General features: G+C 41.5%; 97 protein-coding genes (1 of these 97 running past the window's edge). 38 read left to right on the forward strand and 59 right to left on the reverse strand.

Translation table 11 applies throughout. The features are described from left to right. The 5 genes in view from F0227_RS03690 to F0227_RS03710 are tightly spaced (at most 52 nt apart) and all read right to left on the reverse strand, a layout consistent with a single transcriptional unit that may run on beyond the window. Positions 1 to 396: the 5' portion of a PfkB family carbohydrate kinase gene (locus tag F0227_RS03690; protein WP_171751816.1), read on the reverse strand. It extends 540 nt beyond the left edge of the window; only the first 396 of its 936 coding nucleotides appear in the window; the start codon lies at positions 394 to 396; its stop codon lies beyond the left edge, outside the window. A 13-nt stretch (positions 397 to 409) separates the two neighbouring features. Beyond that, a complete protein-coding gene (locus tag F0227_RS03695) occupies positions 410 to 1696 on the reverse strand; it encodes a TRAP transporter large permease (protein ID WP_171751817.1) in 1287 nt (428 codons plus the stop codon). 2 nt (positions 1697 to 1698) lie between these two features. Then, entirely contained in the window at positions 1699 to 2229 is a 531-nt protein-coding gene (locus tag F0227_RS03700) for a TRAP transporter small permease (protein WP_171751818.1), read from the reverse strand. Positions 2230 to 2281: 52 nt separating this feature from the next. After that, positions 2282 to 3274, reverse strand: a complete 993-nt coding sequence (locus F0227_RS03705; RefSeq protein WP_171751819.1) for a C4-dicarboxylate TRAP transporter substrate-binding protein — start codon at positions 3272 to 3274, stop codon at positions 2282 to 2284. A gap of 46 nt (positions 3275 to 3320) precedes the next feature. Beyond that, the gene (locus F0227_RS03710; RefSeq protein WP_171751820.1) at positions 3321 to 4757 is read right to left on the reverse strand and encodes a tagaturonate reductase; all 1437 of its coding nucleotides are present in this window, start codon (positions 4755 to 4757) and stop codon (positions 3321 to 3323) included. Between the two features lie 309 nt (positions 4758 to 5066). Here F0227_RS03710 and F0227_RS03715 point away from each other — a divergent pair, with 309 nt between their 5' ends. Then, complete coding sequence (locus F0227_RS03715) at positions 5067 to 6557, forward strand: altronate dehydratase family protein (protein ID WP_171751821.1); 1491 nt, start codon at positions 5067 to 5069, stop codon at positions 6555 to 6557. A 211-nt stretch (positions 6558 to 6768) separates the two neighbouring features. Here F0227_RS03715 and F0227_RS03720 read toward each other — a convergent pair whose 3' ends face one another. The 7 genes from F0227_RS03720 to F0227_RS03750 all read right to left on the reverse strand — a co-directional run bounded on the left by F0227_RS03720 (position 6769) and on the right by F0227_RS03750 (position 14043). Next, a complete protein-coding gene (locus F0227_RS03720) occupies positions 6769 to 7413 on the reverse strand; it encodes an L-fuculose-phosphate aldolase (RefSeq protein ID WP_171751822.1) in 645 nt (214 codons plus the stop codon). A 50-nt stretch (positions 7414 to 7463) separates the two neighbouring features. Next, entirely contained in the window at positions 7464 to 8555 is a 1092-nt protein-coding gene (gene mtnA, locus F0227_RS03725) for an S-methyl-5-thioribose-1-phosphate isomerase (RefSeq protein ID WP_171751823.1), read from the reverse strand. A gap of 9 nt (positions 8556 to 8564) precedes the next feature. Then, positions 8565 to 9830: an S-methyl-5-thioribose kinase gene (gene mtnK, locus F0227_RS03730; RefSeq protein ID WP_171751824.1), complete on the reverse strand. Its 1266-nt coding sequence runs from the start codon at positions 9828 to 9830 to the stop codon at positions 8565 to 8567. 74 nt (positions 9831 to 9904) lie between these two features. Continuing rightward, complete coding sequence (locus F0227_RS03735; RefSeq protein WP_171751825.1) at positions 9905 to 10939, reverse strand: substrate-binding domain-containing protein; 1035 nt, start codon at positions 10937 to 10939, stop codon at positions 9905 to 9907. A gap of 16 nt (positions 10940 to 10955) precedes the next feature. Beyond that, positions 10956 to 11939: an ABC transporter permease gene (locus F0227_RS03740; RefSeq protein WP_216613324.1), complete on the reverse strand. Its 984-nt coding sequence runs from the start codon at positions 11937 to 11939 to the stop codon at positions 10956 to 10958. After that, positions 11923 to 13476 (reverse strand): sugar ABC transporter ATP-binding protein, encoded by a 1554-nt coding sequence (locus F0227_RS03745; protein WP_171751827.1) that lies wholly within the window; start codon positions 13474 to 13476, stop codon positions 11923 to 11925. Before F0227_RS03745 ends, F0227_RS03740 begins: the two co-directional genes overlap by 17 nt. A gap of 135 nt (positions 13477 to 13611) precedes the next feature. Then, positions 13612 to 14043 (reverse strand): RbsD/FucU domain-containing protein, encoded by a 432-nt coding sequence (locus tag F0227_RS03750; RefSeq protein WP_171751828.1) that lies wholly within the window; start codon positions 14041 to 14043, stop codon positions 13612 to 13614. Positions 14044 to 14178: 135 nt separating this feature from the next. Here F0227_RS03750 and F0227_RS03755 point away from each other — a divergent pair, with 135 nt between their 5' ends. Beyond that, positions 14179 to 15171 carry a sugar-binding transcriptional regulator gene (locus F0227_RS03755; protein ID WP_171751829.1) on the forward strand — a complete coding sequence of 331 codons (993 nt, stop codon included), beginning with the start codon at positions 14179 to 14181 and terminating at the stop codon, positions 15169 to 15171. A 168-nt stretch (positions 15172 to 15339) separates the two neighbouring features. On the opposite strand, the gene F0227_RS03760 is transcribed toward F0227_RS03755, so the two are convergent. Both F0227_RS03760 and F0227_RS03765 read right to left on the reverse strand, forming a co-directional pair. After that, a complete protein-coding gene (locus F0227_RS03760; protein WP_171751830.1) occupies positions 15340 to 16173 on the reverse strand; it encodes a delta-class carbonic anhydrase in 834 nt (277 codons plus the stop codon). A 128-nt stretch (positions 16174 to 16301) separates the two neighbouring features. Continuing rightward, on the reverse strand, positions 16302 to 19469 hold the full coding sequence (locus F0227_RS03765) for an EAL domain-containing protein (protein WP_171751831.1): 3168 nt from the start codon (positions 19467 to 19469) through the stop codon (positions 16302 to 16304). A gap of 329 nt (positions 19470 to 19798) precedes the next feature. Here F0227_RS03765 and F0227_RS03770 point away from each other — a divergent pair, with 329 nt between their 5' ends. After that, the gene (locus F0227_RS03770) at positions 19799 to 20557 is read left to right on the forward strand and encodes an MBL fold metallo-hydrolase (protein WP_171751832.1); all 759 of its coding nucleotides are present in this window, start codon (positions 19799 to 19801) and stop codon (positions 20555 to 20557) included. 11 nt (positions 20558 to 20568) lie between these two features. Here the strand turns inward: F0227_RS03770 and F0227_RS03775 are convergent, their stop codons facing one another. Continuing rightward, a complete protein-coding gene (locus tag F0227_RS03775; RefSeq protein WP_171751833.1) occupies positions 20569 to 22599 on the reverse strand; it encodes a methyl-accepting chemotaxis protein in 2031 nt (676 codons plus the stop codon). 399 nt (positions 22600 to 22998) lie between these two features. On the opposite strand from F0227_RS03775, the gene F0227_RS03780 reads away from it, so the two are divergent. The 3 genes from F0227_RS03780 to F0227_RS03790 all read left to right on the forward strand — a co-directional run bounded on the left by F0227_RS03780 (position 22999) and on the right by F0227_RS03790 (position 26293). After that, entirely contained in the window at positions 22999 to 23982 is a 984-nt protein-coding gene (locus F0227_RS03780) for an ABC transporter substrate-binding protein (protein ID WP_171751834.1), read from the forward strand. 237 nt (positions 23983 to 24219) lie between these two features. Further along, positions 24220 to 25119 (forward strand): proline/glycine betaine ABC transporter permease, encoded by a 900-nt coding sequence (locus tag F0227_RS03785; RefSeq protein ID WP_171751835.1) that lies wholly within the window; start codon positions 24220 to 24222, stop codon positions 25117 to 25119. Next, on the forward strand, positions 25112 to 26293 hold the full coding sequence (locus tag F0227_RS03790; protein WP_171751836.1) for a glycine betaine/L-proline ABC transporter ATP-binding protein: 1182 nt from the start codon (positions 25112 to 25114) through the stop codon (positions 26291 to 26293). Before F0227_RS03785 ends, F0227_RS03790 begins: the two co-directional genes overlap by 8 nt. Positions 26294 to 26403: 110 nt before the next feature. Here the strand turns inward: F0227_RS03790 and F0227_RS03795 are convergent, their stop codons facing one another. Further along, on the reverse strand, positions 26404 to 28962 hold the full coding sequence (locus F0227_RS03795; protein ID WP_171751837.1) for a DUF294 nucleotidyltransferase-like domain-containing protein: 2559 nt from the start codon (positions 28960 to 28962) through the stop codon (positions 26404 to 26406). Between the two features lie 375 nt (positions 28963 to 29337). On the opposite strand from F0227_RS03795, the gene F0227_RS03800 reads away from it, so the two are divergent. Further along, positions 29338 to 30798, forward strand: coding sequence for a DUF3360 family protein (locus tag F0227_RS03800; protein ID WP_171751838.1), 1461 nt, complete (start codon positions 29338 to 29340; stop codon positions 30796 to 30798). Between the two features lie 615 nt (positions 30799 to 31413). Continuing rightward, a complete protein-coding gene (locus F0227_RS03805; RefSeq protein WP_171751839.1) occupies positions 31414 to 32925 on the forward strand; it encodes a CoA-acylating methylmalonate-semialdehyde dehydrogenase in 1512 nt (503 codons plus the stop codon). A gap of 303 nt (positions 32926 to 33228) precedes the next feature. On the opposite strand, the gene F0227_RS03810 is transcribed toward F0227_RS03805, so the two are convergent. Together F0227_RS03810 and F0227_RS22015 are read right to left on the reverse strand one after the other, a co-directional pair. Further along, complete coding sequence (locus tag F0227_RS03810) at positions 33229 to 33618, reverse strand: VOC family protein (protein ID WP_171751840.1); 390 nt, start codon at positions 33616 to 33618, stop codon at positions 33229 to 33231. A gap of 310 nt (positions 33619 to 33928) precedes the next feature. Further along, positions 33929 to 34057, reverse strand: a complete 129-nt coding sequence (locus F0227_RS22015) for a hypothetical protein (protein ID WP_301338347.1) — start codon at positions 34055 to 34057, stop codon at positions 33929 to 33931. 155 nt (positions 34058 to 34212) lie between these two features. On the opposite strand from F0227_RS22015, the gene F0227_RS03815 reads away from it, so the two are divergent. Beyond that, positions 34213 to 36000, forward strand: coding sequence for an SgrR family transcriptional regulator (locus F0227_RS03815; RefSeq protein ID WP_345775793.1), 1788 nt, complete (start codon positions 34213 to 34215; stop codon positions 35998 to 36000). 85 nt (positions 36001 to 36085) lie between these two features. Here the strand turns inward: F0227_RS03815 and F0227_RS03820 are convergent, their stop codons facing one another. Then, on the reverse strand, positions 36086 to 36853 hold the full coding sequence (locus F0227_RS03820; protein WP_171751842.1) for a phytanoyl-CoA dioxygenase family protein: 768 nt from the start codon (positions 36851 to 36853) through the stop codon (positions 36086 to 36088). A gap of 269 nt (positions 36854 to 37122) precedes the next feature. Here F0227_RS03820 and F0227_RS03825 point away from each other — a divergent pair, with 269 nt between their 5' ends. Next, complete coding sequence (locus F0227_RS03825) at positions 37123 to 37983, forward strand: AraC family transcriptional regulator (protein ID WP_171751843.1); 861 nt, start codon at positions 37123 to 37125, stop codon at positions 37981 to 37983. Positions 37984 to 38006: 23 nt separating this feature from the next. Here F0227_RS03825 and F0227_RS03830 read toward each other — a convergent pair whose 3' ends face one another. The 7 genes from F0227_RS03830 to F0227_RS03860 all read right to left on the reverse strand — a co-directional run bounded on the left by F0227_RS03830 (position 38007) and on the right by F0227_RS03860 (position 45017). Further along, entirely contained in the window at positions 38007 to 38342 is a 336-nt protein-coding gene (locus F0227_RS03830) for a fructose PTS transporter subunit IIB (protein ID WP_171751844.1), read from the reverse strand. A gap of 151 nt (positions 38343 to 38493) precedes the next feature. After that, positions 38494 to 39171, reverse strand: coding sequence for a fructose-6-phosphate aldolase (locus F0227_RS03835; RefSeq protein WP_171751845.1), 678 nt, complete (start codon positions 39169 to 39171; stop codon positions 38494 to 38496). A 73-nt stretch (positions 39172 to 39244) separates the two neighbouring features. Next, positions 39245 to 40105, reverse strand: a complete 861-nt coding sequence (locus F0227_RS03840) for a sugar nucleotide-binding protein (protein ID WP_171751846.1) — start codon at positions 40103 to 40105, stop codon at positions 39245 to 39247. Between the two features lie 2 nt (positions 40106 to 40107). Continuing rightward, the gene (locus F0227_RS03845; protein WP_253822024.1) at positions 40108 to 40968 is read right to left on the reverse strand and encodes a [formate-C-acetyltransferase]-activating enzyme; all 861 of its coding nucleotides are present in this window, start codon (positions 40966 to 40968) and stop codon (positions 40108 to 40110) included. Further along, positions 40958 to 43258 (reverse strand): formate C-acetyltransferase, encoded by a 2301-nt coding sequence (locus F0227_RS03850; protein WP_171751848.1) that lies wholly within the window; start codon positions 43256 to 43258, stop codon positions 40958 to 40960. Before F0227_RS03850 ends, F0227_RS03845 begins: the two co-directional genes overlap by 11 nt. A gap of 262 nt (positions 43259 to 43520) precedes the next feature. Continuing rightward, positions 43521 to 43844, reverse strand: a complete 324-nt coding sequence (locus F0227_RS03855; protein ID WP_171751849.1) for a PTS fructose-like transporter subunit IIB — start codon at positions 43842 to 43844, stop codon at positions 43521 to 43523. A gap of 99 nt (positions 43845 to 43943) precedes the next feature. Next, positions 43944 to 45017, reverse strand: coding sequence for a PTS fructose transporter subunit EIIC (locus tag F0227_RS03860; RefSeq protein ID WP_171751850.1), 1074 nt, complete (start codon positions 45015 to 45017; stop codon positions 43944 to 43946). A 490-nt stretch (positions 45018 to 45507) separates the two neighbouring features. On the opposite strand from F0227_RS03860, the gene ptsP reads away from it, so the two are divergent. From ptsP to F0227_RS03875, 3 genes are all read left to right on the forward strand, one after another. After that, a complete protein-coding gene (gene ptsP, locus F0227_RS03865) occupies positions 45508 to 48015 on the forward strand; it encodes a phosphoenolpyruvate--protein phosphotransferase (RefSeq protein ID WP_171751851.1) in 2508 nt (835 codons plus the stop codon). Between the two features lie 97 nt (positions 48016 to 48112). Next, the gene (locus F0227_RS03870) at positions 48113 to 48598 is read left to right on the forward strand and encodes a heme-degrading domain-containing protein (protein WP_171751852.1); all 486 of its coding nucleotides are present in this window, start codon (positions 48113 to 48115) and stop codon (positions 48596 to 48598) included. A gap of 118 nt (positions 48599 to 48716) precedes the next feature. Further along, on the forward strand, positions 48717 to 49142 hold the full coding sequence (locus F0227_RS03875; RefSeq protein WP_171751853.1) for a hypothetical protein: 426 nt from the start codon (positions 48717 to 48719) through the stop codon (positions 49140 to 49142). Positions 49143 to 49303: 161 nt separating this feature from the next. On the opposite strand, the gene F0227_RS03880 is transcribed toward F0227_RS03875, so the two are convergent. Then, positions 49304 to 50620, reverse strand: a complete 1317-nt coding sequence (locus F0227_RS03880) for a PTS transporter subunit EIIC (RefSeq protein ID WP_171751854.1) — start codon at positions 50618 to 50620, stop codon at positions 49304 to 49306. Positions 50621 to 50894: 274 nt separating this feature from the next. Here F0227_RS03880 and F0227_RS03885 point away from each other — a divergent pair, with 274 nt between their 5' ends. The 5 genes from F0227_RS03885 (at position 50895) to F0227_RS03905 (ending at position 55500) form a co-directional block, all read left to right on the forward strand. Beyond that, the gene (locus tag F0227_RS03885; RefSeq protein WP_171751855.1) at positions 50895 to 51200 is read left to right on the forward strand and encodes a PTS sugar transporter subunit IIB; all 306 of its coding nucleotides are present in this window, start codon (positions 50895 to 50897) and stop codon (positions 51198 to 51200) included. Between the two features lie 34 nt (positions 51201 to 51234). Next, a complete protein-coding gene (locus F0227_RS03890) occupies positions 51235 to 52560 on the forward strand; it encodes a PTS sugar transporter subunit IIC (RefSeq protein ID WP_171751856.1) in 1326 nt (441 codons plus the stop codon). Positions 52561 to 52673: 113 nt separating this feature from the next. Continuing rightward, complete coding sequence (locus F0227_RS03895) at positions 52674 to 54056, forward strand: glycoside hydrolase family 1 protein (RefSeq protein ID WP_171751857.1); 1383 nt, start codon at positions 52674 to 52676, stop codon at positions 54054 to 54056. A gap of 59 nt (positions 54057 to 54115) precedes the next feature. After that, complete coding sequence (gene chbA / locus F0227_RS03900; RefSeq protein ID WP_171751917.1) at positions 54116 to 54421, forward strand: PTS N,N'-diacetylchitobiose transporter subunit IIA; 306 nt, start codon at positions 54116 to 54118, stop codon at positions 54419 to 54421. 104 nt (positions 54422 to 54525) lie between these two features. Beyond that, positions 54526 to 55500 (forward strand): LacI family DNA-binding transcriptional regulator, encoded by a 975-nt coding sequence (locus F0227_RS03905; protein ID WP_171751858.1) that lies wholly within the window; start codon positions 54526 to 54528, stop codon positions 55498 to 55500. Between the two features lie 112 nt (positions 55501 to 55612). On the opposite strand, the gene F0227_RS03910 is transcribed toward F0227_RS03905, so the two are convergent. Next, positions 55613 to 56830 carry a hypothetical protein gene (locus F0227_RS03910; RefSeq protein WP_171751859.1) on the reverse strand — a complete coding sequence of 406 codons (1218 nt, stop codon included), beginning with the start codon at positions 56828 to 56830 and terminating at the stop codon, positions 55613 to 55615. 333 nt (positions 56831 to 57163) lie between these two features. Here F0227_RS03910 and F0227_RS03915 point away from each other — a divergent pair, with 333 nt between their 5' ends. After that, positions 57164 to 57799 (forward strand): helix-turn-helix domain-containing protein, encoded by a 636-nt coding sequence (locus tag F0227_RS03915; protein ID WP_171751860.1) that lies wholly within the window; start codon positions 57164 to 57166, stop codon positions 57797 to 57799. Between the two features lie 2 nt (positions 57800 to 57801). Continuing rightward, positions 57802 to 58287 carry a hypothetical protein gene (locus F0227_RS03920; RefSeq protein WP_171751861.1) on the forward strand — a complete coding sequence of 162 codons (486 nt, stop codon included), beginning with the start codon at positions 57802 to 57804 and terminating at the stop codon, positions 58285 to 58287. Between the two features lie 78 nt (positions 58288 to 58365). Here the strand turns inward: F0227_RS03920 and F0227_RS03925 are convergent, their stop codons facing one another. The 8 genes from F0227_RS03925 to F0227_RS03960 form a co-directional block, all read right to left on the reverse strand. After that, positions 58366 to 58857, reverse strand: a complete 492-nt coding sequence (locus tag F0227_RS03925; RefSeq protein ID WP_171751862.1) for a PTS sugar transporter subunit IIB — start codon at positions 58855 to 58857, stop codon at positions 58366 to 58368. A 212-nt stretch (positions 58858 to 59069) separates the two neighbouring features. Then, complete coding sequence (locus F0227_RS03930) at positions 59070 to 60194, reverse strand: AGE family epimerase/isomerase (RefSeq protein WP_171751863.1); 1125 nt, start codon at positions 60192 to 60194, stop codon at positions 59070 to 59072. Beyond that, positions 60187 to 60744, reverse strand: coding sequence for a glucose-6-phosphate isomerase family protein (locus F0227_RS03935; protein ID WP_171751864.1), 558 nt, complete (start codon positions 60742 to 60744; stop codon positions 60187 to 60189). Before F0227_RS03935 ends, F0227_RS03930 begins: the two co-directional genes overlap by 8 nt. A 60-nt stretch (positions 60745 to 60804) precedes the next feature. Continuing rightward, positions 60805 to 61665: a PTS system mannose/fructose/sorbose family transporter subunit IID gene (locus F0227_RS03940; RefSeq protein WP_253822025.1), complete on the reverse strand. Its 861-nt coding sequence runs from the start codon at positions 61663 to 61665 to the stop codon at positions 60805 to 60807. Continuing rightward, a complete protein-coding gene (locus F0227_RS03945) occupies positions 61665 to 62468 on the reverse strand; it encodes a PTS sugar transporter subunit IIC (RefSeq protein WP_171751865.1) in 804 nt (267 codons plus the stop codon). The genes F0227_RS03940 and F0227_RS03945 overlap by 1 nt, the downstream gene beginning before the upstream one ends. Before the next feature lie 30 nt (positions 62469 to 62498). After that, the gene (locus F0227_RS03950) at positions 62499 to 62990 is read right to left on the reverse strand and encodes a PTS sugar transporter subunit IIB (RefSeq protein WP_171751866.1); all 492 of its coding nucleotides are present in this window, start codon (positions 62988 to 62990) and stop codon (positions 62499 to 62501) included. Positions 62991 to 62999: 9 nt separating this feature from the next. Next, on the reverse strand, positions 63000 to 63437 hold the full coding sequence (locus tag F0227_RS03955; protein WP_171751867.1) for a PTS fructose transporter subunit IIA: 438 nt from the start codon (positions 63435 to 63437) through the stop codon (positions 63000 to 63002). A gap of 2 nt (positions 63438 to 63439) precedes the next feature. Then, complete coding sequence (locus F0227_RS03960; protein WP_171751868.1) at positions 63440 to 65209, reverse strand: class I mannose-6-phosphate isomerase; 1770 nt, start codon at positions 65207 to 65209, stop codon at positions 63440 to 63442. A 596-nt stretch (positions 65210 to 65805) separates the two neighbouring features. Between F0227_RS03960 and F0227_RS03965 the strand changes: the two genes are divergently transcribed. Continuing rightward, complete coding sequence (locus F0227_RS03965; RefSeq protein WP_171751869.1) at positions 65806 to 66696, forward strand: D-hexose-6-phosphate mutarotase; 891 nt, start codon at positions 65806 to 65808, stop codon at positions 66694 to 66696. A 35-nt stretch (positions 66697 to 66731) separates the two neighbouring features. On the opposite strand, the gene F0227_RS03970 is transcribed toward F0227_RS03965, so the two are convergent. Both F0227_RS03970 and F0227_RS03975 read right to left on the reverse strand, forming a co-directional pair. After that, positions 66732 to 67760 (reverse strand): LacI family DNA-binding transcriptional regulator, encoded by a 1029-nt coding sequence (locus tag F0227_RS03970; protein ID WP_171751870.1) that lies wholly within the window; start codon positions 67758 to 67760, stop codon positions 66732 to 66734. Positions 67761 to 68382: 622 nt separating this feature from the next. Then, the gene (locus F0227_RS03975; protein WP_171751871.1) at positions 68383 to 69912 is read right to left on the reverse strand and encodes a YfcC family protein; all 1530 of its coding nucleotides are present in this window, start codon (positions 69910 to 69912) and stop codon (positions 68383 to 68385) included. 797 nt (positions 69913 to 70709) lie between these two features. Here F0227_RS03975 and F0227_RS03980 point away from each other — a divergent pair. Further along, entirely contained in the window at positions 70710 to 71186 is a 477-nt protein-coding gene (locus F0227_RS03980) for an arginine repressor (protein WP_171751872.1), read from the forward strand. A 103-nt stretch (positions 71187 to 71289) separates the two neighbouring features. Here F0227_RS03980 and F0227_RS03985 read toward each other — a convergent pair whose 3' ends face one another. Beyond that, the gene (locus F0227_RS03985; protein ID WP_171751873.1) at positions 71290 to 72087 is read right to left on the reverse strand and encodes a DUF2189 domain-containing protein; all 798 of its coding nucleotides are present in this window, start codon (positions 72085 to 72087) and stop codon (positions 71290 to 71292) included. 589 nt (positions 72088 to 72676) lie between these two features. Here F0227_RS03985 and coxB point away from each other — a divergent pair. The 4 genes from coxB (at position 72677) to F0227_RS04005 (ending at position 77096) form a co-directional block, all read left to right on the forward strand. After that, on the forward strand, positions 72677 to 73837 hold the full coding sequence (gene coxB / locus F0227_RS03990; RefSeq protein WP_253822034.1) for a cytochrome c oxidase subunit II: 1161 nt from the start codon (positions 72677 to 72679) through the stop codon (positions 73835 to 73837). 65 nt (positions 73838 to 73902) lie between these two features. Beyond that, positions 73903 to 75492, forward strand: a complete 1590-nt coding sequence (gene ctaD, locus F0227_RS03995) for a cytochrome c oxidase subunit I (protein ID WP_253822035.1) — start codon at positions 73903 to 73905, stop codon at positions 75490 to 75492. A gap of 15 nt (positions 75493 to 75507) precedes the next feature. Next, positions 75508 to 76200, forward strand: a complete 693-nt coding sequence (locus F0227_RS04000; protein ID WP_171751919.1) for a cytochrome c oxidase assembly protein — start codon at positions 75508 to 75510, stop codon at positions 76198 to 76200. Further along, complete coding sequence (locus F0227_RS04005; RefSeq protein ID WP_171751876.1) at positions 76197 to 77096, forward strand: cytochrome c oxidase subunit 3; 900 nt, start codon at positions 76197 to 76199, stop codon at positions 77094 to 77096. Before F0227_RS04000 ends, F0227_RS04005 begins: the two co-directional genes overlap by 4 nt. Before the next feature lie 57 nt (positions 77097 to 77153). Here the strand turns inward: F0227_RS04005 and F0227_RS04010 are convergent, their stop codons facing one another. After that, the gene (locus tag F0227_RS04010; RefSeq protein ID WP_171751877.1) at positions 77154 to 77384 is read right to left on the reverse strand and encodes a DUF2909 domain-containing protein; all 231 of its coding nucleotides are present in this window, start codon (positions 77382 to 77384) and stop codon (positions 77154 to 77156) included. Between F0227_RS04010 and F0227_RS04015 the strand changes: the two genes are divergently transcribed. Genes F0227_RS04015 through cyoE form a run of 4 tightly spaced genes read left to right on the forward strand, consistent with a single transcriptional unit; the run spans position 77338 to position 80903 of the window. Continuing rightward, a complete protein-coding gene (locus F0227_RS04015) occupies positions 77338 to 78210 on the forward strand; it encodes an SURF1 family protein (RefSeq protein ID WP_253822026.1) in 873 nt (290 codons plus the stop codon). The genes F0227_RS04010 and F0227_RS04015 overlap by 47 nt on opposite strands. A 32-nt stretch (positions 78211 to 78242) precedes the next feature. Continuing rightward, positions 78243 to 78821, forward strand: coding sequence for a hypothetical protein (locus F0227_RS04020; RefSeq protein WP_171751920.1), 579 nt, complete (start codon positions 78243 to 78245; stop codon positions 78819 to 78821). A gap of 11 nt (positions 78822 to 78832) precedes the next feature. Next, positions 78833 to 80008, forward strand: coding sequence for a COX15/CtaA family protein (locus tag F0227_RS04025; protein ID WP_171751879.1), 1176 nt, complete (start codon positions 78833 to 78835; stop codon positions 80006 to 80008). Then, positions 80001 to 80903, forward strand: coding sequence for a heme o synthase (cyoE, locus tag F0227_RS04030; protein ID WP_171751880.1), 903 nt, complete (start codon positions 80001 to 80003; stop codon positions 80901 to 80903). The genes F0227_RS04025 and cyoE overlap by 8 nt, the downstream gene beginning before the upstream one ends. A gap of 133 nt (positions 80904 to 81036) precedes the next feature. Here cyoE and F0227_RS04035 read toward each other — a convergent pair whose 3' ends face one another. The 5 genes from F0227_RS04035 to F0227_RS04055 all read right to left on the reverse strand — a co-directional run bounded on the left by F0227_RS04035 (position 81037) and on the right by F0227_RS04055 (position 89905). Continuing rightward, positions 81037 to 83241: an alpha-L-fucosidase gene (locus F0227_RS04035; protein WP_171751881.1), complete on the reverse strand. Its 2205-nt coding sequence runs from the start codon at positions 83239 to 83241 to the stop codon at positions 81037 to 81039. Positions 83242 to 83331: 90 nt separating this feature from the next. Then, positions 83332 to 84747, reverse strand: coding sequence for a melibiose:sodium transporter MelB (gene melB, locus F0227_RS04040; protein ID WP_171751882.1), 1416 nt, complete (start codon positions 84745 to 84747; stop codon positions 83332 to 83334). 26 nt (positions 84748 to 84773) lie between these two features. Then, a complete protein-coding gene (locus tag F0227_RS04045) occupies positions 84774 to 86759 on the reverse strand; it encodes an alpha-amylase family protein (protein WP_171751883.1) in 1986 nt (661 codons plus the stop codon). A 91-nt stretch (positions 86760 to 86850) separates the two neighbouring features. Then, complete coding sequence (locus tag F0227_RS04050) at positions 86851 to 87543, reverse strand: DeoR/GlpR family DNA-binding transcription regulator (protein WP_171751884.1); 693 nt, start codon at positions 87541 to 87543, stop codon at positions 86851 to 86853. A gap of 340 nt (positions 87544 to 87883) precedes the next feature. Then, positions 87884 to 89905 carry an alkyl sulfatase dimerization domain-containing protein gene (locus F0227_RS04055; RefSeq protein ID WP_171751885.1) on the reverse strand — a complete coding sequence of 674 codons (2022 nt, stop codon included), beginning with the start codon at positions 89903 to 89905 and terminating at the stop codon, positions 87884 to 87886. 111 nt (positions 89906 to 90016) lie between these two features. Between F0227_RS04055 and F0227_RS04060 the strand changes: the two genes are divergently transcribed. Then, positions 90017 to 90910, forward strand: a complete 894-nt coding sequence (locus F0227_RS04060; RefSeq protein ID WP_171751886.1) for a LysR family transcriptional regulator — start codon at positions 90017 to 90019, stop codon at positions 90908 to 90910. Positions 90911 to 91078: 168 nt separating this feature from the next. Continuing rightward, positions 91079 to 92155, forward strand: coding sequence for a permease (locus tag F0227_RS04065; protein WP_171751887.1), 1077 nt, complete (start codon positions 91079 to 91081; stop codon positions 92153 to 92155). Positions 92156 to 92356: 201 nt separating this feature from the next. Here F0227_RS04065 and F0227_RS04070 read toward each other — a convergent pair whose 3' ends face one another. The 6 genes from F0227_RS04070 to F0227_RS04095 form a co-directional block, all read right to left on the reverse strand. Continuing rightward, positions 92357 to 93625 (reverse strand): Rid family hydrolase, encoded by a 1269-nt coding sequence (locus tag F0227_RS04070; RefSeq protein WP_171751888.1) that lies wholly within the window; start codon positions 93623 to 93625, stop codon positions 92357 to 92359. Between the two features lie 64 nt (positions 93626 to 93689). Continuing rightward, on the reverse strand, positions 93690 to 94595 hold the full coding sequence (locus F0227_RS04075; protein ID WP_171751889.1) for a carbamate kinase: 906 nt from the start codon (positions 94593 to 94595) through the stop codon (positions 93690 to 93692). 13 nt (positions 94596 to 94608) lie between these two features. Further along, on the reverse strand, positions 94609 to 95418 hold the full coding sequence (locus F0227_RS04080; RefSeq protein ID WP_171751890.1) for a DUF2877 domain-containing protein: 810 nt from the start codon (positions 95416 to 95418) through the stop codon (positions 94609 to 94611). A 49-nt stretch (positions 95419 to 95467) separates the two neighbouring features. Next, positions 95468 to 96724: a DUF1116 domain-containing protein gene (locus tag F0227_RS04085; protein WP_171751891.1), complete on the reverse strand. Its 1257-nt coding sequence runs from the start codon at positions 96722 to 96724 to the stop codon at positions 95468 to 95470. A gap of 16 nt (positions 96725 to 96740) precedes the next feature. Continuing rightward, a complete protein-coding gene (fdrA, locus tag F0227_RS04090) occupies positions 96741 to 98405 on the reverse strand; it encodes an acyl-CoA synthetase FdrA (protein WP_171751892.1) in 1665 nt (554 codons plus the stop codon). Between the two features lie 46 nt (positions 98406 to 98451). After that, a complete protein-coding gene (locus F0227_RS04095; RefSeq protein ID WP_171751893.1) occupies positions 98452 to 99672 on the reverse strand; it encodes an MFS transporter in 1221 nt (406 codons plus the stop codon). A gap of 289 nt (positions 99673 to 99961) precedes the next feature. Between F0227_RS04095 and F0227_RS04100 the strand changes: the two genes are divergently transcribed. The 3 genes from F0227_RS04100 to F0227_RS04115 all read left to right on the forward strand — a co-directional run bounded on the left by F0227_RS04100 (position 99962) and on the right by F0227_RS04115 (position 103581). Next, positions 99962 to 100957 carry a TRAP transporter substrate-binding protein gene (locus F0227_RS04100; protein WP_171751894.1) on the forward strand — a complete coding sequence of 332 codons (996 nt, stop codon included), beginning with the start codon at positions 99962 to 99964 and terminating at the stop codon, positions 100955 to 100957. Positions 100958 to 101382: 425 nt separating this feature from the next. Beyond that, positions 101383 to 102636 (forward strand): TRAP transporter large permease subunit, encoded by a 1254-nt coding sequence (locus F0227_RS04110; protein WP_301338348.1) that lies wholly within the window; start codon positions 101383 to 101385, stop codon positions 102634 to 102636. A 21-nt stretch (positions 102637 to 102657) separates the two neighbouring features. Further along, positions 102658 to 103581: a LysR family transcriptional regulator gene (locus tag F0227_RS04115; RefSeq protein WP_171751897.1), complete on the forward strand. Its 924-nt coding sequence runs from the start codon at positions 102658 to 102660 to the stop codon at positions 103579 to 103581. A gap of 315 nt (positions 103582 to 103896) precedes the next feature. Here F0227_RS04115 and F0227_RS04120 read toward each other — a convergent pair whose 3' ends face one another. Both F0227_RS04120 and F0227_RS04125 read right to left on the reverse strand, forming a co-directional pair. Then, positions 103897 to 104814, reverse strand: coding sequence for a nucleotidyl transferase AbiEii/AbiGii toxin family protein (locus F0227_RS04120; protein ID WP_253822028.1), 918 nt, complete (start codon positions 104812 to 104814; stop codon positions 103897 to 103899). 18 nt (positions 104815 to 104832) lie between these two features. Beyond that, positions 104833 to 105657 (reverse strand): type IV toxin-antitoxin system AbiEi family antitoxin, encoded by an 825-nt coding sequence (locus F0227_RS04125; protein WP_171751898.1) that lies wholly within the window; start codon positions 105655 to 105657, stop codon positions 104833 to 104835. A gap of 379 nt (positions 105658 to 106036) precedes the next feature. On the opposite strand from F0227_RS04125, the gene F0227_RS04130 reads away from it, so the two are divergent. Beyond that, the gene (locus F0227_RS04130; protein WP_171751899.1) at positions 106037 to 106963 is read left to right on the forward strand and encodes a zinc dependent phospholipase C family protein; all 927 of its coding nucleotides are present in this window, start codon (positions 106037 to 106039) and stop codon (positions 106961 to 106963) included. Continuing rightward, the gene (locus tag F0227_RS04135) at positions 106960 to 107388 is read left to right on the forward strand and encodes a hypothetical protein (RefSeq protein WP_171751900.1); all 429 of its coding nucleotides are present in this window, start codon (positions 106960 to 106962) and stop codon (positions 107386 to 107388) included. The genes F0227_RS04130 and F0227_RS04135 overlap by 4 nt, the downstream gene beginning before the upstream one ends. 199 nt (positions 107389 to 107587) lie before the next feature. Here the strand turns inward: F0227_RS04135 and F0227_RS04140 are convergent, their stop codons facing one another. From F0227_RS04140 to F0227_RS04165, 6 genes are all read right to left on the reverse strand, one after another. Then, positions 107588 to 107968 carry a RidA family protein gene (locus F0227_RS04140; protein ID WP_171751901.1) on the reverse strand — a complete coding sequence of 127 codons (381 nt, stop codon included), beginning with the start codon at positions 107966 to 107968 and terminating at the stop codon, positions 107588 to 107590. 128 nt (positions 107969 to 108096) lie between these two features. Further along, positions 108097 to 109251: a M20 aminoacylase family protein gene (locus F0227_RS04145; protein WP_171751902.1), complete on the reverse strand. Its 1155-nt coding sequence runs from the start codon at positions 109249 to 109251 to the stop codon at positions 108097 to 108099. Positions 109252 to 109332: 81 nt separating this feature from the next. Then, positions 109333 to 110103, reverse strand: coding sequence for an aspartate/glutamate racemase family protein (locus tag F0227_RS04150; protein ID WP_171751903.1), 771 nt, complete (start codon positions 110101 to 110103; stop codon positions 109333 to 109335). A 161-nt stretch (positions 110104 to 110264) separates the two neighbouring features. After that, positions 110265 to 111641: an APC family permease gene (locus F0227_RS04155; RefSeq protein ID WP_171751904.1), complete on the reverse strand. Its 1377-nt coding sequence runs from the start codon at positions 111639 to 111641 to the stop codon at positions 110265 to 110267. A gap of 113 nt (positions 111642 to 111754) precedes the next feature. Further along, positions 111755 to 112921, reverse strand: coding sequence for a Xaa-Pro peptidase family protein (locus F0227_RS04160; protein WP_171751905.1), 1167 nt, complete (start codon positions 112919 to 112921; stop codon positions 111755 to 111757). 234 nt (positions 112922 to 113155) lie between these two features. Continuing rightward, positions 113156 to 114313 carry a cystathionine beta-lyase gene (locus F0227_RS04165; protein ID WP_171751906.1) on the reverse strand — a complete coding sequence of 386 codons (1158 nt, stop codon included), beginning with the start codon at positions 114311 to 114313 and terminating at the stop codon, positions 113156 to 113158. A 102-nt stretch (positions 114314 to 114415) separates the two neighbouring features. On the opposite strand from F0227_RS04165, the gene F0227_RS04170 reads away from it, so the two are divergent. Next, the gene (locus F0227_RS04170) at positions 114416 to 114886 is read left to right on the forward strand and encodes an Lrp/AsnC family transcriptional regulator (protein WP_171751907.1); all 471 of its coding nucleotides are present in this window, start codon (positions 114416 to 114418) and stop codon (positions 114884 to 114886) included. Positions 114887 to 114988 lie beyond the last annotated feature (102 nt).

Below are 114988 nucleotides of genomic sequence, written 5' to 3' on the forward strand. Positions count from 1 at the left end.
TAAAAACACCATGTCCATTTCTCTAAGCGATTGAGCAACCTGTTCAAAGTCTGGATGTTGAAAAAGATACTTAGCCGCAGATTGATTTCGCCAATACAGAAACGTTCGCTCACCCTGAGCGTCTAACTGAATCAGGTAAAGACCGGGAGAGCGTTTATTGTCAGTTAACACCAGTTCCGTTGAGATACCTTCATCTTGCCATCGCTTTATCATCTCTTGGCTCAAGGCATCACTACCCATAGCAGAGACAAAATGGACATTTAACGGAGCTTTAGCCGCTCGTTGCAAGTAGACAGCAGCATTAAGTGTGTCACCGCCAAATGTTTGCGTCATAGCGCCAAACGGCTCTCCGTTCAGCTCTATCATGCATTCGCCAATGATTGCTATTTTCTTCACAAAGCCGCCTTTATTAACCGAATACTAGATTTGGTAGGCCAATAGAGATAACCGGTACATAGGTGATCAATAACAGCGCGACAATAAGCAGCAACCAAAATGGCAGTATCTCTTTTACAAAGTCTTCAATGGCGACCTTGGTAATGGAACAGGTGGTAAACATGACTGTACCTAACGGTGGTGTTACCGTGCCAATTGCACTGTTAAAGATAAACACAATGCCAAAGTGAACAGGATCGATACCGTACGACTTGGCCACAGGAGCAAGCAATGGCGCCAGTACAATCATCACCGCATTGCCTTCCAAGAACATGCCGACAATAAGGAGGAAAACATTCACCAACAGTAAGAATGAGAACGGACTTTCCACCGCATTCGTTAGCCACATAGCCAAACTTTGCGGAACACGCTCCCAAGTCAGGAACTTAGAAAAGCCCACCGCGACACAAATAATAAGCAGTACGTTTGCAGCCGACATAACCGACTCTTTAGTCGCATCCCACAAAAGTCGAGAGTTCATCTCCTTGTAAAAGAACACCCCTAATACCAATGCATAAAGTACCGCCGCTGCACCCGCTTCTGTCGGTGTAAATACACCAAAACGTATCCCACCAATAATAATGACAGGCAATAACAGCGCTAAAAACGCATCTTTGGCAGAAACAATCACTTCTTTAGCAGACGCTCGTTTTTCACGAATCGGGGCATAGTTGCGTTTCTTCGCAATGTAGGAGACCAACGCCATCATCATCATGCAGAGCATCACGCCCGGAACCACACCAGCCAAAAACAGTTTTCCGATGGAGACGTTGTTTACGTAGCCGTAGATAATCAACGCAATGCCGGGTGGGATAATTGGCGTAATTAACGCAGAAGCCGCCGTTACTGCTGATGAAAATGACGCACTGTAACCACGAGCAACCATTTGAGGAACCAACAGTTTTGATCCCATTGCAGCATCCGCGATATTGGATCCTGAAAGCCCACCCATTAATGTACTTAACACCACATTCACTTGGGCCAAGCCACCGTTCATATGGCCCGTTAATACCTCACTAAAACGCAACAGACGCTTACTGATCCCTGAGTGATTCATAAAAACACCCGCCATGACGAAAAATGGAATCGCCAGTAAGGTCACAGACTCAAGACCTCCAGCCAGTCTCTGTATCAATATCATCATGGGTAGATGATCGTTAATCAAAAAATAACTTAAAGTGGCCAGAAAAATACAGAACGCCACGGGTATACCAATAGTAAATAGGATCAGCAGCGTAGAAATTGGAATAAGAACAGACATAATTACACTTCCTCGTTGCTAGAGGTAAAGAAAAAATAGATTTGACGAAGCTGGTGATAACTCATAAACAGAGCACTCACCGGCACCGCAGAATAGATATAGATATAAGGAATTTTTAATGCAGGTGTAAATCTCACCTGTGAATGAGGCAGTAATTTAAAACCCCAATAGATCATAAAAGCGATGGCAGTCATTACCAATATAGGCCTTAATAGACCATCCATAAACCGTGCTGCACCTTGTGGTAGTTTTCTTATCAAGTAGTCAATTCTCACGACTTCATCATGGCGCATCAGAGCGCTTGCGCCCATAAAGGTCATCCATATAAATAGCGCAATGCAGATCTCTTCCACCCAAGAGCTTGGTGCATTGAAAACATAGCGAGTAACTACACCGTAGCCCATCAATATAACAATAACTGCTAGCAGTATTGAGGCGACAATTTCGTCCAAACGACTGAATTTATCTACGTACTGAATAAAGGTTTTTAAAAAAGATTTCTCAGTGCCTTTTATAGACGTTTGTGAATGCATTATTTTCTCCGACTGAATCAACTAAGGGGCTCAAAAAGAGCCCCTTAACAGATTACATATTTGCTAGTTTGCTCTGGATGTTTTTGTAAAGGTTAGGAGACCACTCAGGGAAGGCTTCTTGAACCACGTCGCCAGCGGATTCTGCAAATGCAGCTGCGTCAACTTCGTTCATCTGCACACCTTCCGCTTTTAACTTAGCGAATGCGTCTTGCTCTAACTCATTAATCAGGTTCGCGCCATATTTGACCATATCACGGCTGCTATCAGTAATGATTTTCTGCTCTTCTGCAGATAGGTTGTTCCAGAATGTGGTGCCTGCAACAAATGGCGATAGCATTTTAATATGCCCTGTCATGCTTAAGTTTTGAGCAACTTCATGGAATTTACCACCATAAAGCACTACTGCTGGGTTTTCTACGCCGTCAATAACACCTTGAGACAATCCAGGGTAGACATCAGAAAGTGACATTGGCGTTGGTACACCACCCATTGCTTTTACTGTTGCAACCATTAAACGAGAATGCTGAACACGAACTTTCACACCCTTAAGATCACTTGGTTTTTCTACTTTCTTATTTGAAAGTAGGTGACGTGTACCATACACAACATCCGGCACGACCATTTGCAGCCCTTTGTCAGCTAACTGATCCGTTAAGCCTTTGAACCACTCCGTTTTCATTAGCTTGGATTTTTTCTCAAAAGATTGAGTGATGTAAGGCGCATTAACAACACCAAAATCAGGGATAGTGTCCATTAGGTAACCGTAAGAAGCGATGGCAATAATGTTGGCACCAAACTTGGCTTGCTCCAGTACTTCTGTTTCACTGCCTAACTGACTAGATGGGAACAGTTGGAAGATAATCTCACCATTTGAACGCTCTTTAACTTGATCCGCCCAGTAGTGCATCGCCTGATCAATTGGCTCTCCCGGTTGGTTTCCATATGCAATCATAACTTCTGTTGCAGCTTGAGCAGCAAAGCTAACGCCAATAGATAGGCCGACAACAGCAGATAGCTTCTTAATTTTGGTGTGTAAGGTAGTCATAGGTTTCCCTTTTATTATTTGGTAGATATTTATCTCTATGTTGCAATTATAAAGAGTTCAGCGCATCTCGCATGCCCATTCTCTGAATATTGCTAACATGTTGGTTTACTTGAGAATTAAGATTAGCCAATGTGGTTAAGTCCATTCCCCAGTGCTCTTTCATCGCCAGAAACTGATAAACAGATTGAGACATATCACTGTTTTCTTGCTTCCAGTCGGTAAATTTATCCAGTAATTCTGGTTGATCGTTAAGTGGAATTGCTTCATCTCCTCGCTTACCAAGATAGAAACAAAATAGTGCGGCAAGGCTAAAACTTAACTTGTTCGGTGCTTGGTTATTCAGCTCGATATAACGAACGAGTTGAGGCAACAAACGAGTTTTAAATTTCGTCAGAGAGTTCAAGGCAATCGATATTAAGTAGTGTTTGATGTATGGGTTTTCAAAACGCTGAATAACGCTCTCTTTAAACGCCTCAAGTTCGTCTTTATCCATTGATAGCGTGGGTATTACCTCTTCATCTAGCATGGATTGAACAAACGCGGTCACATCAGCGTCTCTCATTGATTCGCCAACGGTATCCAGCCCCATTAAATAGGCAACCGGAACTAAAGCCGTATGAGCCCCATTTAATATGCCGACCTTGCGCTGCTTATAAGGTTTAATATCTTCTACTACCTTGATATTAAGGGCGCATTGAGACAGTTTTAATTTCTCTTTAAGCCAGTCAGGCCCTTGAATAACAAACAGGTAAAAGTACTCAGCTGCCGCAATAAAGTCATCCTGATACCCTAACGATTCAGCGAGCTGCGCGGCTTCATCTTTTGGATAACCCGTCACAATACGGTCAACCAAGGTTGAACAAAATGTATTGCAGTTGTTTAACCACTGTTTGTACTCCTCACCAAGTTGCCATAAATCAGCATATTGATTGAGAGTCTCTTTCAACATCTCGCCGTTGTAATCGATCAACTCACAAGGTAGGAATATCAGTCCTTTATCTTTGTCACCGTGAAATGTCTCAAAACGACGCAATAGAAATAGAGTTAACTTGGCAGGGAAACTTGCCGGTGGGAAATCACTGGCGCTGTCGCTATCACGAAACTCAATGCCTGCTTCGGTGGTATTAGACACCACCCATTCCAACATCGGGTTCTCAGCGACTTTTAGTACCTGCTCAAACTCACCGTAGGCCATTAATTCGCGATTAACACTGGTGATCACTTTCGGCTCTGACACCGCTTCACCCGCACCATTAATGCCCCGAATCAAAGCGGTAAACAAACCATCTTGTTTGTTTAACGTTGGATGACCGGCATCTATTGGTCTCACTACGGTAATACCGGCATTAAAGTCAGTCTGCTCATTCAATAACTGAACCTGCCAATCAAAAAATGCTCTGAGGAAGTTTCCTTCACCAAACTGAATTATTTTTTCCGGATAACAGTGATGCTCCGAATCGACTCTTTTTAACGCTTGTATCATTACTTAATCCTTAACGATAATTTTCTCTGTATGTCGGACAGGTGTTATCGACTGAAATGAAGTTTATGAGCTTAAAATGCATTTTTTATAAAAAAGAGTCTTAAACGTGTTTGTGATCATCCTTAACTGTATTTTATCGGTATTTTATTCAGTAAAAAGCCATTTTAAGGTCAATTATTATTCAATAAAGCGCCTAATTGGCGCTGTTTCTATGGTTTTTTTTGAAGAGAGATGTTTTTTATTGCTTAAAATACAAATTAGTCATAGCATTAACAACTGTCGGACAGGGTAACTATTAAGAGATACCCTATGAAAAAGCTAATTAAAATCAATGTCACTGATAATGTTGTCGTTACCCTTGAAGACATCTATCAAGGAGACTGCTTTGACATTGATGGCACAACCATTACTGCATCAGCAGATATTGCTCGTGGCAATAAAATGGCGATTGAAGAGATTGCCGCAAAACAAAACGTGATTAAATATGGTAACGCCATAGGTTACGCAACGGAATTTATCCCTTGTGGCGCTTTGGTTCATACTCATAATGTCAAAACTAATCTATCCACAACCGATGACTATCGTTACCTACCCAACTTTCCTCAACAAGATGAAACTGGCTTGGCTGATCGGTCATTTTTAGGCTACCCAAGAGAAGATGGACAAGTAGGTATACGAAACGAAATATGGGTGATTCCCACCGTCGGCTGTGTAAATGGTATCGCTAAACAAGCGATCAAGCAGTTTACCGCTCAGTTCAGTAAACTCGAATGTGATGGCGTCTACCTATTCCCCCACAACTACGGCTGCTCTCAATTGGGTGATGATCATGAAAATACCCGCAACATACTGGCAGATATGGTAAAGCATCCAAATGCCGGTGGCGTTTTAGTCATTGGACTTGGCTGTGAAAATAACCAGATTGCTCCTTTCAAAGAACTTGTAGGCGAAGTTGACGACCGTCGAGTTAAGTTTATGGTTGCTCAGCAAGAAGACAATGAAATCGAGACCGCAAACAAGCTGCTCAATGAGATATATCAAACCGTAAGACAAGATACGAGGCAGACAACACCGATTGGCAAGCTAAACGTTGGCCTAGAGTGCGGAGGCTCTGACGGCTTGTCTGGCATCACGGCAAACCCATTACTTGGTCTGTTCTCTGACTACCTGATTGAGAAAGGGGGAACATCGGTACTAACTGAAGTACCCGAAATGTTCGGTGCTGAACATATTTTATTTGAGCGCTGTATAAACCAGCAGACATTCGATAAAGCCGTTGCCATGGTTAACGACTTTAAGCAGTACTTTATCGATCACAATCAGCCTATTTATGAGAACCCATCCCCCGGCAATAAAAAGGGCGGCATTACCACCTTAGAAGACAAGTCTATCGGTTGTACGCAAAAAGCAGGTTCAAGCAAGGTCGTCGATGTACTCCATTACGCTGATAGGTTGAGTCAATCGGGTTTAAACTTACTCAGTGCCCCGGGGAATGATGCAGTTGCGACTTCAGCATTAGCCGCAAGTGGCTGCCATATGGTGCTATTCTCGACAGGTAGAGGGACACCTTATGGTGGTTTTGTACCGACGGTAAAACTGGCCACCAATACTGAACTGGCCAACAAGAAAAAGCATTGGATAGATTTCAACGCTGGACAGTTAATCGATGGTGTCCCTATGGAAGAGTTGCTGCAACAGTTCATTGAGTTGGTTATTGACATTGCGAGTGGAAAACAGACGAAAAATGAGTGCAACGAGATCCGTGAACTGGCTATATTTAAATCTGGAGTGACAATGTAACCCTGTTGAATGGCATCTTTTAGTCATTGAAAAATAATAAAATTAATATCAATGAATCACCCTATACTCAAGTAGCCTCAAGCTTCTTGAGTATATTGTTTAATAGAACACACTCTGCTCTGCTATGTGTGTTCTATCTTGTCTGTTTGGCACAAATTTGCCTTGTGGGCATTGAAACAACTCGGTCTCATTTCTATGGTGCAAACGGATCTCACTCACTTTTCAAGCCATAACTTTTAAACTTCTCTAGCACGATGGCCATCTCTTCTTTCGACAAGGTAGCGACCTCCGATTGAACAGACAACACCTTTAAATACATCTTAGCGAGCGTTTCAACTTCATTGGCCAGCCATAATGCTTTCTCTAGGTTCACTTCCATCGCTAACATGCCATGATGTTGCATTATTATCGCCTTACTTGTCTTAATCCCTGACGCCACACTATCTGCCAAAGCTTGTGTACCGAACGTAGAATAAGGAATGCAGGGCACATGATCCCGTCCGGTGACCGCGACCATGTAATGAATCGCCGGGATAGGCTGATTTAAAATGGAGACAACGGTTGAGTTAACAGCGTGATTGTGAACCACTGCATTGAGTTCAGGTCGAGCTAAAAAACAACTTAAATGAAAATGCCATTCACTAGACGGCACCTTGTCACTATCAAAATGGCCAGTATTATCAACATAGACGATCATATCTGGAGTGAGCTTCTGGTACGGAATGCCACTTGGCGTGATCAGCATACCCTCCTTATAGCGGACGCTGACATTGCCTGATGTACCTTGATTTAGCCCCAACGCATTCATCTCTAAGCAGGTATCAATCACCTGTTGAGACAGAGATTCACGATTCATAACATCTCCTAAATTAAAGGGGCTTTACGCCCCTATACAGCTCTATAATCTCACTTTAAATCCGCAAACAGTTCAGAGAGAGCCTGTTCACTGGCTTCGCATATCCCACGTTCAGTAATTAAGCCCGTCACGTAACGTGCCGGCGTCACATCAAATGCATAATTACCACACTGAGTTCCCTCTGGGGCGGTGTTTACCCAACTGCGCTGCCCATTGGCATCAACGCCATAGACATGAGATTGCTCTTCACCGGATCGCTGTTCAATAGGGATCTCTTTTACTCCGTCTGATACCGTGAAATCTATAGTTGGAGAAGGAAGAGCCACATAAAATGGTACGCCGTTATCCCTAGCAGCCAATGCTTTAAGGTAGGTCCCTATTTTATTGCACACATCACCATTAGCGGTGGTGCGATCGGTACCGACTATGCATAAGTCCACCTCACCATGTTGCATCAAATGTCCGCCTGCATTATCGGCGATCAGAGTATGAGGAACGCCATGAGAACCTAATTCAAACGCCGTTAACAATCCTTGGTTTCTTGGTCGGGTTTCATCTACCCACACATGGATATTGATACCCGCTTCATGGGCTTTATAAATAGGAGAAATAGCCGTGCCCCAATCAACCGTCGCTAACCAACCGGCATTACAGTGAGTGAGAACATTCACCACCGAACCCGCAGGCTTTTTGGCGGCAATTTTTTTAATAATTTCTAGACCGTTTTCTCCAATTCGTTCACATAACTGAACGTCTTCATCGGCTATCTCTGCAGCAAGAATATAAGCCGCGGTTTCTCGTTGATAGGGAGGCACATCTAACAGGTGTTTGCGTACTCTATCTAATGCCCATTTTAAGTTAATGGCGGTTGGACGAGTCTCCACCAAGACGTCGTAGCAATGGTGCAGATTTTTATCACTCGGATCTTCTTTCATACCTAGCGCAACACCATAGGCGGCAACAGCACCAATAAGCGGTGCACCACGAACCCACATATCTTTAATGGCTGTCGCGGCAAGTTCCATCGACGTTAATTGAATCACTTCCAGATCAAACGGCAATTTGGTCTGATCGAGAATTTCCACTGTGCGACCATCGTCCGCCACCCAGACAGTACGATAATGTTTACCTTTTATTTTCATAACGACCTCTTAACACTGCTTCGCATAGGATTGAATTGAAGCAAAACTGCTGTAATCTTTCGCGTTAACAATAAGCTCTCTTGCCAGTTTTAGAGCTTTACGTTCGCAGCTGGCTCGCAGATCTTGATCTTCTATCTCTTTAAAATCGGCCACACCAGCAAAGCCGATAATTCGGCGGTTAATCTCTAAACCAGCGTTCACTAATGTCTCTTCTAATAGCTGCGCCATAAAATCTCGCTGAGCATATTCCAGTGCTTGTGAGCCCAAGCCGTTTTGGTATATTTCGAGAGGATAAGCGTCTCCTTCGACTTTCTCGTTCCATAACTGAATAAAGTGAGAAGAGAACACGCTCCATGTTGTTTCCATCTGCTCAATCAACCATTGTTGGTCATTAGCACACGCTTTCTCATCTGGCTCCCAACCCGGTCTGGCAAAATATGAGAACCATAAATTCCCCATATAATTACCGATATCAAATGCCATCGGTCCCATAAAACCAAACTCTGGATCTATCACTTTGGTCTCTGTTTCCGTCACCATGATGGAACCGGAATGCAAATCACCATGTAATAATGCTTGAGACTCGGTCATAAACTTATATTTGTACTTCATTGCCACCTGAATCATCTCAGCATCTTGCCAAATACGTTTGATGTCTTCATCAAGCTGAGGGGTTGTCCAGTTATTACGTTCTGCTTGGTAATAAGGCTCTGTAAAAATAAGATCTTCGGTGATTTTGCATAGCTCATGGTTGACCGCAAACATCGACACTAAGGCTTTTTTCTCTTTAGCATTCATTCCTATATCTGAGGTATGGAACAGTGTTTTTGCCAAAAATATTCCGACATCCTCAGATAAACTTGCAAATCTCTTACCTGCAATGAGCTCTTTTCTTAAAATGACGTGAGGAGTTAAAAACTCCATGGCAAACACCGCCATGGTGGGATCATAAAAGTAGACTTGAGGCACCAATTTATGTCCAGCAACCCGCGCTTCTACCTCAAGAACATTGTATTCAAAGTAGGCTCTTGTTAATGACAGTTGCCACCCCTCGCCTGCCGCTCTCACATAAGGTAATGCTTGTTTAACGATAATGGTGCGCTCTAACCCTTCAACAATAAACACTAGATTGAGGTTTCCATCACCGACTTCTTTTACCGTCCATTGGCTTGCGGAACCACCAAGACAAATACTGTCAGGAAGTTTTTTTTCTAAATAAAAAGGCAGAGACTCACAAGTTTGAGGTACATACCCTTCTGGCACGATATTTGGCATAACGACCATCCTTACAACTAAATGATTTGATATAAGGACGAGAGAGCTCTCGTCCTACTTTCAAGTGACTCGTTTTAATTTGTTGGCATTGGCATCCATGCAGGTGCTAATACGGTTGACTTGGAGAATGATGGGATTTTATTTACAAGATCATCCATATTTTTAATGTCTTGCTCATTCAACATGTCTTGAGTAATAAGCACGGGTGGTACTGTTACTTGCTTGTCGACCGACTCACCTTTCATCAGCATTGCTAACGCTCGAACACTCACCTCTCCCATGATAGAAGGGTTCGTTGCCACGGTAGCGACCCATGCACTGTTTTTCTCTCTCATGGCTTGAATATCAGAGTTAGAGATATCGGCACTATAGATTTTCACTTGTTTAGATAACCCAGCTTCATCTACTGCAATCTTGATCCCTTTAGCAAACTCGTCGTAAGGAGAGAATGCCACGGTAATATCTGGGTTCGCTCTAAATACAGCCGCTGCCTGATCCGCTACCTGATTAGGAATCGGATTGTTCATGGTTCCAAAACGAGCAATTTCGGTAATATTTGGATATTTGCCTTTAAATTCAGTAAACACTTCGTCACGTCTATCTAATGGCGGAATACCGGGAACATACACGTACGCGGCTTTCCAATCTTGGCCGTTGTCTTGCACTGCCTGCTCTAAAGAGAGACGAGCAATAAGGTGGTCATCTTGGTTGATCTGAGGAATCGCAGGGTTATCGGCATTTACGTCGAATGCCACCACTTTAATTCCGTTTTGCACGGCCATATCTGCCAGATCTTTAATGGAATCAGTAAAGCCGTGTTGAAGTACAATACCGTCGTAACCTTTCATAATCGCTTGTTCAAGTTGGTTACGTTGCAGTGCTGCATCTTGTCTTGCATCATAAACATCTAATTTCAGACCCAGTGCTTCAGCCTGACGTTTGACTCCTTTAAGGTAAAGTTCTGGGAAGTCTCCCTGAGACAGATAGCGAACATGCGCTATTTTCATCTCTTTACCTTCAAATGGAGAAGTGGTTTCCGCAGTGACTGAATTTGCTGCTAGCGCACCTATAATAGATGCACCTAAAGCAAGTTTTTGTAGGGTTTTCATTATAATTTCCTTATCTTTATGCACGTTTATTGGATAGGCCAAAGGTAAACATTAACGCTGCTACCAAAACTAAGCCTTTTATAAAGTCTTGCGTGTAATAGGGAGTATTCATCATGGTTAAACCGTTTAATAACACCCCCACAAATAGTGCTCCAATGGCAGATCCTTGAGCATTTGGTCGTGCTGCACCCAGTACAGCAAAACCGATCAACGCCCCTGCAACGCCATCCATTAGCAATGAATTTCCTGAACTAACATCTCCACGTCCGATACGAGCGGCCAGAAGTATTCCACCAATTGAGGCGTATACACCGGACATCACATAGGCGACATAGCGGTAAAACTTAACCCGAGCACCCGCAAGTTTCGCAGCCTGCTCATTTGAACCAATGGCATACATCACCCGGCCATGGCGAGTACGCTCTAAAAACAGGTAAGTAATCACCGCTAAAATCAGCATGATAATGACGGGGACCGGAATAATGTCGAAAACCCGAGCTCGTCCTAGGAAAAGGAAGCTATCTGAAAAAGTACCTGTCGCTGTTTCACCGTTGCCCAAGCTCATACCGGTCGAAATTGAACGACCTTGAGTCGGAATAAGCTGTAACCCCAACAACAGAAACATCATGCCTAATGTGGTGAGAAGATCCGGCACTTTCATCTGTACGGTCATAAAGCCATTCACTAACCCCACCAGCACACCAACCGTGATAGCCGCAATAATTGCCATTGTTGTGCCGCCATCAAACACCACCATGACATAACTGGCCGTCATCATTGAAAACGCAGCCGTGGAACCAATTGAGAGGTCAAAACCGTCAACAGCCAAGGTTGCCGTTACCCCTAAAGCAAGAATGGCAACGATAGAAACCGACTGCAGAATGATCATCATATTAATGGTGCTAAGAAAAGCGGGTTCTGCCAGGGAGAAAATGGTTAGCATCAGAGCTAACAAAATTAATAAGCCGTATTTAATGGCAAACTCACGCATATTTTTCATTGTTAACATCCTCTGTTGAAATGGTTTTCTGTATCGATTTTTCAGGAGCGGCCGCTATTTGATTAATAAGCGTTGGCATATGTATCGTGTCAATTAAGTGCTCTCCAACCATATTGCCGTGGTTAAACACAATAATTCGGTCTGCAATCTCTAACGCTTCTTCAACATCGGTACAGACCGCAATGGTGGTTCTATTTTGTGCTGTCGCCCGGAGTAATTCTCCAATCTGGCGTCTGGATGATATGTCTACACCTTGGAAAGGTTCGTTTAGTAACAACACGTTGCAATCATTAAGCATCCATCGAGCAACCATGGCTTTTTGTTGATTGCCTCCCGATAGCGTCAAAATAAGATCAGCCTGATCGGTATATTTTACTTTGGTGGTTTCAATGGCCTGCTCCACCTGTTTCTTTTCGGCGTCTCTATGGATAAAGCCAAAAGTGGAGACCTTTTTTAAAAATGGCAAGCTGACGTTCTGTTCAATGGAAAAGTCGGGAATAAGTGCGTTGTTACCACGGTCTTCCTGCACCATGTAAATACCACTATCAATGGCGTGGTGCGGGTTCTTTGGTTGCCAGCTATTTTCTTCTAGCTTAAGTTGACCATGAACAAACTTATTCATACCGAAAATGCCTTCCACCACAGAGGCACAACCCGAGGAGAGTAATCCCGTCAGGACTACGATCTCACCGGTTTTAAACGATAGATCAAAGGGCGTTGAGTGTTCCGTTAGCTGAACCTGCTCTAGCTCTAGCATCGGTTTTTGTCCCGCAACAAATGAGTGTCTTACCTCACCAACTGCATGGCCTAGCATGGAATCTACCGCGGCATCATAGTCTAAAGGGGGTTCAAACCAGCCAACAATCTTACCTTCTCGAAGTGCGGCTATTTGGTCCGAAAGCAGGCGGATATCCGACATGCGATGGGAGATATAAACAATCGCCACACCCTGTTCACGCATTGCTTTAACGGCTTCAAATAGTTTGACTGCTTCCGTTTCCGATAAGCTAGAAGTGGGTTCATCTAAAATAAGTAACTTAGGAGTGTCAGAAATAGCACGAGCGATGGCCACCAATTGCTTGTCCGCCTGAGATAACTCTGAAACAGGTGTATCTAGTGGCAGATCAAGACCAATTTTTTCCGCCAAAGGCTTAGCTTGTTGGTGAAGTTCTTTCTTTGAAATAAAGGTGGCAAACCGACCGTCGCAAAGTTTATCTAAAAGCAGATTTTCAGCAATCGTCAGCTCTTGTACTACCCCATCATTAATAATCTGATGAACAGTAATAATCCCTGCTTCTCGCGCATTTTGAGGGCTAGAGATATCAATAGACTCACCATTGATAAAAACACTGCCCTCGTCGGCTTGATAAACACCGCTTAATATTTTCACGAGTGTCGATTTACCCGCACCGTTAGCACCAAGTAATGCCAGTACTTTACCGCCTTCAATTTTAAAGCTCACATCATGCAAAACCGTATTGCTTGCAAACTTCTTTTTTATGGCTCTTATCTCAATAGTATTCGCTACTTCTGACATGGACCACTCCATTTATCCGTGAATGGAATTAACAAAAGTAATCCTAATAGATCATATGTAAAGAAAACTGTGATGTGACCAACAGTTTAAAAACTGAACAATTATTATGGTGCTGTATGATTGATTTTTATGAACTCAGTCAAATATTACCCCTTTCTGCAATATTAAACAGGCATACGGTCTTAAATCGCTGGTTGATATGATCACTTGGCACTGTCGAGCTTGCTTATAAAAATCCATCCTATCGACTAAAGATTCAGTATGTTCTGACTCATCAGATTGATTAATTGTATACAGAAAATCTTTTGCCGCATCAGTAGGTTGGTCACTATTGTCTTGTGCCATGATAGAGATAGGATGTGAAGTGAAATCGTCTAGCGGCATATGATAAATAACCGCCTCTAACACTTGAGTTACGTCTACTCCGGGCATAGAAATATGCCGGTGTTCACTTGTCGATTCAGCAGGAAAATTGGCATCTACAATGGCCAACGTATCACCGTGTCCCATAGACTGAAGGGTATAAAGTAAATCTGCCGATAGAAGAGTATGTATGTGCTTAAGCATAATGTTTACCTTTGTATTTACAATAATTCAAAAGTATATTACGCTCATTTTAGTTTCATGTGTGTCTGTTATTTTCTATAATTGCAAAAAATGAGACCACATACAGAAGTTAAATAATGAAAAGAGGTAAGGCGAATGCCAAGCTCTGTGCTCAATAATATCAGCGCATTTAACCGCGACCCCATGCTACATGCGACCTGGTTATACTATCAAGAAGGCTTAAGCCAGACAGATGTAGCCAAGTTGATGGGTGTTTCTAGAGTAACAGTGGTGAAATATTTACAATCTGCGCGAGAAAAAGGATTGGTGCAGATTGATCTTGATTTGGAAGCCTTTTCCTCTATACAAAATTCATTAACGATAAAAGAAAAGTTTCAATTAGATAGCGTCATCATTGTCGCTGATGGACAAGATGCGGCTCAAAGGGATAACTCCCAGCTCATGCGGAAGCGATTAGCCAATGCTGGCGGAATGTATCTCAATCAAACCATTGAAGACAATGACGTTCTTGGTGTCGCGTGGGGAAGAACCATTCATCAGATGGGGAATATGATGACACCTCGCAACTGCAAAAACGTGACCGTATTGCAGATGTTAGGCTCAATGCCCTGTCAGCCTGACTTTACCACCATTGAGTCATCTTCCCAGATCGCCAATAAACTGTCAGGAAAAGTCGTCAACTTGCATGTTCCTGCTGTGGTTTCTAGCTCTCGTTTAGCAATGGAGCTTCAAGCGGAACCAATTATTCGTTCTAATTTTGAAACCTTAACGAAATGCAATAAAGCACTGTTTGTCGTTGGCAATGTATTTGATGAAAACCCATTAATTCGGGTTGGTGTTATCTCAAAACAGCAGATGCAACACTACCGAGAATTGGGCGCCGTAGGGGTTATCTGTGGTCGATTTTATGATAAGTACGGTAATCCTGTCGTGGCGGAAGTGGACCTTCGCATTTTGGGTATCAGTCTTGCGCAGCTTAGACAAATCGACAAACGTATTTTTGTTGCTGGAGGAGAACGTAACTTTGAAGCGACATTAGGTGCAATTCTTGGAGGATACGTTTCAAGCCTTATTATTGATGAAGCCACCGCTGAATTTTTGCTTAAATGTGATATTCCCGTGGAGTAAGCTCAGTAAACATCATAGCCAAGTAACCTAGAGGTGCTGAAGGTCAGGTTGATTTGGCTAATAGCAATCTTGCGGTATTTATAGTCGATTTGGCAAACGTAAATAGCATTATTTATATTGGCGCTTACTACTTAATCAATAACAGTAAGCGCCAAATAGTAACAACCTCTACTGTCCAGATGAGAGCAAATCAGGATTGATAACAAGGTTTCTAACCCCGTGAGCATGCTCTTCATCAAAATCGTTCTCCGTTAGCCACTCCACCACCGAGGCAATATTAACTTTCACGACCTTGGGGCGAACACTCCAGGTAACTTGAAAAGGAGATCCTTTTTCATTGTAGCTAGGGCCAGTTGTGGAACCGGAATATTGAACGGGTTTTCCGCTATTGCTCGGAATATTTAAAGCTTGGTAAAAACCACCTTTTTGACCATATTCAGTTAATTGACCAAAATCGAGCGCTTTTCCATCATTCACTAATACCATCACCTGTGTCTCAACACGTAACTGCGGGTTAGCTATTGAGTCTGATAGACAGGCACCCAATGTCGCGCCGGGTTCTACTTTCGCCGATGAATGAACATAATGCACTTCAATGGTATCACCAGACTGCAAGGTTCCCTTATTGTGTTGGTATGATGTTAGCTCCGCTTTACTAAGTTTACCGCTATAAACATAGCCACTATTGTAGCCCTTGCCATCACCATTTCCCGCATAGGTATTAAATTCGCCGCCCTTATGCTCTGCATTCTTATGGAAGTGAATGTTACATAGATTCATTTGATTAAATGCAGGAGCCGCACCAAATAAACGTTGGTTATTCCCGTTCAAACTGTCGATATTTCGAGGTGACTGAGGGCCAAATCCTTTGTTTTCAGTGTTTTTTGCCAAGGCCGCTCTTTGAGCGGCAATCACACTGTCGTCAACAGGTTTATCATAAGCAGCAAAGGCTGACGTTGAGCTAACAAATAAAACGGAGGCAACAAGTAGTTTCATGTTCATAAAAATAGTATCCCTATTGATAAAAATATTTTTACGAAGATAAACTAACATTGGAAATTAGCGAACCGATAAACTGTAACGAAATATATAACTAAATCAGCTTGTTATTACTTACACACGTGTGTTCATTAAGACTCATGTTGCTGCAACCATTGCGTAGCGGGTCGCCAATTATCTACCCAATTAACCATGTTTTTGGCCGGCATTGGTCGAGCAATACCATAACCTTGAGCATATTCGCAGCCCATAGAGAGCAACTGAGTACCGTGTTCTATACTCTCAACCCCTTCTGCCGTCACATCACGGTTAAAGGCCGATGCCAAGCTGATAACTCCCTTAACAATTTCTCGGTCATCAGGGTCTTCAAGCATATCTCGAACAAAACTTTGATCAATTTTCAGCACCTTAACTGGTAGACGTTTTAGATAGGTTAATGAGGAAAATCCAGTACCAAAATCATCAAGGGCAAAACTGACACCCATATCGATACAGGCATTCATTGTCTTTAGTACATCTTCTAGATCACCCAGCTCATTGGTCTCTAGTATTTCTAATCGCAATAAACCCGGCTTAACCATTGGCCAAGCTGCCAACGCAGCGGCTAATCTATCCACAAAATCTTTTTGTTGTAACTGAAATGCATCGATATTGACACTAACAGGAAGCTCCAACCCTTCCGTTTGCCACTCCGCCATCTGGGCTAACGCACTATCAATTACCCACTCACCCAACTGCAAACTGATTGAATGGTTTTCTATAGAAGGCAAAAACGCCATTGGGTATACCAAGCCACGCTCAGGGTGATGCCATCGAATCAAGGCTTCCGCTCCGACCACCGCACCAGTTCTCATATTAACTTTTGGCTGAAAATATAGTTCAAACTGATTACTCTCTAGCGCTTGCTTAACTTCTTTTATCACTCTACGTTGTGTTTTCTTAGACTTATCTTTATTGATATCAAAGAAATGATAACGATTTTTGCCCGTCTGTTTCGCTACATACATGGCTTGGTCAGCATGACGCATCAACAGATCCGCATCAACACCATCCTGAGGGTACAATGTCACACCAATACTGGTTGAAACTTGCAATCGGTGCCCATCAATATTTATAGGTCTCATCGCGGCTTGAAGTAACCGTTGTAACACCAGCTCACAATCGGCTACTTTCTCGATTTCACCCATGACAACAACAAACTCATCGCCACCTATTCGAGCTAGGGTGTCCCCTTCTCGCAAACTACGATCCATATTCTGAGACAATTTGATCAGTAACTCGTCCCCAACATCGTGACCATAGCAATCATTAATTTTTTTAAATCCATCCAGATCAAGATACGCCACCGCCACTGACAAACCAAGCTGCTGACTATCCTCCATAGAGCAGCTTAGTCGCTCTGCTAGCAGAACGCGGTTAGGTAAACTGGTTAAAGGATCGTAAAGAGCAATATGTTCAAGCTGCTGCTGATGTTGTTTCATCGGTGTGATATCAAAGAATAGCGAGACATAATTTTTTGTATTGTCATGGGCATCTGATACCGCACTTATTGTTGCCAGTACTGCATAAACCTCTCCACTTTTCTTGCTGTTCCAGATTTCACCGGTCCACTGTCGTTCATCCAGTAGCGCTCCCCACATTTCTCTATAAAACTGAGCATTATGCTTACCCGAACTTAACAGCCGTGGATTTTTACCGATAACCTCGTCCCGGCTGTAACCGGTAATCTGACTAAAGGTTTCATTAACCTCAACGATCTGCCCTGCACTATTAGTGATCATGATGCCTTCTCGGGCATGAGTGAACACGCTAGCTGCTAGCCTTAACTGCTCTTCGGTCTTTTTTCGAACAGTGATGTCATTAATCTCAATAACTCTCGCTTCTTTACCTTTATAGGTAATATTTTTTCCCTTAATAGAGAGTGGGTATCGCGTTCCATCTTTTCGTATTCCAATCGACTCATAAGCATCGGCAAAGCCGCTATGAATATAGCGAAGTACCTGTTTCACTTCCTCTGGAGCAATAAGAGTCAGGCCATTAATACCAATCAACTCTTGATAGCTAAATCCGGTAATATCCGATAGGCCTTCATTACATTCAAGTACAACGCCATTGTCATGTATGACAATCCCACCATAGGTTGCCGCGCTAATTGCTTTGAATCGTTGCTCACTCTCTTGTAATGTTTTTTGAGTTAATGCCAATTGGCGATTAAAACGGTGAAGATAGAATGTAATTGAACTAATGAGTAGTAAAAGCGTTAATGCTGCGATGAGGGTAACAACAATCCAACGAGGCAATTGGATGGGGTTATCGGTATAAACAAACCCTTCTAAATTTTCATCCGAGTCAATAAGACCTGCCTTAATAAAGGTATCCGCCATATGCTGCCAACGCTTCGGATTCATATGGCCAATCTGTATAAGATTAGGAAGAATCAATTTACGCATCTCTTCAGCTTCATAACGTAAATGATCTCGAGATTTTTTTACATGGTACTTTTCTTTTAATATATCGATAATCTCATCGGTGTTTTCCATTGCATAGAGCCAACCTTTTAAGGTTGCTCTTAACATGGCTTTCACTCTTTCTGGATATTGTTCAACTTCCTGTTCAGATGTAAAAAAGATATCACTATAAAAGTCCACACTATATGAGACAGGGTCGATAACGTTATATTCAATATTTTTCTGCTTTAAAACATAAGGTTCATTAGTGATATATGAGTTAAATGCATCTACGTTTCCATTAATAAGATCATTCAAGTCATAACTACTAGGAACAACATTCAATTGGGAGAACACGACCCCTTCATTAAGTAGCATGGTTAAGAAGTCAGCATCTTCCAGCTTGTTCGCCAGCATCACCTTCTTACCAATAAGATCATGAACTGAACGTATTCCGGAGCTTTTTCGCGTTAACAGTACCGATGGAGAGTGCTGAAAAATAGAGGCAAGCGCAATCAGTGGCTCCCCTTGCAACCTTTGATAGAGCACTTCGCTATTGCCCACCGCATACTGTGCCCTCTCCGACAGCACCTCAGAAACGGGTTGGTGCAAAGGGTCACCATTGCGAATTTGAACGTCTATTCCTTCTTGTTTATAAAACCCTTTCTCCAATGCTGCGTAGTAGCCAGCAAACTGAAATTGATGATGCCAACGAAGCTGAACATAGACAACGTCTTGCTCTGATGGATGAGAAGCTTCTGCAACAAAAGAGTACGGTCCCCCGACCAACAATAAACCGATTAATACTATTCTACGACAGATAAGGCGTGTCACATTTTTAATTAGTGTCACTCTTTTACCTAAAGCTATAACGTTCAAATTAGACCTTGTTTACTAAGATGGTAGGCTTTCACCCAATAAGCACTAAGGTACATAATATATCGTACACACGCCGATATACAAAGGCGGAGTACCGTAAAGACTGCATTTGTCACTATAACTTTAGGCCAATAGAGCATTGCTTAATCAAGTTTACATGCCTTTTGCTTTCGATTTACCCACGCTTGTTGATGAAAGATCGGTGACTTTTATAATTTGAATAGGAATTAATATCAACAAACTGGTCCATCCAGTTGATTTATGTCTATACTCAGCCAATGTCAATAAAACAGAACTGTAGAATGAACGTTCATCATATCCAAGGTTACATACAATCCCTTTATCTTATCGAGTATCCAGACAAACTACTGCTGCTAGATGGGGGATGCCGCGAAGACGCAGAGGTAATTTGTTCATTTATTGTGGATGAGCTGAATCGCTCCATTACTGATCTTAAGGTTGTAATCGTGACGCACATGCACCCAGATCATGCTGGTGCAGCCAACACATTAAGAAAACGGACGGGTTGTGACATCGTCTCTTCAAAACATTTACATCATTGGTATAGCGGCTGGGACGGTTGGCTTATGTACCTAACAGACCTCTGTCTAGCAAAGTGGGTAGCAAAAAGACAAAACAAACCACGAGCATTTCTCTATTACTGGCCTTGGTTAAAGCCCGATATCCGACTAACCAATGAAGAGAACGTCCCCGGATTTGAGGAGTGGCAGATTATTGAGACACCAGGACATACGGATAGAGATCTCTCAGTACGACATATCCCTAGTAACCGTATCTACGTCGCCGACCTGATGGTACGAGTAAAAGGACGTTATATACCGCCATTTCCTGTGTTTTATACCAATAATTACCGTAAGTCCATCGACCGAGTTATGAGTTACCAGCCAGATTCGTTATGGTTAGCTCATGCGGGTGAGATACAGCTTGATGAAGATGACCTAGTTTATTTAATCAACTCGATTCCTAAAAGACCCACCACTCATTGGCGAGCAGTAAAATACAAGCTATCAAAAACGTTTGGCTTAATACGAAACCGATAGCCCTGTTTTTCTTACAGAGTATATTTGCTCAGCATGGTTTGCTGATATTTCGCAATATTCGCTACCTGCTCAGATTGCTGAACCATTTCTTCAATGTGCGATTTAGTTTCTATACTCTGTTCCGTAATTCGTCCTAAGCTCTGATGTACTTCTTGTGTCGCTTTCTCTTGCTGCTCAGTTGCTATCGACACATGTTCAAATCGATCTTTAATTTGATTCACCGCGGAGTCTATATCACTAAACACCTGATCAATATCGACATTTGAGCGATTGACCTGCTCCATTTCTGCTCTACAACTTTTTGCTGTGTTATACGATGTTTTCACAGCAGTCACCAAATCAGACATTATCGTCCGAATGCTCTCCGTTTGATCACTGGTGCTACGAGCCAATTGGCGAACTTCATCCGCAACAACAGCAAAACCTCGTCCTTGCTCGCCTGCACGCGCAGCCTCTATAGCAGCATTAAGGGCCAGTAAATTAGTACTATCAGCAATACCACTAATCAGCTCAACCATCTGGCTTATTTTATCAACATTGTCATCCAATACCCTCATTAACGCCGTATTTTGATCAAGAGAATTTTCTAATGAAGATAACTTGGAACGGTTATCATTAATGACGTCGTTTCCTCTATTAACGCACTCTTTTGCTGATTGGGATTGCAGATAACATAAATGTGATGTCTTACTAATGTCGGTAATCGATTGTTGAAGTTGCTCTAAAGTCGCTGAAATAGCCGTTAAAGCATCATTTTGAATATCAAGGCTAGAATTGCTGTGTTCAAGAGCGTGATGGCTAGCTTCCACAGAGCTATTTAAAGTTGTGCAATTGTCACTAACCAGCGCAACCGAATCATGAGTTGTTCTAATCACTTGATTCAACTGCGACGCCAATAACTTCATCTCATAAGGACCAACGATATCAGTATTGAGTGACAAATCATGCTTACTCACTCGCACCATCTGATTTAATAAATTTACTAGCCCTTTATTAATCCAGCGTCGTAATAAAAAACCTGAAGCCACAACAAAACCTGCCAATACTGCAGCACAAATAATGATCAATAAGCTCACGTTATCCATGGTGTCTTTAACCACCAGTCGACTTTGATTCAACATAGATACACTGGCGTCAGACATTAAATTCAAGTGATTAATGGTCTGGTTTGCGAGTATTGTTATCGCTTGTAAGTCATTCACACTGTTTTGCTTAATTTGCTGACGATGCATGATAAGTGTCAAGATTCCCTGTTCTGCAAAACCTTCTTTTACCATTTCATAAGGTGTCAATAAGCTAGAGAAATCGACAATTTCTGGATACCACTCTGCAAAATCTTCGTATGCTAATCTTATTCCTGCGAAGCGATTTTTCATTTCACGAAATTGTGCTTTTGCCTTCTTCTGTTCAGTTTGCATCATTAACATTAAAAACGCGCTTTCCATTTCACTCGCTTGCGCTGAAAAACGATTTGCGGCATCAGATGCTTCTGGATTTTGTTGTACAAGAAATGAGGCTATCCTTGTCATCTCGGGTCCAATGGAACTTAATCCATAACGAAATGAAGAATTCAGTTCGTCAATTTTGTCTTTGAGCAAAACAATTTGTTCTTGCTGATCAAGGATAGCTAATGATTGTTTCTTTAAGTCATTAACCGCAACCAGCAAACCTTCATCATTTTCTATTGATGATGGCTCAATACTATTACCATTAAGGCTTTGCAAATCAATTAACAACCGCAAAGCTTCATCCGACAGTTGTTCAACTGATTGAACTGTAGAGCTTAGTCCTTCAGCGCTGCTTACGTGCAAACCTTCGTTAAGCACTTTAATTTGCTGTAATACATTTTTTGTTAATTTTGCATTAGTCAGTGCAGACGGTAACGCGTGCTCAGACAGCATAGAAAACTCTCGGCCAATATCATCAACACCTCGCTTACTGACCACCGATAACAACGTCACCAGCAACAAGATAGTGGCGAATATAATCACAATTGTTTGGACAACAGAAGTTGATAACTCAAACTTTTTTAAAAGGCTCATACAACAGTTCTTTAAAACATTGATGACTTGTTACGCAGTCTAGTAGGGCAATATGACAATAGTGTTTCATTAATGCAGCCAAGCCTTACCCCTTAATGGCTGTTTTTTCATCCGAATTTTATTTAGTACATTAATAATTAAAGGTCAAATGAATTTATATTCAAATGAATTTTGCTTTGTTATCTAAACACTTGTTACGCATAACAGTTTAAAACTCACCCCTATATATCAACGGGTTAGCACTGATATTTGTATTTTCAGGTTTAAGGCTCCCTGCAAAAATGGAAAACAATCAAATACAGCATCACGACATTCAATTACCCCTAATCATTTGAACACTAATCAAATTATCTGTATGGTAGCTTCGATAGTTAGGAAATTTAATAAAAAGGGATATTTATGAAATACAAAATCGCAGCTCTCACTATGCTTGCTAGCGTCGGTGTTCAAGCAAACGAATGTGGTTCTGTCACTATCGCGGATATGAACTGGAACTCCGCAAGCCTCCTCGCCAATATTGATCAGTTTATTCTTGAAAACGGCTTCGGCTGTGACGCTGAGTTGGTACCTGGTGATACCATGCCAACAACCAGTTCTATGATTGAAAAAGGCCAGCCAGATATCGCACCTGAAATCTGGACTAACGCAGTAAAAGAAGCCATTGAAACCGGCGTTGCAGAAGGTCGACTGGCCTATGCTGGTTACTCTCTTAGCGATGGTGGTGAAGAGGGATTCTGGGTACCAGAATACCTAGTTAAACAGTACCCTGAGCTAAGTACCATTGAAGGGGTAATTAAACATAAAGAATTATTTAAGCACCCCGAAAACCCAGACGTTTCAGGTATCTATGGTTGCCCTGCTGGCTGGGGTTGTCAGATCTCTTCCGCGAACCTATATAAAGCACTAAAACTGGAAGATGCAGGATTTGAACTGGTAGACCCAGGTTCAGCTGCAGGACTTTCTGGCTCAATAGCTAAAGCTTACGAAAGAGAGCAAGGTTGGTTTGGTTACTACTGGGCACCAACCGCTATTCTTGGTAAATACAAAATGACCAAGGTAGATTTTGGTTCAGGGATTGATACTGAAGAGTATCTAACATGTACCACCATGGAAGGCTGTGAAAACCCGAAAGTGACTATGTTCCCTAAAGCACCAGTGAGAACGGTAGTTGCGGCAGACTTCAATAAAAACAACCCAATGTTAGTGGAATATTTAAACAATCGTAGTTTAACAAACAGCGACTTAAATACCTTACTCGCATGGATGGAAGAAGAGCAAGCAAGTGCGGAAGACGCCATGTTCTACTTCTTTGAAAACTATCCAACTATTTGGAAATCATGGTTACCGGCTGAAACAGTAGAAAAAGTGAGTTCTAAACTGTAATTCAGTCAGATTGTATCTATATTTGTTAATGTTGTACTCAAAAGAGTAACAGGGTTTGTTGGGGCTTTATAGAAAGCAGCACCTGTGCAGTGTAGTCATCTACACAAATCAGGTGATAACACAGTAGAAAGTACCAACAAACGCTGCCCGAAGGGTTCATCTGAAAAAAATCTGTTTTCGAAAGATCAACAGCCCCTTACGACTTGGTTACTCTTTTATTATTTAAGGAAAAAATAGATGGCTACCACCAGTTGGTTTAGCAGCTTCCCCGAAATGGATCGTTCGACTCTGCGTTTAATCCGCAAAACTCTAGACGGTGCTTACAAAGACTTTTCTCGCGAATATGGCGATGCTATCGAATCACTCTTCGATCCACTCCTCTCATTTTTAGTATGGTTTGAAAAGCTTCTTCTAAGCACTCCATGGTTAGTTGTTCTCGTTATCGCCAGTGGCATAGTCTACTTAGCGAGCCGCTCAGTTAAGCTCGCGGCTGCCTGTGTTATTTCACTCTTACTTATTGGTTACTTTGGGATGTGGGAAGACACCATGCGCACCCTTAGTATCATTACCGTCTGTACCTTTGTCTCCATCGCTTTAGGTGTGCCAATTGGTATTATGATGGCTCGCTCAAATCGCATTCAATCCATCGTCACCCCGATACTCGATATCATGCAAACCATGCCAGCGTTCGTTTATCTGATCCCAGTGGTCATGCTGCTGGGCATAGGTAAAGTTCCGGGACTCATTGCAGTGGTTATCTATGCCGTACCTCCTGTTATCCGTTTAACCAACTTAGGCATTCGCTTGGTTGATAAAGAGGTGATGGAAGCCGCAACCGCATTTGGTGCCAGCCCATGGCAACGTTTAACGGGTGTGCAGTTACCCCTTGCTATGCCAACAATCATGGCTGGGATTAACCAGACTATTATGATGGCACTATCCATGGTTGTTATTGCGTCCATGATAGGGGTAAAAGGACTGGGACAACCTGTTTTAAAATCGATTACTAACCAATATTTTACTTTAGGCTTATTAAATGGCTTTGCCATTGTCGCATTAGCCATTCTGTTTGACCGTGCATCACAAGCTTATGCCAAACGAACTCAAGCACATTTAGGAGATCAAAAGCATGACTAAGCCACTCATCGAAGTATCCGGTCTATATAAGATATTTGGTTCAAACCCTAAAAGTGTTATGTCTCAAGTAAAGTCTGGGGCAAGCAAAGATGATGTTTTGTCCCAAACGGGACATACAGTGGGTTTAAAAGAGATAAATCTACAGATTAATAAGGGCGAAATCTTCGTTATTATGGGGCTATCTGGCTCGGGCAAGTCCACATTGATTCGTCACTTTAACCGCCTTATCGACCCGACTGAAGGGCAAATTATTGTCGAGGGAACCGACGTAATGAAGCTTAATAATGAAGAGCTTCAGAATTTCCGTCGTCATAAAATGTCCATGGTGTTTCAGCGCTTTGGCCTACTCCCTCACAGAAAAGTCATTGATAACGTTGCCTATGGTTTAGAAATTCAAAAGTTAGACAAATCTAAGCGATTAGAAAAAGCTCAAGAGTGGTTAGAGACCGTTGGGTTAAAAGGATATGAAGATCAGTACCCTTCGCAACTATCTGGTGGTCAGCAACAACGCGTAGGTTTAGCTCGTGCCTTATGCACCGATGCTGAAATACTGCTGATGGATGAAGCATTTTCAGCGTTAGATCCACTGATTAGAAGTGAAATGCAAGATCAGCTCATCGAACTACAAGACAAACTGCATAAAACCATTATTTTTATCACCCACGACCTTGATGAAGCGCTTCGTCTAGGCGATAGAATCGCAATACTAAAAGATGGTTTATTAGTGCAGCAAGGCACACCAGAAACCATTCTTCTCAACCCTGCAGATGACTATGTTGAAGCCTTTGTTAAAGATGTAAACCGAGCGCGTGCATTGACAGTAGAAACCGTTATGCAACCGCCAACTATGCGTATTACTGTAGAGAAAATCGATGAAGCGTTAGCACAGATGAAACGTTCATCTCACGACTATGGTTACCATATTACAGAAGATGGCTTCCAAGGGATCCTCACAGAAGAGGCGTTATCAGACGCCGCTGATGACACTAGACACGAAGAGATACACGCCGAATTATACGAAGACGTGCCAACCATCTCTCCAGAGTCACCAATTGAAGAAGTTCTTACTGACAGTATTGCCTCTGACTACTCATTGCCAGTTGTCGATGAAGAAGGCAACTTAAAGGGCTCGCTAAAACGAGAAAAAGTGGCGGATATTTTCTCTGAAAAATAATATGTGTCACTCTAAAACACCGGTTTAACAAGTTGTGATAAGCAAAATAGAAAATGGCCTGAATAACTCAGGCCATTTTCTTAATTTATCTTCACTCTCTTTCGCTGCAATTATAAAAAGTCCTCAGTGACTTTTTCATGAAACAGAGAAATACGGCTAACGACATTCTTTAAGTTTTTCTGTTCTAAGTAAGTTAAATCATTAATGGCTAGAACGTCATTCACCTTACGTAAATCCGTATACTCAATAATCTGATTAATAAATCTTAACTGCCAGATATGGTCAAAAATGTACACCATCTCACGAAACGTTTTTGCGTCTATCTCCTCTTGGGCTAACAGAAACTTCAATCGCGCCATGGTATTGGCTTCTCGTATATCATTTTTAAGCGCGTAGATACGACAAAAAATCTCCATCGGCCTTAAGCACTCTTTTAAATTAAGAGATTGTCTACCATCATACGACTCCGTTTTAATCTCCTGTCTGGTATTTAAAGGCACCTCATGAGACAAGCAGTTTTGTGCGTAGGTCGCCAAAAACTCTGGCTGTTGCTGCAATACTGTCTGTATATGAGATTGAATACCATCGACCAAGGTTCCATCACCGTATGTGGAGCGAATATCGAAAAACACATTTAGCTCTAAAATAGAGTCCGGTAAGGCCTGCTCTATCCATGTAGAAAAGTTATCTTGCCACTCCTGTTGACTAAGACACCACTGATGATTCGACGCCATGATTAAGCCTTCACAATAGCTATAGCCTGCTTGATTGAGCATGGCGCACACTTTCTCCGCCAAATGCAAAAAGTAACGGCGGATAGATTTAAGATCTGCATCGTCAGGCGTCTCAAACACAATTGCGTTATCTTGGTCCGAGAATAGCGTCATATCATGGCGAGCATTGCTGCCAAATGAAATAAACGAAAAAGGTACAGGAGGCTCGCCAATATCATCAATAGTCAGCTCAATAAATCGACATATTGCCGCATCATATGTGCTGCCTATTAATCGGCGAAGATAATCTGGCCGAGTTCCCGTTTCTATCATTTCGCGGATAAGATCTGGTAGCTGATTAAGAGACTCTACCACTTGACCATGGCTAACACCTTGCTCTATTTCAGTCACGATATTGGCGCTAATCATCTGGTAATTAGAGGTTCGGACCGCAGCACCAAAACGGCCACCGTAAACTTTACGAACAATGGGACGAAATGAAATAACGTGTCCCAGCTTTTCCGATAAAAAGATCTTAGAAGTACTTAAAATGATATCGATCTGTTTACCGCCTTTTGTTTGCAGCTGCGCCTCAAATTCTCCCGGTTCACTTTCATGATTAAACAGCTGTAAAAGATGGTGCAGCACATCGGTATTTTGAGGGCTAGAAGAGAACAACTTCTTCCAGATAGACTTTGATTTTAGCTCCGTATCGGTATAACCAAGCAGTTGATGCAATCGGCTATTGGAAAAGATAATCTTACCATCGGCTTCCAGAATATACCCCTCGTTAGAAGAGTCTACCAAAGCGCGATACCTATCTTTTGCTTCATGCAATGCCATTTCGGCGCGCTTTTTGCGGTTTTCGATCACTTTTGACTGAATAATCACGTAACCCATGATCACCACCAGCCCAAGAGTAATGACAAAAAAGACGCGAAATAGAGTGCTTTCTAACCGATCGATGCCTTGCTGAACATCATCAAAATACGCCCCTGTGCCAATAATCCACTGCCACTCTTCTACCCCTTCAACATAGGTGATTTTTGGCGCGGTTATCGTTGGGTCATCTTTCCATTGCCAGCGATACTCTAAAAATCCGTGCTGGCTGGCTCGAACCATTTTAGTTATCTCAACAAATACAGGGAAGCCAGTGGTGTTTTCGCTATCGGTATATTGAGTTAAATCCTGTCCCGTTAGATCATTCCTATATGGGTGCATCACCATTTTAGGAAACATATCCGTAATAAAAAAGTAGTCTTTATTTTCGTCACCGTAACGCATGGCTTTTACTTCTGTCATCGCTCTTCGCTGCGCTTCTTCTAGGCTCAATATTCCTCTTTGTTCCAGTGCGACATAACTATCAACAATACTCACCGCAGTTGAGGTCAGCTCTTTAAGCATCTGCCGCTTTTGCCCCAACATTGACTCTTCCACCAAAGGAACAATGACATAAATGATATTGGTAATGAAAAGTATGATGGCCGCTACCGTGGGCAGCACAATGCGAAAACTAAAACTTGTAAGGGATTTTTTACTCTCTTGCTGTGACGGCTGCAAACCATCAAAATAGTCTGCCAGTTCATTAGCATCGAGTACTTCACTCAATGCCTCATCATGGGTTGAGTCGTGGTATTTGGCTGTGAATGTGCCATTTTCAAAATCGGCTCGGGATGGAAGATAGCCGTCGTAGTCATCTCGTACATGGGTTTCAAATACATCTTTGATCTGCTGGCTGGTGTATTTGTCACCAAACTCCTTAATGGCTTCCCCTAACGCTTCCTTACAATGGCGAAAACGACGGTGGTCATAAGGGTCATAGCCCAGCTTTCCCGTTACTCTAAGCGAGTGATCATTGCCGTTTTGATCAAAAAATCCATCAATCCATTTATGAATATCTTCTGCACGAACACCAAAAAGTTGTTCGGTACGAGTTGCATGTTCAGTTATTTTCATAATGTATTCTTATTCTCATCAATGATGATTATTGACAAATCAGTCAAATTTGTGCGCTGAATAGCAAGTCTGTTCAAAACACCCACATTACACCCTAACTTTTTTTGAAAAATTAACCTAAATCAATAATCATTGCGAATGAGTTTTATAGACTCATCGAATTATTATGTAAATCGAATTCTGTCAGGAAGAAGATCTCTTCCTGATTTACATCATCGAGAAAAACTAACCGTTATATTCCCTCTTTATTATAGTAATAGAGATGCATGGTAGCGTCTGGGATGTCGTCTAGTACTGGTTGAAGATCAGTATATCACGCGCAAGTGGAACATGATTGGTGTGGTCTATCTCGATAATCCTTATAGGAATGACTACATGTCTAACAAAAATAAGAAGTTTTACAGAGATATGCGCCGAAAAGCGCAAGAGTTTGGAAGTAGAGAGGAGTTTCTAAATCATGATCTAAAGATCATGAACTTCAAACGTTGGGGTATCCACCTTCCTTCACGTGACTACAGTATTGAAATAGAAGATTTTGTACCTGCACTTGCTGCAACAATTGGTAAAGTAGTAATGGTAACCGCAATGGTTGCCGTATTTGCTGCTCAGTTCGGACTATCACCAGAATTTGTAGCGGAAAACGTTCGTTATGAACTGCTTATTGCCGGTGCACTTTTTGTTATCTTATTCTCTGCTATTTTGAACCCTAACTCCAACCTTGCCGGTACGCATGGTCCAATGATTCCATTGATACCGCTGATTGCCTCAGCCGGTGGACACCCACTCGCTCTCGGGGTAATGGTGTGTCTGTTTGGTCTGATACTTGCGTACACCAAAGGGGGCTCCAAACTGATGACTCTCACCGGGGTCGGAGTTCGAGGGGGCTTGCTTATTTACCTAGGCGCGGTTGGGTTAATTGGTCAAATAAACAAGACTGAAGCATGGGCAGCAAGCACTGACCAAGGCTATATCTCATTTGCCGTCATTGGTATTACTGTTTTGGTTTACGCTTATCTAGCAAAAGTCAATAAACGCTGGTTAGCGATTCCATTATGTTCACTTATCGCGGGTGTTGTTGCCTTTGCGTTAGGTGCGGAGTTTAGCTTTACAACAGAACCCGGTCTACCGCATTTCAGCCCATTTTACTGGTGGGGTGAAGACACAGGTTGGCAACTAGGTTGGCCTAACGTTGAACACTTCATCGCAGTAACGCCTTTTGCCATTCTCGCAGTGGCAATGTGGTCTCCAGACTACTTAGGTCACCGTGTATTCCAAGAGCTCAACTACCCTAAAGAAGCGAAAGGCGTATTAATGGATGTTGATGACACCATGACAGTTGCGTCTATTCGTCAAGGTGTAGGTACCCTACTTGGTGGTGGTAACTTAGCATCATCTTGGGGCACATATATGATCCCTGCTGCGATTGCTAAACGCCCTATCCCTGGTGGCGCAATGCTAACTGGTATTATGTGTATTCTAGCCGCTGTAATTGGTTACCCAATGGATCTTGCCATGTGGGAACCGGTTCTTCGTATCGCGCTAATCGTAGGTGTTTTCCTGCCGCTACTTGAAGCCGGTATGCAGATGATCCATAAACACAAAGATTCACTAAGTGCTGGTATCTGTATTTTTGCTTGTGCATTTGTTAACCCAGTATTTGGCTGGGCGGCGACCATGCTGCTAGACAACATGGGCCTTATTGGTGACCACGAACGTGCAAAAACCCTATCAGCAAAAGACAAGTATCTGATTCCGGGAATCGCATTTGTTATTTGTGTAGGCTCACTAGCCGTTGTAGGACAACTACCAGGCATCCCAGCATTAATTGGTAACTAATATAATCCACATATAAAATACCAAGGGTACGACTTGATCGAACCCTTGGTATATCTCTTTATTAAACGCCATCCTCAAACCAACACTTTCTGACTCTCATTACTTTCCACTCGCAGCTCCATAAAATGCAATAACAGCATCAACTCTTCCTGCCTCCTAAAAAGCTAAGTAATAGATAAAATACGCTTCTGTAATTAATGCGTATTGAGATTAATTAACCTCGTTCTAGCGGATAAAACCAATAAGCCGCAATCAATAAACCACTTTAAGTATGATTAAAAGGGCTTCCGCCACCTTCCCTCTCTCACGTAGAAATTAAATTTTACCACCAACACCCAACAAAACATCCATTTTACATAAAAACGACAACTTACCGCCAAAAGTAAATATAAATCGAAAAAAAGGTTGCGATTACGATAATAAATTATGCTAACATCAAAAATATAAACTATTGGTTTCATTTTATCTTATTTATAGAAACATATGTTTCGCTCATTATGATTAAAACAATTACGTGTTCATGCTTAGCAGGCTAGGACGATACAACATCAATCTTAAGCGTATAACAGAAACCTAAATTGCTGAGCAGCTAAAAAAGTCAACTTGGAGAACAAAATGGAAATAGTCCAAAATTTCATTAACGGTCATATTAGTGAAAGTCACAGCCAGCGTTTTGCATCGATTTACAATCCTGCAACAGGCCAAGAAAGCCGCAAAGTGGTACTTAGTTCCGCAGCAGAAACAGCAGAAGCAGTCGTAGTAGCAGAAAAAGCATTTTCTACTTGGTCGAAAACCTCACCACTAAAACGTGCTCGTATTCTTTTCAAATTCAAATCATTACTTGAGGAGAATATGGAGCAGTTAGCAAAAGTGATATCTAACGAGCATGGTAAAGTTTTTTCTGATGCGGTAGGAGAACTAACCCGAGGTCTTGAAGTTGTCGAGTTTGCCTGCGGAATCCCTCATCTACAAAAAGGTGAACACTCCGCAAATGTCGGTACAGGTGTTGATAGCCATTCATTAATGCAGCCACTTGGTGTGTGTGTTGGTATCACTCCATTTAACTTTCCGGCAATGGTTCCTATGTGGATGTTCCCAATTGCATTAGCAACAGGTAACACTTTTATACTTAAGCCTTCAGAAAAAGACCCATCACTTGCAATCATGATCGCTAATTTGCTTAAGGAAGCAGGGTTGCCTGACGGCGTGTTTAATGTTGTTAATGGTGATAAAGAATCAGTCGATCAACTATTAACCGATCCACGCGTACAAGCTGTAAGTTTTGTTGGTTCAACTCCTATTGCGGAATATATATATGCAACTGCTTCGGCTAATGGCAAACGATGTCAAGCGCTTGGTGGTGCAAAAAACCACTGTATTTTAATGCCTGATGCAGATCTCGACATGGCAGCAAATGCCATTATGGGAGCCGCGTATGGCGCCGCTGGTGAGCGCTGTATGGCACTATCAGTCGTTATTGCTGTCGGGGATGAAACCGCAGATCAACTCATTGATAAATTAAGCGCACATATTAGCAAAATGAAAGTCGGTCCCGGCCTTGTCGATGGGCCAGAAAATGATATGGGACCAGTCATTTCAGCTCCACACAAAGAGAAAATATGTTCTTATATCGCTTCAGGTGTCGAACAAGGAGCAACGTTACACATTGATGGACGTACACTGACAGTGCAAGACCACGAACAGGGGTACTTTGTGGGTCCAACACTGTTTGACAATGTTTCTCCAGAAATGACCATCTACAAAGAAGAGATATTCGGCCCAGTACTAGCCGTAGTTCGTGTACCTGACTACCAAAGTGGTTTAGAGCTAATAAACAAACATGAGTACGGCAATGGTACCGCCATCTTTACACGAGACGGCGAAACCGCCAGACAATTTAGTGAAGACGTTCTAGCTGGTATGGTGGGGGTAAATGTTCCAATTCCTGTACCTATGGCATTCCATAGTTTTGGCGGCTGGAAACGTTCAGTTTTTGGTCCACTAAATGTTCACGGTAACGATGGTGTTCGTTTTTACACTAAGATGAAAACGGTAACAAGTCGTTGGCCTGCAAGTATTCGTTTAGAACAGCATGCCAGTTCATTTGTGATGCCAACAATGGATTAACCTGCTATTTCCGTAATTATCAGGGTGGCATAGCAATGTCGCCCTTTTTACTTTCTCTTTGTCCCTCTAACAACGAATCCTCTGTCATAACAAACGAGATAACATACATTACAGAAGTCCATTTTTACATCATTAAAGAACTACTCGCTGATTCAATACCAGAATGTACAGCCATTCTGGCATTGATAATTCGTTTCTCACGACTAAATCTTACATATTCAGGGTAAACGGGGGTTAGTTCATATATAAGATTTATAGCCATCTAAGTCATTGTTTCTAAACACTGTCTCTAAACTACTGTCTCTAGGCCACTATCTCTAAGTGATTGCCTTCAGGATCCAGCAGCACACTTTCATAATAACCATCTCCCGTCCAACGTGGCTCGCCTATAACCTCAAAACCATCGGCAATAAAGCGATTGGTCATCTCATCCACTTTTTCTACAGAGCCAACAGAAAAAGCAATATGAGCCAGCCCAGTAAACTGTTTATACGCTTCAACAGAAAGTACTTCTACGGAATCCATTTTCATCAATTCCAGACGAGCACCTTCCGGTAACGTTAAAAAATAGGAAGAGAATCCCTTATTCTGATTAACATATTTATTGTTGCTGACGGCAGCAAAATACTTCTCATAAAAATGTTTCATCCGCTCTAAGTCTTGACACCAAATTGCTACGTGCTCAATTTTCATTTCTGCTCCTCTTCACTGGATGACTCATCCCAATCATACAATGACATTAATGACTGTGTTTACTCAAGTAACCTCAAGGTGCTTGTTCAGCGAGAATTTATTGGCTTCTGATCAAGGCACTGATTTGAAGGCATAGTCATTCTACGACAAAAATCAGTAACACCGAGCAGGAGCCAATAAAACTCGCCCTTTGGGAGCTCATCAACATGCTCATTTCAGTGTCAGATAACCTTGAAAGGGGATGCCATTCCTTCGATTATCTTTCTTGAACTGAACCTGTTGATGCAGCTCTGAATCCTGCACCTTGAGGTCACTTGAGTATATAAATAATGGCTTCACGCTCTAGCGTCGTTTTGCTTCTCTCAAGGCGAGACTGATAATACCGAGCAAGAGAGCGAGAACCTAGCGCAACAAATAAACGTCTAATTACTGTTAACATGCGTACCTCCATCTGATAGTCAGATTATCAACAGAAATAAGGATATTTAAAACAGAGATTATTTTGTTGTTTAGTTCCGTATTTTGACCTAACCTAAAGAAATTCTGCCAAAATGACCAATGAAGCACTAAACAAGGAACTAGAATCAAAAAGGAGTGCCTATTTTGAGTGACAACAGACAACTTCTCTATTTTTCTCGCCTAGCTGAATTAGGCGTCAATAAAGAGATTTTTATTACTCTTCCTGAAGTAGCAGAGATTATGTTTACCAGTAATCGGCACTGCCGAACCCTGCTAAACCAGTTGAATCAATTAGGTTGGATTGAATGGAAGCCAAAGTCCGGGCGAAATCAACGCTCACAGCTCTACCTCAATTACACTGTTAACAATATAAAAAACCAACTTGCCCAGCAGCTGATATCTAAAGGGAAGTATGAAAAAGCACTCGACCTGATAGACAATGATCAACAGCTCTTTGCCCAGCTTCTTAAAAACACCTCTGGTCCTCAACGAAGAGAAGGAAGACTGCATGTACAGCTTACCTATGACAGAGCGTTCTCTTTACTGTTACCTCACTGCCCACTAAGAAACAGTGAGCGTTTTCTTCTTCGTCAAGTATACAGTTGCCTTGTTCAGTGCGATGAAAATGGAAACATCAAACCAGAGCTCGCTCACAACTGGACCTACAACAAATCAGAACTCAGTTGGAAGTTTTACCTTCGCCCTCAGCTTAAGTTTCATGATGGCAGCGACATCACCGCCAGCGTAATTACTGATTTATTCAAACAACTAAAACATATGCTTTTATATAAAAATGAGTTATCTCATATAGAGAGTATATGTGAGCTTAATCCGCTCTGTATTCAATTCACACTAACCAAACCCGATGAAGGATTTGCCGCATTACTTTCCGATGTAAAGTATGCAATTCAGCCACCTAAGCAGCTGTCAGAAACAAACATCACCACAAATAATCGCTCCGTTACAGGAAGTGGAGTATTTCAAGTTCAGGAGCACAGTGAGCAGAAGCTGACGCTGCAAGCCTATGATCACTTCCATGGCTTTCGTGCGCTAACCGATACCGTGACCATCTGGCAACTACCCAAACAGGAAAACAGTACCTTTGGTGACACCAAATTAGAAACCGCCAGAGTGACACCGGCAGGATCGATGTGTTCTAACTACCTCTCGGTCGAAGGGGCAAGTGATGAGAATGGCCAACTTATCGCCAGCAGTGAACAAACAAGTCGGATTGAAGATGGTTGCTTACTGGCTATGGTCAACAGTCAGGCAGAACTATCACTGCTTCAGCGAAAATACTTAAGCCAACTTATTGGTAGCGAAAGTCTACTAAAACAGCTCACTCAGTCTGATGACGACATTGCGGCAGTCGCGGCTTATAACTTGCTTCCAGGTTGGTTAACACTGTTACCTTCAGTTCCTGTTGCCCACCCACTACCAGATAGCTTAACTATCGCCATATTTGAACACCACGCTCTAAAACAATGTGCCGAAGCAATGATGACTCTACTCAACAGCGCTGGCGTTCATTGCACTATAAATATCTACTCTTTTAATGATTTTTATGAAAAAGCCCAAAACCAATCACTAAATGAGGACATTATTCTTACCAGTATGAACTTAGATGACAATCGGCCTATATCTGCATTTTGCTGGATGTTATCCAATCCTTTTTTACAACAAAGCTTGTCTTATCAAGATAAAGAGTGGCTAGCGAGTAAATTATATTACCTAAGAGAACAGCAACCCGTTTCCAGTTATATGCGAGAACTAGAGTCTGTAGCTTCTGCTCTCATTACCTCTCACAAATTGATACCAATCTTTCATCATAAGCAAACTTTGCGCTTTGAAGATGTTTTAAAAAGCGTCTCCATCAACACTTGGGGTTGGCCTGAGTTACGAGATATCTGGACAGATGAATAGACCATAACTCCATATATCATCTCCTGACCCGATGCGGCTAGATCGTAAAAATAAAGCGCTTATAACATCACAAAGTTAAGCGGTTTCACTCTACCTCTAGCAGCCATTTTTGTGCTGGTGTTAAACGACTAGCGGTAGATTGCGTTAGCCACTTTTTCTGGTCTTGCTGTGCGTCATCTTCTCTATCAATGTAGAGGCCATGCAGCACTCTACGGCGAGTACCAAGTTTGTTGGTTGTACCGCCATGCCATGTATGAGCATTGAATATCATCACGCTACCTGCTGGACATTCTAAATACACTTCATCTGGATGAGGTCCATTTAAATCGGTCAACAACTGTTCTGGCAATTCTGCTCTAAGGTGTGTACCTGGAATGATACGTGGTGCTCCGTTCTCTTTCGTTAAGTCATCTATCGCCCAAATTGAATTAACTAAATGAACATGAGGAAAATCAGGTCGCGGCTTTTTCCAGTCAGCATGTAAAGGCTGATGGCCACCTTGATGATGCGCTTCACGGGCATTGAGACTTGATATCTTAAATTCACCGTTAAACAAATGTTTACAGGCAGACAAAACCAAAGGATGAGCCCATACTTTTTCCCATACCGTTCCTTTGTTTATCAAATTGGCAATTCGGGTCACTGTCTCTTCTTGGTGGTGCTCTATCGCCAATTGATCGCCCTCTTTTTCAACTAAGCTATCAAAGGTTCGACGCATTTCAGCCAACCACTCTTTATCCACAACATCATGAATAACTGTAAAGCCATGAGTATCAAGTTCATCTATCATTTTTGCTGTCAACGTCATATTGGCACCAAGAGCATTGAGGTATGTTCCAGAGTCGCTATTCATAATTCTTCCTTTTGAGCTTTCTTGTTTTAGTCTGTTTAGTTGTAAAAGGCCGACACCTTATTACTTCAAACTACTCAACAAAAAGAAAAAAATATGCAGGTAAATTGTTCGATTTACTGGACATTTGTTATCTAAAATAGGAATTGTGAACCATAACCCATATCCTAGCATTCAATAAAAAAGTTTAGCCTTAAACAAGGTAATATAAGCAGTAGGCATGTTATTTCATTATCAAAATACAAGCTTCAACCAACGGGAGAATCTTAAAAGTGCTGGATAAAAAACAATTGTTAGACACATTACGTCGCTACGCAAAATCTGCCGATAATATAGGTGATGTTTTTTACGCGGGTAACTTGCCATCTCCTCCTCCATTGGCTTATCAAGTCCATTTCCCTCGCATTGAAATGGTGTTAAGTGGTGAGCTAAACATGGACGTTGGCAACAATCTTGGAGTCGATACAAAATACACGCTTAAACAGGGAGGTGTCCTATTTTTACCTGCTGAAAGTTGGAACAAACCAGAGTGGGACAAACCGGTACAGACACTAACGGTGATGGCGGGAAAACAGAGCTTTGGTATGAGTTTGTTGAGTTGGGATGGAGAACAATTTGATTCAGCAGTAAAAGAGAGTGTACTGCGTCGCGGGCCTCGTGTCGGCACATTCATTCTTAACGCGATTGAAGAGTTAACCAAACAAACCGAGCATCAAGAAACCAAACGGCTATTAATTACCTCACTTTTTAGCCATATCATCGATCTTATTGAGAAGCCTCTGGAAACACCATCAAAAAGCCATGCACTGTTTGAAGCGGTAAGAGATTATTTAGAACAGCATTATCATGAGCCATTAAGCCGAGAGTCGGTAGCAAAACATTTCTATGTTTCAGCAAACTACCTTTCACAACTCTTTCAAAAGGAAGGGAAAATCAAGTTTAATGAGTATCTGAATCAAATTCGATTAGAGCGAGCAAAATATCTATTAATTGAATACGATATGAAAATAAAAGAGGTAGCCCACCGCTGTGGATTTAAGGACAGCAACTATTTTTGCCGAATTTTTCGAAACCAAACTGAACGCTCACCATCTGAGTATCGCGCTCAATATTTAAGTTCTCATACAGAATAAGTTCTCATACTGAAATATGACAGCTAGAGCACAATCTCAGAATTGGGTGGCGCTAAACGCACTTTTTCTATAGCCAACATCACTTCATCAGCGTTTCGCAGATAATAGGCAATTGAACAACGCACTATACGCATCTGATTAAAGCGCTCAATCCCTTCAATATTAATATCAGAGATGATCACCGCTACAGATGCGTTCTCAATTTGTTGTTCGGTCAACTGGTTCTCACTACCCAATGCGCCTTGAGTTTCAACATTGATCTTATAGCCCGCTTTCTTGCTAGATTTCTCCAACAATTCTGCTGCCATGTAGGTATGCGCAACACCACTGATACACGCTGTAACTCCAACAATTTCCATATAGATTTCATACTTAGCAATAAACCAGATGGAGTCTACCTCCACCGGGTTCTATTAATAATATTCTCAATCAGCTTTTGTGCATTCTTTCACATTTAACATTCTGTAGATAACCAGCATAATTGGAGCAATGCCATTTAATATAAGCTAATTAGAGTACGTCCAATACGTTACTACCTATACCATAGACGTTTTCCCAGTCAGATACAAAGCCAGCAACGCCAGAGTCAGTCAGTGGATGAAGCAATAGTTGCTCAAATACCTCTGGTGCAATCGTTACTGAATGAGCACCTGCTAGTGCCACCTGATGAACTTGCTGCACGTTCTTAAAAGAAGCGGCAAGCACTTTAGCATCCAATTGATATTGTTCGATTAACTGGACCATCTCAGCTGCAACCATAGCGCCATCTGAACAGATATTATCTAATCGGTTAACGTACGGTGCTAAAAACTCTGCTCCTGCCATTGCTGCCATTAATGCTTGTTGAGGCGTTAAAATTGCGGTGGCTGTAATCCGGATACCTTCAGCATCAATCAATTTCATCGCTTTAATGCCCTGAGGAGTGACAGGGACTTTGACAATAATTTTTGGATCTAGTCTACGGAGAGCTTTAGCCTCTTCTAACATGGTTTCAGCTTGTTTGCCCATGACCTGCGCATGCAGCATACGATCTTCGCCAATGACTTCGCGAATATCCATTAGAATCTCTTTTAACGGACGATTTTCCTTGGCGATAATGGATGGGTTAGTAGTCACACCAACGAGCGGATAAAGATCAATCGCGTTTTTGATTGCATCTAAATCTGCGGTATCTAACATGTAAATCATTAAGTACTCCTAAATTTTAATGTAGTCATTACCTTGGATTAAACTGAATAATCAAAGGCAATAGCATCTCTTCTCAGCGAATAAAGCCAAACTCTTTTAAACACTTGCTAATCGCTTGTTTGCTTTCGGTAAACACAATGCCCTGCTCTGCCAGCTTCGAAGTGTCCAATCGTACATCCCGTGTTTTCGGCGCGTCATTTACCGACAATAAACTCTCCAGCCGATCCTGTTGACCAAGCTCAGTTAAAATATGTTTAGCAATGTCATAACGACTGGCGGTATTAACAGCACCAGTATGGTAAGTGCCATAAGGAATAGTGAAGATGCGAGGGAACTGTTCGATCAACTCATGGACATAAGTTAAACCGCGAAACTCATTGGTACGTTCAGCCATCACATTACCATTAATGAATGCCTGTAGCGTGTTCCATACCACATTAGGGTTTATGCTGGTATTTCGTTCTGGTAGTCCAAACAACCAAGTGAAACGTAAAATCCACATCTCATCGAGAATGCTCTTTAGCTCAGCTTCTGCTTGTAACTTATTCTGTCCATATACAGTGTCAGGTAGTGGCGTATCCAACTCGTTATATGGCCCCTCTTCTTGATTGCCATTAAACAGTTGCTCAGTCGATATAAACACCAATTTGCTGCCTTGAGCTTTACAGGCCTTGGCTACGTTTATGGCACCTTGCACATTGACTTTATGTGCAATATCCGGATGTTGGTTACAAAAATCGGTTACAGCAATTGCTGCAGCATGAATAACATAATCTGGTTTGAACTCAGCAAAAGCACTCTCGACACGCGTTTCATCCGTAATATCGAGTTGTTCCACATCCAAACCCAGCACATCAAACTCAGTGCAAAATCGGTTTATAAATCGAGTACCAAAAAATCCATTTGCGCCAGTAATAAGTATTCTCTTTTTCACATTTAACCTCCAATAATTACTCGGTATCCGCTAGCCTGAATGTGGTGACGAATAGCTTCGATTTCAGTGTCGCTTGGAACTGGTACATCTTGCAGACGATACTCCAGTCCTAACGTTTGATATTTATTTGCTCCATATTGATGAAATGGCAGAAGATGGATCTCTTCAAGATGAAACGGTTTTAAAAATGCAAGAACCTTATCTACATTAATAATGTCGAGGGTATAACCGGGAATCAGGGGCAATCGAGGAATAACTCGACAGTGGTTCTCCATCAATAGAGCAAAACTCTCAAGTACTCTCTGTAGATCTAAACCAATATGCTCTTTTGCTTTAATCGGGTCCATTATTTTGAAATCAAACAGCACTTCATCGCATAGCTGTGCAATCTTCAGTAGTTGACGACGACTACCATGGCCGGACGTTTCAACCGCCGTGCGATAGCCAAGTGACTTCAGTCGAATCAGCAACTCAATAGCAAAATGAGATTGGCTGAGCACCTCGCCTCCCGACAACGTAACGCCACCATTTGAGGTTTCAAAAAACAGGTCATCTTTTGCTATCTGATTAAGCACTTCATCCAGTGTCATGTCAGTGCCAACCTGCTCCCATGCGCCTGTTGGGCACTCTTCTGTATCCATGGCACATTCATCGCAATCAATACACTTCACCTCCCGACGAATGTAAGTTGTTCGATGAGAGCGTGACTCTGGGTTAGAACACCACGGACAACGTAGCGGGCAGCCCTTAAAAAAGACCACCGTGCGTATGCCAGAACCATCATGCAGAGAGTAACGCTGAATATTAAACACTCGTCCAGTTTCAACATTACTCTCTGGGATTGGCGATGATTTACAGTTCATGCGCGGTTCTTCGAATAATGTCATCTTGAATTTCTTTCGATAATTCAACAAAAAAGGCACTGTATCCTGCAACCCTAACAACCAAGCCGGCATAATCTTCTGGAGATTTCTGAGCAAGTTTCAAAGTCTCAGCATTCAACACATTAAACTGTACGTGTTGGAGTTTTAACTTCATAAAGGCTCGGATAAAATCCGCCAGCTTATTGATGCCTTGCTGTCCCTCTAGTGTTGCAGGCGTAAACTTAACGTTAAGCAAGCTGCCGTTAGAAAGCAGATAATTGTCCAATTTACTCACCGATTTAAGTACCGCTGTTGGACCTAACATATCTTTGCCCAGCATAGGTGACAATCCACCATCCGCAAGCTGCTCACCCGCTAAGCGACCATCCGCCGTGGCACCAACCACTTCTCCAAGAGGGACATGAGCCGACACCGTATAAGATCCCGGAGTAAACTGGCCGCCACGAGGGTTTTGATAGGTTTCCACTTCTTTACAAAACACTCGTAGCAGCTCAGAACCAAGGCTATCCACTTCATCAATATCGTTGCCATACTTTTCGTACTTGTTCATTAGGCGAGCACGAATTTTCTCACCATCAGGCACATCAAAATTGCTGGTTAATATGGTAACAAACTGCTTAAAGCTGCAACGTTGATCTTCAAACACATAGCGTTTTAACGCATGCAACGAATCCGACAAATTAGCAATTCCAATACCTTGAACCCCAGAAAAATTATAACGGCTGCCTCCATAAGTAATGTCTTTACCATTGGCAACGCAATCGCTAATGAATGATGAAAGCAGAGGAACAGGCGCCCAATCACGGTGGCCAACATCACAAATATTGGATCCTTCTACCATCAATTTCACGTAGTAACGGATATCTGAACGAATCTCTTCCAGCAGAAAATCAAAAGTGGCGTTCGGGTTATCACCATGACGTTGCATGGTCAGCTCTAGTATTTTCAGTAGGTTGAACATAGCAATATCGTGAAGCCCATATGTCTTACCCGGTATTGAGAGTTCGACACAACCCACTACTGCATAATCACGGGCATCTTCTAATGAAACTCCGCGATTTAAGAAGGCAGGAATCACTACCTCGTCATTAAATATCTGTGGAATGCCAGTGCCTAATCGAATGGTCTCTGCAGTTTTAATTAAAAAACTACGATCTATAAACTCATTAACCCGTACGCCAAGGTTTGGCTGCGGCAGTTGTACACTTTGGTAGGCATCAAGGCACAAGCTCGACAGTGGGTTAACGGCACTCTGACCAATATGATCTAGGCCACCCAGAATAATAGTGTAACCTGTTGGAAAGCCAGCAAAGAACTTAGCACTGCTGGAAGAGCGCAATAACACAATATCATTGGTTTTTATCCAAAGACTTTCCAATAGTTCTCGAATAAAGGCCGGAGATTCACCGTGCTCTAATGAGTATTGATAAAACGGCATCATATACTGATCAAACCGGCCCAGAGATAATGAGCTGGCATTCGATTCATATTGCAAAATAATATTCATATACCAAAACAACTGACTCGCTTCATAGAATGATTTTGGCGCTTCAGTGGACATTCTCTCTGAGATATCAGCAATGACATCTAACTCATGACGTCGCTGTGGGTCGACTTCAACTGCCGCTAATTGCTTAGCAAGCTGCGCATAGCGGCCAATATGTTTGATAGATGCATCAAGTAGAATGACAACCGCTTGATAAAATTCGTTTTCTGGCGACGCATGGCTTAGCGTGCGCATATCATCCAACTGCTTACCCAACCCATTCTTTAGCAGGCATTCAAAATCAATAATGATATGTCCTTGCCCTTTATCCGTCTGATTAACACTGAAAATCTTTTCCGCAACAGCCTCTTTCACGTTGGCTGGGATCTGTTGGTTGATAAAATCTTTCATTGACCTTGTAGACCAATAACTGAGCAGTTCATTGCGATAAATCTCTTTATCTTCCTCAGAGATAAAAAACTTATCTTGTGGGCGAGACTCAAACGTCTCCAGCTCTTTCTCTATCCAATAAGGATCCATTTCAGGAGAGACAATACCCGCACGAGGTTGAACAGTCCGGTTACCGGCAATCAGCTCATTTTCTCTAATGGCGATCTCCACTCTGTCTAATACATGTGCTGTCGCTTTAGCACGACGAATGAGAGTCGGCTCACCTTCCGTCTGCTTATGGCTTTCGGTATAAAGTAATGCACGTTCTAGAGAGATTTCGCGCTGAGATTGAAATAATGCGCTCTTTAGCTGTTCTATTCTTGGGGTACTCATTTTGGGCTCCTTTATCAACTGCCAGTTAGCTAGCGATCTCTTGTTAGCTATGTTTGATTAACATCTGTTTACGTAGAGGTGGTTTACTGTTGAGCAGTCGCCTCTTTTTTTGCAACGTGTTAAGCAGTTGTTTTATCGTTATTTTGTATATCAAAATCACCTACTCCGCTATTTGCAGACAAAGTCACTTTGATAGACATTTAAGTACGCTAACGCTTAACAAAAGGGGATTTCCCCTTTTGTTACACAAAGCTAGCTAAGGCTAGGCTGTTGCTTTAGCAAGGTGCGCTTCAATTTTTTCCATCACAGCAGCCGCTCGTTTAACGGCATCACTCACACCAATTTTTACAACGGTTTTTCCAGCAAATCGCTCTGAATTCTTGATATCAATATCTTTGGTTAAAATAACCACATCAGCAGTTTCAATAAGCTCCGCGGTCAATTCATTTTCCACACCAATTGAGCCTTGTGTCTCTACTTGGCACTGCCAACCTTTCGCTTTAGCAGCTGACTCAATGGCCTCTGCTGCCATATAAGTATGAGCAACACCAGACGGGCACGCGGTTACGGCTACGATACTAGTCATAATAAAATCCTCGAAAATAGGTAAATATTTAAATTTGGGGGGAGAGAGTGAAGGCTAAATCCGGAAAAAATAACCGTCCACTCTCAGAAATATTGTGGATTAGCCAATGTCGATATCTAGGTCAAGGTCATCTACACCCTGCTCTACTTTATCAACCACTTTACGGCGAGATTTCAAGAAGTTAACCATAAATGCAGTAACTAATGAGCCGACAAGTAACGCAATAATAAAACTAAAACGCCCTTCGACTACTGGCAGAACAATTAGGCCACCCCATGCTGCATAACTTTTTACACCTAGAACGGCAGCGGTAACAGAACCTGCAGCGGTACCAATCATAATGGATGGAAGTACTCGCAAAGGATCCCCAGCAGCAAATGGAATAGCACCTTCAGTAATACCCATTGTCCCCATCAAGATCGATGCTCGACCTGCTTCTTGCTCACTTGGGTCATACAGCTTTTTGTTTAAGAAGGTCGCAAGTCCCATACCAACAGACGGAACAGCCACGGCAACTGAAGAGATACCGGCAACGTTGTAGATACCTTCACCAACACAGAGAATAACAAATGCATACGCCACTTTGTTTACCGGACCGCCCATATCAAAGGCAATCATCAAGCCCATAATTATGGCTAGAGCAACGATACTTTCGTCTTGCATGCCTTTAAGAAAGTCCGTCAGGCCTGCTGTTGCAGCGCCAATTGGCTCACCAATACCCCAAACAATGGCACCTGCGGTGATCAAAGTACCAACAATTGGAATGACAAAAATGGGCATGATAGAACGGGCAAACGCCGGAACTTTGATTTTCTTAAGATAGAAAACAACGATACCACCGAGTAGACCTGCGAAAATCGCACCAAAGAAGCCGGTGTTATACATGTTAGCGCCAATAAAGGCAGCGATAGCTGATGGTGCTAGTGCTGAACGGTCGGCAATTGAGTAACCTATGTATGCAGCCAAAATTGGCACCATTAATTGGAATCCAGCAACACCAATAAAAAATAGATCATGTAACCAGGTTCCTTCTTCAGGAACCGCTCCTTCACCGTATAACATCACTGATGCAGCAAGCAAAATACCACCGGCAACCACAAAAGGAATCATGTGCGACACACCAGTCATTAAGTGCTGTCGAGTACCTTTTAGAATCGAGATTAAATCTTTCATTGATCTCTCCTTTGAGATAAATGTTCTAATGTTTTAATTATAGAGTGCGTTTCACGCTCATGTTTAATCCAAGCCAGCTGAGCTTTGTCTATACTATAGTGAGCAAATCTACTACTCAGTTAGAGGACAAAACTGCTTTTTACTGGAATTTTGTAAGGTAGAATGAAAATATTGATCTCTCGCACACTTTTACTTCCCATGCCATACCCAAGCAAGAAAATTAACACTATCCCCTTATAAATCAATCGCCTACTTATTCCGAGACATTAAGCAGCAATGACCAAAACAATATCAACGTCACAAAAAAAGCAGGATATTTGACGAGTATCACAGGGAAGAACAAATATAACAAAAATCCAGTCTTTCGAACTTTTATCCAATAGAAGTAATTGCTGGCTTTGGCTATTGTGAATGACATAGCGACAACAAATTAACCCTAGCTCGAACACATTCACGAGCACGCCGTTTTGATGTATAAGGACAACGCGCAATGAAATCTTTTTCTTTCTCTTGTGAACTGCCAAATGGCGTTCATGCAAGACCCGCAAGCCACGTTGAATCACTATGTAATCAGTTTGACTCCGAGATCAATTGGCAAAATCAGAGAACCGGGCTTGTTGGTAATGCAAAAAGCGTCCTGTCTCTTATTGGTACAGATACTCTGCTTGGAGATGAATGCTTATTAACTATTGATGGTCAAGATGAAGAAGCCGCGCTAGAGCAACTTAAGCAGTTTATTGGCAACGAATTTTTGCATTGTGATGAACCATTACAAACCAACCAACAAGAGAACAGTGAACTGGTCCCATTACCACGCAACTTTTCTAAACTAGATGCTAACTATATACGCGGACATGCGGTAAGTGATGGATTTGGTCAGGGTCGACTCACCGCAATGGGAGCCATTAACTTTGATAACCTGGTCGATCTACCTACGGCTCTTAGTGAGCAGCAAGAAAAACAGAATTTAGCTTCCGGCATTGAAGCCGTAATTAAATCACTCAATATTCAGCTTTCGACCGCACAACATACTGAAAGTGAAGTACTCAAAGCGCACTTATCCATTGCCCGAGATCAAGAGTATCAACAGACCCTACATGACAACCTCATTGAAGGACGCAGTTGCTCTGACGCTATTGTGGCAACAGCAAAGCACTTTGGCGAACGTATGAAAAACTCATCCAGCAGTTATATGCGTGAGCGTGAGCTAGATATTCGTGATGTTAGTTATCAACTACTACAAAGTATTTATGGTACTGACACGTTTTCTGGTCAAAACACATTGACTGAAGCGACGGTATGTTTGGCGGATGACCTAACACCTAGCCAGTTTCTTGAATTAGATAAATCCTTGTTAAAAGGGTTGATACTCTCTCATGGGGGAAGCACCTCACACACTGTTATCCTAGCGCGTTCTTTCGCTATTCCAACCATAGTTGGCGTAGACGCTAGCTTATTGAGTACTCAATTAGATACACAGGTAATAGTAGACGGACAGTTAGGTTTAGTGGTGAACGACATCACTACTGCTGTTGAACGTTACTACGCTCAAGAGCACAAAGTAAAAGAGATTGTTCAGCAACGACAGGCGGCATTTCGCGATATGGCCGCGAAATCTCTAGATGATAAAGCCATTGAAGTTGCCGCCAATATTGCTCATTCAGTAGAAGCAAAACAAGCCTTTGCTAATGGTGCTGAAGCGATTGGGCTTTTTAGAACCGAGATGCTCTACATGGACCGCACCAGCGCCCCAGATGAGAATGAGTTATACAATATCTTCTGCCAAGCGTGTGATGCAGCTGAAGGTAAGTCCGTTATCATTCGCACCATAGATATCGGTGGAGATAAACCCGTTGACTATTTGAACATTCCTGCAGAAAACAACCCGTTTCTTGGTTATCGAGCAGTTCGTATCTATCCTGAGTTTATCGAGCTATTCAAAACTCAACTAAGAGCCATTTTGCGAGCCTCTGCTCATGGAAGTATCAAGATCATGATCCCCATGATTTCGTCACTTGAAGAGATTTTATGGGTAAAAGATGTGTTAGCAGAAGTTCGCCAAGAATTACGAAGAGAGAACATACCATTCTCAGAAAAAGTGCCGTTAGGTATTATGCTAGAAGTACCATCCGTAGCCTTTATTATTGACCAATGCTGTGAAGAGATTGATTTCTTCTCTATTGGCTCTAATGATCTGACTCAATATCTAATGGCCGTTGACCGTGACAATGCCAAAGTTGCAAATAATTATAACAGCTTGAATCCAGCATTTTTGCGTACCCTAGATCATGTGGTTCGTGAAGTTCACCGCCATGGTAAATGGATTGGCTTATGTGGCGAGTTAGGAGCCAAAGGCTCTGTTTTACCACTGCTTATTGGACTTGGCCTAGACGAAATAAGTATGAGCTCACCTAGCATTGCTGCAACAAAAGAACATGTTGCAAAGCTCGATAGCAGAGAGTGTCGTCAACTGTTAAACAAAGCCATGCAGTGTAGATCCGTTCAAGAAGTAGAACACCTATTGGCCCAGTTTCGCATGAACCAAACTGAAGCGCCGATGGTTGCCAAAGAGTGCATCTCGTTAGATCGCGATTTACGAAGCAAAGAAGAGGTGATTAAAGCGTTGGCAGACAACCTTTACCTCACAGGCCGTTGTCGATATCCCAATAAACTCGCGGATGATTTATGGGCTCGTGAAGATGTGTTTTCTACCGGATTAGGGTTTGGTTTTGCTATTCCACACACCAAAAGCGAACATATTGAGCAGTCTGCAATCAGTGTATGCCGACTTGCCAATCCAATTCAATGGGGAGACGAAAAGGCTCAGTTTATTATTATGCTCACCCTAAATAAGCACGCTGCGGGTGATCAACACATGAAAATATTTTCAAAACTCGCCAGAAAAATCATGCATGCGGATTTTAGAGAGCAGTTAATGACAGCGGTTGATGCTGAACAAGTAGAAGCATTATTAAAGCAAGAACTAGAACTAAGTTAACCCCCGACTTTGGCAGTGTTTACTTGCGTGGTAATTAAGTAACACTGCCTTTTTTCCTCATCGCCATATCAACTGCAAATCAATTTGAGAGCAGCCAATGAATACCGAATTGAATCAATTACTAGATGAAGAGCACCAGCTGCAGTTTAGCCAATTTAACAACGAAACCGCTTGGCAACTCGGAAGCATAATTAAAAACAATGCTGAACAACTGGATGCAAAAATCGCCATAGACATAACAGTTAACGGCCAACAGCTATTTGGTTACGCTATGCAAGGCAGCACTATTGATAACCTAGCATGGATAAAAAGGAAGCAAAATGTCGTACATCGCTACCAACACAGCTCTTGGTATATGGGGCTCTACTACAAAAATAAAGGTAAAAGTATAGAAGAAGCATCCTTTGTAGATAGCAAGCACTACGCTCCATTTGGTGGCAGCTTCCCGCTTTCAGTTCGTGGTGTCGGAGTGATCGGTAGCATTACCGTCTCTGGTTTACCGCAATACCAAGACCATCTATTACTCACCCAGAGCATCCGCCAGTTACTCGAACGTGAAAAAGACACCGATCTTAGGCAATAAAAAAGAGTGGCATATTTGAAGGTGCTCAAAAAATTTACAAAATTGTCATGTGGGTATTTACTTAGTCACAAATGATAACGATAATAATTATCATTTGTGACTAAAGAGAACCATTCGTATGACGGCATCGCACCAACCAGCAATGGACAACGCTTACCTATCTATCTCTCAACACAGTTCCAGTGAAGAACGCCATTACAGAGACAGTATCTTCTCCCTAGAGGAAAGACTGATGGCAAATCCAACCTGTATCGAATCCATCAAAGCTTGGATAAGCGGATATCATCAGCTTGCTACAATCTATCAACTCCGTGGTCAGTATTTATTGGCGCAAAAGTGTTTGCTTATTCCTCATCAATCCATGCTTTATATGGCTCACAACTGTCATGATGAAGAGGTTGAACTTATCGCGATTCGAGCAATTAACATCACTCTGCCAAAGCTTATTGAATTTACCAAAGTTCATCCCCCTTGCAAAAACTGTATGAATGAACTGAGAGAGCAGATGAGCGCCATTGAGCAACAAAATAGACAATTTCACTGACATTAACGTGAGGACAATTTATGGAAAATATCACTCCCCTATTTCGCTGGATAGGCTTGTTTGCTTTCGTGATGCTGTTTATGCCCATTGTACTCTTATCTTAACAGCCACATTTGCAGACTAATCCAAACGGATGGCAATACAGAAATGAGCGGGCATGTTTACTGGGTAGCACCAGAACGATCAGCCGTGCGTTTTAGTTCATTCTCCAGTATCGCTTTCTCATGTGCGAGGAAAAAAGGTCGATAGATAAAGTACGCGTTTACCATGGCCAACAGCACCATCAGGGCATTAACCATACTGCCGTTAGACGCCCATGCAGCACCAATCGGTGCCGGTACTGACCATGGAATCATCATCACAACTCTATCCAAAAGCCCCGCAGAAGTGAGATACCAAGCAATGGTGGCATTTATCATCGGCACCAATATAAAAGGAATAATAAACAGAGGGTTCATAATGATAGGAAAGCCAAATAAAATCGGTTCATTAATGTTAAATATTGAAGGAATAACACTGATTTTCCCTACCGATTTCAGATGATTTGAACGACTTCTGATGGCTAAATAAACCAATGGAAGCGTCGAACCAACACCACCAATAAGAATAAAGAAGTCCCAGAATGCCGGCAGATAAATGTGCGGTAACATCTGTTGTCCAGCCTCCATTGTCTGCTGATTAACTAACAGATTAGATATCCAAAATGGATTCATGATTCCCGTGACAATCAAAGCACCATGAATACCAACAAACCACAATAACTGACACACCAATATCGAGATCAACACCGCAGCCAGGCTGTCCGACGCCAACACAAGAGGCTGAAATGCCTGCTCGATCAATTGAGGAAATAGATAGCCCGTGGACTGTACCAAATAATGATTAAACAGAGAGAGACTAAGCATTATCGCCATAATCGGCAGCATAAATTTAAAGCTCTGCATGGTGAGCATTGGCACATCTTCAGGCATAGAGATCACCCACCCCTTACGCATAAATAATCGAATAACTTCAATGGCATAAAAGGCGGATAGAATCGCAGTAAATAATCCCGCGCTACTTAAATAACGTATGCTTTGTTCATCACCAGTATGAAAACCCGCCAGCATTAAGAATGCCATGCACCCCGTTAACCCTGCCAAGGTTTCATGTAAGGCGTACTGCTTAGCGAGTGATGCCGCAATTCCAAACGAAACAATCAAACCAACAACGCCGAGTGTCAGCTGGTAGGTAGGCAACAGCACCGGACGAAGATAGTTCGAAAGGTCAATCCAAGCGACAGCGAGAAATGAGGTCTGGTCAGATATCGGTGGAAAGATTAACGGCACAAACATACAACCAACAAAAATAAAAGGCATAGCCAGTTGAAAGCCGTCACGCAGAGCACCAAGATGCGAGTTCCTAGAGAGTACCCTAGCAAGGGGAGTCATATATTGCTCTACATTACTGGCTAGCAGCCTGATAAATGAATAGTTCATCTCTATATCCAAAACCTGATCTGCCTGAAGAATAGCCAATTTGCAGAGCAAACAGAAACCGGTTTATCAATTGTGCTGACTTGAGCACAGTTTGTTTCCATATCAAAGGCAAACCGTTAACAACATCACAAAATTATGACACTTCCAGTTCAATCTAATGATCATTTTCACAATAAAACGGAAATAAAACGGAAACCGGTTTCCATTTTATTTCCAAAGAGGCATAGTTGCATCCGTTGATACAAAACGTGAAAGACAAAACGGGAGAGACAAAATGAAAAAAATAATGCTTTGCTGCTCAGCAGGAATGTCCACATCCATGCTGGTAAAAAAAATGCAGGCCTCGGCTGACGAGAGAGGTATTGCGGCGGAAATTAATGCCTTTGGTGCATCAGAATTTAATGAACAGTTTTCTAACTTTCAAGTGGTATTGCTAGGCCCACAAATCAAATATATGCAACCAGACTTGCAGCAGGTGGCTAGCGCTCACGGAATAAAAGTAGAGCCGATAGACATGATGGATTACGGCATGCAGAGAGGGGATAAAGTCCTTGATTTTGCTATAGAACTTATCGGCTAAGGCATTTACATTCACACAAGTAACGGAAAAAATTATGAGTACTTTATACAATAGAATGGTTGACGTTATCGAGCAAAAGGTCACCCCAATTGCCGGAAAACTGGGCCAACAAAAATATGTCACATCAATTCGTGACGGATTTATCGCCGCACTGCCGTTTATGATCGTTGGGTCGTTTATGTTGGTGTTTATTTTCCCTCCTTTCTCGGCAGACACCACCTGGGGATTTGCCAGAGCGTGGCTGGATTTTTCTAATACCTATCGCGAACAACTCATGCTGCCATTTAACCTCAGTATGGGGATCATGACGCTGTTTATTTCGGTGGGAATCGCCTCTAGCCTAGCGCGCCATCATAATCTTGACCCGGTAACCACTGGCCTACTTTCTATGATGTCTTTTTTGCTGGTTGCCGCTCCACTTGAAGGTGGACAAATCTCTATGCAGTACTTCTCAGGTCAAGGTATATTCACCGCGATCATTACTGCTATTTACTCCACAGAAGTCTATGCATTTTTAAAACGTAAAAACGTCACGATTAAACTTCCTCCTGAAGTACCATCTGGTGTTGCTCGCTCATTTGAAATATTGATTCCGGTATTGGCGATTATCTTAACATTGCACCCGCTTAACCTATTCATCGAGACACAAACAGGCATGATCATCCCTCAAGCGATCATGTCATTAGTTCAACCATTAGTGGCTGCATCTGATTCATTACCCGCCGTTCTTCTAGCGGTACTTGTCTGTCAAATTTTATGGTTTGCCGGTATCCATGGCGCGCTAATCGTCACTGGCATCATGAACCCATTCTGGATGGCGAACTTATCCGTTAACCAAGCAGCAATGACCGCAGGTGAAGCTATTCCCCATATTTTTGTTCAAGGGTTTTGGGATCATTACCTACTCATTGGTGGCGTGGGGTCAACACTTCCACTGGCTTTCTTGCTTATGCGTAGCAAAGCTGTACACCTGAGAACCATTGGTAAAATGGGGGTCGTACCGGGCTTGTTTAACATTAACGAACCCATCTTATTTGGTGCGCCAATCATCATGAACCCAGTGTTCTTCCTACCATTCATATTTGTTCCAATGATCAACGCCACACTGGCATGGTTTGCTACCGACTGGGGTCTTATTGAACGCGTCGTTTCATTAACACCATGGACAACTCCGGGACCAATCGGTGCCTCTTGGGCTGCGAACTGGGCCTTTAGCCCCGTGATTATGTGCTTACTTTGTATGGTCATGGCAGCAATGATGTACCTACCATTCTTAAAAGCTTACGAAAAACAGCTGCTAGAACAAGATGCAGCTAAAGAGAAAGAAGCCAACGCACAAGCGCAGCCTATCACCGCTTAAACTGTCGCTATGGTATTGATAACCAGTTAGTTTATGACGAACGCGCATCACTAATAACTCTTATTGATCAGTAATACAGAGCAGCTTTGGCTGCTCTTTAATAAGGAAAAACCATGAAATATACATTTCCAAACAATTTCTACTGGGGAAGTGCCGCCTCTGCTACTCAAACCGAAGGGGCGGCTTTTATAAATGGCAAAGGTGAGAATATTTGGGACCATTGGTTTAAAGCTCAGCCAAATCGATTCCACAACGGCATCTCTGCAACAGAGGCATCGACCTTCTACCAAAACTATCAAAGCGATATCCAACTTATGAAGGATATTGGCCACAATAGTTTTCGCACCTCTATTTCATGGGCTCGATTAATTCCGACAGGGTCAGGAGAAGTAAACCAAGAGGCGGTCGACTTTTACAACGGCGTCATAGACGAGTTAATCAAGCACAACATAGAGCCATTTATCTGCCTGTTCCATTTTGACATGCCGATGGTCATGCAAGAGATCGGTGGATTTGAAAACCGTGAAGTATTAGACGCCTACCAATACTATACTGAAACCTGCTTCAAACTGTTTGGTGACCGAGTCAAGCATTGGTTCACTTTTAACGAACCCATTGTTCCTGTTGAAGGTGGCTACCTTTATGATTTCCACTACCCTAACGTTGTGGACTTTAAACGCGCCGCTACTGTGGCTTATCACACTATTCTTGCACACGCTAAAGCAGTCAAAACTTACCGCAAACTTGGTCTTGATGGACAGATAGGTATTATTTTAAACCTTACTCCTTCTTATCCTCGTTCTGATAACGAAGCAGATTTAAAAGCTTCCAATATTTGTGACTTATTGTTTAACCGTAGTTTCCTTGATCCCGCGGTAAAGGGAAGCTACCCACAAGCGCTGGTTGATCTACTTACAGAACATGACCAACTACCCGATATTCAGACTGGAGATTGTGAACTCATTGCAGAAGGAAAAATCGATCTGCTTGGCGTGAACTACTACATGCCAAGACGCGTAAAAGCCAGAGACAATGCCGTTAACCCTGACGCGCCGTTTATGCCAGAACACTTTTTTGATTATTACGAAATGCCGGGGAGAAAAATGAATCCACACCGCGGCTGGGAGATCTACGAAAAAGGCGTTTATGACATATTAACTAACTTGCGTGACAACTACGGAAACCTACCTTGTTACATCTCTGAAAACGGCATGGGTGTTGAAGGGGAAGAGAAGTTTTTAGTTAATGGTCAAATTCAAGATGACTATCGCATCGACTTTATTCGCGGACACCTTAGCTGGCTTCATCAAGGTATCGAAGAAGGCGCCAATTGCATTGGCTATCATCTATGGACTTTTATCGACAACTGGTCATGGAGTAATGCTTACAAAAATCGATACGGATTTTATCGCCTCGATTTGGAGACTCAACAACGTAGCATGAAAAAAAGTGGCGAGTGGTATGCCCAGGTGTCACGAGACAACGGTTTTAACTAGAGTCAATTGACTCAACTTCCCTATTTTGGGGAATTTTGAACAACTTACGGGAGAGAATGATGGACTTAGAAGAGCAAGTAATGGGGATCATTATTAATGCAGGCCAATCAAGAAGTTTGTGTTATGAAGCACTGCGTCACGCTAAGAAAAACCAATTTAGTGAAGCAGAAAGCTTAATGAAAGAGGCTCAAGAATACGCCAACAAAGCACACCTTGTGCAAACTCAACTCATTGAAGCAGATGAAGGAGAAGGCAAAGCCAAAATGACATTAGTCATGGTTCATGCACAGGATCACTTAATGACATCCATGTTGGCCAAAGAGTTAGTTGCAGAACTTATTGAGCTTCATAAACGTTGCCAATAAGCGATTAATACGCTTGTGGTTATTTTATGGCGCTGTAAAATGGAGAGAAATTGGGAACCGCTTTCCCATAACATCAACAATTTTTCCAATACAGGTGTACTTAGATGGTAACCATTACAGACGTATCTCGCCTTGCCAATGTATCCAAAGCGACTGTCTCTCGTGTCATGAGTGGCAGTCGTGGGGTAAAGACAGAAAGCCGAGACGCGGTAATTAGAGCGGCAGAGGAGCTAAATTATCGCCCCAATGCTGCCGCTCAAAACTTAGCCAATAAGCGCACTGATTATATCGGCGTCATACTCTCTTCTACTGACGCAGGCCAAGTCTCTACTTACTTGCCATTACTAGCAAAGGCGCTAAAACAGAAAAGTAAGCATATGTTGGTGCATTTTGCCGACAGCACTCAAGAACGAGCACGACTGATAGAAGAACTAAATGGACGTCACTGTGATGCAATTATAGTGTTAGGTGGCGAACTACCAGACTCCATCAATAGTAACGCGATGGATGACAATGTTATCGCCATAGACACCAAAGCCAACTCACAACATAGAGCGATTGGCTACGACTACCATTTTGCTTGTGAAAGTGCTTGCCGCTATTTGTCTAGTCAAGGTCACAGCAGTATCGCCATTGTACTGGACGACAAAGGAAGTGCCTCAAGTCAGACGTTAGATGGCTACAAAACCTCGCTGCACAATATGGCCATTCCCATTAACCGCCAATTGATTGTTGAAGCCAATGGTGACGCAGAGCAAGCCATGCTCACACTGTTAAACAGCTATCACCCATTTACCGCTATTATTGTTATGCGTGATAGTCAGGCGGCGATTGCCATGAAGTTGTTAAAAGATTTTAATCTAGCCACTCCACAAGAAGTTTCTATTATGTCACTAGAGAACTCACCTCTAGCTAGCCAATTAACCCCGGCACTGACGTGTATTAGCTATCCATCAGATAAACTGGTTGAAGCCGCAATAAACCAATTAGATGAAGTTATTAATGATAAACCAGCATCTGAAATACCTTTAATAATGGGAAAACTCGTCGCACGAGAGTCGGTGACTAATCGTAAGTAATCACACTATATAATTAAAGCTCGTTAGGACATATGGTAAGTATCTAGATCCATAAGTCCTAACTATATAAGGTACAGGTGATATTAAAACTAATGTACTTTGAATAGCAGATTTAAATCCGGCAACTACTTAACTTTAGTTCTACTTCACTGCCATTTTTGTCGGTTACCGTTTTATCGATAACTTCTCCCGCCCTACCGCTAAGCTGAAACCGAATGTTATTTTCACCAAAATCAGGATCATCATTGATATCCATTGAGACATCTCCACCATTAAAATGACTACCTGAATGATGAGCCTCAGCAAACATTGGATTTAACCTATCAATTTCCATAAAATCGTCACTGGTCAATGTTATCTGCACAGGAATAGGAGACGGGTCTACCTTATATTTGTAGGTTCCGACATATTTGATTCTCTGCTTGTCTTGGAAAGAGTAGAATTTATCACCTTCAATGTCTCCAGCTGCTATATCACCTTCCTGAAACCATTCACCTACAACACTGGAACCATTAAATATGGCTGCAAATCTAACACCAGCGTATTCCTGATCAACAGTATCTGACACTCCTAGAATGATAGACTGGGCTCCCCCTTCTAATTCTAATGCTGTTCCTGTTAACTCTATCCAATCACCTATGTATTCGCCGTCCAATGGCACAAATCCGCCTGTTGGAGTCAAGTTATGTGGTGGAATAGCTACTGCAAACCCTCCTTCACCTTGGCCTCCATACTCCCCATAATAAATACCACTTAAATTACATTTAACCGTTTCGTCAAAGTGTGATTTAGCATCTACAGCGGAAACGACTTCGAAATCTACATCTAGTTGCTCTAACTGTGTTTCAAATGAGCCATCGGTTATCATACTATTAATATCAATATCTGTTAGATCAATACTATCCGTTAAATAACTCAATACATCTTGAGAAATTTGAAGTCCATTTTCAGAATCGCCATCATCATCTAATGACATTAGAACTCGAACTAAATTAATATTTCCTGCTGACGAAGGATCATTTGAACTTGTAAGTTCAATTGGTGTTATAACAGAATCTGCTCTTGCTTCACCGAGATTAAGTGTACCAATTCTAAAACTTACACTTTCCCCCTCAATATATTTAAACGCCCCACCTTTACCTGTTATTCCAGACTGGGTTGCCGTTCTATATTGCACCCCTTCAACCGAGCCGTCTTTGAAATATCCAGTATTAACTGAAGCTCCATGTCCACTCGCTTCTCCACCAGAATTAGATTCTTTACTGCCTTCTCCACAACCATATAATACTACAGCAAAAAGAAGAGGCAGACATCTTGAGTAAAAAACCATTATAAATCCTTATTTTTTCAACTTATAAACTTTTATTTAAAAGCTCCAGCAAGTTAAGCGAACACAAGTTCAACATAACTAATTGTTACAATATAACAATTGACTATCCTATAACTATACGTGTCATAACTTGAACTAATTAAAAAATAATAAAAAAATTAACACTTAAAAATCAGCCAATTACATAGAATATTCATTTGTAGTCCGTTTTGAGCGATTAACTGCCCCTCCATCACTATCGTGACAAAGATCACATTTAATATTGAATTTAATTTTGACTACTTATTTTATTTATATATTATTGAGAAAAATAATATTAGCTTGGAGTTTGGAGTGAAATATCAATTAGTTGATAGCTTAGAGTTAGACATGGAGACTTTACGTGTCAATTTTATTGATGAAGATAAATGTCAAACTTCCATTAGACTTTCTAAAGCAGAAGCTAACATTTTATATTTTCTTTTTGAAAACAAAGATAAAGTTATTAATAAAGAAACACTTATTGATATTGGTTGGGGAGATAGGAAGGTAGGCAATAATTCTATGAATGTGGCTATCTACAATTTAAGAAAGTGTCTAAATAGCAATGAAAACATCAATTTAAACAATATACCGAAAATTGGTTACAAATTAACAATTACAGCTAATTCATTGCCTATAATCGAAAAAAGCCCCTCGATTTCTCGTGAAGATAAAGAGGAGATAAAACCAGCTAAAAACACCATATTGAATAAAAGCAAGAACTCTACCTTTATTAAAGCAAGTTTAATTATATTAAATTTAGTCGTAATGAAATTTATGTTTATTACATATCTTAATCTAGTTGATGTAACATGCCATGACAATGAAATAGGCTCTATTTGTTACTCAAAGTCATATCAAGGACAAAAGGAGATAGCATCACCTGGAATGACAGTTCTATCCAACATATTCAGCTTCCATAATCACAAGATCGAAAGAGTCAAATAGTCATGAAATATCTGAAAGCATTTACCATTCTCAACATTTCTCTTAGTTTTCTTGTCATCTTTGCTGCATATATCAATGGATTAGGGTGTCAGTATACGATGAAGTACTGGTTACCTGACCTCCCATTTGAAATCTACTCTACTTGCAATGGCGGGCAACTAAACGTCGGTGTTTCTACTTACTCACCAACTCACAATACCATTGTTGAAATCAATGGCACTTTACTCTCTTTAGGTGAACACCAGTTCTTAATTGTTAGAGACATTGATAAGTTGGCACTGAACCTAGTTGATCAATATCCTTTTAAAGCTACTATTCAAAATAGCTTCATTCTTTCTTCCAGAGTGAAACGTCTAAATCCTAATTGGGTAGGAATATTTTCAGATAGCCCTCTCAATATCGCTTTTCTTTCTAGAATTGAAGGGCCACTTAACCTTTATGAGCGACTCCATAGACTACCTGAACAACAACAGGAATCACTCAATTGAACACGGTATTACTGCCGCAAGATGACAACCGTTCGATATGTAGCAACCTACAGCCCTACTGCTTAACATTAGTAGCTTCTATAGTTTTAATTCCGCCTCTTTCCAGCTATATGCGGAAGAATCAGGAACCAGTCTGAAATCAATCTCATGACCAATACTGTCCAAAAAACGAAATGCGGCTATTTCTTCTTTACTTACGCATTGATTACTACCAATTGTGGACGTTCCTTCTCGAGCGCTCATAGGCCCTACATTTATTTTTCCGCTCAAGTTAGCAAGGTTAATACCTCCTTTTAGCAGCGCTTTTAGCGTCACTGGTGATTTTGCAATCACAAAGTACTTCTTGTCACTTGCGATAACTTTAGGCAATTTTTCCATTGCAGTCTGAGTGTCGAACAACCATACTTTTACGTCAGTTACTGCCCCTTTCATCACTTTCGATAGCAATGGATTTGACGCAACAGCATCATCTATAGCAATAATACCGTCACACGGACGTTCTTTAGCCCATCGCGTTATCAACTGCCCATGAATAACACGGTCATCTATCCTTACAAATGAGATAGTCATAAATTCTCCAATATTCCGTATGTTACTTGTACACATAACAAAGAATAGATATAACCAAAACTATTGTCATTGCTAAACTAATAAATGAGTAATGAATAAATTATCTACTTAAAATCAACAGGTTATATTTTGACATAATTGATGTAGAACAATAGATGAATACCTTCTGACTTCTTCGTCAGAAGGTATATATGCCTTACAATATTAAATACTTACTTAGCCACTCGAATGAGTTCCGAAAAAGCAAGAAATATATGGTACAAAGTACTAGCAGGTGCTTTGGTTGAGACTGCCGTACCATCTTCATATACTTGATCGATCCACAACCCTTCCTCCGCTGGCGAGATATAGTAATCAAAAATTAAATCTATCACTTCACAAACAGAGTCCGCTCTTTCCTGAGAAGGATATTGCTCATACATAGCAACCATGGCCTTTAAGTATTCTGTCTGACACCATAAGCGTGATGTCGAACGATACCGAGAACCATCGTCCTTAATTTCATCCAGCACTAACCCTCTTTCTGAATGACCATGTTTTGCTGCAAAGTGGAGCAGTTTTTTGGTCGCATCAGAGACATCTTCACCCGTTAATTTGGAATAGTGGCTCAATAACCAAACCCATTCATAATGATGACCAGGGTCTAGGTTCTCTGAGTCAGCGTGCGTCGCAGAAAAATCTTCCGCAAAAAACTCCCTCAGATAGTTTTCTTCCATAAACTTGGCACAAAAAAGTTCATGCAGCTTCATTGCTCGCTTTAACCACACCTGACTATCTGACGCTTCATATAATGTCATCAATGCCTCAAATAAGTGCATATGTGGATTTTGGCTTCTCAATGACGACTTAGGATATTGAGAGTAGTAGCCTCCATTCTCAGGATCTGATAAACAATTTTCAAACCACTGAAAGCATGTTTCAGCAGAGGCTAAACTGTCTGGATTCTTCGTCTCACTGTAATGCCAAGCATAGCCCAATAAGGCAAAAGCATGCTCATAAGCATTTAAAGAATCGTCATCTAACTTAAGCTGTTGATCGACAGAAAAACCAAATTGCCCATTTTCGTTTTTAAAAAAGTCAAAACCATTGCTAACCGCTTTATCAACAACACCGTGGTGATGATAGATTCCTAGCTGTTTAGCGTGAGCAAATACATACACCTGTCTAGGTTGAACCCGAAATCGTATCCCGCCCTCTTGATAAGGCAACTCACGGCTCAATAACCCTTCTTCAAACACGCCTGAAATTGAACAATATCCTTTGTCTTCCCATAGCGGTAATGCCGAATCACTTAACCACAAGCGACAACGAGATGCTGCATCTTTGATTTTAGTCATCTTGGTTCACTAGCCTCACATCGCCATCTTCACATAGCACACGAACATTAAAGCCCTTTTCTTTAAGTTCTCCGTAATTGTGCCCAGCCACAGCAGGCCATACAGCCAATGCCGACAAGCGGACTTCACCAGTGTTAACCAGACGATGTGCGATATACCCACCAATATGATGGACGCTTCCAGGAAATACAGACTCAACAGTGACACCACCACTTTGATCTTGCAGGATCAGCAGTCCTTTACCAGCAGCACCAAAATAGTACTCCGCTTGTTCCTCTCTTTGGTGGAAGTGACCTCGGGTCATATGATACTCATTACCCACTAGTCCGGGTTCAATATGAGACACCCCAAAATTTAACTCACCTTCATCAGATTCCGCTGGTAACATTTCAACACTGTAGACAACTTGATCTGGGTCCAACTGTGAATAAGCTCTTGTATCCGCAAATACACCTTCCAAAGACTTTATCGTCGTCGCTTTCGTTACTTTTGAATCAGACTCAATACGGCCAGTTAAAAAATCAACGCTTGGTGGAATTGAAATATTCATCTTATTACTTACCTATAAATGTAAACACTGAAAAGGGGCGGGTTCCGCCCCAAAGATAAATTAGAAAATACCGGATACTACGCCCACAGCCGCGACTGCTACTAACGCGTACATAGCATTGACTGGGCTTAAGTTTTTCTTAGCCATCGCCCACCAAGTACCAAGTACCACGAGTAAAGGTAACAGTTTAGGGAATATGCCATCCAACATTGCTTGAACATGAATATTCACGCCATCTTCTGTTATGAATTCCAAACCAGTACTTAAGTTTACGTAACTCGCAGCAACGCCACCCATTACAAAAATACCTAGTAAAGAAAGTGCCTCTCTTATTCGGGTTGACTTATCACTCACCAAAGCTTCTACCGAACCAGCCCCCATTTGGTAGCCTTTCATAAACAAGCTGTAAGAACCAAAAATAACAATCCCGTTATAGGCTACGATGTAAAATAGTGGACCCAAGATATTTCCGCCAGCCGCCAGAGCCATACCAATACTCAGTAGAATAGGTATCAACATTCCTGGAATCATAGAATCGCCAATCCCTGCAAGCGGCCCCATCAATCCGACTTTCAATGCATTGATCGTTTCACCATCAATAGGCTCACCATTGGCTTTTTTCTCTTCCAGTCCCACAGCCATCCCATTGATGATTGCACCCAACTGAGGCTCAGTATTGTAGAAAGAAGAGTGACGCTTCATCGCTTCTGTACGTTTCTCTTTGTTTGGGTAAAGCTTTTTCAGAGCTGGCATCATCCCTAAACAAAAACCAAACGACTCTAAACGCTCAAAACTCAATGATGAAAGGTTATACATCATCCAAGCACGCCAACATTTACGTAGATCTTTCTTAGTTAGTGTTGTCGGCTGTGTTTCTGTTTGAGCATCGTTTTCGCTCTGCATTAGTATTGTATCGGCCATTAGAAATCGTCCTCATCATCAAGTTGAACTTGGGTTGTCGCCGCAACTGCAGGCTGTGGTGCAGGTTTATATGCAAAATGGAATAAAGCAAATAGAGCCCCTACAATAACGAGTCCTATCATATTCAGCTTTAAGAAAACAACGCAGACAAAACCAACAAGGAAATAGATCAACATGCTAGATTCTTTGATTATCTGTTTCAAAAGAATAGCAATACCTACAGCTGGAAGTATTCCTCCTAATACGCTCATAGTGTCTAACACCACTTGCGGTAAGCTACTCATAAACCCTTCGATGTACTGATTACCAAAATAGACGGCAATAAAACTTGGGGTGAATCGCATCAAAAAGTTCGTTATTTGAGGATAGATAGCCGAGTTTAAGTAGACACCGTGATCATCGCCTTTATCTACGCACACTTCAGCTCTATGGTTCCAGTAAGAGTTCAACACCATCATAAAGTTGAATACAATCGTACCTGCGATACCAATGGTTGCTGCGATGGCCACCGCGACTTCCACACCTTGTCCAGACATCACGCCTAATGCTACAGCGGGAAAAGCAACAAAGTTAAGATCAGCAGGCATTGCACCACCCGGCGTTACCATCGCAATGTAAACTGCCTGTACAGCCACACCAACCATAATACCGGTCTCTAAATCACCCAATACTAAACCGACTAACATACCAGAAACCAATGGACGAGTTATGGTGTACCATCCACCAGTTAGACCTAACAACCAAGGTGTTGTCAGGGCACCGAGATAACAGAAGACCCCGATGAGTAATGCTTCAAAAAACATAAAAATATCCTTTTGTTTAACGTTAATTTTTTATAGCTTTGATTCAGCGTCTTGCCACGTATAAGCGGCGGAATCAGGAACCAATCTAAAATCAATCTCATGACCAATGTTGGTCAGGAAACGAAACGCTTCTATTTCTTCCTGATTTACACATTGATTACTGCCAATCGTAGTCGTACCTTCACGAGCACTCATGGGCCCAACATTTATTTTTCCATTCAGGTTAGTTAAGTCGATACCTCCTTCTAACAGTTTTTTTAACGTCACTGGTGATTTCGCAATCACAAAATATTTTTTGTCACTTGCGATAACTTTAGGCAGTTTCTCGATTGCGGTTTGAGTGTTGAACAACCACACCTTTACGTCTGTCACCGCTCCTTTCATTACCTTGGAAAGTAATGGATCTGCGGCAACTGCGTCATCAACAGCAATGATGCCTTCACACGGTCGTTCTTTTGCCCATCGCGTGACTAGCTGACCATGAATGACTCGGTCGTCGATTCTTACAAATGAAATTGACATGGCTTCTCCTTAGAAGTCCTCTGAATTATCTTCGCTATCGTCAGGCAGTTGTGCATGAACAATAGTATTTAGTGCTTCGCGCTGTAGGTTTTTTGCCACTTCTCTGACATCTTTTTCATCTTCGAAATCGGCGCTCATTAATAACGTAGGAAAATTAACGCCTGCGATAACTTCTACCGGAACTGGAAATTTGTCATCAAACGCGTAAGTACAAGCGACGTTATATGGAGTCCCGCACTCCAAATCACACAGCACGATAATTCCATCGACTTTACGAGCCGCAATCGCTTTTATTTGATCATCAAATTCAACTTTAAAATCTTCAATACCCCCATCTTCTGAAAGAGAAACGCAGCTAATATGTGGCACTTCTCCAAACACCATCTTGGCACTAGTTACTAACGCGTGACAAAGTGGACCATGGGTTGCCGTTAAAAAATGAATCATAGTTATCCTCTCACGTAAGCTTTAATAGTCGCGATTTCCTGACCTTCACTTTCACCATACGGGCGAATAGTGTATTCCTCTATCTGAGCTGGAATAATGAAGGTTTCTGCGTAATGCACCACATAAGGTTCGAATGCGTTACTCGGACTTTCAACAAGTGCTTCGCGCCCTTCTATTAGGTTTAGAACGTTTACGCTACCACCAGTACGATGCAGTACCGGCTGACTAAACCAGTGTCTTCTTGTCTCAATAAACTCCCTTTCATGTAAGCCCGTTCGCTCTTCACGCCACCCTTCACCACTCGCGATTTCTGTTACATCATTAACAAGATTAGACTCTGTCCATTCAGTATCCCTATCCCACTGAATAACTTCGCTTCCATGTTCTAGATGCACAGGACGAGGCTGACCATCTAACCCAAGACGATCCCAATCCCATAACTTAAAAGTAAAGATGTACGGAGTGGCACTTATCTCCAGAACCATAGAGCCCGAACCAGAGCAATGCACAGTTCCGGCTGGAATTAAGAAGTGGTCATGCTTCTTCGCAGGAAATTTGTTGATAAACTTCTCATCGTCAAAAGATTTTTCACCTCGTTGCGCGGCCTGCAAATCTTCCATCATTTCTTCTGGATTAATCCCTGACTTAACACCAAGATAAACCGTCGCATCTTCGTCGGCATCAAGCATGTAATAACTTTCATCTTGGGTGTAATGCATCCCAAACTGGTCTTGAATGTATTCGGTTAATGGATGAACTTGCAAACTAAGATGCTGGCCTTGCATTGTGTCTAAAAAATCAAAACGAATAGGGAACTCAGCACCAAACCTAGCGTGTACTTGTTCGCCGAGAAGCTGCTTTGGTTTCTGTAAAACAAGATTTTGCGAAGGAATTTCTAAACGAACATCACCAATTTGTAGAAACAGGCTGTTCTCTTCAGGGACACAATCAAAACACCATGCATAATTGTCAGCGGAACGGTCTAGATCACAGACCTCTTTCATCCATTGTCCCCCCCAGACACCAGGGTCGAAAAATGGAACAACGCGAAAAGGTTGACGGGTGGCTTGCTCCAAACCAGCCATAACGGCAGCACCTGAAGCCATTTTAGGTACGTTTGGAACGTTAGTATCTAAAACAAAATCAACGGTAGGTAACAGCTTGTTTTTATAACGATCAAATACACGCCATTCAATGAAAAAAGAACGTTTGTAACGGCGAAGTACATCTTCATCTAGGTTTTCAACACCCCAGTTTCCTAGCTCCCCACGACGAAAACGCTGCTGAATTTCCCAGCGAGCTAAGTCAGCATATATTACAATGTCACCTTGGTGTATTAGTGAAGCACCAGCACCATAGATAACAATTAAACCTTCAGAAATTTCTTCTACTTGAGCACGTAATGCAGCGATTTTGTTGCTATCAAAAAACTCTTCCATTTTATGGTTAGAAAGAATGCCGAACACTCTATCGTCAGTAATATGACGCTCTAACATTTCAAATATTTTGCTTTCTGAATGCTTAGCTGTTTCTGAATTGATAGCACATTTGAAATTGAGCTTGTCAATGAGATCTAACTTCAGCTCATTTAAGTTGACACCATGATAGGTGTCGACAACCAAAACTGTTTTGTTTAATCCTAGATTGGAGATACCGCTGTTTACTTTATCCGCTATTGATGACCATGATTCACATGCACCATTGGTATAGCCTTTAACATTTACGACCGGAAATTTGTCGTAGTTTGCTTTCTTACCCTTTAGAAAAGTCATGTTCCCTTTACCTGTATAACTTGATTGAAATTATGATATATCGTTATATCACTTTGTACAACATTCAACTAAGTGATAAAAGTCACATATTAAGATCTCTCTGTATTTAGAACCACTCAAGATTCAGAGCGAATCATAAAGAACCAATAATTAATCATTTAAAAACAATTAATTAAAAATAATCAGGCATTGGGATTTGTATTGCATATGGTCAGTTATAATTTCACTAACTCTTGATATAAATATACCCAACATCAACGGATGGTGGTGCATTTCTGTTATTTTTAATTAGTCATTTATAAAATCAACATCTTTAAGCCGCTATATTCGAACGTTAAGCACACGATCATTTTCAATTCCGTCTCAATTTGGAGCAAAAACTTAAGTAATTGCTTAAAAATCATCCATCATTTAGACCGAATTCCATTTTTGGTCGCTCTTAGCGTCAAAATCATCTTACCCTTTATAAATAGATCGCCATATTTAGTACGAAAAAACAATTAGGTATAACGATATATCTTTTTGATACCATAACAGATAGAATCTAAATCAACCAAGAAACCTATACCTAAAACCTAATCAGATAAGGATACATAATGAATATATCGGTTATGCAACCAAAACATGTGCATAGTGAAGCATCAATAAAAATGGTAAAACATGGCGATATTGACTTAATAAAAATCAGTCATGCTAAGTTTAACGCAGGGATTTCACTTTTTGGTGGCCAGCTACTTTGGTTTAAACCATTAAAAGGAGAAGACGTCATTTGGTTAGGAGACGAAGCCGTTTATGACAAGAGCAAACCGATTCGCGGTGGGATTCCTCTCTGTTTTCCATGGTTTGGAAATTCTTACAACAAACAGACTCACGGCTTTGCTCGAAATAAAGATTGGCTACTAAAAACTCATCAAGCGACATCTGAAGAAGTCACCATATGCTTAGAATTGAAAGAGGATGATGACACTCTAGCACTATGGCCTAATCGCTTTCATTGTAATTTGCATATCATGCTATCAGACAGCATCAAAATTAACTTAGTAACCACCAATACAGATAACAAAAGCTGGCATTATAGTGGCGCGATCCATAGCTATTTTAACATTGCTAGCATACACGAAAGTAACGTATCCGGGCTTGGTGGAACCTGTATCGATGGTACTTTAGGTTATATTGAGACAAGTACTGATAACACTATTACCATTAATAAAGAAACGATATTAGTTTGCTTAGAATCAGAGCCCACAATATCTATCGATGATAGTAAAAATGATCGTACCTTGAGCATCAAGAATGATGGACATAATGCTGCGGTTGTTTGGAACCCTTGGGTTGAAACAACGCTAAAAACTGATGATATGAAAAATAACGATTATCTCAATATGGTATGCGTAGAATCAGCACTTTATGGTGACACCTCGATTCACCTTCAGCCAGGAGAGTCGCATACTTTATCAACAGAAATTAATTCGATAGAAAACAAGTAAACACTCCCCAGCCAGCGCGATTCTTATATAGTTATTTATTGCGCTGGCCCCGTAGACTCTCCAACCATCAACTTAGGTTGCAAAATAACTTTACGCACACTATGCCCAGGCGCTGATATATTAGAATTGGCCTCCGACATACGATCAAATATCAAACGTCCAGCTTGTTCTCCCATTTCATTTGCAGAAAAAGAAACAGAAGTAAGTCGAGGATAAATTGTTGAGGATTCTTCAATGCCATCCAATCCCATTATCGAGATATCTTTACCAGCTTTAATTCCCTCACTGTTTAAGTACGCAATCGCTCCATGAGCAATAATGTCTTGATAGAACAAGCAAGCAGTAACATCTTGATGATTCTTTAGTATTTGTTTGATGGCATCACTTCCCTCTTTACGACTTGAGCCCGTAGACAGTACTATTTCAGCATCAAACTCCACTCCGCCCTCGATCAAAGACTCTCGGTAGCCAATAATCCGGTTCTCTCGGTTTCGCGTTCCTTCAACACCACCAATAAAAGCAATACGTTTGTGGCCCAAAGAGAGAAGGTAATCAGTCGCCATTCTGCCTGCAAGAATGTTATCAGTACCAACAAAGTCCATACCTTTATCTTCATGCCTTGTAATTAGTACAACTGGTATGTTGCCATTACCTAGATCTTCGAAATAGCTCCTTGGTGTATCATTCGAAGCACAAATCACTATACCTGCCGCACCATTCTGTATTAATGATTTGGTAAGGCGATTTTGCTTACCAATGTCATCTTCAGAGTTGGTCAAGAATAGCATATTCCCTTTTTCATCCATTACTCTGGCAACGCCAGCGGCCATCTCTCCATAAAATGGGTTACTAATATCATGAAGCAGTAAACCGATATGATTCGATTGATTGCTTCTTAAATTAGCAGCAACTTGATTATATACATAACCTAATTCATCAAGAGACTTTTGCACCAACTCTCTTGTCGATTCTGATATCCGGCCTTTACCACCTAAAACTTGAGAGACCGTCGCAACTGAAACACCCGCATGTTTAGCAACGTCTTTTATTCGTATCTTAGCCACTTAACCATCCTAACCTTTTGTTATATATACTTTAAAACTCAGTCACACAAAAATGATCATAACACGTGAATCACAATAAATCATCGACACCAGGTATAACGAAATACCTAAGTGAAAAAGCATGGTATAGGAAAAAGGAAAAAATCGTCAATAAAATTAATAAAAATTAACTTAAAATAATAATAAATTAATAATAATTAGCTTTAATCATTTGATTATCAAAGATAAAAAGGAAACAATAATCCAAGTAAAGAACATTGCTTGTGCTCAATCAGATTAAAATTAGGCAGAGAACCCGGTTATTATGGCTGTGACAGTATTTCAACCGGGGATTTTTTATACAAGTTTCTCGTAACTATCTCGTTCTGTAGCTATCTCGTTCTGTAGCTATCTCGTTCTGTAACTATCTCGTTTTTTAACTATCTCGTTGTAGTAACCATCTCGCTGTAAGATGCCTCTAATACAAAAAAAAACCGTTAAACCAAATTACCCTTGATATACTCACGTAATCATTATCTCCTAGCCTGTTTAATGACCTTGATAAACTTAGCTGAAAATAATCTGCTTACAGGAGAAATCCACACAAGCCAAAAGAACCTTAGCTTGTGTGGAAAAATAATACTTAAGCCATTGCGACCTGTATAACCAACATTATCGCGCCAAAACCTAATACAAACACCACCATTGGCCAGACAAATTTTAGCCACTTATTGTAAGACATACCTAGCATTTGCAACGTTGCCAATACCAATCCTGTTGGTGTCAAATATAACATCGCATACTGACCCCAATTATAAGCAGATACAACAATCTCACGAGGAATACCAACCGTATCCGCTAGAGGTGCCATAATAGGCATGGATAGCACAGCAAGGCCTGATGAGGATGGAACAATAAAACCAAGCAGAGCAAATACCAACATTTGTGCCACAATAAATACGCCACCCTCCATTCCGGATACAAAATCCGACGCAGCGAAGAGAATAGTGTCAGAGATCATACCTTGTTCGAGTACTAAGTTAACACCACGAGCAAGCCCAATAATCAAAGAGACTCCAACCAGTTCTGACGCTCCCTTAGTAAAAGATTCAACCAATGTTTTTTCTGAAAGGCCAGAAATAAACATGATTAGAATAGTGATTGCCAAAAAGGAAGCCGCCATTGTAGGGAACCACCATCCACCAACGGATACCCCCCAAATCATCAATGGAAAGGCCAATATAAACATTGCCAAAATAATCTTACGTCGAAGTGTAAATGGAATTTCATGACTCATATCCACGTCACTCATATAACGCGCTTCGAATTCTTCATGGTCATCATAGGTGTAAGAGAAACTAGGATCTGCCTTGACCTTTTTGCAATACCAATACATATAAGCACTCAACACGGCAAAGCCCACAATCAAACCAATAATTCGAAACTCAATACCTTCGGTAAATGGAATACCGGCAGCGTTTGACGCTATAACAACCGAAAATGGATTAATGGTTGAAAAGGTTGTGCCCATTGAGCCAGCCATAAAGATGGCCCCGACACAGACAATTGAGTCGTAGCCTAGTGACAGAAAGATAGGAACCAAGATTGGGTAAAAAGCAACAGCCTCTTCTTCTAGCCCGCATGTTGTCCCTCCCAATGCCATAACTAGGCAAACCGAAAAGACCAAGCCAAACTCTCGGCCTTTACTCTTTTTGGATAATGCGATCAATCCAGAATTAAATGCCCCGGTAGCATTTACCACGCCAATCATACCGCCAAGAACCAGTATGAAGACGATAACATCAGCTCCTTCTATGGTGCCCTCAACCATACTCTTGGTTATATCTCCAAGCCCCTTATGAACCGAAGGGACACGTTCATAGGTTCCCGGAACAGCAATAGGTTTACGAATAATACCGTTGGTAAACTGGTCAATCTTAATATTTACCCCTAGTTTGTCCAACTCTTGTTGACTCGCTGCAATACTCGTAACAGCGCCGGAAGGCGTTGCGATCGACAAGGTGCCAGACTCAGCACTATAAATAAGTTTTGAGTACGCCCCAGCGGGGATCATCCAAGTACACGCGACGGCCAATAAAGTAATGATAAATAAAATGGTAAAGGCACTCGGAAACGTTTTAAATCTTAAACGAGGTAAAGCTATACTTGTCATTGTTTAATCTCCATTTCGTTGATCCAGCACTTTCCGCACCAGAGCAATATCGGATGTTTCAGTTATTTTTTAAAGAATTTAGAACACAGAAAAAGTAAGAGTTAAGTTATTATCTAACCTCTTTAAGTTATCAATTTAATATATTAAACACTGGAAAGATTAACGACAAAAATCAACCTTCCCTTTCTGAAAGATAATATACTCCTGACAAAATATAATAATTTGATTACCTTCACAAAAATATAATCATATAGAAAAGCAACAAAAATAACATCATATAGAAAAGCAACAAAAATAACATCATATAGAAAAGCAACAAAAATAACATCATATAGAAAAGCAACAAAAATAACATCTAACTATCTGAAAACAATAACAACACTAAAAAAATCACTTCTTTTTGTCACTTCCATCCAATCCGTTTTGAATAGTTATCTACCTCCAATAGATATTAATATGAAAATTAAAAAATAAATATATACACAAAAGAAAAGCCAAATTAATTAAAAGATCATTCACGCAACAATTTAAATATTTACAACTTTAAACTGAACACCGTTAAAATTACATAAACATTATATTTTACCGGTTAGGATTAATATCATTCTGCTCTAGCCCTTGAGAAAGGTGACAGAGAAGATGTTTTAAATCCATCGCGAACCAAAAGAAATTCACTAAAAACTAACCAGAAAACCAGCATATACACCCAGTTTTATAAATTTTTGTGCCATATTCCACTGAAACCGCTTTTTCTCGGCGTTAAACTAGAGAAACTCAACTCATTAAGCTATCAACTCATGTCAAAAAATACTCAATCTGATGAAATTGCTAAAACAGTAAAAGAGATAATTCTCAACGAAACTGTCCACTCACAAGCTCAATTGATTTCTATGCTTGAGCAACAGGGTTTTGGCAAGCTTCATCAATCTATGATGTCACGTATTTTGACTAAGTTAGGCGCGGTTCGGGTACTCGATAGTGACCATCATCTGTTTTATCAAATACCTCATGAACTCGATATGCCCTCAACCAAGACGAATATCGAACAAATGGTTAACGATATCGACTGGAATCATGCCTTTATAATTATCAAAACAACGCCTTCTGCAGCAGAGCTGGTCGCTCGATTAGTGGATTCTGTTCGTTATAATCTGGGTATTATGGGGGTAGTTTCTGGTGATGACACCATTTTCATCACTCCACAAACCGGAGTGAATCCACAACAACTTTCAGAAAAACTGAACCGTTTTTTTAACCTAACTATACCCAAGTAACCTTAACGAGCTTGAGTGTACATTTCTGCCAACACAAAAAAGTGGAGTGCGTTGGCATCTCCACTTTCTTAGTTTGTCTTTTGAAGCTAATGAATAGATACGGCTAAATATCATCCTCACGTTTAATCGTCGCATGGTATGCATGCCATGTTCCATAACCTAATATCGGCATGGTAAAGAGCATCCCTACACCAAATGTCGCAAAGCCAATCAAGATACCGCCGCATATAGTGGCAGCCCAGACTATCATCGCCGGAATGTTAGACTTAACCGCATTAAAACTGGTAAACACAGCACTCATCATATCTACATTTTTTTCCATCATTAGCGGGATAGAAAAAGCAGAAATAGAAAAGATGATCGCCGCGATAACGAAACCAACTATTGATCCGATGACTAAGAAAGGGAGAAACTCAGCTAATGGCGCTCCCTGAACAGACGGGTAAAGTGCGTGCAATAGCGCTGCGATACGCATCCAAAATATCATGGCAACGGTGAGCAATACCGCAAATGCCCATTGTGACGACGAGTTTCTGCCAATGGCTTTCATTGAATGCCATAAACTGGCACTTTTGCCCTGCTCTCTCTCCCAGCTTGCGTCATATAAGCCGAGAGCAAGGAATGGCCCAATAAGCATATAAACCACTAACGCAGGCATCACCACTAAATGCGTACCCTGCCACTGTATCAGTAACACAATACTGATTGCAGCACCCATAAAGCATAAGCCATAAAATGCGCTAATCAGTGGCATTCGTATAAAGTCGTGTAAGCCTAAGGCTAACCAGTGAAAAGGAGCAGAGACACTTAGTTGATTACATGGAATGGTGCGAGCATATTGGCTGTTCGGCACCTCTTTTTTTTTGGCATGCATGTCCGAGGGGTTCAGTGTACGCGGCATACATCCTCCTTGATCGATTCTCGTTAATCGCACCTGTTGTTGATGCGTTGAAATTCGATGCCCAGCCTAAAACTACTCAATCATAAAGCGATGCATCACATTTAGTCATACGCAGGCTCACGGCCAACTATCTTTAACTCACAGCTACACGTCGCGCATTAACATATTGTTAACTATTGACCAGTTAGATAGCATTTGCAAACTGTCTATTTTATAAACGCATCACCACTCTGCTTCCGATTCAAACAGAAACCATAAAATACAATACGTTATACCAAAGTTCTATTTACAAAATTTATTCTACCAAAGCACTTTTTTGTTAATAAAACTATTAAATCTTGAACATCCAATGATCTGATACTAGCCTTTCGTTAACAAATAAATAACATTTAACTACCATGTGTGACTGCGTCAACGTCACACATCAGGACAACTTGGTCAACGTAACTCAGTTTGCTTTATGTGGTCGTACTTAAGGATGTAGTAGAACTTAAAGTGGAATACGCACTTAAAGGTAAAAAAGCACTTAGGTTTATATTGCAACATGTCAGGGAGAGATCGTGTGCATCGTTTTTCGATTCTACGAACACTGGTTAGCTGCGCTCTATTTTTACATTTAAGCTCTGTTGCTAATGCGGCAACGGAGTTCAATTTAACGCAGGGCGTCACTCGGATCAGTGAAGAGGTTTATCACCTCCATATGCTGATTTTTTATATCTGTTGCGCCATTGCTGCGGTTGTCTTTGGCATTATGTTCTACTCCATCATTCATCACCGAAAATCCAAAGGCGCCGTTGCTGCCGACTTTCATGAAAGTACTAAGGTCGAAATCATCTGGACGGTAATCCCCGTAATCATTCTTATCGCAATGGCAATCCCTGCGACCAAAACCTTGGTCGCAATGGAAGACACCAGTAAATCGGACATTACGATAAAAGTGACCGGGTCACAGTGGAAATGGCATTACCACTATTTTGGCGAAGATATTGAGTTTTTAAGTTTACTCAGCACAGCCGTAGAACAGATTGAAGGGGACGAAGAGAAAGGCGAACACTACCTGCTAGAAGTGAACAATCCTCTGGTTCTGCCTATCAATAAAAAAATCCGATTTCTGCTGACCTCTGATGATGTTATCCACTCTTGGTGGGTGCCCGACTTTGCTGTGAAAAAAGACACTATTCCCGGATTTATTAACGAAGCATGGACAAGAATCGATAAACCCGGCATCTATCGAGGCCAATGCGCAGAACTATGTGGACGCGCTCATGGCTTCATGCCGATTGTGGTTCACGCCATGACAGAAGAGAACTACCAGCAGTGGTTAGTGGACAAAAAACAGCAAATGGCCGAAGAAAAAGCCAAAGCTGAACTAGCCCTGTCCAGCAGCATGCCAATGGATCAATTAATGGCGATTGGAGAACAAGCTTACCTAGAACGCTGCGCGGTATGTCATCAAACCACCGGACTAGGCATTCCTAGCGTTTTCCCAGCCATTAAGGGAAGCAAAATCGCAACGGGAGATCTCTCTACCCATATCGACACCGTTGTTAATGGTCGGCCGGGAACCGCTATGCAGGCGTTTATTAACCAAATGACTCAGCAAGAACTCGCCGCGGTCATCACCTACCAACGTAACGCTTGGGGCAATGATACTGGCGATGTGATTCAGGCTTCAGACATAAACAACTTTATAAATGCTGCAACAGAGCCAGATAAAGAATCAGAAATCAGCTCGGAGGACAAACAATGAGACCTTCAACCGAGAGTCATAAGAAGATGTCACCTGTAGAGTCTCAATCAAGCGTGAGCGGAACAATGCCTGATGGAACAATACCTGATTCGCCAGTGGACTCTCATGACCATCACGTACCAACAGGTTGGGCTCGCTGGGTCTATTCCACCAACCACAAAGATATCGGTACGCTGTATTTGCTTTTCAGTCTTGCCATGTTCTTTATTGGTGGTGCAATGGCAATGATCATTCGTGCCGAACTGTTTCAGCCGGGATTACAACTTGTTGATCCGGAGTTTTTTAACCAGATGACCACCGTTCATGGTCTTATCATGGTGTTTGGTGCCGTAATGCCTGCCTTTACCGGCCTTGCTAACTGGATGATACCCATGATGATTGGTGCTCCAGATATGGCATTGCCGCGAATGAACAACCTAAGTTTCTGGATACTGCCTTTCGCCTTTCTTATATTACTGGCCTCTCTATTTACTGAAGGGGGCGGACCCAATTTTGGTTGGACGTTTTACGCACCACTCTCCACCACCTATGGACCAGACAGTACCGCTCTGTTTGTCTTCTCTGTTCACATAATGGGCATCAGTTCCATCATGGGGGCGATTAACGTTATCGTCACCATATTTAATATGCGCGCACCGGGTATGACATTGATGAAAATGCCCATGTTCGTTTGGACTTGGCTCATCACTGCATTTTTACTTATCGCGGTAATGCCTGTTTTGGCGGGTGCGGTAACCATGGTGTTAACCGATAAATATTTTGGCACCAGTTTTTTTGATGCTGCCGGAGGGGGCGACCCCGTTATGTTTCAGCATATATTCTGGTTCTTTGGTCACCCTGAAGTGTACATCATGATCTTACCCTCTTTTGGCATCATGTCGGCCATAATTCCCGCCTTCTCGGGTAAAAAACTGTTCGGTTATCACTCCATGGTGTACGCCACTGTAAGCATTGCACTACTGTCATTTTTAGTATGGGCGCACCATATGTTCACCACTGGTATGCCGGTGTTTGCTGAGTTGTTCTTTATGTACTGCACCATGCTTATTTCCGTCCCTACCGGAGTAAAAGTGTTTAACTGGGTCGCGACCATGTGGCGAGGTGCACTCACCTTTGAGACTCCAATGTTATTTGCCATCGCCTTTATTGTGCTGTTTACCATTGGTGGTTTCTCTGGGTTAATGCTGGCCATTGTTCCGGCGGATTTTCAGTACCACGACACCTACTTTGTGGTGGCTCATTTCCACTATGTTCTCGTCTCCGGTGCGGTTTTCTCCATTATGGCAGCAGCGTATTACTGGCTGCCTAAGTGGACAGGAAACATGTATAACCAAACCCTAAGCTTATGGCACTTTTGGACTTCGGTTATCTCGGTCAATATTTTGTTTTTTCCAATGCACTTTCTCGGTCTTGCCGGTATGCCAAGACGAATCCCCGACTATGCTATTCAGTTTGCCGATGTGAATCAGGTGGTCTCTATTGGTGGCTTTGCTTTTGGTATTTCTCAACTGCTGTTTTTGTGGGTAGTAATTAAGTGCATCCGTGGTGGCGAAAAAGCGCCCGCCAAACCATGGGATAGAGCCGAAGGACTAGAGTGGACCGTCCCCAGTCCTGCCCCTCATCACACCTTTGAACAACCACCTAAAGTGGATTAGGTTGCGACTATGACTATGCCAAACAATCAATCACCACCAGACGACCAGAAGCCAGTCAGTCAACGCTCGCAAGGGGAGCAAAAAAACCGAAAACTGACGGCTAAGCTCATCGTGGCCACGGTAGCTATGTTCGGATTTGGCTACGCGTTAGTGCCCCTTTATGATGTTATGTGTGACGTGCTAGGTATTAACGGTAAAACCAATGAGGTAGCCGCAGTCCAACCATTGGGAATGCAAATTGATAAATCGCGTCGCATCGACGTTGAGCTAATGGCGCATATTCCAGCCAATATGCCTTGGCAGCTAAAACCCGCCAACAGAGTGCTAACCGTTCACCCCGGTCAAGTTATTCAAACGGTCTATTACGCCACCAACCTTTCAAAAAGAGATTTAGTTGGTCAAGCGGTGCCCTCGGTTTCCCCCGGTTTGGCAGCCAGTTACTTTAACAAAATGGAATGCTTCTGTTTTAGCAAACAACCGCTAAAAGCCGGCGAAAGTGCCGAACTCGCACTGATGTTTTATATCGAACCCACGATTCCAGATTCCGTCCACACTCTGACACTCTCCTATACCCTATTTGATATCAGCGACCAACAAGCATCATCACAGGACGGTTCCATAGTCGTGACAAAGAGAGAAACCGATCCGTCAACAAACCATGATATCGCAATGACGAAAACCGAACTTACTTTAAGGAGCATGCAATGAGCGCAAATTCAGAGCATTCAAACCTTCCCAGTTATTATGTACCAGCCCAGAGTAACTGGCCTATTGTAGGTGCCATTGCGTTATTTTTAATTGCTGTCGGTGCTGGTGTAACAGTGCAAAACATGGGGAGTAATGGCGCCAGTAGTGTGGTGGGCAAATGGATACTCTCTACTGGCGTGATCGTTTTATTGTATATGCTGGCAGGCTGGTTTCGAAATGTCATTAGCGAGTCTCTCGCTGGGCTTTACTCAGACCAGATAAACCGGTCATTTAAACAGGGAATGAGTTGGTTTATTTTTTCTGAGATCATGTTTTTTGCCGCCTTTTTCGGTGCGCTTTTCTACGCCCGAATGATAGCAGTGCCATGGCTTGCCGGCGCAGACAATAACGCCATGACTCATGAGGTATTGTGGCCCGCTTTTGAAGCAATATGGCCCCTCACATTAACTCCTTCAGGAGTAACAACCGAGGCGATGCCATGGCAAGGCTTACCGTTAACCAACACCATTATTTTGCTTACTTCTTCTATTACTCTGCATTTTGCACACATTAGCTTAGAGAAGAACCACCGAACCGCCTTAGTATTTTGGTTAGAGATCACTATTATTCTGGCTGTGTTGTTCTTGTTTTATCAAGTTGAAGAGTACGTTCACGCTTATCAGGAGATGGGATTAACCCTGCAGTCAGGCATTTACGGTAACACCTTCTTTATGTTAACCGGGTTTCACGGTTTGCACGTACTGCTTGGGACTATTTTTCTTTCAGTATTATTGGCACGAATCGCCTACAACCACTTTACACCAGATAACCATTTCGCTTTTCAAGCTGGCAGTTGGTACTGGCACTTTGTAGATGTGGTATGGCTTTGCCTGTTTGTCTTTGTTTATGTTTTGTAGTGAGCAAAAAAGGAAACGAAAGAGAAAGTTAAGTAACTGACTAGCTAATAATAACCGCTAATACGGGCGTGAGTTTGGCTCTATTAGCCCTGATGATAAGGCGATAATGAGCAACACAACCACTAAAGCCGAAAACATCAATCGACGTCCTAAAAAGTGGCTCATTGGACGCCTTTCTCCCCTCTCCGACGAAGAGGGCTCTTTCACCATATGAAAAAGGGCACGCGCAAGGTTAAAAATGATGAAAAACAGCATCACCACCAAAGTGATTTTAAGTAACAGAGTCATAAGCTCTCCTTTACGAACGTTGAGTAAGTCAGCGTCGTGGGTGTTTGGCACTCTGTTAACTTTGGTTGTATTTGCTCTATTGGTCAACCTTGGACTTTGGCAACTGGGTCGAGGCGAAGAGAAACTAAAAATAGAACACGACTTATCTGCAAGAAAACAGATTCCTGCTATTCCGTTAACGGAATTAAAGCAACAAATGCTGTTGCGTGCGAATAAAAATGTCGTTGGCATTAATGTCGTCGCGTCGCTGAGCAGCACCTCGCTGCCACTCATCTACTTAGATAACCAAACCTTTGAAGGAAAAGCGGGATATTTGGTTTTTCAAGCATTTGACCACTCTCCCAACAATAGCATGCTATTAGTGGAGTTGGGGTTTGTTCAAACAGGTAACAATCGTGCACGATTACCAGAGATATCAAAACAGTTACCTTCAGGAGTCCAGCAAGGGCGTCTGTACCAACGTTCTCTTAATCCTCTTAGTTCAGACCTTATGCTGGAAGAAATGACGATGAGTGATCCACAAATACGTATTCAAAACTTAAATTTTGATCAGCTAAGTGAGTCACTGGGTAAGGTTTTTTATCCATTTGCATTACAGCCATTTAATCCGCTATCGAAAACCTCAGATAAAGCCGCCGCACAACCACAAGATGCGGGTCAATTTATTATTGGTTCACTTCCTCAACCTTGGAAACCGTTACCGATGTCATCTAGCAAACATTTTGCTTATGCCTTCCAGTGGTTTGCTATGGCAGGCGTTTGGCTACTGCTTATGCTTATTCTGCTGTTTAAAACACGCCGTCAACAACAAAGGAGCGCGTTATGAAACCCTCTCCCCTTGCAGGTGATCATTCTGCCATGCCGTCAGATAGCATCCCCCTAAAGCAGCGTCAATCTAAGGGGCGCTGGATGCTTATTGGTCTGTTTTTTATCTTTGCCCTACCCGCCATTATGGCAAAAACCATTTTATCTCAGCATTGGTATCAATCGGGCGTCACCAATAAAGGGCAGCTTATTGAACCTAGGCTCACCTATGCAGATCTAAATATACAGCTTCCTGCCATTATTAATGACGCGGATCCGAGTTGGCATTTAGGTTATGTGCTTCCCTCTGATTGCCAACAACACTGCCAACAACAACTTCACCTTCTCAAACAGTCCCATACCGCGCTGGGTAAATACCAGCCAAGAGTTCTACCTACGGTATTTGTCGCCAGCAACAGCGACACACGTATTGCCTTAGATGGCTTTACATCGATCGTCATCAATGACGCTTTTTTACAGCAGGTTTCTTCCATGGAGTACCTTATTACCGATCCATTAGGCCAGCTAGTAATGAAGTACCCAGCCACACATTCTGCAACGGAGTTAGTCGCCCAAAATAAAGGACTGTTATCGGACTTGCGTAAGCTACTTAAACTTTCTCGGGTTGGCTAGGAGAACGACGAATGAATGCTAAGGAACAGCAAAAGACAAGCTTAATCCCGTTGGATCGGTTTAGATTGAGACTGACCAGAGGCGCGATTTTACTCACCATCGCGGTCATCGCATTAGGCGCTTATACTCGATTATCGGATGCAGGCTTAGGCTGTCCAGACTGGCCGGGATGCTATGGCCAACTGACTGTTCCTGAAAGCGAGTTAGAGTTACAAAAAGCCAACGAGTTATACCCAAACCAAGGGGTAGAAGCTAGTAAAGCATGGGCAGAGATGATACATCGCTATTTTGCGGGTTCACTGGGCTTAGTGGTCTTTGCTATTACCCTACTGTTCCTCAAAAAATCCGCCGTTCATCGACAAGATCATACTGCACAAGCGGTGGGAACCATACTCCCCTTGGCGTTAACCATATTGGTGATAGCCCAAGCACTACTTGGTATGTGGACGGTAACTTTAAAGTTAATGCCGGTCATTGTGCTCGCTCACCTTTTAGGAGGGTTTACTCTGCTCAGTTTGTTAGTATTACTCCATACACGTCAATGCGCGGTGCAACAACTCCCTCAACCGCCGATTCAATCACCACCATTAAATGCAAGCACCACACCTTTACTCAAGTATTTATCTGTACTAACGCTCATTGTTGTGGTTTTACAGATATGTTTAGGGGGCTGGACCTCTTCTAACTACGCGGCGCTAATGTGTACCAGCTTACCCATTTGTCAGGGAGACTGGACAAGCCAGCTTGATTTCAAAACCGCATTTTCACTTTATCAACCGGGTTTCGACAACTACGAATTTGGTGTGCTCGATTATGCAGGACGAATGACCATCCACGTTAGCCACAGGATAGGCGCACTGATGACTAGCCTTGTGGTGATCTTGCTCTGTTGGCAACTTACAAAGTCCACATCGAATACGCTCAAACAAGCGGCACAACAGCTGTTTGTACTTCTTATCATTCAAGTCAGTTTGGGGATTAGTAACGTGGTGTTTACTTTACCTCTTACCATTGCCGTACTGCATAACGTTTGCGGCGCACTGCTGCTAGCCACAACGGTGCGTATTAACTATCTATTGTTCTCCAAGCCACTATCCACCAGCGATTTAGCACATTCACCAACAGTAAGGCCCCCACTACACAACACCTTATTTGCCCGAAAAGAAACAGGAGATAGCCATGAGTAAAACCTTATTGGCCGAAGGCTCAGCAGAGTTAACTCAATCTAAATTTAAAGTCTATCTGGCGCTGACCAAACCCAAAGTGGTTGCGCTAATGTTGCTTACCGCTCTTGTTGGCATGTGTTTAGCGCTCCCCGGCAGTTTACCGTTGCAGCAAAGTCTTTTAGGCATGATCGGCATAGCCCTTATGGCGGGTTCTGCCGCCGCGTTCAACCACCTGATTGATCGCAGGATTGATGCCATAATGGCACGTACTCATAAACGGCCACTGCCATCCGGTGCGGTAAACTCTACCGATGTATTTTTATTTGCTACATCCATTGGGGCCGTTGGTTTTATTACTCTGTTTTGGGGAGTAAACGCCCTTACAGCTTGGCTTACATTTGCCAGTCTGCTTGGCTATGCAGTGGTGTACACCATGTTCCTTAAACGCTCCACGCCACAAAACATTGTAATTGCAGGAATTGCTGGGGCAATGCCACCGCTACTGGGATGGACAGCGGTAACTGGAGAATTGCACGGTAACGCATGGTTACTGGTGATGATTATTTTTACATGGACGCCGCCCCATTTCTGGGCCTTAGCCATTCACCGTAAAGATGATTACGCCAAAGCAGACATTCCAATGCTGCCAGTGACCCATGGCGTTGAGTACACCAAAACCAGTATTTTGCTTTATACCATTTTGCTGTTCATTGTCTGTATGCTGCCCGCCTTAGTTGGCATGAGTGGCATGATCTACTTAAGCTCTGCGGTAGTATTAAGCGCTGGGTTTATTTACCACGCCTGGAAACTGAAGTACCAAAGCAACGACAAAACCGCTATGGAGACATTTAAATTCTCTATTTATCACTTAATGTTGCTGTTTGTTGCCCTGCTGATTGATCATTATTGGGGATGACAGAAAGGATTTACCAAAAATTCAGTCTTTGATTAGCTGCGGTTGATTGAAATAAGGAGAAGGTTGCTAAAGTGACCCTCTCCTTAAACTAGGGTAAAATCATTAACCCAGTATGGGTCTAGCTCTGATGAGATCATTTATAAATTTTCAATGCGTCCACCAACATATACTGTCCATCCACTTTTTTAACTTGAATCGTATGAATGCCTCTTGATAACTCATTTACCGAGTAAACAACTTTGCCAGACTCCCTGCTAGTAGCATATGTGTCTACTCTAACAGTGGCTTGATTATCCAAAGTTACATCCATTTTTCCTTGATCAGTGTTGACCTCAGATATAATTTCGATACCTGTACCTTCAAACGTTAGCTCATAATAATCCCCATTTACACGAGTATAAGCGACGTCATCCAAGTAATCAGATAATCCTCTGTTGCTGGAAGTAAACCAAGATCCGGCATACAAGAATTCATTGTTATCATTGTTTAGAAGCACAGGTTGATTAGTGTATTTAATTGCATCCAGTTGCATCCAATTACCATCGAGCTTGGTTAATTTTATTGTATGCTCTTTTTGTTCAAGCCCATTAAGAGCAAAAATTACTTTTTGGGGATGATATCCGGATTGGTATGTATTAACTACTCCCTGAGAAACGCCATCTAGTGATACTGCTATTTTCCCTTGAGAGTGACTTTTCGGCCCAATTATAGAGATATCGCTACCAACAAATTTAAACTCAAAACTTGCTCCATTCTCTCCGGTGTAATGTACATCATCACCGAAATCTCCTGCCCCACGATCATTCGATTCTTGCCAGTTGCCAATATAGCCAATGCTTTGGTTGTCATTGTTTAAAACAACATCATTTTGCTCATTAAACAACCGAGCTTTCAATCCCGTTAATACCCGTAATGAATCTGGAGAAACAGTGCCATCTTCATACATCATTAAATTAAATGAAGTTGGTACTTTTCTCTGTGAATGATCAACAACGGTCGAATATGCAGAGTCCACGGTAAATCTCGGAGTACCTATAGCTTGGTTGGCGAACCTAATACCCCAATCATTTTCCATTCTCAGCATACAATGCCCTTGAAGACCAAGATCACCAGTTGTGGTATACACTCCACTTCCTCCAATCGGTGCTCCCTCCGCTTTACACTCTTCACCAAAGGAAAGATCTTCAAAATCCGTATAATGAGCAATAATCCAAGGATTATAAGAAATTAAACGATTAGGATTGCCCTTTTTGGCTGCCTCCCCCAATGCTTCGAACGGTGCAGGATAGTAAACTAGCCCATCATCAAAAAACCAACCATCGAGCCTCTCTCCATAGCGTTCGCCCATCTCTCCGATGACTGTCTTCCAATAATCGAAAAACGTCGCCCTATCTCCTGTTCCGCTATACATAAACTCTGATGGCCACTCATTAAGCTGCCACCAATCCGTTGAGTTGTAGCCCAAATGACTGTCTTGGCCCGTATGATAATAAAGATAGAAACCAATACCCTCTCTATCTAGCGCATCGGCAACATCACCAATTAGATCACGCATTGAAGTGCGATCTGAGTTACCTAGTAGTTGCTCCAAAGCTGATATCGGAGCGTTAATCTCATAAGTCCACCATGTCGCAGACCAAATAACATATTGCGCGCCTGTTTCAGTCACCATGTTAACAAACCTAGCTACATCAAAGTCATCTGCCTGAGCATTTAGTGATTTTTCTGGACCATTTTGTGGATATCCCCATGCCCCATACTGAAACATCAAACCATATTTATATTGGCTAAACTCGCTGGTATCAGATTTAAACTGAGCCACTCGCTGGTCATAAGCTTGTTTTTTATCTACTTCGATTAGCTCTATTGACTTTAAATCAATATCACCTGAATTTGATGTACGGGTAAATCGCAGAGTATTAACACCAGCAGGAATAGTGATTATGCCTGACAAGTGTCTCTGCCAACCTGCCTTTGATATCGTGTACTTTAAGGAACTTGAAGTGCCTATCACTTCTAACTCAAAAGATTGATTATCTCGTAGTGGCTTCAATAATGTCGTCACGAAATAACTATTATCAACATCACTTTTTACCTGCCACTCTAGGGGCTCTGATGAGTCAATACTCTGAAGCCATGCATGCTTAGGCTGGCTAAAGGTTTTAACCGAGGTCGAACTGGGTCGTCTGGCTGCAGAAGCCATTAAATAAACGACATTGTCCTTAACTTTAGTATGGTCAATAATAATGGGCATTGGTCCAGTCTGTTCAATGACTCCAGCATAGCTGATGCTAATAGTCGCTACAGACGCCCATAACAAAATTAACAACTTTTTCATGCTTCTTACCTCTTTTCCATTGACGCCATTCGCGTGACCTCAAGATGCAGGGCTCAGATCATCTTGAGGCTATTTGAATACACGTTCTAATTAAACCGTTGCATTTTTAGAGTGGTTTCCAGATTCAAGTTCTACTTTTTTCTGGTTAATTTTATTTTTCTCTAGGGTTTGTTTTACTTCATCTAGATAATCTCCTTTTAATTTATAAAAGCGAGAATAGATGTAATATGAAATAGCCGCGACAAAAACAGGGAAAGCTAAAAATAGAAAGCGCATACTTGCTATTGTCTCAGGTGATTGAGTTTCGTTAGGGATATAACCGCTAACGGTCAACACTATACCCATAATAAATCCGGTTGCCGCATTACCCAGTTTAAATTGCATTGGCATTGCTGCAAATATTACTCCTTCAGCGCGTTTACCGGTTTTAAGCTCTCCATAGTCCATACAGTCAGTAAGCATAATAATCATCAAAACCAACATAAAACCATGTCCAGCACGAACCAGTATTGAACCAATAGCAATTAATACAACATTATGTAGTGCGTAAAAGCTTGAATAAGCCAACACTGCACAACCTAATATAGGCAATAAATAGGCAATCTTAGTTAATGCTTCGCGACTTATTTTCTTAAGCACAAAAGGAATAGTTAGCTGGGTTATCACTTCAGCGATACCGGCTACCAGCATAAAAGTGCCAAATAACTCTTGACTCTCTACTACATAGGTAAAATAGTAAACAGCAAAGTACAAGATGGTTCCAACAATATTAAAAAAGAAGAATAACGCTAAAAAGATAATAATTAGCTGATCATTACTTTTTAACATATTCCAAAAATCTTTTAAGGTGTATTGAGGTTTATCTTCTGCCTCTTGATTCTCTTTAAAATTAGTTAAAAGAACCATCATAGCAATAAAGAAAAGAACCGCTGCCAATGTAGCAGTCAGGCTAAATCCACGCCCTTGATCACCATCACCTAAATAATCGACTACCACAAAAAAGAATGAACCTATCACCATCCACGCGACACTAATCATGCTGCGCGGCCAAATAACTAAACTCGCCTTCTCTTCGTCTGACTTAGCAACATTTGGCAAAATACACCAGAAAGGAATTTCAATAGCCGTAAATGCCATACCCCATAATATATAGGTTACTGTGATATAAACATATAACATACTTCCTTCTAGCCATTGAGCATTAAACATAGCAATTATCAATAATGTGTTGAGCAACGCGCCAGTAAAAAGCCATATTTTTATACGACCAAACCGACTTTTAGTTTTGTCTACTAAAATACCCATCAGTGGGTCATTAAATGCATCCCATATTCGGGCAATCAAAAATAATGTACCAACAAATGCGGGGGACACTCCCAATATATCCGTAAAATAAAACATAGCGTATAATAAAACAACGCCACAGGTTATATCTTTACCGAATGCTCCTATCCCATAGGACAGCTTTGTATTTAATGAAATAGTACTCATACCATCACCTTTCATGTAAATTTAATTTTATGAAAAAGAAATTAATATTGAATTTCTACCATTTGATGGCCTGTCAATTTTCGTACTGAAAAAATAACTCTATCTTTTTCTTTCCTAAATTCTAATTCAATATTTTGCGGGACTAAATTTATTGATTTGATGTCAGCATCATATTTAATAGAGATATCCAAGTTATAAATCGGAATAACATCTTCAATGATTAAAGTATCATCCGATTTACGTTCAGGAATATAATGAAGTAGATGCAATACATCTCGATGTTGGTCCTGTTGGGTATTTAATGCAGCAATCAAGCTACTAGGACCGTTGTGGCGTAGTAATGGTTCTGGCAATAAATTATCAATTGCATCCAAAACCATGTGTTTCACCCAAATGGGCGCGTTTTGCACAAATTGGTTAAATACAGGATGACAAAAGTAGATAACATTGCCGCTTTTTACTACACCAGGATAACCTACCTGACCAGAAGAAGGCGTATGCATATGAGAGCAAAAATGCTGCCATGTACGATTGAAATAGGGCGTAATCACATTACATAGAACTTCGCTAGTGGGTAGCATCGACACCTCTAGACCTTTCTGATACATAACATGCTCAGTTTTTTGAAGATGTTTGCCTATTGAATCGCTCGGTAACAGATAATCTGGGCTAAATGGCGCATCTCCAATGTAAGATACTCCAAATAAATCACTACTAAATGCTTGCTCCTCTGGTTTTAAGCCTGACTTATATGTGGCTATAACCTTGCCCCCTTGTTCACAGAAATGACGAAGCTGTCGATCTAAAGTTTCATCTACCGGCACCTCATCAGGCAATATCAGCAATTTGTACTGTTCAAAGTCAGCTTTACTATCGATGATGTCAAATTGATGGCCTCCTTCTACCAATATACGTGTCACGCCATGAAGTACCTTAGCTTGATCCCAAAACTCAACGGTCAAGGTAAATTCTTCAGGATTAAGTACACCAATATCTGTTTTGGCTTTTGCTGCAACACACCATGGTTCAACGTCTTTTACTTGTCGATATACTTCACCAATAAGATCATAGGTTGCTTTTGAAGGCTGACCATTAGGGTGTAGCTGATCACCTATTGAACACTTACCATTCATTGCCAGCATATGGAATACTTCAAACTCCAACGCGGCTTGGTTTTTAAACGAGTGCATGTCTCCCCAAGAGGTATGGAACTTGCCCGTCATACCAATAAAATCATGACCTAAGGTTCTTGCATAACGAACAACAGCAGGAAAATGGCCATATCCCCACTCCCCGGTTGGCAAAGACTCAACTTCAAGATGGCTGTAGTGTTCAATCGACTCTCTTATGTCAGGAGCGATGTGACCTTGATTATAGAAAATCTCACAATCTTGATTAAAGCTACGAATATGAGCGGACATATCCTGTTTAAACTCTTTCATCATCGTAACGGCAAATACCATTCGGTCATCTTTTTGGCTGGGATTTAATCCTTTCGCTTTCATATCAGCTCGACACCAACGACACGAACAATCAATCACTTTTACAATATCGAGAAAAAGCCCTGTCACTGGAAAAATTTCAAATAGCTCAACAATATGCTCTTTTAGCCATGCTCGATATGGCGTGTTAACACACAATGCACGACGAAAAGTAGGCTCATACAACCCTTCTGTCATTTCTCCTTGCTCACCGATAACGTGCCATTCTGGATTATGTATCGAGATATATTCGTCCCACTGAACCGTGGTATAAATAGGTACTCGAATGCCCTTATCCCTCAAGGCCTGAATTTGATCTACTAATAAGCTTTTATTAGTTAAAGTAGGATGAATACGCTCAGAATTGCGCTTTGATGGATAATACATATAACCATGATGACAGCGGGCAAAGCACGTAACTGAATTGACACACGCATCAACAAACACATTAGCAAACTGCTGTTTATCAAATGCAGCTCCTACATTGGGGATGTACTGACTAGTATGAAAGTCAAGATGAACTTGACGATAAGCAATATCTCTCATAAATAATACCTTATTAAATTAATAGTTAGTGTTTATGATGTTCAGCCACAAAATTATCTGCAGGCGCGGCTATCGATAATGGTCGTATGTTTTATTTGTCAGTAATCACGTTTGTTAACGAATTAATGCCACATACTTTGAACAAACTCTTTTTTCCATATTTTGATTTATCAGCAATCAACACTACCTCTTTAGAAATGGCCATTAACGTCTGTTTTATTTGATAGTTATATTCATTAGAGTCCCACACACCTGACTCTTCATCGAAACCGACACAAGAGATAAAACTGACATCTGCGGACATATTTGACAGCGAATTAATTGCGACCGATCCATAAAAGCTGCCATATTTGGCGGAGTATCGTCCGCCAGAGCAGATAACACGAATATTGCTCTTTCTTTCCAACGCCAAAATATTTTTTAGCGAGTTTGTAATTACTGTGCAGTTAATGTTTGGCATTTGCTGAGACAAACACCAACTTGACGAACTCGCGTCTAAACCAATAACCATATGTTCTTTAATTTGAGCTAGCGCTTTTTTAACCAAGCTTTCTTTTACTTTTAAGTTATCTTTGGAGCGCTCAGAAAAAGGACGGCCAACATCGGTACTACTCGCTTTGATGTTCATGACACTGCCGTGTATTCTTCTTATTTCACCCTGCTCATCCAGTTTTCTCAAATCACGGCGCATGGTTTCCACCGAAACATCAAACTTGTCAGCAAGTTCACGAACCGAAACCTTTTCAGATGCATTAATAAACTCTAATACTTTGGTTTTTCTCATAAAATGCCTCCTACAACTGTTCTTTAAATTATCAGTAACATACATGACCGTTAGTGATAATGATCTTTCTACAGTTAAAATTGGTCATTTTTTATGCATTTTTGCGACCGAACGGTCAAACGGTCAAACGGTCATGTGAATGGACTAAGAAAGTAGCATCAGCTCTACAAAGTATCTGTTCAGGTAAGATGAAATTCGGCGAGATAAACGCAAATAGATAGGACTGAAGTTGATGAACAACAGAGTGTGGAGAAAGTGGCCTAGTTCTAAACAAAAAACCGCTCTAGCGAATATCTAGAGCGGTTTAGTTAATTATAAATTAACAGTTAAACTTATTATGTTATTTGCTTGGCATCGGTAAAATTTCAAATAAACCATCAAACTCATCCAATGTGGCAGCCAGTTGCCCAAGTAACTCACTCTCACCTTTTACGCTTGCTTGCCCTGACTCAAATAACGCTTCCAGTGTCGTCTCTCCCAATACCACTTTAGTGAAGTCTGTTTTGTTGATAATCAGTTCAAAGTCTACGCTTGGTAGCTGTTCAACTTGGATATTGGCCATATTGGCATTCGACACTTCACCATAATAGAGCTCCTCAACATCTGGGTGGTTAACCGCAAAATTAAAGTTAAGACCCGCTTGCTCTGCCTTAGTCGCATTTAAACTAACCGCAACAAAATCTAAAAACATCCCCGTTGGTGTGTTGGCAATCACGTCCGCTGATGCCAGTTTAATTGACGGCTGTATCTCACCAGTTCTGAGCTCCGCCGCACCTTGTAAGTAGCTATTTCTCCATGCCATTGTCTCTGACTGGTAGCCTTGCTGCTCAAAGCTGTCGGCTAAAGCAAAGCGGTATTCAATGTTGCTTGGCTGACACTGCACTAAATCGTTAAATAGCTGTGAGGCCTGCTGATACTCTCCCTGTTTAAAGTGAGATTGGCCGGCATTAAACAGCGTATCTTCCCCGGCCGCATTGACGTATACACATGATTTATCAATGGTTTGCAGTGGGTTGGTGTTTACCGGATTCATATCATGATATCCAAGGTATAAATTAACTACCGCACGGGCATTGTGGCTGTATGAGCCGTGATAACCGTTGGTGTGCCATGTATCTAGCTGAGACTGAGGGATAATCTTCTCGATCTCTCTTCCTACATCATTAATCGTTACACCATGATTCGCTAAACGCATTGCCTGATTATGGATAAAGCCGTAATTATCACGTTGTAGCGTCATATACTGCGAGATTTCATTCACGTCAGTCTCTGCATCATTCCAAACTGGAGCCGAATGAGCAGCATGAATATTGTCGACCAAGCCACTGTCAACAAAGCGCAGTTTTAATTCTGTGAGGTACTTAGTCCAAACTAATGCGTCACGCACTTTGGCTCCACGGAAAGTATAGATATTATGCATACCATCGTAGGTCAACTCCGCCGTATTCAATGAACGATACTCAGGCACATAAAGGACAATCTCGGCAGGCGCTTCAGCACCAGGCATGTTAATCGCATGGAAATCCAATCCATCAATGGTGATCACTTTTTCACGCTGTTGAATTTCATCTGTTGGTGCCACCAACGTAACCTTACCGCGGGAGGTACCTAAACCTAATGCATTATCAACGATTCCCTTGGTATTGTTATCAAGCGTAGTGCCGTACTGGTAATTAGCGCGACGTCCCATGGCAGCACCGGCAATCACATTCTCATCTGCCAGTTCTTTTATGAAGTCTTTTGGTGCATAAATTTTAGCCTCTGCATCGAAGTCTCCCGACTCAAAGATACCGCGAGATCCTCCAAAATGATCCGCATGCATGTGTGAGTAAATCATACCGGTAATTTTGTGCTCGCCATTGATAGCGGGTAAATGCTCTTTGGCAAACGCCCACGAAGCTTGTGCCGCCTCTTTGGATAACAGAGGGTCATGAATTACATAGCCATTATCGGTGCGATAGATTGTCATGTTAGAAATGTCAGCCCCACGAATTTGGTACACCCCATCCGTTACTTGATACAAACCACCAGCGGCGTAGTTAAGCATGCCTTGGCGCCAGATCGATGGGTTAACGGTAGCAGGCAAGTCTTCTACTGACATCTCGGTCATATATTCGAAACGATTTTTTAGCTCACCCGCTTCATGAGTACCAAACTCAGCAATCAAGCCATGGCTTGTTCTATCAAATGCGGAGGTATCTTGCCAAGGCAGTTGTTTAGACAGTTGCGTATTTGTCTTTGCAGTATGTGCTGTTGCTGGTTTTCCCTCATAAGTGTCGATTGACGCGTAGTCGTTCGCCGCTGCGCTAAATGACATGACAACTGCTAAAGAAAGTAGTGAAGGTGCAAAATTCGTTTTCATGCTGAGCCTCTTTGTATCTTAATTGGTATAGCGCTAATTTAGCCAATTGACACATAATGATATATAAATGAAACTACATTTAAGACATCACATTTTGTTATGAGTTAAAGCATGATAGATAAAATAGATCTAAATCTTCTCAAAGTATTCTCAACGGTTTATCGTCACCAATCGATCACGCTTGCCGCAGAAGAGATGGAGATGACCCAACCTGGAGTGAGCGGACTGTTAAAGCGCTTACAGCAACAAGTGGGGAGTCAGCTGTTTATTCGCTCTGGCCGAGGCATCGCCCCAACTCGTCACGCGCAAGAACTGATCCGTCAGGTTGAACCAGCTTTAGAGCAAATTAACAACGCGTTAGAAAATCTAGACGGGTTTAATACCGATTATCCACATCGATTTAGGGTGTATACCTCTGAACCGATTATGTTAATGCTATTACCAAAGATTGAGGCCGATAACGAGCTAGGAAAAGTCACTATCGAGTTGCACCCAACCCGCTCGAACGAAGAACAATTGATCAACGATCTCCATCAACGCCGAGCCGATTTAGCCATTGAATTCTCTAACTACTCTTCTAACTCTTTTTTTACAGAAGATCTGTTTATTGATGAGATGTGTATTATTGCTAGGAAAGGACACCCAAGGATTTGCAGAACGCTATCTGAAGATCAGTTTTATCATGAAAAACACATCACTCTGAAGCTCCGCCGAGAGCAGGTCTATCTCGCGGACTACTTTACAACTGAAAACCTAAAAGAGAGAGCCGTAGCCGCTGAATGCACCTCATTGGTTTCACAAATGTCGATGGTCTCAACCAGTGATTGCATAGGCACTATGACCAAAAGCATTGCCGATATGTTTGCAGATAAGATGGAAATTCAAGTACTGTCTATGCCGTTCACAACCACCGCGATTAATCATCGTTTAATGGTTCATAACCGTGATAAAAAAAGCCCCGCAAGCATCTGGTTAAGAGAGAAGTTAAAGTCATATTTTAAGTAATCGATCTAACCGCTATAAGGTCACGAATACGCCTTTTCGATTCAAAAACCAAACTATCTAGCCAAAACAAAAAATTATATTTCGACTTTTATGGAAATAATTATTGACTTTAAAATTACAGCGACTATTATTTCCACATATTTAGAAGTATCGATATAGGAAAACAACATGAGTCCCGAATTCATCACAATGGCTAAAGAAACGCTGGATATGTTCGCGTTTTTAGCAACCGAACTTATCATTCTATTCTTGGCAATCAGCTACCTTGTTGGTGTGCTGCAAGAGTTTATTACCCCGGAGAAAATTCAATCCATACTTAGCTCACGCAATGGTAAGGGATATATAATCTCCGCACTGTTAGGCTCCATCACACCATTCTGTTCATGTTCAACAATACCTTTCCTTAAAGGTTTGCTAAGAGCAAGAGCTGGTTTTGGTCCAATGATGGTCTTTTTGTTCTCAAGCCCTTTACTTAACCCTGTTATTATTGGCTTGTTTGTCATCACTTTCGGCATCAAAGTCGCGGCATTCTATTTTGCTATGGCGATGATTGTCTCGGTATCTGCTGGCTATGCGTTAGAAAAGCTCGGCTTCGAGAAATACGTAAAACCTGAAGCGTACGAAGTCGCGAACGCCACGTCCGGTTGCGGCGCATCGACATCAGATTCATCGTCTAGTTGTGGTTCAACCGCAAAACCGGCCACTGCGTCTAGCTGTAGCTCTAAACCAGAACCAGTTATGGCGTCGACCTCTTGCTGTAACAGCGAACCAACACCTGCGATGGCATCAGCGTCTTGTTGTGACAGTACCGCTGTCATCGCGCCAGTGGCTGATAATCGTTGGTTACGTATTTGGCGTGCAACGTGGAAAGACTTTAAACAAGTTCTGCCTTATTTAATGTTAGGTATTACCCTTGGCTCCGTTATTTACGGTTTCATGCCAACGGATCTTGTTGCTAAGTACGCGGGCAACGGCAACTGGTTTGCAGTGCCAATTGCAGCGGTTATCGGTATTCCTCTATACATTCGCGCAGAAGCAGTGATTCCACTTAGTGCGGCATTGGTTTCAAAAGGGATGGCGTTAGGGTCGGTAATGGCGTTAATTATTGGTAGTGCTGGAGCGAGTCTTACTGAAGTTATCTTGCTTAAATCTATCTTTAAAAATCAAATGATCGCCGCCTTCCTAGTTGTCATTCTTGGTATGGCCATTAGCGCAGGTTACCTCTACACCGTTATTTTTGGTTAATAATGGCAAATCAATCCCCAACATAGTCGGTAATGTAATTCACTTAAGAAGAGCTGCATTGCAAACTAGTTAGAGAGGCTCTTTATACAACAATACACACCCTTAATAACTGGGTGTGTATTGTTTGCTATTGCTGAACCTAATTCTAATTGCCAATATCCTTGGCCATCCATGTCCGGCTATTTCACGCTAACTACTCACTTATCCTAATTGTGGCGGAGTGCCTTCACCGTTAGAAACGACAGCATCAATTTGTATCGCAGCATCCATCGGTACTTCGCACACGCCGATCACCGTCCTTGCAGGGTATTTTCCTTTGAAGAAAGTCGAGTAAACCTCATTAACCCGTTCAATATCACTGATCTCTTTAAGTTGAATAGTCACTTTAACGATATCATCCATTACATGACCAACGTTTTGAATAATGGACTGGATATTTTCTAGACACTGTTTTGCTTGGATCTCGATGCCACCAGAAACGATTTGATTCGTTTTTGGATCGATAGGCAATTGACCTGCAATATGATTATAGTGAGAGAAAGCAACTGATTGAGTTTGTAGGGTATTTACTGGCGCCTGATCGGTACTATTTGCTCTAATCACTATCCCATGTCTGTCTTCAGATTCTTGCGGAGGCGTCCCTTCCCCATGTGATACCACTGCCTCAACTTGAATCAATGCGCCCAAAGGTAATGCAGAAGCGGAAAATACAGTACGTGCGGGGACATAATTTACAGATCTAGCGATAGCCGATTCAGGGAAGAAGGTTGAGTAAACCTCATTTACCATATCAATATCAGAAATGTTCTTAAGGAAAATATTAATTTTGACAATATCGTCAATGGGAACACTGATGCTTTCTAAAATATTCTTAATATTTCTTAGGCATTGATATGCCTGCTCTTTCACGCCACCAGCGACCAACGAACCCGTTGAAGGATCTAAAGGCAACTGAGCCGAAAGGTTGTTGTAATGAGAAAATGCGATCGTTTGTGTCGAAGCAGGGCTGATTGGCGCATTTTCTGTATTGTTCACCACTTTTCTCAATGCACATGGGCTTTGCGGCGCAGTGCCTTCACCATTTGAAATAAGAGCATCTATTTGTACTAGTGCACCCACCATAGGCAAAGCCGCCACTTCAACAATATTTCGGGTTGGTAGATGGTGTTGAAAGTACATTTTATAGACTTGATCGATCATCTCTTTGTCGGCAATATTTTTTACAAACACGTTGATTTTAATGACATCATCGAGAACGTGACCGATGCTTTCAACTATGGCCTTAATATGCTCTAAACATTGTTTTGCCTGCTCTTTAATTCCTCCAGAAATAATTTCACCAGTTTTTATGTCAATCGGAAGTTGAGCTGAAATATTATTATAATGAGAAAAAGCAACTGTCTGTGTTGATATATAGCTAATAGGTGCATCTTCTGTATTTCTTGAAACTTTAATAATTTCTTCTCTCATATCAATAAATCTCCTCTTTGATATGTACTATTATATTTTTCTAATTACTCTTTAATTTATACGACTATGCTATTATCTTTGTGCCAGCTAAGCCACTTATTGACTCTAATGCCAAATTAAGATCTGCCACAACCCCAGTGCCTAACTGAACGTTTTCCACGTAATTAATAATGGCATCAACTTTTGGCTGCATGGAACCTTTATCAAAGTCATGTTTCTTAAGATTTTCTGTTGAAACCACATCTAATTTTTCCTGATCTGACTTACCCCAGTTTAAATATACTCCATCACCATCAGTCAAAATTAAAAAATAGTCCGCATTAATTTCTCGAGAAAGTAATGATGCCGTGGCGTCTTTATCAATAACGCAGTCAATATTATTTGTATGCTTATTTTGTGTTGCGAAAGGTATGCCTCCACCGCCTCCACATATAACAATATTGTCATTTTCTAACGCTTGTTTAATAGCTTTACTTTCATACACTTTTAGTGGCTCAGGCGAACCAACCACCCTACGATAAAATTCCCCGTCTCGTCGAACTGTCCAGTTATACTTTTCAGCAAGTTCATTCGCCTGCTCTAAACTATACACCTGTCCAATATATTTTGTGGGTTCTTCAAATGCAGGATCATTCGGATTCACCTCTACATGCGTGAGAATAGAAGTGATGTCTTTAGTTACCAATTTACGTAGTTCTTGTACCAACATAGTTGCTATCATGCCCTGTGTTTCCGCAACCAGACAACTGAGTGGATAAGAAGGTACAGCCTCATACGAATCGTTCTGCTGGCACAATAAACCCACTTGAGGTCCGTTACCATGAACAATAGCCACACTATAATCTTCACTTAATTTAGCGATGGATGACGCGGCCACTTTTACACTTTCTAGTTGGTTCTCATAAGATGGTATTTGTCCACGACGTAGCAGCGCATTGCCACCTAAGGCAATAACAATTGTTTGTTTCATTTTTAATCTCTCATTAAATATATTTAAATGCTAAACAGATCCCAAGTAATGTATCAATACCTGAAGTGTGACCATGTTTAATAAAACTATTTATTTCAGCTTCTGTTGTTTTTCTATCTTTATTTAAAGATAAAATTAATCGATATAAAGAAAATGACACATTGCCTTTAATTGCTTCTTCTATAAAACTTTTACTAATAGTGGTTGTTTGTTTATTAAGGTCCAGCTTATCAAACTCTTTAGAAAGAAGGTCAATATATCGCCCCTCAAAACCTAATTGATAAATAATCGCTAGAACTCCAACTAAGGCATCATCAAAACTTGGAGTCAACCCTATACCGCTTCCAATGTTATTAGCAATATTTCGTGCTGTACTGTCACTTGGTTGTTTCAAGAAGTTTATTAATGTATCTATTGGCTCTAAGCTATCCCGCATTGTTATATGATTTGAGTAGCCAAATCCATTTTCAATGCTCTTAGAAGAATCGAGTAATGAGTTCACATCATAGTGTGCATTTCCAACATTAATCTTTAATAATACTTTTCTTTCTGACAATAGTATTCTAGCACCTGAAGAAATAATCAGACTATTATCTACGATATCTATTTCAGTTTCCGTTAAAAGCAATGTTCTAACAAAATTGTAATCATTGCTTCCTAACACGATTCCAAACGGAGTCATTAAACTCACATTTGGATGAAGTGAGAACAAGTCATTTTCATTATTAACAAAATTAACAGCATTATTGTGACTACTTAGTAACCTATATCTGCCGTTCAATATTAAACTCGAAGAAATCGCTTTAGATATTAATGTAATCATATCTATCTTTATTAGGCAGTAACAAATGTTACTGCCTTCCTATTTTTAATTAGGCTTCGATTTTTTCAGCAAGCGCTTCTAGTGCTGATTCAAAACATCCAAGTGGAGCACGAACAGTTCCTGCACCAACTTGACCAATGCCAGGATCTTTATGGGCAATGCCAGTATTGATAAGTGGCGTGATGCCTGTTTCAACGACACGACGAATATCAAGTCCCAAACACGCTCCTTTAAAATTCCATGTTGGGATTTGAAGCATGTCATTATTGTCCAAGTAAATTTCACTCATTTCATCCGATGTTTCTAGGGCAGCATCAAAGCCTCCAGCGCCTACAAATCGAGTAACCCCTGGAGCCGCAATCATCGCTGCACCACCAACACCAAAAGCTTCAGTGATTGCGCTATCGCCAATATCTGCGTTTGCATCATCTTGGGTATAGCCAGTGAAAAACAACCCTTGAGGTGTATTCACTGGTGCAGTGAACCAACGATCACCTAATCCACTAACTCGAATACCGAAGTCTTTACCATTACGAGTTAAAGCAGTAACAATAGAGCCTTCGCCAATGGAAGCCGCAGCATCCATCACCGACTTGCAATACGCCATCGTCAAGTTCAAAAAGAACTGATCTGTGACACTAAGAAATTCAAGTACTTTTGTTATTTTCGGCATCTCTTTGTCTTGACTAGCAATATAAGGCGCTAATTTTTTTGCTAATAGTGCTGATGCTGCGATATTACGCTGGTGAAACTCATCTCCCATAGTAATGGACTGAGCCATAATTGCGGTAAGATCTATGCCTCCTTCAATATTTTCGATAGCTTCATTTAACATCGGTGCGAACTCATCTCGCATCCAGACAAGGCGTTCCTGAACGTCTGGACCATATGCCCCAAAACGCATTACTTTACCGATGCCTTCATTTAGATTGCAATACGCTGTATTACCATGTTCTGTATTTTTAACAATGATAACAGGCATAGTTGGAGAGGTGATTCCCCCCATAGGACCAACCGTATTAGCATGATGGCAAGGAAGAAATTCAATTTCGCCAGCACTTAAAATATCTTCCGCTTCTTTTTCACTCTGTGCCCAACCTTCATACAAACAGGCGCCAATACAAGCCCCTTTCATTGGTCCCGTCATATCTTTCCACACAATAGGTGGACCAGCATGAAGCAGTGTGCGTTTTCCCGCGAGCTCTGGAATCACATCCGCAGCAGGTTTAACTCCAATCCAAAAAGGTCTTGCCGCCTTAATTTTAGCTATTACATTGTTGTTTGATTCATTAATATCGTATTTCATTTTTATTCCACCTAAATTAAGACAATTTTTTCAATAGTTCAGCAAGATGTTGATTACCACCCGCGACCGGAGACCAACGGTAATGAATCGCAGTTGCATTACAAGTCAGCAGATCTTCGGCAAAACTGGCTAGACCAATATTGATAATCTTGGGTTGTGTTAGTAAGTAATGTGGAGTGTCGTCCGACTCTTGAGGTAACTTACACGACATCAAAATCGAGCAGAAGTTAACGGCCTCAGATACTGAATCAGCCACTTTAATTTGTGCATCCTCTAGCATTTGTATTTGTTGTAATCGGTCTTGGGGATCTTGCGCTGTCCCTGTGACTGTCGCGACAACGGCGAACGGTTTATTGCGTTGTTCACGCAGTTCATTTACCGCGTCTACCACAGCACCAGCCGGATCAATATGTCCGCCAAAACCTAGCACCACATCAACAAGCAGAACGCTAAAATCCTGATCAACTAATGCGAGAATTTGATCTGATCGTGTCGAAGGGTCAATCATTGGATGAGGACGACCGACGGTGTAAGCATCATCGCCAAGGTCAATAATCATATGGCCTTGGTCATTAAGCATCTCTCCATTTTTATGCTCCACCGACACTTGCAAAGCAAATTTTTCGGCCACTAACATCCCTGCTTCTGCAGCCAACGTACCGCCGGTATATAGCCCTCGGATCTTTCCACCTTGAAGCGACTCTTCACCTAAGTTCGATAAAACACTAAGCGCGTCAGCAAGCTCGCTGGTTGTTTTTGCCGCTTCATCCAATGTATAAGGAAGTTGTACGTTCCCTATTGCTTTCATCTCAGATTTATCACCAAGGAACAATGCAACAACAGGCTTACTCAATGTCTGCATTTTTTCAATTATCGCTTTTCGAACATTAGCAGCTGGAGGTTTAGATACGAAAGCGATCACTTTTGTATCGTTATCGTTGTCTAATATATCCAGAGCAGCCTTAGCGCTTATTCCGCCAATCTCCTCGGAAAGATCTCTTCCTCCAAGTCCTAATGCATGAGTAATGCCACCACCAAGCAATGCAATTTGAGAGCAGAGCTCCTGAATACCAGTGCCGGAAGCACCCACAATGCCAATACTTCCCTTAGGCATCTTATTTGCAAAAGCTAACGGAACGCCGGAAATACTAGCTGTACCGCAATCAGGCCCCATAACAAGCAACCCTTTTTTCCGAGCATCCTCTTTCAACGCTTTTTCTTGCGCAATAGGCACATTGTCTGAAAACAACATGACATTCAGGCCACGGTCTAACGCCTTATAAGCCGTTTCAGTAGCGTATTCGCCAGCAACAGAAATCAAAGCCAAATTTGCATCAGGAAGTACTTTTTCAGCTCGTGCCCAACTACGAACGGTAGGCAACGTTTTTCCCTTAGAACCATTTGCAATGTTGGCCAGCTCTTCTTCTAAATTTGCGGACACTTCGTCACGTACATCATCAGAATCGACATCAGTATCTATGGAGATACAAATATCATTAGGAGTCGCAGTTTCAAACATCTCATGCCATAAACCGGTTGTTTGAAACAAATCTTTATTCGCTGGCGTCCCCATCATTACGGAAACTTGGTTGACCGAAGGCATACCAGAGAGTTTTTTAGAAATAATCATCAAGCTTACTGAATCTTGAAAACAACTTGACTTAATAAACGCAGTTATCATTTTTAACCTCAATCGAGTGTGTTTCTATGGAATCGAACTCCACCTATTACGCTTTTTTCTCTTTAATACCGGCAAATGAAATCAGGCCGATAATTAAAAGCACTGCTGATAGATAAAAACTTGAAGCAAGGCTTCCAGTTGCATCAGTCATAAATCCGGCAAGGGTTGGAGCAATAATGGATGAGCTCATACCGATAAAGTTAAATAACCCGAAAGCGGACGAGTATTGCGAAGGTTTTACACTATCGGCTACAGAGGCAACTAAAATAGGGTCCAACGCTAGCTTGCCAACAAGTCCATATATACAAATAGCACCAATTACCATTGGCATGGTTGGCAAGTACGCGATGCAAGAAACACTAACAATTGCGGCAATTAAGAGAGGAATCGCCACTACTTTTCGTTTTCCAATTCTGTCTGAGATGGTGGACCAAAGAAGTGCACCTGGAATTGAGACCCAAGCTACAAGTGAAGAAATAAAGCCAATTTCACTGCCTTCAATGCCGCGCTCAGATTGAAGGTAATAAGGAAGCCAAGTAAGAATGACAAAAAAGCCAAACAGAGAACAAAACACCGTTACATAAACTCGCAATAGGTTTTTGTCTTTAATCAACTCCAAAAAGCTGGTTTTCTCGACCTGCTCGCTTGAATCAACGCTCTTTTTCTTCTCTTTTACAAAAAACCAAATAAGTATGCCCACAACAATCGTTGGAACCGCCATTACGTAAAAAGGCATGCGCCATGTAAATCCAAGATCGTAAACAAGCCAGCTTGCAACCATAAAACCGCCAGCGGTACCTACAGCCATACCTGAGTTTATTATTGCTGTACCAAACGAACGCTTTTCTTCTGGAATTTGCTCACTAGACAAACCGTATTGCGGACCATAATAGGTACCTTCACCGGCTCCAGTTGCGCCACGAGCGAACAGAAGCGCAGTAAATGATTTGGCCCATCCAGTAACCGCGGTAAAAACGCCAAAAAAGATAAAGCCCGGAACTAAAACTTTCTTCTTACCGATTTTGTCGCCTAAAATACCTGATGGCACTTGCATGGCTGCGTAAACAAAGAAAAAAGCAGAGTTAATTAACCCTAGTTCCGTATTACTCAATAAAAACTCATTTTGAATATCTCCCATTACAGGATTTAAAATAGTTCGGTCGGCGTACATAAAAACCCAGCCTAACCAGAACATACCGACAGTAACCCACCACGTTGGTATACCTACTTTTTTTATTGCTGATTTATCAATTGTATTTTCACTCATGAAATTTCCTATTTTATTTTGACGAAATCTATTTTTATTTACACCTAATAAAATAGTGATTAGAAGAGATAAATATCACTAAACAACCATTGTTAGAAAATTTAAAACGATCATCGAGCCACCCTTAAAAAATATAAACCAATACACATAAACCCATTTTAAGCCCATGATTAAAAAGAGAAAATCAAGATATCACCTTAAGTTTATTTTATATTTCAAAATAGTCACCCGTCACACAAATCAATATTTCAAATGCTATAATCATCCCAAATTGTTAAGAGATCATATAATGAAATTTAGATTCTTTGTCATAAGATTATTTCTTGTTGTCTATCTTCCACTTATTTCATACTCTAATGTTGCTTATGCAAAAACTATTATTCGCTTTCATCATGACATGGCGATAGATAGCGCACTGCACAAAGGCGCCGTAATCTTCCAGCGTGAAGTAGAAAAATTAAGTAAGGGTGAAATGCTCGTTCAAATTTACCCTGCTAACACGCTAGGAGATGACCAATACTCAACGGAACTATTACAAGTTGGCATTATTCAACTCGCTGTTATACCAACATCGAAACTGGCTAATTTTAGCCCTTCATTAAAAGCGCTAGATTATCCGTATTTGTTTAACGATAGACCAAGTGTTTATAAAGTATTAGACGGTGAAATTGGTCATGAACTATTAAATGACATGCAAAGTGAAGGTATTACTGGCCTTGGCTTTTGGGAGTCAGGATTCAAACAAATTACTTGCAACGACGTATTCAGCCAGCATGAACAAAGAAATGAATCTCCTTTAAAAGGCGTTCCAGTTAGAATTATGGCAAGCGACGTCCTTAAGCGACAATATTTAGCAGCAGGAGCACTACCTTTAGCTATATCCTTCAGTGAGATTTACGTGGCCCTTCAACACGGGTTAGCCAAATGCCAAGAAAACCCTATTGTTTCAATCGCTATAACCCGTATTTATGAAGTTCAAAATGAGCTTCTACTCAGTAATCATGGCTATCTAGGCTACGCCTTTATTGCTTCATCACGATGGTTCAACGAACTAAATAATAATGAAAAGCAGCTTATACGTACTGCTGAAAATATTGCCAGAGATAAACAACGAGAAGCTTCATCGCAACTAGAGAAAAACTATCTGAAAGAAATATTGAAATCAGGAAAAACCCAAGTAGTATCCTCAGATTTCAACCAAGATTTAAGGTCAAGATTTGTTCAAGTGAAAGCAGAAGAAAATATTCAAGTCATAATAGATAAAATTCGCGGGTTAACAAAATGAACACATCAAGATTCATCCACATCACCTTAGGTTCACTAATGTTGTCGATCAGCTTATTATTGATTTCAGAAGTGTTACTACGTAGCTTATTTAACGTTTCATTAAATTGGTCATACGAATTGGCGAGAATATTAATGATATGGATGGTCTACATAGGCGCAGTAGAACTTACTTATCGTCGAAAACATATTAACATCACATTACTTGAAGATAGATTTCCAGTTTTAAAAAGAATCACTCATACACTGACGCTAATAACACTACTATCTATAGGGGTAATTTCCATCTCATTTTTAAACATTGTAATACCTTTTGCTCAAACTTCCCCGACAACCAACCTTCCTACTTGGATTAACTATATTATTATTCCCGTCGTTTTTTTTGCGATGTTACGAAATCCATCTTCAAAAAAGTAAGCCTTTAATATGTTGATAATTTTACTTGTTTGCACATTGCTTCTGCTGATAATAATAGGAATGCCTATTTTTTCTTCTATATTATTTTCATCACTAACCTATTTGGTTTTTCGAGGCGATATATACCCAGAAATCATCACACAAAAGCTGTACAGCGGTATTGATAAGTACTCATTACTCGCAATTCCACTTTATATTTTTGCTGGCAATATTATTTCATCATCATGTGTTGGTGAAAAAATCATCGCATTTATGAAGAAAGTATTTGGTCACTTTCATGGCGGAATGGCAATTTCAACCATTTTAAGTTCCATGTTCTTTTCATTAATTAGCGGTTCCGCACCTGCAACTGTATTAACTGTCGGGCGGCTTTCAACCCAATCAATGATCGATAACGGATACAGTAAGAACTTCACTTTAGGGTTAATTATTAGTACGGGCTCACTAGGCATTGTTATTCCTCCCAGTATATTTCTTATCGTATATGGCGTAGTAACAGGAGCCTCAGTGCAAGAGTTGTTCAAGTACGGAGCGCTAGGGGGGTTTATTTTTGGAGGCCTATTTATGGTCTGTACCGCGATTTATGCTTACGTTCAGGGATACTCTAGAAGTAACTGGGGCTCATTCAGAGAGTTAGGTCAACAAGCGAGAGTATCTGCACCATCGCTATTACTGCCTATCATTGTCATTGTAGGTATTTCGACCGGATTAACCAGCCCCACAGAAGCTGGGGTAATTATCATCGCTTATGGCCTCTTTTTAGGCTGCTTAGTCTATAAAGATTTGTCACCAAAATCCGTCTTTTCGATTGCAGTACAATCCGCATTGACATGCAGTCAGATTATGATCATCATGGCTGCCGCCAGCTTATTAGGCTGGTTAATAGCGGAAAGTAATGTATTAAGCATCGTTTCTTCACTATTTGCTGGTTTTAATAACCTGATTATTCCATTGCTATTACTTAATGTGATGTTTTTGGTACTAGGAATGTTCATTGACATTACTTCTCTTGCCGTTATTTTGAGTGGCATTATTGTTGCCATCAGTAAGAGTCTTGATGTCTCACTCGTTGCAATCGGCGTAATTATGGCCATTACTGGTGCTATCGGTATGTTCACCCCTCCCTTTGGATTAAGTTTATTTGTAGCCAGAGAAATTAATGACAGCTCATACGCAAATACAATTAACTCGCTAAAACCTTTTTATGCCATGTCATGTTTTGCCTTATTAGCGGTTAATTTAATCATTCTAACAATCCTGTAATCAAAACGTAGAGACGTCAAAATGCTTAACTTAGATCTAGAGTCGGTTCGTACCTTTTTAGCCGTTGCAAACTGCAGCTCTTTTAATCAAGCTGCCAAGCAGGTTCATCGCTCTACAGCCACCATAACTTATCGTATCAAAGCATTAGAAAAAGAGTTTGGCGTAGAACTTCTCAATAGAAGTACCCGCTCGGTCGAACTAACCCCTGAGGGAAAATATTTAAAGAGCAGATTAGAAATGCTTTTCAATGACTTCGTAGGGCTAAGTTCAGAGGTTGAGCAAATCAAGAATAATATTGAGCAATTTGTAGGTATTGCGATTAATGAACTGCTATATGACAAATTCGCTGTAACCAAACTCACCAGTTATCTTCATAAGAAATATCCGAATACAGAATTTCGTTTCTTTCGTGAGGTTTATAATGGCGTATGGGGATCACTGCTCTCTGAAGATTCGCAGATAGCGATTGGTGCTCCCGGTTGGCATACTATAAGCAATGACCTCGAATCCAGTTCGATGGGTGAAATCTCATGGATGTTTATCGCATCACCGACACATGCGATTAGTCATCGTCACAATACCCTGTCTGATGACGATCTAAGAAAATACACCGCTATAAATATTGAAGATACAAGTAGACACCTCGTTCGACGCAAAGCATGGTTATTAAAAGGCCAGAAAGAACTTTTAGTGCCTGATTTTGAAACAAAAGTTCTTATGCACACTCAAGGTATTGGCGTTGGTTTCCTACCCAAAAATGTTGCTACCCGGCTTCTCAATTCAGGACAACTCATTACTCGTGGCATAGCAAACCCTCGAAGTAACTCCCCATTATCATTCAGTTGGCGTAAAGATGCGCAAGGTAAAGTTGTGTCTGAATTAAAAGAAATGATTAGAACTGAGCACCCGTTACTCACACCTTTTTATGCAAACATTGATAAATAAGATACAGTTTCGACACAAAAACCGATGATATAACGCTCTAAAAATAGTAATTGTAATACATCGCCAACTCAGTCGTTATTTTATGAGTTACATTAGACATCCGTAACTATGGAAGCCAAGTTTGGCTACAACTTTACCTTACCAATAACCATGGGTTATGCACACGGTTTTGATACTAAGCTAGGTAAAGACAAGTTTTACGTCAGCGTGGTAAGTTACTTCTAACGACATTCTGTAAACAAGCACTTCAATGGCTGATCAAGATTCTTATTGTCGACGATTAGCCATTTTTTAGCTTTTCGAATATGCTATCAGCTAATTAAAAAGTACCGAAAAGAGCTTTCCGCAAGCTTGCTTGTGCTTCTCATCTGACATTCTTGCCAAGTTTATCTGTTTCCATTTTAAAGCTGGAAGCTCATTTACACCATTTAAGCCAAGTAGCTCCCATTTAGGGGATAGATTTTTAAATGACCACAGAAATTCCTTTTCATCTTTAGTCAAACCTTGATGGATAAGTTGTACCAACCGCTCTCTTACTGAAACTAACTCTTTCAACGGAATATCATGCTTAGCCATGCTGACAAACTCACCTGCATATAACGCTGCTATATCTTTAAATTGCGGTCTAAGTAATTCTGCCATTGGTCGATTGTGGCTAGACAAATACACCAGTAAAGCCTTGCGAATATCGTCAGTTAAACCTTCATTTTCAAGCAACCACTTTACATCAAACAAGTCTCTTGGATGTTGGCGATCAAGCGCTGCAACTATTTTTCCTGCATACAGATCAGCTAATGCCACTACCGGCATTTCTGCGTAACCAAATTCATCTTCTGCCGCCTCACATATTTCCATGATCTGAGGTTCAAATACGGTTCCACGCAATACAGGAGAAAGCTCTATTTTAATCTGTACTCCGTTACGTGTAACAATCAACCTAAGTGCATCACTTTTGTCTCTATATGACTCTGTAATCTCAATATCGCTAAGCTTATTTTTCAGTTCAGTTCCAATCGCATCTAATGCATTTCGGATATCTTGTAAGGCTTTCTCCCGCTGACTCGTTGGTAAGTAAACAAGGTCAATATCCACAGAAAAGCGCGGGAGTTCCCTAACAAATAAGTTAATAGCTGTACCACCCTTTAAAGCAAAGCAAGATTGCTGCGCAACGAACGGAATAACTTGTATAAGTAATTGTACTTGCTTGTAATAAATACTTGTTCTATCCATCATCGGTATTTATCTCCTTTCTTACTCGCTACTCACCATCATATGTGCGGGTACAGTAATCAAATAATCTTTGTCTAACTTGCCACCTTTCGCGACAACACGTTTACCAGAACCCAAGTCATAGCAACTTATATCTAATTTTTTAAACCACGGATAATTTTGCCGCTTAGCAAACCAAAAAAAGAGTCGCTTTACTTTTACATTTTTGCAAGCAGTTAATAGCGTATTAAGTTTTCTCGGTGATAGGTTTATTAGCCCCTGCATAAGTTCATCTGCATGTTCGAAGCTAACGGCTTCAGGCACGTTGAGTAATACTTCAAGTATTGCTTTTTCAGGACACGAAAAATAAACAGGTGGAAGTTCCTGCTGCCACACATGCTCTTTGATGAATACTCTATTTTGTAACAATTCATCTGACCAAAGCATTCTCGTACTATGCCTTTCAAAAGTAGAAGGAAGAGATAAACGCGCCAGCCATGTTGGCAGTTTGTCTTTCGTATATAAATGAACATGCGAATTATTATTCAGCAACACATACTGCGATAGTCCAGACAGTGCCAATGCAGATAAACCTCCCACTATTTCAGGGGGCAGTTTACTATCATTTTTCATATTCATGTATTGCATAGATGCTACAACACCCTCCCAACTTATAGAGCGAGAGTATTGGCAATAAACACCTGAAGACAATAACAACAAAGTATCTGTTTTAACTGCATTATCTATTGCGTGTAAAGTTAATCCTTTTTCAACAAGCCATTTTTTTGTAACTAACATTCCATAGGGCAACAGAACTTTAAGTGCCTGCTTATATGTCGTTTTTAGGGAACTGTGTTGTGTTTTCATACACTCTACCAAGCTAAAGGCCTTCCAAGGGTTTACAAATTGAACATATCACGGCGTTTTTCGCCGTAAAATTAAGCATATATAAACCCAGTATAATCAATATAGTTTATCATTTATATATTTTACGGCGATAATCACCGTAAAAAAGAAGAAAGGTAAACTCATGATATAAGTTTAGATTGTTATTGCCGTTCTAAATAAACTTACACCGTGATGGTGTATTTGAATGAAGCGATCACCCTTAATGAACAACAAAATAGTAAAGATCTAGAATAGTGGAACGGGACAGATTAAATATGCGTTATAAGATTTTAATCGCAAATAACAAACTTGATGCATAGTAAGCTTTACAACCTCATAATGATAAATGGAGTTAATTATGCCTGGTGCTTTTGCCCACATAACCGCCGTTAATGTGGCCTCTGCCAACACTGCATTACAGGGATTAAGTATGCCTAACAATGCCAAAAAAGCGTTGGCCCAAAACAAACGGTACGTAGAACTTGGTTGTGTAAGCCCCGACTACCCTTACCTCGCGATCATGGACTCGGCACAAAACAAATGGGCCGACGAAATGCATTACAACAACGTCGGCAAACTCATTAATGCCCTCATCCAGCAAGTCAAAACGGTGGATAGCGAACAGTTCGATAAAGCCTTCGCGTGGCTCTGCGGGTTTGTTGCACACGTAGCAGCCGATATCACCATTCATCCGGTTGTTGAAATGAAAGTTGGCCCCTATGCAGAAAATGCCAAACAGCATCGAATTTGCGAGATGAATCAAGATGCGTACATCTGGCCTTTAAGAATGCAGCTGGGCGACATTGGCTTCGCTGACCGAGTAAAAGAGAATATTGGCAGCTGCGTCGACAGCAATGACGACCGTTTGATTGACCCTGTTATCAATACCATTTGGTGTGCCGCCCTTTCTACTGTTTATGCCGATTACGCGCAACAGTGTCAACCCGACATTAACGCATGGCACAAAGGCTTCCAACTGGTTGTAGACCACGCCGAAGAATCTCATCGCTTATTCCCATGGGCAAGGCATGTCGCGTCTAAACAGGGGCTCACATACCCGCTTCATGAAGAAGTAAACAGCACGTTTATCGAAGGTTTAGAAACACCAGTTGGTCATAAACACTACGATGAGATTTTTGACAAAGCAGTTGAAACAATTCAACTGTTTTGGCAGCAGACAGCAAACGCTGTTTTTGCAGAGCAAACAAATCCGTTTTTCAAAAACTGGGATTTAGATACTGGACGCTGTGAGGATGGACATCTTACCGCTTGGGAGAACCTATGAGATTAATAACACAAATCGCCTTGATACTGGCGCTGACTTCTTGCGCGACTCAGGCAAAATACTCTGATGAAGTCATGTACGATTTAGCTTCCGTGTTAAAGGATGTTAGCCAAGCGGTGGATGGTGAACTTAAGTTTGGCAATACCGCCAACCTAACCAATGACGCGATCATCAAAAATGCCACTTCGTCAAACCCCAAGCAGTTAACTCGACTGGTGGAATTAGCAAAAGAAGGCAACATTACAGATTATCGAATCATTTCCCAGTTCCAAGGTGACAATGCCGTCATGATGATATGCGACGGTGAAGTGGCGCTAATGGAAGACGCCGGTTGCAACGCTGAGTTCGATACCCCCTACTGGAACAACCCTCAACCAAACAGTTGCGCAATCACATTGAATGCTGCTGAGGTGTGTTCTGATTAATATGATCACTATGCAGCGCTAACAAGGTGAAACACGATTATTCGGTGCAAACGCACAATATAAACAACGATTTTAGCTAGGCAGTATTTCACTGCCTAGCTAAATAGCCACACTGCTTGCCATTATCCATCGCAGGTTCTGTTATCTATAGAATTCAATAGAACTCGATACAGTTCGAAACATAAAGTACAAGCTGTGCTTATTCTTTATAAGCGATGGCTTCTACTTCAATCAGCACACCTAAAGGCAGTTCTTTTACCGCAAAACAGCTTCTTGCTGGGCAGTTCTCCGGGAACATCTCAGTATAAACGTCATTAAACAACTGAAAATCTTCAATATTGGCCAAAAAACAGGTTGTTTTTAATACGCTATTTGTAGATGCGCCACCCGCCTCTAAAACAGATTTTAAGTTTTTTAGCGATTGCTTGCTCTGCTCAACAATGCCACCACTCACGACTTTGCCTATGTTTTTATCGATAGGAAGTTGTCCTGATGTAAAGACTAAGCCACCAAAAGCTGTGGCGTGAGAATATGGCCCGATCGCTTCTGGGGCATCACTTGAACTAATGATCTCTTTCATGGTTTTCTCAATAATAATAAATGTGCAGTACATGATAAATCGGCCATATAAGCATATAGCCGTGACTTTCATTCACCTGACATACAAATTAATAAATGATGTATGACAAAAGGCAGAACGCTATAACGTTATCCAGCCAATTGATCTCTAACCAGCTCTACCCAAAACTGAGCGCCAGTCATTAATAGCTCATCATTAAAGTCGTAGTTTGGAAGGTGTAACGCGACACCGCCTTTGTCACCTGTTTTTCCGTTACCAACAAGCATATAGCAACTCGGCACTTCTCTTTGCATAAACGAAAAGTCTTCCGATATACAATAAGGTTTGCAGTTGGTATTAACTTTATCTTTGCCGACAATACCTTCTGCAACTCGCGCTGCAATCTTTGACTTCTCTTCATTGTTAACCGTAGATAAAACACAATTTGAAAACTCAAAGTTGTATTGCAAACCGGCAGAACGGCATTGTCCCGAGACAACACGTTCCATTGAGTGTTTGATCTTTTCCTGTGTCTCGTCAGTAAAACAGCGAGTATCCCCCGACAAAGTCACAACCGTAGGAATAACATTGGCACCGCCATTGGTTTCAATATTAGTAACCGTTAGCACTGCCGGTTGGTGAATTGAATCTAACTCTCTGGTGATTATCGTTTGCAGCGCCACGCCAATGTTACAAGCGGTAATGATTGGGTCTTGGCCTAAATGCGGCATGGCGGCATGGCCGCCACCTGCGAACACTTCAATCTTAAAGTGATTCTCACTTGCCATGACCGAGTTAGGGCTAATTAAGAAGTGACCGACCTCTTCTCCCGGTAAATTATGCATGGCATAGACAGAGTCAATGTTCCAACGCGTGAACAGCCCATCTTCTATCATCGCTTTTGCCCCGGTACCTTGCTCTTCAGCGGGCTGAAAAATAAAGTACACCGTGCCATCAAAATCAATCTCTTTAGCTAACTGAACCGCCGCACCTAATAACATTGCCGTGTGTCCGTCATGGCCACAGCCGTGCATCATGCCCTCGGTTTTAGAACAATAATCTACCTTGTTCTCTTCCTGTATTTTCAGGGCATCAAAGTCAGCTCTCAAGCCGATAGATTTCGTGCTGCTGCCCTTTTTTAAAATGCCAACCAAGCCCGTTTTACCAATATTTCGGTGAACTTCAATACCAAAGCTTTCTAGGGTTTTAGCTACATATTCAGAGGTTACTGTTTCTTCAAATCCAAACTCTGGGTGTTGATGAAAATAGTGTCGCCATTCTATTAATTGTTCTTCTAAGTTCATAAATATCGTCCTTTCATTCGGGTAAAAAGAGAATAACCACTCCCCTTTTTACCCGTATATATTCATCAATAAAGACAATGGCTACTTGCCACTCAGTAATTTGCCATAGCCAGAACAGACGGCCGTTTTTCCACACAACTGCATAGAGTGCCAAAATAGTGCTGAGTTACTCGACACCACAGGAACACCATATTTATCTTCTAGATATTGAATGTGATCCACGGCGCGAAGGCTTGTACAAGACATAAAGACAACTTCTGCTCCGGTATCTTTGGTGAGAATCTCAAGGCCTTCCTCAAAGCTACTTAATGGCGCTTTATGGAGAATATTGTCATCCATGATGCCCAAAGAGGTAATGGCAACCACTTCAAAGCCTTCATCTTCCAACTGCTGAACAAGAGCAAAGTTCACCTCTGTTGGATAAGGCGCAAAAACCGCCACTTTTTTAGCATTAAGGTGTTTAAAAGACGCTTTAGCGGCACTCCAAGGATTGGTGGTAGGGATATCACCGCGCCCTTCCGTTAATAACCCAGAGACTTTCTCTTCGCCGATAACAATAGAGGCAGAAGTACAAGCAAACGCCATAACATCCATTGGCAACCCGTCCGCCACTAACAGTGCGCCTTGGCCAATGCTCGCCGCCACATTGTCGAGCGCTTCAGGTGTCATACCATTTTCTTTAAATATACGAGTGCTAAATAGTGCGGCTTGCTCACCAAGTAAGTGAGACCAGTCGGTTTCGAGCGTATGGTCATTGGCGAGTTGGACTAACCCGATATGCACTTTATCTGGGCGTGGGGCTGGTTCAAATTGGAGTTTAACTTCAAATTCATTGTATTGTTCGAAATTCATATTAATACCCTTTGTTATATCTGTAGTAACTATGCTGCCTGTGGTGGCAATAGGCAGGCACCACATCGGTGCCGTACCTGATATTGCGGAACTCTTTACCTACAACAGCACAAACCTAACCAGTAAAGATGAGTGTTAAGCATTTAGCCTTAAGCCATTAATTAGTTGTTTACTGCCGACTCTGTCGCAGGTTCAAGGTGAACGTCATCACTCTGACTGGTCACATTGATCTCCTTGTCCTTCTTAATGGCGTAAATGATTCCGGTAATAAACGCCACAGCCGTGACAATAACGATGTACAACTTAATTGATGTGATTGAGTTATAGATAAGGATGCCTTGAACAACACCCGCAAGACCCACCATCACATAGAAACCCCATAGCGGAACATGCTTCCCAAACTCTCGCGTTGCCCATGCATCTGGAAACTTCTTAGGCAGCATTGCAATAGCAACCATCATGAAAATACCGATACAGATATCCGTAAGAATATAAGTGTTGGCGATGGTGCTAATGTCCCAGCCAAGAAGGATAGGTAACATAGACGCTAACCAGCAAAGGGTTAGAATTTTCCATGGTGTGCCTCGTCTGTTGGCAACAGCGAAACTCTTAGGGAACCATCCATCGTGCGTTGCCGCCTGAATAGGTTGTACGTAAGAGGCGTAAACACTATTGATGGTTGTGGATAGCGCCATAAATGGACCACAAACCATAAAGAACACAAAGAGTGGAGAAGAAAGAACTTCTCGGGCAACCAGTGTCAACGGTTGGTTAGCCACTTCATCAATAGGAAGAACGCCACTCGCCACCACAGAGACACCAAGATAAATAAAGATGATCGCGATGGTTGTACCGATCATGCCAAACGGAATGTCTTTCTTTGGACGCTTAGCGTATTTACTGAAATACATTAAGTAGTACTGACAGTAGGTAGCAAAAGAGAGCAAACAAGCCGCTTTAAAGATGCCCATGCTGCCTTGGGACGCAAAGTCAGGATTGGTTTGTGGTGTAAGAACAGCAAAATCGACTTGACCAAATCCAATCAAAATAAAGGTTGCGATACCCACCATTAACAAGGTTGTCATCATGTTTTGGAAGCGAGACAGTGTATCTAAGCCAAACAAGTTAATAATGTAGAACACCGTTAAGCCTGCGATGGCACCAGCAGAAGGAGTAACCGTTGGAAGCAAAGAGTTGATGTAAAACCCTAACGCTAATGCATATATAGCGACGGTAGGGAAATAGAGAAAGAAGCTTACAACATACATCCCTGCATATTTTTTACCCAGTATTCTACTGATGAGAGCGTAAGGCCCACCATCTAACACAAGCGCACCACTAGCAAATAGCATTGGAATGTTATAAAAAATACCAAATACAATGGCGATGCCAAATGCTAACCACAATGCATGGCCCGTTAAGCCGATGCCCGCACCGACAAGTGAAAACAACCCAGCACCAACCGTGATACCGATCCCCATAGCCAGCAGTGTCCATTTACCTAGAACACTGTGGTTCGTATCTGCAGAGTTAGACATTGTAGATCCCCTTGTTATCAACGTTTACTGGGTATGTTTCTTCCCGAGTGACGTTCAAAAATTGTTCATTGTTCATATTTTCGCCCTTTTTATTTCGCTTACTTATGCATGCTCTAATCAATAATGATCAGCTCAGGTTCAGCTCGTCTTGATAGCCACTCTGCACCGTCTTCAGTAATCACAATGTTCTCTTCGTGCAACATCATCTTATTTGGCGCATACGTCATACCCGGCTCTAATGTCATGATCATGCCCGGCTTAAGAACAGTGTTATCGGTAGAGGTATTTGACGGTCTTTCTGTTAACTCCATCCCTAAACCATGACCCACCCTGCCAATGTCGTTACCTAGTGCGCCGTTTTCTTCTAGCACCTTCCACATCGCGTTATAAATATCGGTAGTGGTTGCGCCAGGACGACAAGCAGCTTCAAACCCTTTACTGGTTGCTTCATAAGTCGCACGGTAAGCCGATTTGATTTCTTCACTGGCGTAGCCAAACGCCCAGTTACGGTCGAAATCTGAGAAGTAACCATCCCAAACTGCACCAGTATCAATCAGCATTACGTCACCGGGTTCAATCACTCTGTCTGTTGGCCCCATCAAAATGTCGTAGTAGCCATCTGGCCCAGAACCCGAAATAACAAACGGTGTTTCATCGGCCCCTTCCATTCTCAGATCCAAACTAAACTGCTTACAGATATCACGCTCTGTCATGCCGGGTTGGGCATAGCTCGGTACCTTGTCAAACGCTTCGTTTGTAATGCGGCATATCTCGCGAGTTTTCGCTATCTCTGCTTGGGATTTGATTTGGCGTAACTCATGCACAGCAAGGGAGACATCAACAAACTCGCTGCTTACCATGGTGGTGAGTTGCAGGTAGTTATTTACCGGCATACGTAGGTGAGACTCAATGCCAAGTGTCGCGCCAATTCGTCCATGTTTACGAGGAAGCGTATTTAGCGTGTTAGCCAATAGACTGATGCCGTCATCTTCAGGTCTAGGGGAAGACCAAGTGAAAATATCGTCTATCCATGTCTCTGCCATGCCTTTCGCCCCTATTTCGGGAATAACCGCAATAGGCTTGCCTTCTGCAGGGACCACAACGAACCACGGGCGAGTTGGGCTATGCCAAAACTGGGAAAAGAAGCCAGTAAAATAACGCACGTTTGGTTCTGTGGTAAATATCATTGCGTCAAGCTGCATGTCATGCATGACTTTTTGCGCGCGAGATGTTCTATTTTCAAACTCTTGTACAGTAAAACCACGGCTGGGCTTTTTCATATGTACCTCTTTTGTTTACTTTTTATATGGATGAGTACTTAATTAATAAACAATTGATTTTTATAAAATTAAAAATCAATATGGGCAAATTAGCGGATAATAACCAAACTAATATTGCGCGATTAATTTATTAATTATGTTTTCATGTTTATTACTGGATTAATTTATGTTGCACTTAAACATATCCAGTTAATGATTTATTAAGTGCAACTTGTAGAATATTTGATTAATTTATTATTTTTTAATTGAATGTATGGCTTGTTGTAAATCAGAAATTAAATCGTCGGTACTTTCTAAACCTATATTTAATCTCACCAAGCGACCTTCATAATCCTTATTTGGCCTTTCAATTGCTGGATAGACGAGTGCTAAGCTAGTCACCCCACCCCAGCTCATGCCTATTTTGAATAGCTCTAAAGTATCGATAAATTCTTCTACTTGAGTAGCATCAAACTCGTCTTTAAAAATAAAGGAGAAAACACTGCTGGAGCCGGTAAAATCACGTTTCCAAAACTCGTGACCTGGGCATGAAGGCAACGCAGGGTGCAGAACTTGCTCTACGCTTGGGTGTTTTGCCAACCAATTGGCAACTTCTAGGGTAGATTTTTCAAGATGGTCGAGTCGCACAGCAAGCGTTTGTAAACCTCTTAACGCCAAGCTGCAATCATCTGGGGAAACAGCCAAACCTAACTGCTTAAATGTAGAGCCCACTTTCTTTTTAAGCTGTTCAGAGTTAACAGAAACCGTGCCTAACAGTAAGTCACTATGCCCGCCCACATATTTGGTCAGTGCTTGCATACTGATATCTACGTTATGCGCAAATGCATCAAAATGAACGCCCGCAGCGTAAGTATTATCTAACGCGACCACGACATTTTTTTGATGTGCCGCCTCACAAATGGCTGGAATATCTTGCACTTCCATCGTTACTGAACCCGGGCTCTCAACCCAAATAAGCGTCGTATTTTCTCGAATTAAATGAGCAATATCGGCACCTAGCATAGGGTCGTATGCTTCAACTTCGATACCTAAGTTCTTCAGCATTCCTTGCGCCATTTCTTTGTTTGGGCCATAAGCACTGTGCGGAACTAATGCATGGCTACCACTTGGGCAGTTGGCGAAGTAAATTAATGCGATGGCCGCTTGCCCACCCGGTACAGCAAAGGTGTGATGCGCGTTTTCTAGTTGAGCAATGCGCTCGGTAAGTTCTAGTGTGGTGGGTGTTCCATATAAACCGTAGCTGTAGCCATTCTCTTTTTGTTCCCAACCATCAACAACGTTTGATTGTTTATCAAATAATACAGTAGAACCTCGATACGTTGGGGTGACTAAAGATTTAAACCCCGGAGTCGACAACGTTTGAGGTTGGGCTAGCTTGGTTTTCCAATGCATTATTGTTTCCTTAATTATTTTGTTTGTTTACATTTGAAATAATATCCCTTTTGGCATAATAATGGGCCTCGATATAAAGCATGCAAATGAGAAAATTTCCCAATGAATACACCTAATTCGTTAGATAATTTCGATAGAGAGATATTAATCACACTGCAAGAGGATAATAAAACCCCTTTGAGAGTACTGGCGGATAAAGTTTGTTTATCTGCAGCTTCTGTACAACGAAGAATTAAAAAAATGGAGGACGATGGCGTTATTTGTGCAAATACCGCCGTGGTAGACCCAGAAAAAGTTGGCCAATTAATTACAATTATTGTAGAAGTTCATATTGAAAGGTCGCACACCTCTGATATTGAGAAATTAAAAGAGAGTTTTTCTGGGCCAGCAATACAGCAGTGTTATTACGTAACAGGGGAAGCAGACTTTATTTTAGTCCTTGGCGTTTCTAGCATGGTTGAATATGAAATGATTAGCAAAGGGTTATTTTATAATAATAAAAACGTGAAATGGTTTAGAACAATAATTGCAATGGATCGCGTAAAAACAACGCTGCACCAATCAATAAAATAAGAGACTGTAATTTAATTTGTGTATCTGCTTATAATTAAGCCAGTCATGGCTAAGGATAAGCAACATGGATAAGAAAGCTCTAGAAGCATTTGCTCGTGAAGC

It is taken from the genome of Vibrio sp. 99-8-1 (genome assembly GCF_013114595.1).
GTDB lineage: Bacteria > Pseudomonadota > Gammaproteobacteria > Enterobacterales > Vibrionaceae > Vibrio.

Coding starts and splice junctions, on each gene's coding strand:
- F0227_RS03695 (WP_171751817.1), bottom strand. CDS start 1,696: ATGTCTGTTCTTATTCCAATTTCTACGCTGCTGATCCTATTTACTATT.
- F0227_RS03700 (WP_171751818.1), bottom strand. CDS start 2,229: ATGCATTCACAAACGTCTATAAAAGGCACTGAGAAATCTTTTTTAAAA.
- F0227_RS03705 (WP_171751819.1), bottom strand. CDS start 3,274: ATGACTACCTTACACACCAAAATTAAGAAGCTATCTGCTGTTGTCGGC.
- F0227_RS03710 (WP_171751820.1), bottom strand. CDS start 4,757: ATGATACAAGCGTTAAAAAGAGTCGATTCGGAGCATCACTGTTATCCG.
- F0227_RS03715 (WP_171751821.1), top strand. CDS start 5,067: ATGAAAAAGCTAATTAAAATCAATGTCACTGATAATGTTGTCGTTACC.
- F0227_RS03720 (WP_171751822.1), bottom strand. CDS start 7,413: ATGAATCGTGAATCTCTGTCTCAACAGGTGATTGATACCTGCTTAGAG.
- mtnA (WP_171751823.1), bottom strand. CDS start 8,555: ATGAAAATAAAAGGTAAACATTATCGTACTGTCTGGGTGGCGGACGAT.
- mtnK (WP_171751824.1), bottom strand. CDS start 9,830: ATGCCAAATATCGTGCCAGAAGGGTATGTACCTCAAACTTGTGAGTCT.
- F0227_RS03735 (WP_171751825.1), bottom strand. CDS start 10,939: ATGAAAACCCTACAAAAACTTGCTTTAGGTGCATCTATTATAGGTGCG.
- F0227_RS03740 (WP_216613324.1), bottom strand. CDS start 11,939: ATGAAAAATATGCGTGAGTTTGCCATTAAATACGGCTTATTAATTTTG.
- F0227_RS03745 (WP_171751827.1), bottom strand. CDS start 13,476: ATGTCAGAAGTAGCGAATACTATTGAGATAAGAGCCATAAAAAAGAAG.
- F0227_RS03750 (WP_171751828.1), bottom strand. CDS start 14,043: ATGCTTAAGCACATACATACTCTTCTATCGGCAGATTTACTTTATACC.
- F0227_RS03755 (WP_171751829.1), top strand. CDS start 14,179: ATGCCAAGCTCTGTGCTCAATAATATCAGCGCATTTAACCGCGACCCC.
- F0227_RS03760 (WP_171751830.1), bottom strand. CDS start 16,173: ATGAACATGAAACTACTTGTTGCCTCCGTTTTATTTGTTAGCTCAACG.
- F0227_RS03770 (WP_171751832.1), top strand. CDS start 19,799: ATGAACGTTCATCATATCCAAGGTTACATACAATCCCTTTATCTTATC.
- F0227_RS03775 (WP_171751833.1), bottom strand. CDS start 22,599: ATGAGCCTTTTAAAAAAGTTTGAGTTATCAACTTCTGTTGTCCAAACA.
- F0227_RS03780 (WP_171751834.1), top strand. CDS start 22,999: ATGAAATACAAAATCGCAGCTCTCACTATGCTTGCTAGCGTCGGTGTT.
- F0227_RS03785 (WP_171751835.1), top strand. CDS start 24,220: ATGGCTACCACCAGTTGGTTTAGCAGCTTCCCCGAAATGGATCGTTCG.
- F0227_RS03790 (WP_171751836.1), top strand. CDS start 25,112: ATGACTAAGCCACTCATCGAAGTATCCGGTCTATATAAGATATTTGGT.
- F0227_RS03795 (WP_171751837.1), bottom strand. CDS start 28,962: ATGAAAATAACTGAACATGCAACTCGTACCGAACAACTTTTTGGTGTT.
- F0227_RS03800 (WP_171751838.1), top strand. CDS start 29,338: ATGTCTAACAAAAATAAGAAGTTTTACAGAGATATGCGCCGAAAAGCG.
- F0227_RS03805 (WP_171751839.1), top strand. CDS start 31,414: ATGGAAATAGTCCAAAATTTCATTAACGGTCATATTAGTGAAAGTCAC.
- F0227_RS03810 (WP_171751840.1), bottom strand. CDS start 33,618: ATGAAAATTGAGCACGTAGCAATTTGGTGTCAAGACTTAGAGCGGATG.
- F0227_RS22015 (WP_301338347.1), bottom strand. CDS start 34,057: ATGTTAACAGTAATTAGACGTTTATTTGTTGCGCTAGGTTCTCGCTCT.
- F0227_RS03820 (WP_171751842.1), bottom strand. CDS start 36,853: ATGAATAGCGACTCTGGAACATACCTCAATGCTCTTGGTGCCAATATG.
- F0227_RS03830 (WP_171751844.1), bottom strand. CDS start 38,342: ATGGAAATTGTTGGAGTTACAGCGTGTATCAGTGGTGTTGCGCATACC.
- F0227_RS03835 (WP_171751845.1), bottom strand. CDS start 39,171: ATGATTTACATGTTAGATACCGCAGATTTAGATGCAATCAAAAACGCG.
- F0227_RS03845 (WP_253822024.1), bottom strand. CDS start 40,968: ATGAACTGTAAATCATCGCCAATCCCAGAGAGTAATGTTGAAACTGGA.
- F0227_RS03850 (WP_171751848.1), bottom strand. CDS start 43,258: ATGAGTACCCCAAGAATAGAACAGCTAAAGAGCGCATTATTTCAATCT.
- F0227_RS03855 (WP_171751849.1), bottom strand. CDS start 43,844: ATGACTAGTATCGTAGCCGTAACCGCGTGCCCGTCTGGTGTTGCTCAT.
- F0227_RS03860 (WP_171751850.1), bottom strand. CDS start 45,017: ATGAAAGATTTAATCTCGATTCTAAAAGGTACTCGACAGCACTTAATG.
- ptsP (WP_171751851.1), top strand. CDS start 45,508: ATGAAATCTTTTTCTTTCTCTTGTGAACTGCCAAATGGCGTTCATGCA.
- F0227_RS03870 (WP_171751852.1), top strand. CDS start 48,113: ATGAATACCGAATTGAATCAATTACTAGATGAAGAGCACCAGCTGCAG.
- F0227_RS03875 (WP_171751853.1), top strand. CDS start 48,717: ATGACGGCATCGCACCAACCAGCAATGGACAACGCTTACCTATCTATC.
- F0227_RS03880 (WP_171751854.1), bottom strand. CDS start 50,620: ATGAACTATTCATTTATCAGGCTGCTAGCCAGTAATGTAGAGCAATAT.
- F0227_RS03885 (WP_171751855.1), top strand. CDS start 50,895: ATGAAAAAAATAATGCTTTGCTGCTCAGCAGGAATGTCCACATCCATG.
- F0227_RS03890 (WP_171751856.1), top strand. CDS start 51,235: ATGAGTACTTTATACAATAGAATGGTTGACGTTATCGAGCAAAAGGTC.
- F0227_RS03895 (WP_171751857.1), top strand. CDS start 52,674: ATGAAATATACATTTCCAAACAATTTCTACTGGGGAAGTGCCGCCTCT.
- chbA (WP_171751917.1), top strand. CDS start 54,116: ATGGACTTAGAAGAGCAAGTAATGGGGATCATTATTAATGCAGGCCAA.
- F0227_RS03905 (WP_171751858.1), top strand. CDS start 54,526: ATGGTAACCATTACAGACGTATCTCGCCTTGCCAATGTATCCAAAGCG.
- F0227_RS03910 (WP_171751859.1), bottom strand. CDS start 56,830: ATGGTTTTTTACTCAAGATGTCTGCCTCTTCTTTTTGCTGTAGTATTA.
- F0227_RS03920 (WP_171751861.1), top strand. CDS start 57,802: ATGAAATATCTGAAAGCATTTACCATTCTCAACATTTCTCTTAGTTTT.
- F0227_RS03925 (WP_171751862.1), bottom strand. CDS start 58,857: ATGACTATCTCATTTGTAAGGATAGATGACCGTGTTATTCATGGGCAG.
- F0227_RS03930 (WP_171751863.1), bottom strand. CDS start 60,194: ATGACTAAAATCAAAGATGCAGCATCTCGTTGTCGCTTGTGGTTAAGT.
- F0227_RS03935 (WP_171751864.1), bottom strand. CDS start 60,744: ATGAATATTTCAATTCCACCAAGCGTTGATTTTTTAACTGGCCGTATT.
- F0227_RS03940 (WP_253822025.1), bottom strand. CDS start 61,665: ATGGCCGATACAATACTAATGCAGAGCGAAAACGATGCTCAAACAGAA.
- F0227_RS03945 (WP_171751865.1), bottom strand. CDS start 62,468: ATGTTTTTTGAAGCATTACTCATCGGGGTCTTCTGTTATCTCGGTGCC.
- F0227_RS03950 (WP_171751866.1), bottom strand. CDS start 62,990: ATGTCAATTTCATTTGTAAGAATCGACGACCGAGTCATTCATGGTCAG.
- F0227_RS03955 (WP_171751867.1), bottom strand. CDS start 63,437: ATGATTCATTTTTTAACGGCAACCCATGGTCCACTTTGTCACGCGTTA.
- F0227_RS03960 (WP_171751868.1), bottom strand. CDS start 65,209: ATGACTTTTCTAAAGGGTAAGAAAGCAAACTACGACAAATTTCCGGTC.
- F0227_RS03965 (WP_171751869.1), top strand. CDS start 65,806: ATGAATATATCGGTTATGCAACCAAAACATGTGCATAGTGAAGCATCA.
- F0227_RS03975 (WP_171751871.1), bottom strand. CDS start 69,912: ATGACAAGTATAGCTTTACCTCGTTTAAGATTTAAAACGTTTCCGAGT.
- F0227_RS03980 (WP_171751872.1), top strand. CDS start 70,710: ATGTCAAAAAATACTCAATCTGATGAAATTGCTAAAACAGTAAAAGAG.
- F0227_RS03985 (WP_171751873.1), bottom strand. CDS start 72,087: ATGCCGCGTACACTGAACCCCTCGGACATGCATGCCAAAAAAAAAGAG.
- ctaD (WP_253822035.1), top strand. CDS start 73,903: ATGCCTGATGGAACAATACCTGATTCGCCAGTGGACTCTCATGACCAT.
- F0227_RS04000 (WP_171751919.1), top strand. CDS start 75,508: ATGCCAAACAATCAATCACCACCAGACGACCAGAAGCCAGTCAGTCAA.
- F0227_RS04005 (WP_171751876.1), top strand. CDS start 76,197: ATGAGCGCAAATTCAGAGCATTCAAACCTTCCCAGTTATTATGTACCA.
- F0227_RS04015 (WP_253822026.1), top strand. CDS start 77,338: ATGAAAAACAGCATCACCACCAAAGTGATTTTAAGTAACAGAGTCATA.
- F0227_RS04010 (WP_171751877.1), bottom strand. CDS start 77,384: ATGACTCTGTTACTTAAAATCACTTTGGTGGTGATGCTGTTTTTCATC.
- F0227_RS04020 (WP_171751920.1), top strand. CDS start 78,243: ATGCCGTCAGATAGCATCCCCCTAAAGCAGCGTCAATCTAAGGGGCGC.
- F0227_RS04025 (WP_171751879.1), top strand. CDS start 78,833: ATGAATGCTAAGGAACAGCAAAAGACAAGCTTAATCCCGTTGGATCGG.
- cyoE (WP_171751880.1), top strand. CDS start 80,001: ATGAGTAAAACCTTATTGGCCGAAGGCTCAGCAGAGTTAACTCAATCT.
- F0227_RS04035 (WP_171751881.1), bottom strand. CDS start 83,241: ATGAAAAAGTTGTTAATTTTGTTATGGGCGTCTGTAGCGACTATTAGC.
- melB (WP_171751882.1), bottom strand. CDS start 84,747: ATGAAAGGTGATGGTATGAGTACTATTTCATTAAATACAAAGCTGTCC.
- F0227_RS04045 (WP_171751883.1), bottom strand. CDS start 86,759: ATGAGAGATATTGCTTATCGTCAAGTTCATCTTGACTTTCATACTAGT.
- F0227_RS04050 (WP_171751884.1), bottom strand. CDS start 87,543: ATGAGAAAAACCAAAGTATTAGAGTTTATTAATGCATCTGAAAAGGTT.
- F0227_RS04055 (WP_171751885.1), bottom strand. CDS start 89,905: ATGAAAACGAATTTTGCACCTTCACTACTTTCTTTAGCAGTTGTCATG.
- F0227_RS04060 (WP_171751886.1), top strand. CDS start 90,017: ATGATAGATAAAATAGATCTAAATCTTCTCAAAGTATTCTCAACGGTT.
- F0227_RS04065 (WP_171751887.1), top strand. CDS start 91,079: ATGAGTCCCGAATTCATCACAATGGCTAAAGAAACGCTGGATATGTTC.
- F0227_RS04070 (WP_171751888.1), bottom strand. CDS start 93,625: ATGAGAGAAGAAATTATTAAAGTTTCAAGAAATACAGAAGATGCACCT.
- F0227_RS04075 (WP_171751889.1), bottom strand. CDS start 94,595: ATGAAACAAACAATTGTTATTGCCTTAGGTGGCAATGCGCTGCTACGT.
- F0227_RS04080 (WP_171751890.1), bottom strand. CDS start 95,418: ATGATTACATTAATATCTAAAGCGATTTCTTCGAGTTTAATATTGAAC.
- F0227_RS04085 (WP_171751891.1), bottom strand. CDS start 96,724: ATGAAATACGATATTAATGAATCAAACAACAATGTAATAGCTAAAATT.
- fdrA (WP_171751892.1), bottom strand. CDS start 98,405: ATGATAACTGCGTTTATTAAGTCAAGTTGTTTTCAAGATTCAGTAAGC.
- F0227_RS04095 (WP_171751893.1), bottom strand. CDS start 99,672: ATGAGTGAAAATACAATTGATAAATCAGCAATAAAAAAAGTAGGTATA.
- F0227_RS04100 (WP_171751894.1), top strand. CDS start 99,962: ATGAAATTTAGATTCTTTGTCATAAGATTATTTCTTGTTGTCTATCTT.
- F0227_RS04110 (WP_301338348.1), top strand. CDS start 101,383: ATGTTGATAATTTTACTTGTTTGCACATTGCTTCTGCTGATAATAATA.
- F0227_RS04115 (WP_171751897.1), top strand. CDS start 102,658: ATGCTTAACTTAGATCTAGAGTCGGTTCGTACCTTTTTAGCCGTTGCA.
- F0227_RS04120 (WP_253822028.1), bottom strand. CDS start 104,814: ATGATGGATAGAACAAGTATTTATTACAAGCAAGTACAATTACTTATA.
- F0227_RS04125 (WP_171751898.1), bottom strand. CDS start 105,657: ATGAAAACACAACACAGTTCCCTAAAAACGACATATAAGCAGGCACTT.
- F0227_RS04130 (WP_171751899.1), top strand. CDS start 106,037: ATGCCTGGTGCTTTTGCCCACATAACCGCCGTTAATGTGGCCTCTGCC.
- F0227_RS04135 (WP_171751900.1), top strand. CDS start 106,960: ATGAGATTAATAACACAAATCGCCTTGATACTGGCGCTGACTTCTTGC.
- F0227_RS04140 (WP_171751901.1), bottom strand. CDS start 107,968: ATGAAAGAGATCATTAGTTCAAGTGATGCCCCAGAAGCGATCGGGCCA.
- F0227_RS04145 (WP_171751902.1), bottom strand. CDS start 109,251: ATGAACTTAGAAGAACAATTAATAGAATGGCGACACTATTTTCATCAA.
- F0227_RS04150 (WP_171751903.1), bottom strand. CDS start 110,103: ATGAATTTCGAACAATACAATGAATTTGAAGTTAAACTCCAATTTGAA.
- F0227_RS04155 (WP_171751904.1), bottom strand. CDS start 111,641: ATGTCTAACTCTGCAGATACGAACCACAGTGTTCTAGGTAAATGGACA.
- F0227_RS04160 (WP_171751905.1), bottom strand. CDS start 112,921: ATGAAAAAGCCCAGCCGTGGTTTTACTGTACAAGAGTTTGAAAATAGA.
- F0227_RS04165 (WP_171751906.1), bottom strand. CDS start 114,313: ATGCATTGGAAAACCAAGCTAGCCCAACCTCAAACGTTGTCGACTCCG.
- F0227_RS04170 (WP_171751907.1), top strand. CDS start 114,416: ATGAATACACCTAATTCGTTAGATAATTTCGATAGAGAGATATTAATC.